The organism is uncultured Marinobacter sp. (assembly GCF_947259545.1).
Taxonomy (GTDB): domain Bacteria; phylum Pseudomonadota; class Gammaproteobacteria; order Pseudomonadales; family Oleiphilaceae; genus Marinobacter.
In genome coordinates this window covers 1-115,102 of sequence record NZ_CAMYMK010000008.1, presented here as the reverse complement: position 1 = coordinate 115,102, position 115,102 = coordinate 1, and the positions used below count along the sequence as shown (strand labels likewise).

Genomic DNA, 115,102 nt, shown 5'->3' with positions numbered 1-115,102 from the left:
CTTGGATTAGAAAATTCTCCGGATCACCTTTTGGGCTGACATCCGCTTGCCCACGACTATTGATGCTTGCCAGAACCAAAAATCTGGACCGCTTAACGAAATCCGATATCTCATCATGCGACCGCCCTACTGACCGAGGCGACCAAAAATTCGAGCGGCGGAACGATTTGGCGCAGTGTAAATAACACTCCTCCACTTCCAAAGTCGCTAGTCCATCATTAATATGAGAGACCCTACCATTGACGCGCAAGGTTTCGTCCATACCACTCACCATAAACAGTGCACCAAAAGACAAACCCTGCTCAACGATACTTCCATCGTCTAGTGCAGCCAGGTGAATGAGCAAATGCCCGGAATCGGAAGTAGACACAAAACCTCTTTCACCACCCGCTGAGGTAAGCTGAATATCTCCGGCTTTGCCAAAAGCGATAAACGCGAAATTAGAATACGACAGCCAACGCACGGCATGCTCGTCAGCATGGTCGATGACTTTAAGGTCTCGAGGTGCCGGCAATTTCCCGACTCTTTTCTGAACCTGTTCAATCTTGGTCAGCTTCATATGTAATGTGTTTCCTGTATGTTATTTATACAACCACAGCCATAAGCGGCCAAGATGTTCATGGCATATTGATTAGAATTTTGAATCCAAAAAAATATCGATGTACTTTTCGTAATCACTCCATGGGTATTCACTGATCGTGATGACATTCAATGCAACCCCATGAACAAAGCACATCAAACTTTCCAGAAATACCATCATTGAAGATGGATCAACAGACTTTGATAAATCTTGCATCATAGGACCAACAGTGAGCAGCATTTCTTGCGTGATGTTGGCATGGTTAATAAAAAATTCATCGGTGGACGAAGCTCTGTCTTCGTTGAGAAAAACGATACGGAACCGATCCGGGTGCCCTACCCAGTAATTCAAGTAAGTCATACACATCGCCTTCAACTTACTTTTCGCATCTGTTTCCTTTTCAACATCCGACCTCACTAAATCGAATAGTTCATCGAAAAAACCAGCCCAGATATGATGCAAAATCGCATTCTTGTTCGGAAAGTACTTGTATAACGTCATCGTACCCATGCTGGCTTTTGCAGCAATCTTTCTCATGGAAACCGACGGAAACCCTTCCGCTATAAACAGAGATTGAGCCGATTGAATGATTGCATCGACCTTTTGCTGCCGCTCATCATCCGATTGTTTGGGCCTCCCCATCTTAGTGTCTTGATTCATGGACATTCCCGTGATGCCTTTAGACTTTGCGATGGTATAGGCATAAACGGCATGGTTACCCAGCCTCGGCGAGGTTTCGGTCGGGGCCCGGCCCATACCGTTACATTTTTGATAACGAGATCGTCCATCAACACCTCACCCTCGGAACCAAAGCGCTCTCATTTGACTAAATCGTACGCGTACGCTTATTCTCAGTCAACGATCGGATCCGACAAAGGGGTAAGGCGATGCCCGACCTGAACGAAGCCGTCCATCGAGGATAACCGTCAACTTGTCCACTATACGAGAATTACAAAATGCGGCCGAATCACCATGAGAGGCGGCTGCATTGGGGTTGAAAATAACGATACGAAAATGAATTTGTGGAAAAACGAAAAGACATGCCGTGATCTGCAAAGGCATTTAAAATGGATACTTCCCACCCTCCAAGATATAAAGATTCTTCGGTATGCAGGGGTAAAATTGATTGAAGGCATCCTGTAAACGGTGGATCGATATGAAGAAGGCAGTTTAAAAGGGCAATACAATGGATGAGAAAAAACGGCTTGAAGTAGGCAAGGTAAGCGAATTATGGCGTTATCCCGTGAAGTCAATGGAGGGGACCCGGGTAGAAGAAGGCGTCATAGGAAAAACGGGGATGCTAGGCGATCGCAACTGGGCACTAAGGGACGAATCAATTGGAGAACTCAGCACCGTCAGAAAAAACCCAAAACTCCTTAAATTCAAAGCTATCTATGACAAAGAACCCAGCCCAGAGAGAGTCTCCCCTGTAACCATAGAGTTACCGGATGGCAGCCTGGTAAAGAGCGCCGATGACAATATCAATGAAAAATTAAGTGCGGCTATTGGTAAACCCGTCAGTCTTTGGCCCCTGCAACCTAAAACAAATCTACAGCACTACCGCTTAAAAGTGCCTGCAGGCGCTACGGCGATGAAAAAGCAGTTCGCAACCAAAGAAATGCCGGACATGTCTTCAGTAACCTGGCGCTTAATGATGGAGCTTGCCATTTTCGCAACCCCCCTGGGCAGGTACCATGACGTCTACCCTCTGCATCTGCTAACAAACAGCTCCCTCGAAAAGTTAAAACTATTGGAACCCGACGGGGATTTCTGTGTCGAGCGCTTCCGGCCAAACCTGTTCATAGACACCGGCTCAGACAGTTTTGATTTTGACGAATTTCAATGGGTGGAAGGTAAGCTTTATATCGGAGAAACCGTGTTAAAAGTCGTTTCTCGAACGGTGCGCTGCTCCATGCCCGCCCAACCACAAGTAACAATGAAGAAAGATGCGAAGGTGCTACGAGCATTGGAAGCGCACACTCAGCGTCACCTCGGGGTTAACCTTTCAGTGATCAAGCCTGGCATCATTCGGGTAGGTGATACAGTACACTTGGAGCCCTCTAATCGTTCAGGTTTGTCACGGCGCGTCGATGCCCTTTCATCTAAGCTAAGAAACGGTGCAATACAGAGTTCATTCAAGTTAATAGATCGGCTCACCAAAAAGCGATAATTATTATAAAGTTGCTTAAATCGGCGCAGGGACGGCTGAAGCAACTGGTTATGCATCACGCCTGACCGCTCTGATTTGTTTTTCTCGAAGAAGCAAATACAAAGCAAACCCCACCGCGACGCCAGGAACAATGCCAAGAAGCAGACAAACCCACCCCTTCCGAACCGAGTATTTCTTTGCTTCGTACACGACCCAGGCCGCAAGAATAGCCCAGCAAACAAGTACGTCCATCGAGTAGCCGCTGGAATATGGGTTTACAAACCCTGCTGCAAATGCGCCCCATACATCAAAATTCTCAATAAGCGGCGGCACGACGACTAGTGCAAAGAAGCCCGTGAAGAAAAGACAGGCCACAATTAATGTTGCTTTAAAAACTGAGTCAGTCATTTATCGATTCTCTTTCTTGCGGGGTATAACAGAGCATGAAGTCATGCAAACACTGATCCCAGTTTGGGTCATCGTATGGATTGCGCAGACTCAGGCAGAGTTCTTAGAGCGGGTCGATGAGGCTGACCAGGTGGGTAATGGGTCAAGAACCGCGGGGCCTCAGTGCCCCGCCCGAGTTGGCCGGATTGCGCACAACGCCGGCCAACTCGTCTTCAGGATCTGATCTGATTCAGTCCCAGATATTCCACCAGGCTTTGGCGTTCTCTTTCTTCTTCTCTTGGCCTTTTTCGCTGCCTTTTGATGCAGGGTCAGCCTTGCGGTTTTCATTATCCCGATTGGAAGCCTCTACCTGCTCCCGGGCATTCTCGCCCCTTTCTTCCGCCTCTTCGGCGCGCTCGCGGGCACGTTCAGCCTCGTCCTCAGCACGCTCACGATTACGCTCCGCTTCCTCTTCGGCACGCTCGCGGTTGCGCTCGACTTCTTCCTCGGCACGCTCACGATTGCGCTCGGCCTCATCTTCAGCACGTTCACGCGCCTTCTCAGCCTCGTCTTCGGCGCGATCCCGTGCGTCCTCGGCATCCTCTTCAGCGCGCTCACGCATTTCTGCTGCTTTTTCCTTGCCCTTGTTGCGGGCTTCTTTCGCTTTCTCTTTCGCTTCGCGAGCCTTGCCTTCGCCTTTTTCGGACATTTCCATTGCTCGCTGGGCATTGTCGGCAGCTTCAGACTGAGCCCAGGCTGGCGCAGTTGACAGGCTTCCGGCCAGAACAATACCTGTTGCAATCACAGTGGAACGAATCATTTTCGTGTTCATGGATACTCTCTCTTCAATGAGTGAACACCGGCATCTTACCGGCACTTCCTACAACGATCTAATCATAGTGATTAATGATAGACCGGCGGTACTCATTTAATGCCAGAAGCCCTGCTCGGGCTTCAGTTGATGTGGCATACTCCTGTATCGCAACGAATAACAAACACGTAACAGCAAGGACCGTTGATATGAGACCGGAAACCCTCGCCCTTCACGCGGGCTTCAAGAGCGACCCCACCACCCGGGCCGCAACCACACCAATTTACCAGACCACTTCCTACACCTTTGATGACACCCAGCATGGCGCCGACCTGTTTGATCTGAAGGTACAGGGTAATATCTATACCCGCATCATGAACCCCACCAACGCCGTTCTGGAAGAACGCATGGCGGAGCTGGAAGGTGGTGTGGGCGCACTGGCTGTGGCTTCCGGTATGGCAGCCATCACCTATGCGCTACAAACGATCTGCAAGGTTGGAAACAACATCGTAAGCACCGGCCAGCTCTACGGCGGTACTTACAATCTGTTTGCCCATTCCCTGCCAAACCAGGGCATAGATTGTCGCATGGTGCAGCACGACGATTTCGCAGCCGTGGAAAACGCCATTGATGACAACACCCGCGCCCTGTTCTGCGAATCCATCGGCAACCCGGCCGGCAATGTGGTGGACATCCAGCGCTGGGCCGATATCGCCCATAAACATGGTATTCCACTGATCGTGGATAACACCGTAGCCACACCCTTCCTGTGCCGCCCCTTCGATCACGGTGCGGATATCGTGATTCATTCCCTTACCAAGTACATCGGTGGCCATGGCACTACCGTGGCGGGCGTTGTGGTGGATTCCGGCAAGTTCGACTGGAAGGCCAGTGCCGACAAGTTCCCGATGCTGAACGAGCCGGACCCGTCCTATCACGGTGTGGTCTACACCGAAGCGCTCGGCGCGGCGGCCTTTATCGGTCGCTGTCGCGTGGTACCTCTGCGCAACACCGGCGCCGCTCTGGCTCCATTCAATGCTTTCCTGATCATGCAGGGCCTGGAAACCCTGGCACTGCGCATGGAACGCCATTGCGAGAACGCAGAGAAAGTCGCCAACTTCCTGCAGAACCATCCCTCCGTGGAATGGGTCAACTACGCCGCCCTGGCCGATAGCCCTTACAAGGCAACGTGCGAGAAAATCTGCGGCGGTAAGGCCTCAGGCATCCTGAGCTTCGGCATTAAGGGTGGACGCGAGGCAGGCGCGAGGTTTATCGACGCGCTGGAACTGATCTATCGCCTGGTGAACATCGGGGACGCCAAGTCCCTGGCCTGTCATCCGGCTACCACCACCCATCGCCAGTTGAACCCGGACGAACTCAAGAGTGCGGGGGTGAGCGAGGATCTGGTGCGCCTGTCTATTGGCATTGAACACGTGGACGACATCATCGCCGACATCACTCAGGCGCTGGACAAAGCCGGTAGCTGACTCTGTAACCGGGTTCGACGAATGTCGGGTCCGGTTATCCCCGTGATTGCCCGTATCTGCCTTGTATCTACCCTGCCCGGGCATTACCCTTTACGAATCCCCTAAGTTTTAATGAGAGTCCGGTTGCAATGAGCGACAGCGCGAAGCCCCGTATCAGCAGTGGTTCCAAATTCCGCAACGAGCATGGTTTTTCAGCCATCAAGGATGGAATCAAGCAATCCGGACACAAGGATACGCCGGCCGTTGAGCGCAAACCCAAATGGCTGAGGGCGCGTATGCCCGGCGGGGAGCGCTATGACGCCGTTCGCAAAAACGTCAGCGAACACCGTCTAAGTACCGTCTGCCAGGAATCCCATTGCCCCAATATTGGCGAATGCTGGACCAACGGCACCGCCACCATCATGGTGATGGGCTCTGTATGTACCCGCGCCTGCCGCTTCTGCGCGGTGGATACAGGCAACCCCAAGGGATGGCTGGATCACGAAGAGCCGGAAAATACCGCCAAGTCAGTGGAACTGATGGGGTTGCGATATATCGTGCTGACCTCTGTGGACCGGGACGATCTGGACGACGGCGGCGCGGCTCATTACGCAGCCTGTGTTTCCGCCATCAAGCAGCGCACGCCGGAGGTGGCGGTTGAAGCACTGACCCCGGATTTCGACGCAGTGATGTCGGATGTGGAAAAGGTGGTGGATTCCGGCCTGGACGTATTCGCCCAGAACGTGGAAACCGTCAAACGCCTGACCAGCCGCGTGCGTGATCCCCGTGCCGGTTATGAAAAAACCCTGAGCGTACTGGCCCATGCCAAGCAATACCGCCCGGATGTTCTCACCAAGACCAGCCTGATGCTAGGACTGGGTGAAACCGAGGAAGATATCCTGGAAACCATGGACGACCTGCGCGCCATCGGTGTGGATATCCTGACCCTGGGCCAATACTTGCGCCCCACCCCGAACCACCTGCCGGTGGAGCGTTATGTCACACCGGAAGAATTCAATCGCTACCGCGACATCGGCCTGAAAAAGGGCTTTATGGAAGTACCTTCCGGGCCCATGGTGCGCTCCAGCTACCGTGCGGATCGGGTCTTCGACAAGAACAACCTGGGCCTGACCGTGCCCGAGGTGCCCGCCAGTGATATTCAGCAGATTCCGGTCAAGACCCTCGACTAAGACCATTGTGAGTCATTGTTAAATCCAACAAAGACCATGACCTGGAACAAGGAAAAGTTCACCAGCTACTGCTAGCTTTAGCGTTTCCAGGCTCATCTTGACCTTCCAATACCGGAAGTCACTGGCTGAAGGGAAAGCGGGTTTCTATGCTGCAATTACTCAAAAACGCACGGCTGAAATACAAATTCTGGCTGCTGAACATTGTCGTACTGACCGTACTTTGCCTTCTGGTGCTCTATGCCATGGGCAGCATCGCCTCCGCCACTGACCGCACGTTTGCCGACGTCTTCAGCGACACCGCACTGGAATTTGCCGGAATTGTGGCAATACTGATGGCCCTGGAAATGGCCGGCTCCCAGTTACTGATTTCCTTTATTGAACGCCATGTTAATCGTCTCAAAAGCACCATGGTGGATGTACAGGCCTCAGGCAACCTCAGCCAGCGGGCCGAGGTGGATTCCACGGATGAAATCGGTGAAATGGGCGACGCCTTCAACGCCATGCAGGACCGCACCATGGGCGTGGTCAGGAGCATGAAGGAAGCCATCGACCGACTACACAGCGAGGTCCGTGAGCTCACTGCCGCCGCCGAGGCCCGCCGGGATGACCTGGCCCGACAGCAGTCCGGTGCCGACCGTTCTGCCGAAGTGATCGAAGCCATGCTTCAGAGCTTCAGCGGCATTGCCGAGCAGGCGAGCATTGCCAAAACCCTGTCTCACGAAGCCCGCAGTACGGCCCAGGAGGGTGGTGAACGGGTATCCCGCAGTGCCGACTCCATTCGCCGTCTCGAAGAGATCATTCGCCACTCGGCATCCAGCGTGGAATCCCTTGCCGAGAACAGCCACGAGATCAGCCATGCGGTCACCGAGATCAAGGGTATTGCCGAGCAAACCAACCTGCTTGCCCTGAACGCCGCCATCGAGGCTGCCCGTGCTGGTGAGCAGGGACGCGGTTTCGCAGTGGTTGCTGACGAAGTACGCAACCTGGCCCAACGGGTACAGGACTCCACCGACCAGATTCAAGATACGATTGATCGCCTGCTCACGGCCATGGACACCGCTGTCACCCAGATGACCGAAAGCTCCGCAGACGCCAGTCGATGCGTGGAAGAATCCGAGGAGGGTCGCAAAGCCCTGAATGCCATCAACTCGGTTGTCGGTCGCATTGACGAGACCAACGAGGAAATCGCCACCATGTCGGCAGATCAGACCGCTTCCACCGACGACGTACTGGCCAACGTACAGGGTATCCGTGACACCACCCAGAATATGGTGACCCAACTGGCCGAGAGCGCCGATATGACCCAACGCCTCAAAGACCTGATCGACTCGCTGGAAGTGGCCTCAAACAGGGTCACAGTTAACTGACAGTTTGTGGCACACTCTGCACTCGTTTTATAACAGTGTGGACTATGTGCCGATGACCCTGATCCGTTCCCTCTATGACCGGCTGATTCTCCCCCACCCGGTTGTTGTCCTGATTGTTTTCGCCAGCATACTCGTACTCGCCAGCCTCAGGCTCGACCAGTTCCGGCTGGATGCCTCGGCAGAATCACTCGTTCTGGAGAACGACCGGTCGCTGGAACAGTATCGCGAGGTCAACTGGCGCTTCACCACGTCCGACGACTTCCTCATCGTTACCTTCACTCCCGACGGCGAGCTGTTCAGCGAGGACACCCTGGGCACCCTTCGCCAACTGAGAGACGAGCTGGCAGCGCTGGACAGAGTCAGCTCCACCAACAGCATTCTCAACGTGCCACTGCTCCACAGCCCGGACCTGACTCTCGACACCGTGGATTCCGAGATCCGGACCATGGACGAAGACAACGTGTCGCCGGACACGGCCCGCAAGGCGCTGCTGGAAAACCCGCTCTACCCCAACCTGCTGATCAGCGAGGATGCCAGGACAACGGCCATCCAGGTTAACCTGCCCACACCGGACCGCTATTTCGACCTGCTCAACCAGCGAGAGGCACTGCGCGATAAGGTTGCCAGTGATACCGCAAGTGAAGAGGACCGGAGAAAGCTCGAGCAGGTCAGCAACGAATTCATCCGCTTCACCGAACAGATGGGCGCGAAACGGGACCAGACCATCAGCCAGGTTCGCACCATTCTGGACAGCTACCGGGACCACGCCGAAATCTATCTGGGCGGCGTCCCCATGATCGTTGCCGACATGATCCGGTTCATCAAGAGCGATCTGTCCACATTCGGCGTGGGTGTGCTGATCTTCCTGCTGCTGACCCTGGCAATCATCTTCCGCCAATGGCGCTGGGTGCTGGTGCCCCTGTTGTGCTGTGGTTTCACGGTATGGCTGGTGATCGGATACCTGTCCTGGACCCAGTGGCCGGTGACGGTGATTTCCTCCAACTTCGTGTCGCTGCTGCTGATCATGACCCTGTCCCTGACGATTCACCTGATCGTCCGCTACCGGGAATTCCAGCACGATGAACCGGAGGCAGCCCCCCGGGACACTTTGAGGCGTACGCTGCTGGCCATGATCAAACCCTGCTTCTACATGGCCATTACCACAATCGTGGCCTTCGGATCACTGACCTTTAGCGGCATCCGCCCGGTGATTGATTTTGGCTGGATGATGACCATTGGCCTGTCCGTTGCGTTCCTGATCACGTTCCTGATCTTTCCGGCGTTGCTGACGCTGCTGCCACCGCCCCTTGACCGTTTGGTCGCATCCGACCGGATCCCGTTCACCGATGCCTTTGCCCGCTTTACCGAACACCACGGCAAGATGGTGATTGGCGGTTCCGTGGTGATTGCCGTGCTGTGCGTGGTTGGAATGAGCAGACTTACCGTTGAAAACAGTTTCATCAACTACTTCAAGTCCACCACGGAAATCCATCAGGGCATGATCACGATAGACAATCGCCTCGGAGGCACCACCCCGCTGGATGTGGTGATCACCGACGACCCTCCCCCTGAGAACGCGGGCTCGGGCGATCCTTTTGCCAGTGATTGTGACCCGTTCGTCGAGGATTGCGGCGAGACTGAGGAGTACCGGGACACCTGGTTCACCTACCAGAAAATGGAGCGTCTCAGGAGCGTCCACAATTATCTGGACAGCTTGACGGACACCGGCAAGGTGCTGTCCATCAGCACGACGCTGGACCTGTTGGCACAGGTCAACGGCGGTGAGCAGCTGGATGCGCTGCAGCTGGCCTTTGTGCCGACGGCGGTACCGGACGACCTTCAGGACATCCTGCTGACCCCGTACATCTCCGAAGAGCACGACCAGGCCCGCTTCAGTGTTCGTATCCTGGAAACCATGCCGGATCTGCGGCGCGATCAGTTGCTGGACACCATTCACGAACACCTGACCGGTGAGCTTGGCTTTGATGACGATCAGGTACTCTTAACCGGTATGACGGTGATGTACAACAACATGCTGCAAAGTCTGTTCGAGTCCCAGATCAAGACCCTGGGCCTGGTGTTCCTGGCCATTATGCTAATGTTCCTGATCCTGTTCCGCTCGATTCTTCTGGCCCTGATCGGCATGGCCCCGAACCTGATCGCCGCCGGCTCGGTGCTGGGTCTGATGGGCTGGCTGGGCATTCCGCTGGATATGATGACGATTACCGTGGCGGCCATTACGGTCGGTATTGCTGTGGATGACACTATCCACTACATCCATCGTTTCAAGACCGAATTCGCCAAAGACGGCGACTACATCGCCACCATGCACCGCTGTCACCGCAGCATCGGCCGGGCGATGTTTTACACGTCCCTGACCATCATCATTGGTTTCTCGATCCTGGTGCTGTCGAACTTCATCCCGACCATCTACTTCGGCCTGTTCACCGGCTTCGCCATGTTCATGGCCCTGGCAGGCGCCCTGACCCTACTGCCGCGCCTGATCGTTCTGATCAAGCCGTTTGGTTCTGGTGCCGTGGAATAGCCTTATTGTAGCCTGCTGGTTTGGGAGGGGGAGTGTCTGTAATGATGCCCTTCCCAAAACCGCTACGAGCACATCCATGTGCGCTTCTCTCAGGCCATCCTTGGCCTTCGAAATTTTGGGAAGGGCACCATCACAGACACTCTTCTTACTTCTCAGATATCGCCTAAAGAGCCACTGAGACTTAACAATTCATACAAAAGAGTTTTCTGAAGGCTTTCTGAGAGGTCGAATCGCCTGTTGGTGTACTGGCCTCGACAGAATTTCGGAGGCCATGGATGGCCGGAGAGAAGCGCACAGGGAAGTGCTTGTAGCGGTTCTGGCGAGGCCAGTACACCAACAGGCAGCCCCCAAAGCCCAAAACAAAAAAGCCGCCAACGGTCAGGAACCGTGGCGGCTTTTTTCGGGTCAGGCGCTTACTGCTGCTGCATTTGCTGCTGCATCTGCATCTGACGGCGCTGTTGCATCTGCTGCTGCATCTGCTTCATGCGCTTGTCCAGCTCTGCGCGCTGCTCTTCAGTGAATACCGCATCCACCTTGGCCTGCATCAGGGTGGACAGGGCAGTCATCTCGCCAGTCAGGTCACCCAGCTTCTCGGCGTTGTCGCGGATGGCGTCTTCGTTATAGTCCGGCTTGATCTCGGCCTGAATAGTCTGCTGCAGCTGCTGAGCTTCCGCCTGAAGACCCTGAATCTCACCTTGCATCTCTTCGATGATGCCGCGAATCTCTTTCTGCTGATCATCGCTCAGACCCACCAGCTCCGCCAGCTGGTCTACCTGGTCGCCCTGGGGCCGTTGTTGCTGGCTCATGTCCTGAGCCATTACCGGGCCGGCCAGCCCGATAGTCAGAAGAGCGATACCAAACAGTTTTACAAGCTTCATAAATGTCTCCGTAAATTAAGCGGCAATTAACGTCAAACCGCTGATCATCATTGGTTTCTCGGTTCAGGTCCACCACCCTAAAACAAAACACCCTCCGCTTTCACCCCGATACCCCTTCTTTTTGTACACATTTCTCAATCTACCCGGCGGAATCCCGCAGCACCGGCGGTTTCAATCAAATGTGAAAATTTGGTCATTCCCGTCCATAATGGCGCGATTCAGCCAATTCTGGAGTGTCAACATGGCCATCAACTGGTTTCCCGGGCATATGCACAAGGCCCGCAAGGAGATCAAAAAGGTAATGCCGCAGATGGACCTTATCATTGAGGTCGTCGATGCCCGCATTCCTTTCAGCAGCGAGAATCCGCTCGTCCCCAACCTGCGGGGCGATACGCCACTGATCAAGGTACTCAACAAACGTGATCTGGCAGATCCGGACGTTACCGCCCGCTGGCAGGCCTGGCTGGAAAAAGAAAGAGGCGTTCGTGCCATCACCCTTACCCACAATCAGCGCGGCGAGGCCATGGAGATCCTCAAACTCGCTGCTGCGATGACGCCTGACCACGACCGCCAGAAAAGCGCACTGCGGGTGATGATCCTTGGCATTCCCAACGTCGGGAAGTCCACTCTGATCAATACCCTGGCTGGACGCCCGGCGGCGAAAACCGGTAACGAGCCGGCGGTGACTCGCGCGCAACAGGCCATCAAGCTGCCGAATAACATTCTGCTGTACGACACCCCGGGGTTCCTCTGGCCCAAACTGTCACCGGAAGCCTGTGGTTATCGTCTCGCGATTACCGGCGCCATCCGCAGTGCGGTGATTGATTTCGAGGATGTGGCTCTGTTCGAAGCTGACTACCTGCTGCAGGCCTACCCTGAGCTGATCATGAAGCGCTACGGTTTCGAGGAGCTGCCGGTGGACGGTCTGGCCCTGATGGATGCTATCGCCGCCAAACGCCGGTTCTTTGCGCGGGGAGGCATTCCCGACCTGCACAAGGTGTCCGAGGTACTGCTGAACGAGTTGCGGGCCGGCACGCTGGGGCGGATCTCCCTGGAGACGCCGGAGATGGTCGAGCAGGAAGCCCGTGAAGCCGAGGCCGCCAGGCTGGCCAGGGAGGCCAACCAGTCAGGGTGACGGGCAGCGGCAGACCCGAAACCAGCCGGCGGTGACGTATTCCGAGGGCAAGGCATCGAACATGTCCCGCGCGGTTCTCACCAGATGGGGCTGGTCGTAGAAACCGGCCTCTGTGGCAAGCCGTGACACGGATATTCCGGGCTCCCAGAATGCCAGCGCCCGGTTCATTTTCAGGTGAAGCAGAAAACGACGCAACGGCACGCCGGTCTGCTGACGGAACAGGTGGCTCAGACGCGAGGAGGACAGTCCGACGTACCCCGCCAGCAGGCTGACGTCCAACTTCTCCGGCAGCTCCCTTCGCAGGATTTCACAGACCTGTGACACCCGTTCATCCAGTGGTTCCGCCGGGCGTCCGGTGTTGGTCAATAATCCTTCCAGACAGCGTTCCACGGCTTCACAGGCTGGTTCCTGAACTGATGGCATCTCAAGGTGGTCCAGATTCAGGTCAGCCGAACCCGAATCACCAACCAGATGACACAGTGAGCGCCAGTGGCGGCTATCGGGATCCATCTGGGCAATCCACATGCTGGTAGAACCGGGATCGAGTGCCTGAATGACGTCGGGGGAAACGATGGCAGCCCGGGTACGACGCCAATGGCCGTCCACTTTCAGCTGGAATGTCTGATCCAGACCCACCAGCAGCGATGCGCTGATGTGTCGATGAGGCCGGTTCGGCATCAGCCGCCCAACCACCTGCCAGTGATCGGGCCAAAGGAACAGCGTGCCCTGGGGGTTGTCAGAGGCGGGGGCACGCCCCGCGGATTTCCATGTCATAGAATGCGCCTGATCAGGACTCTGCTGCCAAGCATACCCCAATCAGTACATGTCAGTGACCCCGGGCGGTGTTACTGGTGGCGTGCGTTCCCTGGGCATGGGGAACCGGGATGCCCAGCTTGGCGGCAAATTCGATGCTGACGAAGATCGGGCCGATCAGCAAAAACACCAGGTCCTCTACAAACGACGGCTTTTTACCTTCTACCTTGTGACCCCATACCTGAACCGCCCACGCCAGGACCCAGGCCACAAGACTGCTCCAGAACAGCGACCAACCGGCGGCGATAACGCTCTGGATAATCCACGCCGACAGCGCAAACCAGGCGGCCATCAGCACAAACACCCACACGGACAATCGCAGGTACACGATACCGGACACCACGGCGAGTATGGTGGCACCGTTGATCCATTCTGCCGCGGCGCCAGACAAGCCCAGCCACTGGCCTACCGGTATCAGCCACAGCAAACCAAGTGTCGAGATCAGGATGGCCGGCACACACACGATATGAACCCACTGGTTGACGGGGTTCTGATGGCTGTCGCCGTAATCATGGAGAAACTGGGACAAGCTACGCACAAAACTATCCTCTTGTTGTATTTGACGGATGTCATGTTATCAACGTCATCCGGCCCTGCCTTGTACGTAACGGCTATGAAGGAGCACCCGGGCGACGATTACCCTTACCAAGGTCAAATATCACCTGAGCGACAAAACACTTAAACTGCTCTGTAACGTCTGCGAACTATCAGCTCCACCCAACACCTGGGTGGGCTCATGAGGAGGAAGCTATGAGACGCGTTGTCGTCACCGGTATGGGCATTGTTTCATGTCTGGGAAACTCGACCGATGCAGTGCTGGACAGCCTGAAAAACGGCAAGTCAGGCATTCGCTTCAGCGATACCTATAAGGAGCTGGGGTTCCGCAGTCAGATTTGCGGTTCGGTGGATGTGGATACCAGTGTGATCGATCGCAAACTGCGTCGTTTCATGGGTCAGTCCGCGATGTACAGCTATCTGGCCATGCAGCAGGCCGTGGCGTCCGCCGGTCTGACCGAAGACCTGGTATCCAATGATCGCACCGGCCTGATTGCAGGCTCCGGCGGGGCGTCCAGCGCCAGCCAGGTCGAGGCGGTGGACTTGATGCGGGAGAAAGGCGTCAAGCGCATCGGCCCCTATATGGTCCCGCGCATCATGACCAGTACTGTCTCTGCCTGTCTGGCCACGGCGTTCAAGATCCGCGGGGTCAACTACTCCATGTCCTCGGCCTGCGCCACCAGCGCTCACTGTATTGGCCACGCCATGGAACAGATCCAGTCCGGCAAACAGGATATCGTGTTCGCCGGCGGTGGCGAGGAAGAGGACTGGAGCCTGACCATGCTGTTTGACGCCATGGGTGCCCTGTCCACCAAGTACAATGATGCCCCTGAAACGGCTTCCCGTCCCTTTGACAGCGGTCGTGATGGCTTTGTCATTGCCGGTGGTGGCGGCATGCTGGTGATGGAAGAGCTGGAGCACGCCCGTAAGCGCGGCGCAACGATTATTGCGGAACTCACTGGTTACGGCGCCACATCCGATGGCCATGACATGGTCGCCCCTTCCGGTGAGGGCGCCATGCGCTGCATGAAGCAGGCCCTGGCCACCGTCAACTCGCCAGTGGACTACATCAACGCCCACGGCACCAGTACGCCGGTCGGCGATGTCGCGGAGTTGGGTGCGGTTCGCAACGTCTTTGGTGATGACGTGCCAAGGATCTCTTCCACCAAGTCGCTGTCCGGCCATTCCCTGGGCGCATCCGGCGTCCACGAAGCTATTTACTCCCTGCTGATGCTCCAGAACGGTTTCATCGCCGGTACAGCCAACCTGAATTCTCCGGACGAAAAGATCAGTCAGATGCCGCTTGTTGGCCCCAGCGCAACGGAGGCTGAGCTGAATACCGTTATGTCCAACAGTTTTGGTTTTGGCGGCACCAATGCCTCTCTGATATTCCAGAAAGTCTAATCCCGCCGGCGGGGAGTCCACTCACCAAACGGACTCTCCGCCTTAACTTTTTATCAGTGACCATACGTATCGTTATTGGCTTGGCAGGCTATCCGTATTAGGCTACAAGCGTGATATAAATCAATCTGGGTAGACATCTGTCATGGACCGAGCAATCAGCGTCAAACTCTCTCCCTCGCTCAAGGCTTCCTGCCATACATGCAGCCTCAGCAATCTATGTCTTCCTCTTGCCGTTGATGAAAACCAGCTCGACCGACTGGAAGACATTGTGGAGCAGGGGCGAATCTATGATCGTGGTGATCATCTTTTTGACCAGGACGCGCCGTTCCGCTCCTGTCTGGCGGTCCGTAGCGGAGCTGTAAAAACCTCGATCATTACCGAGAACGGCAGCGAACAGGTCACCGGTTTCTTCCTGCCCGGTGAACTGGTAGGTCTGGACAGCTTGAGCGGAGAACGCTATGCATGCACCGCAAAGGCACTGGAACGCACCAGCGTGTGTCGATTCCCGATAGAGAAGCTGGAGGAGCTGACCAGCGCGATGCCAGAGCTTCAGCACCACATGTATCAGCTGATGAGCAAGGAAATCCGAAGCGGCCACCAACTGGCCATGCTGCTGAGCAAAAACAGTGCGGAAGAGCGCATCGCCGCTTTGCTTCTGTCGCTGTCCAGCCGTTTTCAGCGCAGGCGCATGTCTGGCACGAAATTCAACTTGCCAATGGCTCGTAGCGATATTGCCAACTTTCTCGGGCTTGCGGTCGAGACCGTCAGCCGGGTTTTCACCCGCTTTCAGAATCAGGGCATCATCAGGACTCAGGGCCGTGAAATTGAGCTTCTGGATACCGAATCCCTGCGTGGCGTTATGCCGGAGTTCAACCGCCAGGCCCCCTAGTAAAGATCACCGCTATGTAGCCGCCCACTGTCACTCAGTGGGCCGGCGAGTCCGTGGCCTGCTTGCCGGCAACCAATGACAGAGCATCCAGCTCATCTGACAATCCCGAGCGCCAAGGCAGCTGCTTGATACCAAACGTATTGCGGATTTTTGTGCAGATCAGGGTAGCGTTGGCCGGCTCCAGTGCGCCCCAGTCGGGCATTTCATCCACCACCCGAATACCGCTGGGAATCCCCGCTAAACCGGCAATTGCCAGCCCGAGTTCGTAGAGGGAGATTTCTTCTGCGCCGGCGTATTGATAGGTGCCCCACACTTCTGCGCCACAATCCAGCTGCAGGATCACCGCCTTCATCACCCTGGCCAGGTCCCGAACCGTGACCGGCTGTCCCCGGCAGCGGCCCGGCAACCGCAAGGTATCTCCCGGCCCCGTTTCCTGCTGTACTTTGCGAATGAAGCGCCCGAGGCTCCAGCCGGTGCGTAGAATAATGTGGCGGGGTAACAGCGTTCTCAGAGCCTGCTCACACTCCCATTGCCAGTTACCCAATTCATTGCAGGGATGGCCGGGATTGGAGGAAATATACGCATTCTGCTTGCGACCATCAAAAACGTAACAGGAGGACAGCTGCAACAGCGCCATGTCGCGGTCACGGGCGAATTCCGCCAACGCTATTGGCAGGGAAAAGGCGGCCTTGCGGACACCTTCGGGATCGCGTTCTGCTGCTTCAGGATCCGTCAGCCACAGGGCATTGACGATCAGATCCGTATCCGCAGGAATCCATTCTTCCAGGGCAGACAGGTCCGCCTTGTCCAGGTCGCTTACCAGCAACGGACTGATATAGAGCGGTGTATCCCGCAACCGCTCCAGCAATAGCCTGCCCAATGGACCGTAATCGTGAACTACAACAACATGCACAAGCGTCCCACGCCTCCCGAAATATCACTTATGTGACGGTCACCCGATAACGATCAAGCCAATGGCACTGCGGGTAACCGCCATACAATACTACGCAACTGAGCCAATCCGAACCTGAAGAGCATACAACAACAGGAACTGTCATGTTGAAACAACAAAGCCACATTGTTGCACCGATTCCCGATGAACTACGCACACGCGCCCTGTTGACCGTTGAAGAACTTCGCGGACGGAGCAAGGCCGACAAGGAAGCCATCGATAAGCTCTACAACCTGATTGTGGAGATGACCGAAGAAGGGCTCGACTTTTTCTTCCTTGAGCCCCTGCGACGCCTCAACGCCGGCAACATGATGATGAGCATGGCCAAAATGGGCATTGGCAGCATGCTCAAAGGCAGCAAGATGGTCATTCACAAGGTGCTGAAAAAGCTCGATGACCGTAGCCTGCACTCTATTCTGGACTTCGTCGAAGAAATCATCCACGAGCCGGAAACTGAGGCTGCCTGAGCCGCCTTCTGACTTACGGGTACAGCCTGGGCACCCGGGCTGTTACTCCCGTCAGGAGTTCATAGGCGATGGTGCCGGCATGCGTGGCGACTTCATCCACACTAACCCGATTGCCCCATAACTCTACCCGATCCCCGGCCTGAGCCTCTGGCGCCTCCGACAGGTCCACCGCCAGCATATCCATGGACACCCGGCCAATCAGGCGGATACGTTTCCCATTTACCGCTGCTGGCGTCCCTGTCCCGGCATGGCGAGGGTAACCATCACCATAACCCACAGCGACTATCCCCATCGGCGTCTCTTTTTCCGCAACCCAGGAACAACCATACCCAACACTGTCACCCGCCTTAAGTACACGCCGGGCAATTAACGGAGCTTCCAGCGTCATCGCCGCTCTCAGGCCCAGTTCGGGCCCGGTCACACCGAGGACCGGAGACGCACCATAAAGCATGATGCCCGGGCGGCTCCAGTCAAACAGCTCCTGGCCAGGGAAAAAGTGCGCAGCGGAATTCCCAACGCTTCTCTCAAGCTGTGGCCAGGCCGAGACGGCCGCTTTGAAACGCTGCGTTTGCGCCAGCGTAAAGCTGCTGTGATGGTCATCGGCGCACGCAAAGTGCGTGACAAAGCCTTGCAGCGCGGACCGGGTGTCTGGTGATGACAGCAAGGGCTCCACTCTCCCCGCCAGATCATCGGCCGAAAACCCGAGCCGATTCATACCGGTGTTCACTTTCAGCCAGAAATTCGGAATGGCCTGGGCCTCTCTCAGCCACGCCAGCTGGTAATCACTGTGCATGACCGGCTGGAAGCCCTGATGCGCGCAGAGAGCCACGTCTTCCGGCGCATGGGTCCCTTGCAGCATCACCACAGGATGGGTAAGTCCCTCCTCACGAACGGCCATCGCTTCTTCAAGACAGGCAACGCCGTAGCGGGGTGCCTCACCGGCCAATGCTCTGGCAACCTGCCGGATACCATGACCGTAACCATCGGCCTTGATCACCGCCATGGCCCGGGCGGAACCCGCACGCTCACAGGCCAACCGGTAATTGTGGCGCAAGGCCTCCGGGTCAATGCGGGCAACGGTACTTCGCGGCATCAGTAATCACCACCATAATCGCCGTAATCCCCATGGGCCAAGTCTTCGAACTTGGTGTACTTGCCGATAAACGCCAGGCGTATAGTCCCGATCGGACCGTTACGCTGCTTGCCGATGATAATCTCGGCGATGCCCTTGTCCGGGGTGTCTTCGTTGTAGACCTCATCCCGGTACACAAACATGATGACGTCAGCATCCTGCTCGATCGCGCCGGATTCCCGCAGGTCCGAGTTGACCGGACGTTTGTTGGGACGCTGTTCCAGACTCCGGTTCAGCTGGGACAGGGCCACTACGGGGCAACTGAGCTCTTTCGCAATCCCCTTCAGAGAGCGGGAGATTTCCGAAATCTCCGCCGTCCGGCCTTCGGTGTTGCCCGGCACCCGCATCAACTGAAGGTAATCCACCATGATCAGACCGATTTTGCCATCGTTCTCACGAGCAATCCGGCGGGCCCGAGAGCGCATTTCAGTGGGACTCAGGCCCGGGGTATCATCGATATAGAGCGGCTTGTCTTTCAGCAGGCTCACCGCCGAGGTCAATCGCGGCCAATCGTCCTCTTCCAGCTTGCCACCCCGCACTTTGGTCTGGTCGATTCGCCCCAGGGAAGAGAGCATACGCATGGCCAGAGCATCTGCCGGCATTTCCATACTGAATACCAGGACCGGCGTGCCGGTACTGATCAGGGCATTCTCCACAATGTTCATGGCAAAGGTGGTCTTACCCATGGACGGACGCCCCGCCACAATAATCAGGTCTGCGGGCTGCATACCGGAGGTCTGATCATCCAGATCCCGGAAACCGGTGGTCAGGCCCGTGGTCTGCTCACCGGACTCAAACAGCTCTTCAATACGCCCCAGGGTCTTGGTCAGTATCGGGTTAATGGCCTGGGGCCCAGATCCCTCTTTTACTCGAGACTCGGCAATCTGGAAAACATTGCGCTCGGCTTCGTCCAGGATCTCATTGCTGTTACGCCCGAGGGGATTGAACGCCGAATCGGAAATCTTGCCGGACACCTCCACCAGCTGGCGTAAGATGGAACGCTCCCGGACAATGTCCGCATAGGCCCGGATATTCGCGGCACCCGGCGTTTTTTCAGCCATTTCCGCCAGATAGGACAGCCCGCCGGCGTCCTCGATATCACCCGCACGCTCCAGGAACTCTGCCAGGGTAACCACATCCAGCGGTTCGCTCTCGCTGGCAAGGCGCTCCACCGCAGCAAAGATCAGTCGATGGTCCTGGCGGTAGAAGTCAGCGGCTGAAATAACCTCACTGATTTCATCAAACCGGCGGTTATCCAGCATCAATCCACCAAGAACAGCCTGTTCGGCTTCGACGGAATGAGGCGGCACCTTGATCCGGCTGGTTTCTATATCTGTTTTTGCGGGCTTGAGATTGGGATTGGCCATGAACACATCTTCAGTTAAGGATCATTTCCGCGACAGTTTAAGCCTATTACATCCGCGATGGGAGGGCTGCAAATAGAAGATCATATCAGAAAGCAACAGGCCCGGAACCGCTTGCGCGGACCGGGCCTGTACAGCGGAGGTTCCGAACAACCCGGAACCCCTGCCTGTGCCACTGGCCGTGTCAACACTCCGGCTGAGACGCCGGACTGCCACACCGCCGTCTCCGATTACTCGGCGACAACAACCAGCTTGATATTAACGGTAACGTCAGAGTGCAGTTGCAGCTCGATGTCGTACTCGCCGGTCACGCGCAGCGGACCTTCAGGCAGACGAACTTCGCTCTTCTCGACTTCAGTACCGCCAGCAGTGATAGCGTCAGCAATGTCGCGCACACCGATTGAACCGAACAGCTTGCCTTCTTCACCTGCCTTGGAGGCGATGGTGAAGGAAGCGCCTTCCAGAGCTTCGGCACGAGTCTGGGCAGTAGCCAGCTTTTCAGCGGCAACCTTTTCCAGTTCTGCGCGGCGCTCTTCAAAGGCCTTCAGGTTTTCAGCAGTGGCTGCAACAGCTTTGCCGTATGGCAGCAGAAAATTACGACCGTAACCGGCCTTTACCTTGACCTTGTCACCCAGTGAACCAAGGTTTGCTACTTTCTCGAGCAGAATAACTTCCATCTCGTTAACCTCTTCGTGCTTTATTCAGCCGGCCCGGCGGGCTTGATTCGCCCCCGGATATCCAGCCAGCTATCCACAAACGCCAGAAACACCAACAGAATCATCAGGCTTGGGCCCAGAAGCACCAGTGCGATGTAAAACAGCACCAGCCACTGACCACTCAGACCTTTACGACCAACCACACCGTGAACAAGCGCCAGCGCCGCAACAAAAAGCGGCATGCCCGCAGCCCATCCGAGCAACATCGTGTTCAGCCCCAGAAGAGGCCCTACCACCATGGTCACTGCGCACAGCACAGCCACCGGGGGTGACAGCCGAAAAGCATGAAACTCTTTCCGGAAACCGCCGGGATTATAAAGCCCGGCCTGCCAGGATCTTGCCAACATGGTCATCGCCACACCTGTTACCAGGTAGGTACCTGCCATGCTGGCATTCATGGTGTCCCGAATGACTGTCTCCAGCTCATCGCCCAGACTGCGGGCCACCTCGGCATTGTATTGTTCGTAAAAACTGACCCCGGTGCGGACCAGATCATCCAGCAACCCCGGGTACATCACAGGCAACATCAGCCCTGTGACAATCGCCAGAAAGCTCCCTCCAAGAAGGGCTCTTTCCCAGGACAGAGATACTCTGAGAATGGAGGCCATCAGCATCACTTCGAGCAATACCGCCAGCGCTGTCGGGTCCTGCCCGAACCAGCTCCAGCCCAGTGCCGGAAGCAATGCCCAGAGACCGATATTCAGTCCCTGGCCGATACCCAACCTGAGAATCACCAGGCCGATAACGGCAGCTCCAACCCAGAACAGCAGGGGTATCGCAGTAGCAACTGCAGCAACCCCGCCTGCCTGCAGGGGACCGCGCATTACAAATTGTGCCAGTGCACGCATGGTCCCAAGTCCTGTTTATCTGTTAATTAGTTATCGTGGCTGTCCGAGTACGGCAGCAGAGCCAGGTAGCGGGCACGCTTGACAGCGGTAGCCAGCTGACGCTGATAACGTGCTTTGGTGCCGGTAATGCGGCTGGGCACGATCTTGCCGGTTTCAGTGATATAACCTTTCAGGGTGTCCAGATCCTTGTAATCGATCTCTTTAACACCTTCTGCCGTGAAGCGGCAGAACTTACGACGTCTGAAAAAACGAGCCATAACTTAACTCCTCAACTCCGGTTAATTACTCTTCTTCGTCCTGGGTCTCAGCCTTCTGACGCTCGTCAGATTCGGCCGGACGACGTGCCGGACGCTCATCTCCACCAGAACGACGGTCCTCACGGGACTCGGCGGCTTTCATCGGAGACAGATCGGTAACAGCTTCATCGCGACGCAGAATCAGGTCACGGATGATGGCATCGTTAAACCGGAAGTTGTGGGTCAGCTCGTCCATAGCGGCCTGTGAACATTCAGCGTTCAGCAGCACGTAATGAGCCTTGTGGATCTTGTTGATCGGGTATGCCAGATGACGACGGCCCCAATCTTCCAGGCGATGTACCTTGCCGCCATCTTCAGTGATGACGTTGGTATAACGCTCGATCATCGCGGGCACCTGCTCGCTCTGATCCGGGTGTACCATAAAAACGATTTCGTAGTGACGCATGAGTTCTCCCTACGGTTTAAACAGCTTCCTTTTTAACGAGGGGTATGAAGCACCCACCGTCGCTAAATATGAAAGCAAGGAGGTGGCAGTCACGCTGCCGGTTTCTTTTTGCTTTATCAATAAGGCGTTACAGAAAGGCCCGATCAAAAGCGTCATGTTGCTGCCCGGAATTCAGACAATACAACACCGCCCCTATAAAAAGGGGTGCCGTATTCTAGGCGTGTCGGGAGTTCTATGCAAGCCTCTGACGCAGCGCTTCGTATAGACAGACCCCAGTCGCCACGGAGACATTCAGGCTGTCCACATGGCCCAGCATCGGAATGTTGATCAGGGCGTCGCAATGTTCCCGGGTCAGCCGCCGCATCCCCTTGCCCTCAGCCCCCATCACCAGGGCCACGGCACCGGTGAAGTTAGCCTGATACAAAGTACTGTCAGCCTCGCCGGCGGTACCAATCAGCCACACCCCCTCATCCTTCAGGGTTCTCAGACAGCGCGCCAGGTTGGTCACTCGCACAAAGGGCACGGTTTCCGCTGCACCACAGGCGACCTTGCGGGCCACAGGCGTCAGGGTTGCCGATTTATCCTTGGGAACAATCACGGCCTGCACACCGACGGCATCCGCCGTTCGCATGCAGGCGCCCAGGTTATGAGGATCGGTGACACCATCCAGCACCAGCAGAAACGGTGGCTTATCGGACCCGGCCAGCATGGCCATCAGATCATCTTCGCCCCACTCGCGGCTTTCCGACACCGCGGCCACTATCCCCTGGTGGACACCGGACACCTTTTCATCCAGCTCCTTCCGGTGCACCACGCTCCAGCGAACACCGAGCTCCTCAAGAGCGGAAGTAATGCCTTTTACCCGCTTGTCCTGACGCCCGGTCTGTATCCAGACCTGCTGCAGCCGCTCCGGCTCGCGCTTGAGGACAGCCTCAACCACATGCCAACCAAATATGAATTCTCCGGACACTGATTATTTTCCTGACTTGCGGGATTTCCGTTTTTTATCCTTGCCAAGGGCCAGCTTGGCCGCCTGAGCCACGAGCTCGTCCCTTGCCGACATCGGCTCATTACTTGACCCCTTCTCGCTCGCCGCCGGCTTGCCTTTGGGCTTGTCACCTGCGGCTTTGGCCGGGCGTTTTTTGGGCGACGCCTTCTCTCGGGAATCCGACCGGGACTTGGGCTTACCATCCCTTCCCGCACCCTTGCCTCGCCCTTTCGCTTTGCCACGAGGCTCCTTCCGAGTCAAATCCAGCGCATCCCTGTCGGCCTGACGATGACGGGGCTCACTGATCAGCTCAAGGTCAATTTTGCGATCTTCCATGCCAACACGGACCACCTTAACGCGGACCTCGTCGCCGAGCCGGAAACTCTGGGCGGTGCGCTCTCCGATCAGACGATGCTTGGCTGCATCATGGTGGAAGAAATCACCGCTGAGGGTTGAAACATGAACCAACCCTTCAATATAGACGCCAGACAACTCCACAAAGAAGCCAAAAGGCACCACGGCGGCTATCACGCCATCAAACTCTTCACCTACGTGATCGCTGAGGTATTCACACTTGAGCCAGGCCATGACATCACGAGTGGCGTCGTCCGCCCGGCGCTCGGCCATGGAAGTATGCTCACCAAGCCGTTCCATGCTCGCATAGTCATAGGGGTATTCAGCCAGCTCCGGGTCCAGCTTGGGCGGCTTGACCACATCCTTCGCTGGTTTCTCGCCATGCACGATGGATTTGATGGCCCTGTGGGCGATCAAATCCGGATATCGGCGAATGGGCGAGGTAAAGTGGGCATAGCTGGCAAAGCCCAGGCCAAAGTGACCGCTTTCCTCCGGGCTGTAGACCGCCTGACTCAGGGATCTCAACATGACCGTCTGGATCACGTTGGCGTCCGAGCGATCCGCAATCTCAGAAAGCAGAGCCTGGTAGTCCGCGGAGGTCGGGCTGTCACCGCCACCCAACTGCAGTCCCAGCTCTGCCAGGAACAACCGAACGGCATTCAGGCGCTCCTCCGAAGGACCATCATGAACGCGATACAGGGCCGGCAATTTGTATTTCTTGAGGAAGCGGGCCGTGGCGACGTTGGCGCACAGCATGCACTCTTCAATGATCTTGTGGGCTTCGTTGCGCTGCACCGGAACAATCTCTTCAATCTTCCGGTTGGCATCAAAAACAATCTTGGTTTCGGTGGTTTCGAAATCAATGGCTCCACGCTCGGTACGTGCCTTGCGCAGCAATTGGTATAGACCGTAAAGGTTGTGCAATTGCGGCAGCACGTGGGCGTATTGCTCACACAAACGGTAGCCGGATTCGGTATCCGGCTGAGTCAGCATGTCGCTCACCTTGTTGTAGGTAAGACGCGCATGGCTGTACATGACCGCCTGATAGAAGCTGTAGCTGCTGATATTGCCCGCGGCACTGATGGTCATATCAGCCACCATGCACAGACGATCCACCCCCGGATTCAGGGAGCACAGACCATTGGACAGCTTTTCTGGCAGCATCGGTACCACGTGATCCGGAAAATACACAGAGGTACTGCGATTGACGGCTTCCTCGTCCAGCGGCGTTTCCGGCCGCACGTAATGGGAGACATCGGCAATCGCGACCAGCAACCGGTAACCACCACGGGCCCGGGGTTCGCAGTAAACCGCGTCATCAAAGTCCCGGGCAGTTTCATCATCGATGGTGACCAAGCGAAGGTTGCGGATATCAACGCGATTTGTCTTGTCCTTCTCCGCCACCTCCTCCGGAATCTTCGCGACCTGCTCGCCTACCGCGGGCGGCCAGCTATGGGGAATATCGTAGGAACGGATAGCGACATCGATCTCCATGCCTGGCGCCATGTGCTCGCCAAGTACCTCAACCACCTTGCCTAACGGCTGGGTACGCACGGTCGGCTGACGAATAATATCCACCACCACATACTGACCATGACGGGCCTCACCACCATGCTCTTGGGGGATCAATACCTCGTGGTTAATGCGGGCGTTCTCCGGAACCACAAAGCTGATGCCACTTTCCTGGAAGAAGCGACCGACGGTCTGACTGGTCTTGTGCTCCAGCACCTCAACAATCACACCTTCCCGGCGCCCCTTGTCATCGACACGGTCAACCCGAGCGGCAACCCGATCACCATGAAATACCTGACGCATCTGGCGGGCGGTGAGGAACAGGTCGCTGCCGCCATCATCCGGAACCAGAAAACCGAAACCGTCCTTGTGCCCTATTACCCGGCCCGTGACCAGATCGGCTTCTTCAATGGGCAAATAAGCACCGCGACGGTTGCAGATCATCTGACCATCACGGCACATGGCTATCAGCCTGCGACGCAACGCCTCGATGCCTTCGGGGGAATTCTGCCCGAGTTCCTGGCAGAGGGTTTCGTGAGTAGCCGGGGCACCACGCTCTTTCAGGTGCTCAAGAATGAACTCCCGGCTCTGGATGGGGTTGTCGTATTTTTCCGCCTCACGACTGGCGTGCGGATCACTGTCCGTCTTTTTTCTGGAAACCATTCGGGTCCTTGTCCTGTCCGCCTCTCAATAACGCGGCTATATTGCATGTGCTCAGGAGTATAACGCCGGTTCGGCCACCCTGCCTAACCGGCAACAAAATAAAGCCATTAAATTCCCGAAAAATTCCAAAAAAAATGTTTGACAGCTTTTTCCGCAATCATTAAAGTACGCGCCATCGGTTGAGGGACACACCTCACCGCTGGCAGAAACGCCAAGTTTTCAATAAACTGTGGACGTCTCTGTGAATCACCTGCCGAGGTGGTGAAATTGGTAGACACGCTAGCTTCAGGTGCTAGTGGGGGCAACCCCGTGGAGGTTCAAGTCCTCTCCTCGGCACCACTTCCTCCCTCAGGAAGTGGCAAGAAAAAATCCCAAAGCAGCTATTAAAGTCACTCAGGCACGCACTGGCCCGAGCTATTCTTATTGCACCTGTTCCGTCAAATAGGCCGACAAGCGCTGGTACTGGTAATTTACCTGCCCGAATACCCCGAATGGCACCTCTTCGAACTCCCGGCCACAGTCCGCAGGCGTTCCGGGCTCGGTGAGATACGCCTCCGCAATCAGGTTGGGCTGGTCGTCCACGTAATCTACAGCACCTTCCTCCGGATAAACCATGACCCAGTCGAACCCGCCTTCCGAGGAAACGTGGTCAAGCCCGGCCATATCCAAATCGGCGAATGAGTAGCGCAACAGCCGGAAATACTCGTTGCGGGCATCGAACTCCAGCGTCAAATCATCAAAGCCAACCGGGGCATCAATAGCGCTGTAACTGTAATCCTGCTGTCGGGAAACCACATGCCCTGCGTCTTTAACGTCCTCAGGCAGAGCACACTCGTCCGACAGCTCCGACAGGCTCAGCACGGCTCGCTCCTCCCCGTTGACCAGCAACCGATGACCGGTGACCAAAGGCGTTCCATTGGCGTAGTCCAACTGAAGCACACGGTCCTCGCTGTCAGAAGTCGCCGTCAGCTCCGCAACACCATCATCACCCCGGATCCAGCTGTAAGTCACTTCCGGCGGCCCTCCGAACTCGGAGGTATCGGCCAGGCTCTCCTGACATTGGGTGGTGGTTTCGAAATAGATCCGCTGGCTCTCCCAATCGAAGGTCAGTCGTTCATCCACGCCACCGCTCTCATAGGCTACCCGACTTTGCAGCGACAGCGAGATGGAGGGCAGCCACTGGGTGCCCAGGCTTGCCATTTGACCACCAACAGTGACCAACCGCGCCAACTCCGTCATCGAAGGCGCCATGCAGCCCTCTGCCGAAATAGCTTTCACCCGGCCATCGGGGCCATAGGCAAATGACAGCTCCGCAGTGGTCATCAGGCTGGACGGACTGGTAGGCAAGTCTCCGTATTCGGACTGGGCCGAGACCACCTGCCGCGTTAACAGCACCGGGTCGGACAAATCCAGCTCCACCTCTGGCAACGCCAGGTTACCGACATCAACACCGGCATACCCTCCCGCAGACGCGGCATCGTCCACAATAGCGACAACGTCTGGCGCATTCCGGGCAAGTGACAGCCCCAGCAGGTAAACCGCTTGCCGGCTCAGGAGCCGCTCGGTTCCATCGGCGCCGCTGGCCGCCAGCTCCTCGCTGTACGGCACAGGAAACTGACTTGCCATGAATCGGGCAAACGCCCGGGCATAAGCGTGGGCCCGCTGGTCCCCGGACTGTATGTAATCTGACAGCAGGTTCACGCTCGCCATGGAGGAGTCGACGCTTCCCGAAACCGCAGAGCCCTCGCCCGCCAGGCCGCGATAACGAGCCAGGGTGGTTAACGGCGTAACCTGCCGGACACCTGGTGGTGCAGACATCAGATAGGCTTTGTCGACAGGCCGATCACCATCGGGTAACTGCTCCACCGTCTTTCCCGGCAATGCCAGAGCGTGCAGGGAATAATCCCTGGGATCAATGTCGGGGGCTTCGCCAGGATCACGCACCAACGACTGAGTATCCAGCGAAAACACACCGTTAGCCCCGGACATCGCCGTGGGCTCCCCTTCCCGCAGGATCACTTCGGTGCCGGATTCCAACACGACGGTCAGGGGCCCCGGTGAGTATTGGCCGTCCCCGTCAATATCAAGCCATACCCTGGCGTTACGCAGGTATCCGTCGATCACTCTTCCAGTGTAAGGGGCGGGCTCACTGTAGTTAACGCCGTCGAAATCACGACCATCGATGGGCAGCTCATCAGACTTTTCGCCACAGCCGGCCATAGCCAGGGCAAACAGCGATACAGACAGAGGAAGAAGGCTTTTCATGGCAGCAACCGGTTATCCTTGTTGGAGGTTGTGCCGCTACTCTAGGGGATGTTGCAGAAGGGAACCTTGATAGGCTTGGCAATTTGTAAAGTTTGGTAACGAAAAGCTCCGGTACCTCACGATACCGGAGCCAGCCAGATCAGAATGAACGGGCAACAATTTCCTTCATGATTTCATTGGTACCGGCATAAATGCGCTGGGCACGGGAATCCGCCCAGGCCCGGGCAATCGGGTATTCCCACATGTAGCCGTAACCACCGTGCAACTGGACACACTCATCGATCACCTTGCACTGGATGTCAGTGGTCCATTGCTTCAGCATGGCCGCGGTCGGAATGTCGAGTTTCTTCTCCAGGTGCAGCTCCAGGCAGCGATCACAGAAAACCCGAGCAGCGGTGATTTCCGATTTCATTTCCGCCAGCTTGAAACGGGTGTTCTGGTATGCGATCACCGGCTTGGAGAACGCTTTACGCTCCTTGACGTAATCCAGAGTCCACTGCCAGGCGGCCTCGGCCGCAGCAACGGCAGTCAGTGCCACCTGCAGGCGCTCGGCAGGCAATTCCTGCATCAGTTGGAAGAATCCCTGACCTTCCATAGACCCCAGCAGGTTCCCCGCAGGCACTTTCACGTCCTGGAAGAACAGCTCCGAGGTATCCTGGGCTTTCATGCCGACCTTGTTCAGGTTCTGGCCTTTTTCGAAGCCTTCCCACGCGGTTTCGACGATCAGCAGGCTGGTGCCTTTGGCGCCTTCCTTGGGATCGGTCTTGGCTACGACAATAACCAGGTCAGCCATCTGGCCGTTGGTGATAAAGGTCTTGGAGCCGTTGAGAATATAGTGGTCGCCATCCTTGATCGCGGTGGTTCTTACGCCCTGAAGATCAGAACCGGCGCCGGGTTCGCTCATGGCAATGGCCCCGATCATCTCACCGGATGCCAGCTTGGGCAGGTACCGCTCCTTTTGTTCCTGGGAACCGTAATTAAGGATGTAAGGCGCGACAATGTCGGAATGCAGCCCCCATCCAATACCGGACAGGCCGGCATAGGAAATCTCTTCCATGATCACGGCGCTGTAACGGAAATCTGCGCCCACACCACCAAACTCTTCCGGCATGGTCGGACACAGGAAGCCCAACTCGCCGGCTTTGGTCCACAGTTCGCGGCTGACGTGCCCGTCTTTTTCCCATTGCTCATGGTAGGGAGCCGCTTCCTGCTCCAGGAATTTACGAACGGAATCGCGGAAGCCTTCGAGATCGGCATCAAAGAGTGTGCGTGGAATCATGGTAAACCTCGGTGAATGACCTGTGTTGTGGTTATCGTTCACCAAGTCTCTGCGCAGAGGCAGTTTCGCTCAATGGTGAAAACCATCAATCGGGCTGACCAAAACCATCGCCTAACCCTGGTCGCCGCGCTTTGCCTTAGCGCGCTCCTCGCCCCAGCGCGGCATCAGGTCCTGGGGAAGGCCGAGGTGATCGAGAATGCGGGCCACAATAAAATCAACCAGATCACTCACCGATTGCGGGCTGTGATAGAACCCGGGGCTGGCCGGCATGATGACCGCGCCCATTCGGGTCAGCCGCAACATGTTCTCCAGGTGTATCTCTGAGTATGGCGCTTCGCGGGGCACCAGGATCAGTTGTCGACGCTCTTTCAGGGCCACATCTCCGGCCCGCTCGATCAGGTTGTTGCTGGCGCCGGTGGCCAGTGCGGACAGGGTGCCGGTGCTGCAGGGACACACCACCAGTGGGGCCTTCTCACCAGAACCGGATGCGGGTGGCGCAAACCAGTCTTCCCGCCCGAATACCAGCACTTGACCAGGGCTCGCGCCAGAAAACTCTGTTAGCGTCTCTTGCATTGCCTGCGGGGAGCCCGGCAACTTCAATTCGGTTTCCGTGGCAATCACCACCTGTGCGGCACGGCTAATCATCACATTCACCGTGCAGCCAGCGGCCACCAGGCACTGCAGCAGCCGCAGGCCGTACTGGGCGCCGGATGCACCGGTAATCGCCAGGTTGATGGTTCGTGGTTGCACCGAAGATTCTGTCATACCGGGTATCTACGCTCGAGTTCGGCAATCAGTTTCTGGTGAATGCCACCAAAACCGCCATTGCTCATGATCACAATGTGGCAGGGACCGCTTACATTCGCCAGTGTCTGCTCGATCAGGGCGTCCACACTCGCTTCCACATAGTGCCGTACGGTTTCCCCCTCACCGCCCTTCCAGGCCTTCACCAGTGCGGGCAGCCACTCCAATTGATTCAGGTTGGCCCAGATCACATGATCAGCGGCGACGGCGCTCGGCAACAATGCCTGCTGGTGCACGCCCTGCTGCATGGTGTTCGAACGCGGTTCGATCAAGGCGATCACAGGTTCGTCACCCACCTTGTTACGCAATCCCTCCAGGGTGGTCGCGATCGCGGTCGGATGGTGGGCAAAGTCGTCATACACACTGACACCGTTGATCTCCGCCAGCAGTTCCATCCTCCGTTTCACCCCGGAAAAACGGCACAGCGCGGCAACAGCGTGGTCCGGTGTCACCCCCACATGGCGTGCGGCGGCAATGGCGGCCAGGGCATTGCGAACGTTGTGCAGTCCGGTCTGGGCCCAGGTCACCGTGGCCACTGGCTGCTCGTGGTGAACCACCATAAAACGGCTGCCGTCCTCCGACAGCAACTCCGCACGCCAATCCGTCGTGTACGCCACTTCACTGCCTATAGCCGTGGTTTGCACCCCGCTCCAGCACCCCATCTCCAGAGCCCGGTCCAGGTGCAAGTCGTTCGCCGGACGAATGATCTGGCCGCTGGAGGGCACGGTGCGAACCAGATGGTGGAATTGGCGTTCAATGGCCTCGACATTGTCGAAGATATCAGCGTGATCGAATTCCAGGTTGTTCATGATCAGGGTGTGAGGGCGATAATGAACAAACTTCGAACGCTTGTCGAAAAACGCGCTGTCGTACTCATCAGCCTCTATCACGAAAAAGTCACTGGAACCAAGACGTGCAGATACAGGAAAATCCTTCGGCACACCACCAACCAGATAGCCCGCATCAAAGCCAGCCTGCTCGAGAATCCACAGCAGCATGGACGTAGTAGTGGTCTTGCCATGGGTTCCGGCCACAGCCAGCACCCAGCGATGGCGCAATACTTCCCGCGCCAGCCATTCGGGGCCGGACATGTAATCAATATTGCGGTTGAGGACTGCTTCCACCTCTGGGTTGCCCCGGGACATGGCATTACCGATAAGCACCAGGTCCGGCTTGGGCTCCAGGTTCTCTGCGCGATACCCTTCCATCAGACCAATACCCTGGGCTTCCAGCTGAGTGCTCATTGGTGGATACACCCCCTGGTCCGACCCCGTCACCGTGTGACCCAGCTCCCGGGCCAACACCGCAAGGCTGCCCATGAATGTGCCACAAATTCCCAGGATATGAATATGCATGACCGGTCTGACCTCTCGATTGGCCCTGAATGAAACGTGCCAAGCCTCCCGTATACGCCGCGGGCCGTCAAGTTGTTATCCGCAATCCTGCTCATGAAAAAAACCGGGATTTGGCGTATCATCTGCGGCATTTACTGAACCAGCAGGAGGCTCCAGCCCGAGATGGCCACCAAGAATGCTTTTTACGCTCAATCCGGCGGTGTGACCGCAGTCATTAACGCCAGCGCCTGCGGGGTTATCCAGACCGCCCGCAAGTACCCCGAACGCATCGGCAAGGTCTACGCCGGCCGCAACGGCATCATTGGCGCACTCAAGGAAGAGCTGATTGATACCAGCCTGGAAAGCGATGACGCCATTCAGGCACTGATCCACACCCCCGGCGGCGCCTTCGGGTCGTGCCGTCACAAGCTCAAGAACATTTCCGAGAACAAGCGTGAATACGAGCGCCTGATCGAAGTGTTCCGCGCCCATGACATTGGTTACTTCTTCTACAATGGCGGCGGTGATTCTCAGGATACGGCCTATAAGGTATCCCAGCTGGCCGAGAAAATGGGCTATCCGATTACCTGCATTGGCGTGCCCAAGACCGTGGATAACGACCTGCCCTTCACCGACTGCTGCCCCGGCTTTGGCTCCGTGGCCAAGTACATTGCCACCTCGACCCTGGAAGCCGGACTCGACATCAAGTCCATGTGTGAAACCTCCACCAAGGTGTTCATTCTTGAGGTCATGGGTCGCCACGCCGGCTGGATTGCCGCCGCGGGTGGCCTGGCCGGTGAGAGCGAAGACCAGCCGCCTCACATCATCCTGTTCCCGGAGATGCCGTTCGACCGCGAAGCCTTCCTGGCGCGGGTGGAATTCTGTGTGAAGGAGTACGGGTACTGTGTGGTCGTGGCCTCTGAGGGCGCCCAGTACGAAGACGGCCGCTTCCTCGCCGATGCCGGCGCCAAGGATGCCTTTGGCCACACCCAGCTCGGCGGCGTTGCACCGGCGCTGGCCAATATGGTCAAGCAGGCACTGGGTTACAAGTATCACTGGGCCGTGGCGGATTACCTGCAGCGCAGTGCACGCCACATTGCCTCCGCGACTGATGTTGAGCAAGCCTATGCTGTCGGCAAGGCGGCGGTTGAAATGGCAATGGAAGGCAAGCAGGCGCTGATGCCGACGATTGTCCGCGAACAATCCAAACCGTATCGCTGGCACATCGGCGAAGCACCACTGAGTGAAGTGGCGAACCAGGAAAAGAAAATGCCCATCCATTACATTTCGGATGATGGTTTTCACATCACCCAGGATTGCCGTGACTACCTGGAGCCACTGATTCACGGTGAGAGCTTCCCGCCGTTCGACAATGGCCTGCCGCGAGTGGCCAAACTGCAAAACAAGCTGGTGGAAAAAAAGCTGAAGACCGACTTCCAGCTCTGATTCCTGGCCCTGAAGCCAAAAAGGCGCTTGCGGCATAACCGCAAGCGCCTTTTTTATTTCACCGTACCGGTGATCAGTTTGCCCTGGCCTCCTGCGCACTCAGGTAACGGACAAACTCGTCGGAACCACCAATGTAGTGCTCGCCAGCCAGGATCTGGGGCACTGTATGCACCGGCCTACCGATCTTGTCGGCAATGTCCGCCTTGGACATGCCTTCCTCAATCATGTCGATATAGGTGAAAGGGATGCCCTTCACCTCACACAGCCGCTTTGCACGAACACAGAAACCGCAGGACGAGCGGCCGTAAATGGTCACATGCTCCATATTTTGCTCCTTAACCTAAAGATCAGGCGGGGGTCACGCCTTCAATAAAAACTTGGCGACATGATGTCATGTCGCCGTAAAAAAGAAAATTGATGGTTTGAATGGCCGTCATAGCACGAACCGATACACCGGTTAGTGACTGAATCCATTATCAAAATCCGATGGCTTCCTCAGGTTTTCAGGCGCCCCAGTTCGGAATCCAGTACCTCGACCTGATCATCCAGAGCCTCACCGCTACTGCGAACCCGCTGGGCAAGAAGCCTGAGGTCACTGGCGGCATCCCCGATTTTCGTCAGGTTCCGGTTGATCTCTTCACTGACAGAGCTCTGCTCTTCGGCCGCCGTTGCCACCTGTGTCACATGCTCCACAATGGTCCCGATACGCTCGACCACCGCCGCCAGGGAGTGATCCGCCTCACGGGTGCCATCCACTGCCGTCGTCGCACGGTCCACTCCGGAACGAATCACCGACACCGCCCCGTTCACATCGCTCTGCAGACCTTCGATCATCTCACTGATCTCGTCCGTGGATTGCCGGGTGCGGGATGCCAGAGTACGTACCTCGTCGGCCACCACAGCAAAGCCACGCCCCTGCTCACCGGCCCTGGCGGCCTCTATGGCAGCATTCAGCGCCAGCAGGTTAGTCTGCTCGGCAACGCCCCGAATTACCTCCAGAATACGATTAATGTCATCGCTACGGGTTGCCACTTGCGTAATGGCGGTACTCGCTTCATCCATATCAGCCGACAAGGCGCTGACACCGTCCACTGCCGCGGTGAGCGTATCCTGGGTGAACCGCACCCCATCCTGGGCCTGCCTCGCATTCTCGGCCGCCTCCCCGGCAAAGCCGGCTACCTCGCCTGCGGCCGCCGACATTTCGTTCATGGCAGTAACGACGCTGTCGATGTCCTGATGCTGGCGCTCGGTCTGTTCATCTGTCTCCCGTGCGATACCGCCAACATCCATCGCCTGCTGACGCACCTTGCCATTCACGCTCTTGAGATCATTGATCATACCCCGCAAACGAGCGAGAAACGCATTGAATCCACCTGCCAGTTCAATCAGTTCCGCGTGGGTATCAATGGACAGCTCGCTGGTAAGGTCCCCTTCCGCACTGGCAAGGTTCTTCATGCGGTCGCGGATCTCGTTCAGCGGCCGGGTCACCGAGCGAACCAGCATCACCAGAATCAGAATGGCAATGACAGACACCACGACGCCTACCATGGTCTGACGCGCTGCCGTGGTACCGACTTCATCAGACAACAGTGCCGTAATCTCAGACACGTCTGCCAAAGCGATATCCCGCGGCAACTCAATCAGCAGCGACCACTGCGTACCCGGCAAATCAATCTCCACCGGGTAAGATACGGCAAGAGTCTCGCCATCATCGTAGCTCTGTTTGCCCTGGTGCAGATTCGCAAACTCACTTGCCAGCTCGGGTAAAGCTTCGTTCAATGGTCGTCCCAGGTGATTATCGTAATGGCTGGATGCGGCGATCAGCCCCTTGTCACTCAACAATGTGACCCGTGATTTGCCATCGTACAGCTCGTTACTGACACTCCGAATGGTTTGCTGAAGCGTCGACAGATTGATATCAACCCCCACCACCCCGGCAAACTTGCCATCATCGAGCATCGGAACCACCAGGCTGGTCATTAACTCGGAATAGCCTTCTTCGATCTCGTATTCATAGGGCTCCATGATGCATGGCTGTTTACTGTCCCGCGAACACAGGTACCATTCCGCTTCACGAATACCGAACTCATTACGGTTATCCAGGTATTTGACAGCCGGGTCCTCGGTGCGACTGAAAATGACCTCTCCATCCGGTGAACGGTAGAAATAGATCTCCAGGGTACCCGCATCACTGCTGTGCTCTTCCACTCCGCCGGTGAAGTACCGGTCCTGCCCGTCGTAGGCATCCGGTTCAAACTGCGCGTACACCGAACTGAGGCTCTTTTGCTCCTCCAGCACCCTGCCAATGGTCTCCTGCAACGCGATTCGACTGATCCGGCCGGAACTGTCAGCCTGGATATTGCGGATAATCACATTGCGAACCACTTCCGGGGTACGATAGGCGGTCGCGAACTGGCCGCTGACCAATTCACCGTACTTGCCTGCGGTTGCACTCAGCCGTTCCATCACAATACCCTGAACGGTGTCCCGGGTTTCAGTGGTTATCCGCTCTTCCATATCTCCCAGTGACAACTGGGCTGTAACCACGATACTGCCACCCATAATCAGTAGCAGCGTAATCACCAGGGCGTAGAGTTTGAAACGTAGCGAAAGCTCTTTCATTGCAATGGAACCTGTTCGATTGCGGTGTTTAAAGCGAGGTAACAACTTGGCATACCTGACCCTGTTCCTGACTGCTTTTGCTGCAGCCACCCTGCTTCCGGCGTACTCTGAGGTCTTGCTGGGTGCAATGGTTACCCAAAGCTATTCCCTGTTCTGGCTCTGGTTCTGGGCAACGGCCGGGAACACACTGGGCTCGGTTGTTAATGGGGTTATCGGCCGGCAGGTGGATCGCTTTAAGGACAAACGCTGGTTTCCGGTAACAGAGCAGCAATTGCAGAAAGCACGGGACAGGTTTAACCGATACGGTCAGTGGTCATTACTATTGGGCTGGATGCCCCTGGGGGGCGACGCGCTCACACTTATTGGTGGGGTGATGCGCGTACCCTGGCTGAACTTCGTGGTGCTGGTCGCCATTGGCAAAGGCGTTCGTTACGGCTTCGTGCTTTGGCTGGTCCTTGAAACCGCAGGGGTACCCTCAGAATCAGTACCATCCCCGTAAAGGTAGGCGCGAAGCAGTTCCTCACCATTGAACTCGGCGTTCAGTACCGCAATAAAAGTGTACACCCCAATCAGTTTCCGGTTGAGGAACACAAATTCCTTTGGCGGCACCCTGAAATAACGGCTGATGGCAGACCTTGCCGCCTGACGGGCCACCCGCGATGGCAGATCACTCTGCTTCCAGCGATACTCGCCATTGGCATTCACGGCATAATCCGGCCATTGGCTCCGGTCCCGGGAAAGCGGTTCCAGCACTGACATACAGACGGCGCCAAACTTGTCGAGCACATCGTCTGGCCAGTCAGGACTCATGAAGCGTAGCTCCACGCCGCCCTCGACGACCGTCGGCAGGTCTCCTTCATAGGATGCCCGAATCATCTGAATAACCGGATCCAGGAAGGACGGCGAATAGGCCTGCACCGCGCCAAAATCGAGCAGCACGATCTGATCATAATCCCGGTCGGAGCCTTGCTCACCGGCGATGCGGATACGGTAGTTACCAAAGTTCGGATCGGTCTGGATTTCGCCCCAGACAAACAGTTCCCGGAAGAACAGCTCAAGAGCCGCCAGCCCCAGTTCCGAACGCCGCTCCAGGGACAGTTCCCGCACAGCCACGGAGCTGACTGAATGGCCATGTTCATAAGTGGAGGCAATCACATGAGCGGTGGAGAACTCCTCCAATACTCTGGGCACCACAAACCTCGGATCGGCCACCAGCATTTTGCGGAATTTTTCAGTGGTACGAGCTTCCAACCGGTAGTCCACTTCCCGGTGCATCATCTCCCGCACTTCTTCCAGCCAGTCGTTGAACTCCGGCCCGAAAGACACCAGGCGCGCAATTTTCAGGAGATGGGCCACCGCATTCAGATCACTGTCTACGGCATCCGCTACCCCCGGGTACTGAACCTTCAGAACCAGTTCAAGTCCATCGCTTTTGCGGCGGGCCCGGTGCACCTGCCCCAGTGACGCAGCCCCGATGGGTTCGGGATCAACATCCAGCTCCGCCAGCCTCTGAGTACCCAACTCTTCCTTCAACACCCGCTCAATGGCGGACCATTCGAGGGAGGTGGTCTGGTCTTCCAGGGTGTGTAACGCCTCGGTCACTTCTTCCGGCAGGAAGTGCTCCCCATAAAGGGCCATAACCTGACCAATCTTGACCACACTCCCCTTGAGCTTGCCCAGCTCATCCACCAGAAATTCAGCCTGGCTGGACAGCATGGCCCGGTGACGCTGATCCCGCTTTTCCCGACTACTGAACCAGTTCGTCGCCATATGTGACGCCATCCGCGTGCCCGCAAACAGCCCGGCCCTGGTCAGCGTCAAACGGCGTTCGAAGCTTCCGGTCTTGATACGTGAAACGGAGGTTCCTCGTTTTTTGGACACCATCAATCTTCCGTCCGGTTCAGTACATTTTAGCCGTTAGGCTACTTTGGCCATTATACGTATACGAGTCGCATCAACCCTCACTGATTCGCCAATCATTTGTTGGCCTTGCGGCCAATGCAAACTCCCCCTCCTGGCGTATGGCTAAAAACTTATTGCAACTCTTTACGTTTCTAAACACTCTGAAGCCCGGAACCCGTCTAGTATTGAACCGCGAACCTGACATAACAGACTCAACAATAACACCATAACAACAAGACCTTAAAATGACTCATGTAACCACAGATAAAGCGGATGCTGATCTGTCCCAGTACCGGGTGAAGGGCGAAATTCCCGTTCCCACGCTGATCGGATGGTTGACGCTTGCTGCCGTTCCTTTACTTGTTTTCTTTGCGTACCGCTCATCCCTGCGCGAGGATCTCACTCCTGCCATCGTACTGGTCCTTTTCGCGGGACTTCTGGCGATCAATGGCATTGCCTATCTGGTTAGCCACAACAGCACCCTGCAACGCAGGGGCTTCATTACCCTCATCACGGCGCTGTTCACCTATATGGCGGTGCAGGCTGTGGAGGATGGTTCCGCCATCATCTGGCTGTTTGCCTACCCCCCGGTCGTGTTCTATATCAGCCAGTCCCGGGTCGGAGTCATTGCCTGTAGCGGCGGGCTCCTTGGTGTGGCTGTGTTATTCAGCCCGATTGGAGACCAGCTGTTTGAGACGCCGTACACGGCCAGCTTTCGGCTCACCATGATGGCCGTATTCGCTTTTGAAATATCCACCTGTTATGTCCTGGACCAGAGCCGACGCCGCAGTAAGCTGGGGCTCCTGAAACTTGCCCAGGAATTCGAGTTTGCCGCGAAGCACGATGCCCTCACCGGTCTCGCCAATCGCCGGGAAGCGCTGGCGCAACTTGAAAGCGAATACCAGCGCTATCTGCGCAACTCGAGGCTGTTCTCAGTACTGCTGATGGACATCGACCTGTTCAAGAATGTTAACGATAACCATGGCCATCACATTGGCGATGAAATGATCAAGCTGGTGGCTTCGACACTGAGTGAGCAATGCCGAAAAGTCGATACCCTGGCACGTTGGGGTGGAGAGGAATACCTGGTATTGCTGCCGGAAACCAACACCGAAGAAGCGGTAAAGACCGCCAACCGGATACGCGAAGCGGTCAGCCGAAAATCCGTGAACGCAGAAGGCCATGCCATCAATGCCACCATCAGTGTCGGGGTGGCAACCATCCGGAATGCCGAGTCCGTGGACCGACTGTTGCAAAGAGCCGACGAAGGTCTCTACCGCGCGAAAACCCTGGGGCGTAACACAGTTTGCGATTTCGATGGGCAGTTCACTGCCTAGACAGGCGTTGCGACCTTACCAACCGGAACGATACTCAACCTGGTCATGGCCAAGCCCCGTGACCAGCTCGTCCGCCAACCTGGTGGAAAAGTCCGCCACCGTGGCACCGCTGACAAAGTCACTGATTTGGCACATGGCCATCCCCGCATAACCACAGGGATTGATGCGGCGAAATGGTTCCATGTCCATGTTCACGTTCAATGCCAGCCCATGGAATGAGCAGCCACGGCGGACACGCAGACCCAGTGAGGCTATTTTGGCATCCCCCACGTAAACTCCGGGAGCATCCGGCCTCGGGGCCGCCTTGATGCCGGAGTCGGCCAGCACCCGAACGATTGCCTGCTCAATCTGATCCACCAGTGTCCGCACACCCAGCTTGGCCCGTGGCAGGTTGATCAACAGATAAACCACCAACTGGCCAGGGCCGTGATAGGTCACCTGCCCGCCCCGGTCCACCTGGATAACGGGAATATCCCCCGGCGCCAGAATGTGTTCCGCCTTCCCTGCCTGGCCCTGGGTATAGACCCGGGGGTGCTCCAGACACCACAGCTCATCCGCCACAGTGTCGTCACGTTCCGCGGTGAAGGCTTTCATCGCTTCCCAGGTTTCCAGGTATGGCTGCTCTCCCAACGAGCGTACGATCAGTTGCGTCATCGGCTCACAGCACCATATGCACCCGGCCACTGGCCTTCAGGTCTTCAAACAGGGCTTTGAGCTGGGCTTCTCCGGTGGCCACGATCTTCAGCTGTACCGATGAAAAACGGCCACCGCTGCTCTCATTGACGGACACATCGTCCTCACTGATGCCCGGCGCATGCTGCTCCACGACATCAACCACGAATTCGGTGAAATCCGGCGCCGAATTGCCAATCACTTTGATGACATAGTCACAGGGAAACTCGATTTTAGGTGCTTTCGGCTCACTCATGCCGGCTTACTCCCGAAGACATCAGGGGTCTTCACTAGAACAACTGAACAAAAAAGAGCTTGATGGCATCCCACAGGCGCTTGAATAGCCCACCTTCAGGCACGTCGCTGAGTGCCAGTACCGGCTGATCCACAATGACGTCATCGCCCAGTTTGACCTTCACACGACCAAGCTCATCCCCCACCTTGATGGGTGCTTTAATAACGGAATCAAGGTCCACGGTCGATTCCAGTGAATCGCGGGAACCGCGGGGAATGGTGACATTAACCTCTTCAGTGACACCAACCGACAGCTCATCATCACGACCGCCCCAGATCCGTGCCTTGATCAGTTCCTGACCGGCGCCAAACAGTTTCTCGCTTTCATAGTAACGGAAACCATAGTTCAGCATCTTCTGGACTTCCTGGGCCCGGGCCCCTGTGCTGTCAGTCCCCATCACCACGGCAATCAGCCGGGTGCCATTGCGCTTGGCAGAGGCCACCAGACAGTATCCGGCCTCTTCAGTATGGCCGGTTTTAAGGCCATCGACGCTGTCATCACGCCAAAGCAGACTGTTGCGATTGGGTTGGCGAATATTGTTGTAGGTAAAATGCTTTTCAGCGTACAACGGGTAGTTCTCGGGGTAATCGTTGATGATCGCCATCGCCAGCAGTGCCAGATCATAGGCGGTGGAGAAGTGGTCCGGCGATGGCAGGCCGGTGGCATTCTCGAAATTGGTATCGTTCATACCCAGCAACTGGGCCTGCTGATTCATGATATCGACAAAGGCCCCTTCACTGCCGGCAACGAACTCCGCCAGGGCTACCGATGCGTCATTTCCGGACTGGATAATCACGCCCTTGAGCAGATCTTCAACAGAAACTTCCGTTCCTTCCTGGACAAAGGTACGGGAGCCTTCCGTACGCCAGGCATTGACACTGATCGGCACCATGTCCGACATGGAAAGACGGCTCTCGTCCAGCTCCCGCTCAACGATATAGGCTGTCATCATTTTGGTCAGACTTGCCGGCGGCAAACGTTCATTGCTGTTCTCATCCATGATTACCCGACCACTGAGGGGGTCCATCAGGATATAGGAACTCGCCGCCACTTGCGGAGGGGAAGGAATCAGTACCGTCTGGGCATTGGCCGATCCTATTGGGATCAACACCAGCAGCAATAGAGCGGTTAGAGCGCGGAAAACAGGATTAGTCACCATGGGTCCATTCATTCGTCGTTAAGTGTATTGATTCTTTTTAGTGGGAATCGGTCAGCAGTATGGTCTGGCCAAATCCCCGGTTTTCAAGCCTCGCCTGGGCTTTTCGGGCTTCATCCGGATTGCTGAAGGGGCCAACCTGCACCCGGTGGAAACGTCCGGATGCCGTGTCCACCGCCCTTACCCGCATCGGGTTCTCAATCACACCTCTGGCCCTGGCCAACAGAACCTCTGCCGGATTACGGCTACTGAATGAGCCCAGTTGCACAAACAGTGCCGTGGGCCCGCTATTTACCTCAGCAATATCCGCCATCTTTTCAACCGGAATCGGCTCCCCGCCGCCGGCATACGGCCGACCGGCCAGGGTCATGGTACCGTCTTGCTTTACCGTTATGGCGGCAACTTCCACCCGGGCGGTACCTCTGCCCTGATAACCCAGCTTCTTAGCCGCCGCGTAGGAAAGGTCGATCAGCCGGTCACCGTGGAAAGGGCCCCGATCATTCACCCGCACAATGACTGAACGGCCATTGTCGAGATTCGTGACCCGAGCATAACCCGGTATTCTCAGGCTCTTGTGCGCCGCTGACATTTCATACATATCAAAAACCTCGCCATTGGAGGTTTTATGACCATGGAATTTCTCGCCGTACCAGCTCGCGGTGCCCCGCTCAACGTAGCCATCATTACTGGCCATCACCGTGTATTGCTTGCCCCACACGGTATAGGGGGACTTGTTTCCAGCAGACCGGGGCGCTTCATAACGCGGCCGGGCATCCCCAAGCCCCGACACGTCAAAATCCCCCTCGGGAGCACGATCCTGTGAAATCGTATACCGGGACGAATGATCCGTCTCCGGCGTCGGCGAGGAGGCACACCCGGATACAACGAATGCTGTGACGATGATTACCAGCAACGAGAGTGGAAAATGGTTCACCACCGGTCAGGATTCCTGTGTTTGTTTAACTCATCGGCCAACTGTAAAACCGCCATGGCGTATAGATGGCTATGATTGTAACGGGTTATCACATAAAAGTTATGGTAAGTCAGCCATAATTCGGGGCCTTCACGGCCTTGCAACAGGATTGCCCGGGCTGGAGCATCGTCACTGGGCATCAACACAGGCTCCAACCCTGCCGTGCGATAGTCGGTGACCGTCAGCTTCGGCTTCAGTCCCGGGGTCAACAAGGGACTATCCACCGGCAGGTGACCGCCCAGGGGCTCGGCAATGGACTCCCCCCCGCGCCAGTGATGCGCACTGAAATAATTGGCGACACTGCCTATGGCGTCGACGGGGTTGGTCAGAATATCAGCGATACCATCACCGTCAAAGTCGATGGCAAAGTGGCGGTAACTGCTGGCAATAAACTGGCCGTAGCCCATGGCGCCGGCATAGGACCCTTTGATATCCAGAGGATCAAATCCCTGCTCCCGGGTCATCAGCAGATACTGGACCAGCTCACTGCGGAAAAAGCGGCTACGAGGGGGGTAATCAAAAGCCAGGGTCGCCAGGGCATCCATCACCCGGTAGTTGCCCGTGTACTTACCGTACCAGGTTTCCACCCCAATGATCGCTGCGATCACCGTCGCGGGAACGCCAAATTCGGACTCCGCCCGGGCAAAGGCCCCATCGTGCTCCTTGAGAAACTTCAGGCCACGCTCAACCCTTTCAGGCTTGATAAAAATCTTCCGATACTCCTGCCAGGTCAGGGTTTTCTCGGCGGGGCGGCTGATGGACTCCAGTATTCTGTCGATCCGGGTCGCGTCTGCCAGCAGAGCTTCCAGCCTTTCCTGATCATACCCATGCTTCGTTACCATCTCCTCGATCAGAGCCCTGCCTTGCGGCGTGGCATCGTAACCCTGGGCAAAAGCAAGCGAGGTGAACATCACAAACAGGAGGGGTGCAAAGCGGAAAAAAACTGGGAGACGGACAGCTGTCATTACTTACCTGTAAATTGATGGCCGGGCCTGGCGGTCATGGGATACGGCAACGCCGGACCGTGGGTCTTTGCCGGCTCACTAAAAACCGAAGCTACATTACCACGGAGCACCAGCGGTGAACCATTACCCGCTGTCCATGGTCAGGCGCTGATCATTCGCCTGTGAGTATGAATGGACATCAGCACACCAAAGGCCGCCATCAGGGTGACGCTCGATGTTCCCCCGTAGCTGACAAGCGGAAGCGGAACCCCCACCACTGGCAATAACCCGCTGACCATTCCCACATTGACGAAAATATAAATAAAGAAGGTCATGGTCAGTGCTCCTGCGAGCAACCGGCTGAATGAATCCTGGGCAGTGGCGGCAATGTACAGGCACCGGAGGATGATGAGCAGGTAGACCGCCATCAAAATCAACATACCGATGAAACCAAACTCCTCGGCCAGCACCGCCACAATAAAGTCTGTGTGGCTTTCCGGCAGGAATTCGAGATGAGACTGTGTGCCCTGGAGCCAGCCCTTGCCATCCAGGCCACCGGAGCCAATAGCGGTTTTCGACTGGATGATGTTCCAGCCCGCCCCCAGGGGATCGCTTTGCGGGTCCAGCAGAGTCAGCACCCGCTGCTTCTGATAGTCCCGCATCACAAAAAACCACATCAGCGGCGCGGAGACCGATACCAGGGCGGCAAACGCGGCGATCAATCGCCAGCTCATACCTGCAAAGAAAACAACGAAAATACCCGCGGCACCGACCAACAGAGAGGTCCCCAGGTCTGGCTGAAGGATAATCATCGACATCGGGGCAAGTACGAGAACCACAGCAACAGCAACCCGCGAGAATGTCGGCGGCAAAAAATGACGGGACAGGTACCAGGCTGTCATCATCGGCACCACCAGCTTCATCAGCTCCGAGGGCTGGAACCGCGGCAGCCCCGGAATGGCGAGCCAGCGCTGGGCGCCCTTGGCACCGACACCAACCAATAAAACTGCGGCCAGACCGGCCACTCCGGCCAGGTAAAGCCAGGGGGCCCAGCGCCGGAAGACAGCGGGGTCCAACTGGGCAAACACCAGCATGACCACCAGTGCGACGCCCATGCGAATTCCCTGCGCCTTGACTACTTCGATGTTACGGTCAGCGCCACTGTAGAGAACCACCAGGCCGCCGCCAACTAACAGCAGTAGCAAGGTCAACAGGATCGGGTCGATATGGAACACAGACCACAGACTACGCGGTCTCGACAGGGGATGATCAGCCGTATTCAGTCCTTTGCCCAGTATCATTCCGTGCCCCCGGATTCGGTCCCGCTCACCAGTGCCTCTTCCTCACCCGGGAAGCCCAGCAACCACGCATCAAACATCTCCCTGGCCACCGGCGCGGCGGTGCTGCTGCCACCGCCGCCATTTTCAACGATGATGGCGACGGCAATCTGCGGATCGTCAACCGGAGCAAACCCCACAAACAGCGCATGGTCGCGCAACCGTTCACGGACATCCTCTTCCTCGTACTCTTCATCTTCCGCGAGACTGAATACCTGCGCTGTTCCGGTCTTCCCCGCCATGCGATAAGGCGCCCCGCGGGCTGATCCACGCGCGGTGCCTTTGGTTCCGTGCATGACTTCCGCCATGGCATCGACCACGAATTCCCAGTCATCCGGGTTCTTCAGCTCCAGGGGCGCATGATCCCCCGGCGGAAGGAACTCTTCAGTGGAACGATCACCCTTGATGCTTTTGAGCAGCCTCGGTTCGAGCCAGCGGCCCCGATTGGCAATCAGCGACGTCGCCGTCGCCAGTTGCAACGGGGTCGCCAGCATAAAGCCCTGCCCGATTCCCATATTGACCGAGTCCCCCGGATACCAGGGTTCGTTCCGCACCGCCCTCTTCCAGTCACGGGAAGGTAACAAGCCACTCATGGCGCCGGAGACGTCAAGTGCCGCATCTTCACCAAAACCGAATTTGGACAGGTATTCGTACATGGTGTCTACACCCATTTCCACCGCAATTTCATAGAAATAGATGTCACAGGATTGGGCTACGGCATCGGTCAGGTCCACCCAGCCGTGACCGCCTCGCTTCCAGTCGCGGTAACGTCGTCCGCCCGTATTCAACTGGAAGTAACCGGGATCCCATATGGTTTTTTCTCTTGTCGTTGCACCGCTGTCCAGTGCAGCCACTGCCAGCATGGGCTTCATGGTGGAGCCCGGCGGGTATTGACCACGCAACGCACGATTGAACAGAGGCTTGTCTATATCGGTGCTCAAGGCACGGTAGTCCTCGACGCTGATCCCCGTCACAAACTGGTTGGTATCAAAGCCCGGCACACTGGCAAGTGCCAGCAGGCCACCGGTTTTCGGCTCAATCGCAACGATCGCGCCACGCCGGCCATCAAGCAGCTGGTGGGCAAGCCGCTGCAACCTCAGATCAAGGTGTAACTGAATGTCTTCCCCGGGAACAGGGTTCTGGCGCTCCAGCACCCTCAGGGTTCGCCCACGCGCATTGGTTTCCACGTGCTGGTACCCCACCTGACCGTGTAGCAGGGCCTCATAAAAGCGTTCAATACCGGACTTGCCAATGTAGTTGGTGCCAGCGTAGTTAACCGGATCAATTCGCTGCAGCTCTTCCCGGTTTATTCGGCCAACAAATCCCAGGGCGTGAGCTGTCAGTTCGCTGTGGGGGTAATAGCGAACAAGCTCCGCCGATACCTCAACGCCGGGCAGTTCATGGCGATGAACCGCAAGGCTGGCAATTTCTTCTTCATTAAGGTCATAACGGAGCGGAATTGGCTGGAACGGCCGCCGGGGTTCCCGCAGACGGCGCTGGAATCGCTCCATGTCTTCTTTGGAAATATCCAGAAGGCCCCCAAGCTTGGCCAGAGTCTCGTCCATGCCGTCAACACGCTCGGGCACAAGGGTAACCCCGAACACCGGTCGGTTTTCTGCCAGCAATTCATCGTTACGATCATAGACAAGCCCCCGGGGCGGGGCGACCGACTGAACCTGGACCCGGTTCTTGTCGGAAAGTGTGGTGTATACGTCGTGCTCAACGATCTGCAATTGATACATTCTGGCGACCAATAGCCCCAGCATAACCAGCACAACGAATACCATGACCATCGTCCGCCTCTGAAAAAGGCGACGCTCGGCGGCCACGTCTTTGAATTCTCCCCAGGGCATGATGCGTCCTAAGCCCGATGGTACGGATGGTTACGGGTAATCGACCAGGCACGATACAACTGCTCAGCCAACAGAATTCTCACCAGAGGATGAGGGAGCGTCAGGGGGGAGAGGGACCAGAGCTGGTCTGCCCGCTGTCGGCAGGCGTCGGCAAGACCATCCGGCCCCCCGACCAGGAAGCTGACATCGCGACCGTCCTGCTGCCAGTTCTCCAGTTGGTTGGCAAGCTTCTCTGTCGACCATGGGCGACCACCCACTTCCAGGGCGACCACACGATCTCTCGGGCCAGCGGCTGACAGAATCGAATCGCTTTCTTTTTGCATCAGCCGGGCAATGTCCGGATTCTTGCCCCGATGAGCCATTGGAATTTCTACCAGTTCCAGTGGCAGCTCCGGCGGCATTCGGCGGGCGTAATCAGTGTATCCCAGGCTGACCCAGTCGGGCATCTTCTGCCCCACACAGATCAGACGTAATCGCATGGTTATTCGCTACCCGCAACACCCAGATCAGGAGCATCGCGCCACAGGCGCTCAAGATCATAGAATTCACGGGTGGCCGGCATCATCACGTGGACCACAACATCTCCCAGATCGACAAGGATCCAGTCACTGACATTGTTTCCTTCCACGTTGCTGGCACGAACCCCCTGTTCTTTGGCTTCCGCGATCACGGAATCCGCCAGCGATTTCAAATGACGGTTGGATGTCCCCGATGCCAGCACCATGTAATCGGTCACGCTGGTGCGGTCCCTGACATCTATCACACTCACATCCTGTGCTTTTACTTCTCCAAGTGCACTTATCACCAGATCTTTCAGTTGCTCTGCCTGCATAATCACCCTGCTGGAAGGATGGCGGCGACGGCGGCCATCCAAAAATGTTGTTCAGTTGCGATTGTAGCACTAAAAGTTCCCGTCGGGGCAGGCGCCGTAAAGCCCGAGACAACGAATTTCCCGCCAGACCGGATCCGGAAGGAGATATCGGGGCGACCGCCCGGACCGGATGCGCTCACGAATACCGGTGGCGGAAATGTCCAGAAGTGGCGGATTCAGCTCCAAAAAGTACCCGCAGGGGGCTCTATGAAGCTGATCGGCAGCTGACACTCCATGGTCTCGCAGTAATTTCGCTGGCACCCCTTCTGGGTCCAGCTCCGGACCAGGACGTTTCACAACCACCACATGAGCCAGTTGCGGAATCCGTTGCCAATCGCGCCACCGGTCAAACCCGGCGAAAGCATCCGTGCCCACCACCATGACCAAGGGTTCCTGCGCCCCCAGCTCCTCACGTAACTGACGAAGGGTATCGGCAGTAAAGGAAGCCCCTTGCCGCGTCAGCTCACGATCATCCACAACCAGCCCGGCCTCATCGGCAATCGCCAGCTGCAACAGCTTCAGGCGCTGCGCACTGCTGGCGCTGGTTGACCCGCGATGAGGCGGAATATGGCACGGCACCAGTGAAATCTCCGACACGCCCAGACATTCCCTCAGCTCGATGGCAAGCCTGAGATGGCCGTGGTGTACCGGATCAAACGTACCGCCGTAGATAACATGCATAAGCAATCAGGTCCGGACGTGGCCGTCACCGAACACCACATATTTCTGCGATGTCAGCCCTTCCAGTCCCACGGGTCCCCGCGCATGGATCTTGTCAGTGGAGATACCGATTTCGGCCCCCAGACCATACTCAAAGCCATCGGCAAAGCGAGTGGAAGCATTGACCATGACGGAACTCGAATCCACTTCGGTGATGAAGCGTCGCGCTCGAGTGTAATTTTCCGTGATAATGCTGTCGGTGTGCTGCGAACTGTACCGATTGATATGGTCAATGGCCCCGTCCAGGCCATCCACGACCCTGATCGCCAGGATCGGAGCCAGATACTCTTCCTCCCAGTCGGCCTCGGTCGCAGCTGTCACAGAGGGCAGCACAGCGCTTGTGCGTTCACAACCCCGCAGCTCAACGCCCTTCTCTGTAAAGGCATCCGCCAACAGGGGCATGATATCCTCGGCGATCTCGGCATCCACCAGCAACGTTTCCATGGTGTTGCAGGTGCCGTACCGATGAGTTTTCGCGTTCACCGCCACCTTCAGGGCCTTCTCCGGGTCCGCGTGGCTGTCAATATAGACATGGCAGACTCCGTCCAGATGCTTGATGACCGGCACCCGGGCATCACGGCTGATCCGTTCGATCAGTCCCTTGCCACCCCGGGGCACGATGACATCCACATAGGCGGGCATGGTAATCAGCTCACCCACCGCCGCACGGTCTGTGGTCTTGATCACCTGCACCGAGGTTTCAGGCAATCCGGCTTCAGCCAGGCCCCTGGCGAGGCAACTGGCGATGGCCTGATTAGAATGTATGGATTCGGATCCGCCACGGAGAATGGTGGCGTTCCCGGATTTCAGGCACAGGCTCGCGGCTTCCACTGTCACATTGGGCCGGGATTCGTAGATAATGCCAATCACGCCCAGTGGGACCCGCATTTTGCCAACCTGGATCCCTGAGGGTCGGTAGGTCATATCGGTAATCGCGCCAATCGGGTCCGGTAACGAAGCAACCTGCCTGAGCCCCTCAATCATGGTGTCGATTCGCTGCGGTGTCAGCTCCAGACGGTCCAACATCGCGGCGTCCAGCCCGTTTTCACGCCCCTGAGACAGATCCCGGGCATTGGCCTCCACCAGTTCGCTACGGGAAGCATCCAGCGCCTCTGCGGTTGCCAACAGGGCCTGGTTCCGCACCGCCGTGGTCGCGCGAGCCACCGCCGTGGCCGCGGAACGTGCCTGCTGACCCACTTCGGCCATGTACGCTGCAATATCCATTCGATTACCTTTGGTTTTAATAGCTGATTTCACAAATAAGACGGTAACTTTACCTTTCCCGATTCAAGTACGCATCCCAAACGATTATTATACCGCTGCCGACCAGCCTGATCGGTATTGAATGACAGACGGTGGACGCAACCTGCGTTATGCTGACACAAACGGATGTCCGGGAGAGGATGGATACTATGGCCCAGATGGCCGAAAAATTCCTGTTAAGTCGCCTGTCGAGAGCTGGCTTCATCGCACTGATTGCCATCGCTGTGCTCTCTGCCATATTCGGCGAACACCTCACGACAATTACCGCTCTGATGGCAGCAGCCCTGATCTTTACCGGGAGCACCTTTCATACTCAGCGGTCCCGCGCACCCTGGCCAATGATCAACCGCCTGATTCTGGGCGCCTTCCTGATCCTCCTGGCCGGTAGCCTGTGGACCGGGCCCAGGAGCCTGGTCCACTGGCTGTACATAGCACCATTACTGGCATTTGCACTGCTGCCCGTCTCCCTGGCCATTCTAACAACTCTGGCCTGCGCCTTCCTGGCCATGGCGTCAACCTACTGGTCGACCGGGCTACCGGAGCGTCACCAGATGATCAGTGCCTTTCTACTCACTATCATGCTGTCCGCGGTCCTGGTCTTTCTGCGCGAATACAAGTCCCGGCAGCTGGCCCCTTTACGTCGCACCGACGAACTCACTCAGGCCGCCAGCCGGGATTACCTGTCCGCCGACCTGCACAAGGAAATCCAGCGCAGTGAACGGGAAGGCACGGACATGTCCATTATCATGCTCGGCCTGGACACCCATTTGAGCGATACCGATCCCGATGCCGACATTCGCTCCATCCTGCCCCGTATTGGCCGCTACCTGCATTCGCAATTGCGGGACTTTGACGCCTATTACCGGGTAGCTGATCTGCAATTCCTGATTATCCTGCCCGGCATATCCACCTCCAACGCCACCAGCCGGGCAGAGACCATCCGCAAGGGCCTTCGGGGATTGCTGGTTTCCCACGGACTGGAATTAACCGTCAGCGCGGGCATCGCCGGCCTTAATATCGGAGACGACGCAGACAGCCTGCAACAGTCCGCGGCCAACGCCTTGCGCCGGGCACAGCAACAGGGAGGCAACCGCACCCAGTCCTACAGCACCTGGTCGCATTCCTCACCACCTACCAGGGAAGCCGATGTCGAGGGCCCCATTGCATGACTGAAACACGCCTGAGAACCTACACTCATCTGGCCGGTTATTGTCTGGCGGCCCTGTTTATTGCCAGCCTCGCCCTCCAGAATCTGCGCTATGGGTTCTATGACCTTTTCTACCTGGCTGCCGGCATGACCCTGCTGACTCTGGCCGGCGCGGGCTACACCTTCGTGTGTCGCCGCCAACAGTTATCGGCGCCGGGGCACCTGATGATCCTGACCGCCCTGAATGTCGGGCTGATTGCAGCCATGTACACGCTGGACACCTCGGGAATCAGTCACTGGAGCATGCCACTTATCCTGCTCAATCTGCTGATCCTGCCACTGCGTCAGGGGCTCATCCTGTCCTTATTCCTGTTCCTGGCCCTGGCATTCTTCCTGATTTTTCGCCATCCGCTGCAGGAAACCACCACCATACTGACGGGCGCCATGGCACTCATCGCAATCGGGGCCTTGTATATATGGCACTACAATCATATGGCGCAATCGGCGGAAGATCTGGCGATAACCGACCCCGTGACCGGCGCCCACAATGCACGCTTCCTGGACGAAACGTTGCAGAAGGAAATTAGCCGCGCCATTGCCACCGGCCACTCACTGTCGATCATCAAACTGGCAATTGATTACGCCGATGAGGCAGAAGATCTGCATGGAAAAAATGGCATCCAGACACTTTTCCGGGAGATCACCCAACACCTCTTCGGAGTCATTCGCGCAGGGGACACGCTTTACACCCTGAAGGAATCCGAGTTTTTCCTGATTCTCCCCTTTACCCCCGAAGAGGGGGTGCGGGTGATTGCCGAGCGCATTCGCAGGACTATCGCCGAGCACAACTGGGCCGTGGTCGGCAAAGCAACCGTGAGCCTGGGCTGTACCACTCGTGGCTCCGGCGATACACGCACGGATGCCCTCAGGAAACGCGCCCACCTTGCCCTGGAGGAGGCCCGCAAGCACGGGGCTGATTCCATCTGGTTTCTGCCAGGAGATGCCACCGGGTCATGAGCGGTGACTGGCTTTCCTCCCTCTCCGCCTGGTTAATCAACCACTCCGAGTGGCTTGCCCTGGCAATTTTCGGAACCGCGTTTGTCGAATCCCTGGCCATTGCCGGCATACTGATACCGGGCGTGGCTATTATGTTCGCCGCAGCCGCCCTGGCCGGACAAATCTCCATGCCACTGTCGGAGGTCTTACTCTGGGCGGCGTTGGGCGCCATTGCAGGTGACGGCATCAGTTTCGCACTGGGACGCCTCTGTCAGGGCAAGCTGGATCGGATCTGGCCCCTGAGCCGGTATCCCAGAGCCATCCACAAGGGCGAATACTTCTTTTACCGGTACGGCGGTGTCAGCATCATAATCGGGCGCTTTGTGGGCCCGATACGACCGGTGATTCCGCTGGTCGCCGGCGCCCTGATGATGCCCTGGCGCCGGTTCCTGCTGTTCAACCTTACGTCCGCGGTGGGTTGGGCCCCCGTGTATATGATTCCGGGTTACCTGGTAGGCAGCGCACTGGCCAGCGACGTTCGGCCACCAGCTCATTTTTATCCGGTTGTCGCAATCAGCATGGCTACGCTGATTGTCATCTACCTGACCGTTTTCCGTTTTCAGCTGGGGTTGGGTTACAGCAGCCGATTCTATCAGTGGCTGGCCAGAAAAATGGCACAGTACGACGCCACACACCGATTCTGGCGCCTCTACTCCAGTGACCGTCCCGCCCAGGGCGGTGAATTCCCGCTGCCCTCACTGTCCCTCGCTGTCGCTGCCACGGCACTGTTCCTGATATGGAGCCAACTGGTGATGAGCACCACCCTGCTCCAGCCCCTCGACAGTGCCGCAGCCACCTGGTTCTCGCAGTTGCGACAACCGCTATTTGATCCCGCCATGCTCTTCTTTAGCCTGACAGGTGAGGCGCTGGTTCTCAGCGTCGCCGGGGCGTGTCTGTCGCTTGTGCTTGCCTTTCGGGGGTATTACGGCGCGGCCGTGCATATTATTGCCGCTCTTGCGCTCACGACCCTTCTGGTGTGGCTATTCAAGACACTCACCGCCATCCCGAGACCGGATCTCTTACTGAACCCACCCGCGTCAGGCTCCTTTCCCAGCACACACACAGCAGGCATCACTGTCTTCTGCATGCTGACTGCCAATTTCGTGGCCAGGGAAACCAGACACCGCCAACGCTGGCGCATCTATCTGGTGCTCAGCCTGCCCATCCTTCTGGTCGCGGTCAGCCGCCTGTATCTCGGAGCACACTGGTTCACGGATGTGATCGGGGGATTCTTTCTGGGGTTGGCCATTACCGGCTATATTCGCGCCAGCTACAGTCGCTACGACCGGGTACCGCTGTCCCAGGACTTTTCATTACTGGCAGCGATGATTGCCGGGGGAGTCTTTACGGCAGCCTATATCTGGTACCAATGGCCGCACACACTGGCACTCTACACACCCAACGGACTCTGACCTGAGACCCAACACCAGGAAAACCGCTCAGCCCTCCTCCAGCGCCTCAAGCAGGGAATGCAACCGGCTCAGCCTTTCGATAGGGTCCTGTAGTTCAACCAGCTTTTGCTTCTCCCGCTTGTCCAGGGGCAACAATTCAGTCAGCCTCCATCCCACATCCCGGGCATCACTGTAGTCGACCTCCATATCCAGATCGCGGATTACAGGATGGCGAAACAGAGCCTTCAACACTGCAGGCAATTCGAGATAGCGTTCCGGCACCTCACAGCTGGCTTCGTTCATCAGGCGTTCGACGTCCCCCAGGTTCAGCCCATCGGACTCCTGCCAACTCCGAACCACGGAAACCTTGCCCTCACCTTCGACGGTAATACCCAGCAAACCGCTATCCAACTGCTGGAAATCGATGATCCGAACGTAGGTACCGATGTCATAGAACGCGGCCTCTTTGGCAGTCTCCAGCCCCTCTCGCAGCATCACCACCACAAACCCCCGATCTTCCTTTAGACACCGGGTCAGCATGTCGATGTAGCGCGGCTCGAAAAGCTGCAAGGGGATTCGCCCCTTGGGCAGCACAATGGAGTTGAGTGGGAAAAGGGGCACGTTCATCGGGACGCGGTCACCTGTCAGTCGAATCTGGAATTACCATCACACAACCTCAGTGAATTGACAAAAGCTGGTGAACCTCATCTACCCGGGCACGAGCCTCTGTCAGCAGTTGCAGGCTCCGGGATGCATTGAGCTCGAGCTCGCCCAACCTGCGGTATGCCGGGACTTCATCAAATGAGGGAAGATCTGAATTCTGGCTGGAACCAATCATCGAGTGCAACTGGGCAACAATCACCACATCCACCAGTTGCGGTTCCGGCTCACGACTTTCATACCCCCAGTCCTCGGCGTGGCGCACCGCCTCGACAAAGGTCCCGGGAAATGACCAATTCTCCAGCACGGCAGTGCCAACATCGCCTCTGAGCTCTGTTATAACATGATTCAGATTGGCCTGATCCGCAAACAGATTGACGTGATGCTCTGCCTGAACCAGCACCGGCACCACACCGATGTCGTGCAACAACCCCGCCAGCATCGCTTCTTCCGGATTCAACCGGGTCGCGCTGTCGGCCAAAACCCAACACAGGGCAGCTACCTCTCTGGAGTGCCGCCACAGCCGATCCATTTCCTTCTGCAGGGAGGCCTGTCGGGTATTGAATACCTCCCGCATGGCGAAGACGGTTACCAGTTGACGGGTTGTCCTCATACCCAGCCGCACCACCGCTTCCCGCATATTGCGGACGTCCCGGAAGCCACGATACAGGGGGCTGTTACTGGCTCGCACGAGCTTGGCGGCCATGGCAGGATCAGCCGACACCGCCTGCGCCACCTGCTCTGCACTGGTGTCCTCACGTTCAACCAGCCGCCTCACCTTCCAGGCGACATCCGGCACGCTCGGCAGACTCATCTGGTTGGAACGCAATTCCAGGTAGAACTCCATCAACAGGCGATGTTCCTCACTTTCGTCACTACCAAAGTCCGTGCCCGACTCAATCTCCACCTGCTGGACCGGGGCGGAGCGCAACATCTGGTTGAGGATATCCTGCTCCACCGCGAGGAATTCACAATCCTGAACCGCGGTTACATCGTAGATCCGCGGTTGCAGACGGGCGATGGGGTTCAGCGCCTTTTCACTGTCTGCCTCGATGGTGGATTTGCGGCCATCCCCCGATTGCAGCTCTACCGCGCCTGCCACCAGGAACAGATCCATGCCATCCCGTGCCCCTCGCTCAACCACTCGTTGACCGGCCCCATGCACCCGACGCTCCGCCCGACTGGCCAACAGTACCAGCTGGTCATCGGTTAACCGGTTAAGGGGCTGAAACTGCTTGAGCTGGCGTAGTGACAGGTTTTCCTGCTCGGCCATAAACACACTCTCTCCATTTACCCAGTCTTTCCTGTCTTCGGAGGCGACTGTTTGATCCTATTGTTACTCATTGTAAACACGGTCCGGTAAAACAACCATGCGATCAGAGTCGAATCTGGTATCCTTTGTCCTCCCAACCCTTGTCAAAAGCAACACAAAGAGAGACCTGAACCCCATGCCTCAGTATCGTTCGCGGACATCCACCGCAGGCCGTAACATGGCCGGTGCCCGTGCGCTCTGGCGAGCCACCGGTATGAAAAACGAAGATTTCGGAAAGCCGATCATCGCCGTTGCCAACTCCTTTACCCAGTTTGTACCGGGCCATGTGCACCTGAAGGATCTGGGCCAGCTGGTCTGTCGCGAAATCGAGGCTGCAGGGGGCGTTGCCAAAGAGTTCAACACCATCGCCGTAGACGATGGTATCGCCATGGGTCACGACGGCATGCTTTACTCCCTGCCGTCGCGGGAAATCATCGCCGATTCCGTGGAATACATGGTCAATGCGCACTGCGCCGATGCCCTGGTGTGCATTTCCAATTGCGACAAAATCACCCCGGGCATGCTGATGGCCGCCATGCGCCTGAACATCCCCACTATTTTTGTCTCCGGCGGCCCCATGGAAGCCGGTAAAACCAAACTGTCCGAGCACAAGCTGGACCTGGTGGATGCCATGGTCATCGCCGCCGATCCCAATGCGGATGATGAAACGGTCGCCGAATACGAGCGCAGCGCCTGCCCCACCTGCGGATCCTGTTCTGGCATGTTCACGGCCAACTCCATGAACTGCCTGACCGAAGCCATCGGCCTGGCACTGCCCGGCAACGGCTCCATGCTGGCCACTCACGCCGACCGCGAACAGCTGTTCCTCAAAGCCGGTCGCCAGATTGTAGAGAACGCACGACGCTTTTACGAAGAAGACGATGCCAGTGTGTTGCCGCTGAGCATTGCCTCCATGGCCGCCTTTGAAAATGCCATGGTAATGGACATAGCCATGGGCGGTTCCACCAATACCATACTGCACCTGCTGGCAGCGGCGCAGGAAGGAAACGTTCCGTTCACGCTGAACGAAATCGACCAGCTCTCCCGCCGGGTACCGCAGCTTTGCAAGGTGGCGCCCAACTCCCCCAAATACCACATGGAAGACGTCCACCGCGCTGGCGGGATTATGGGCATCCTCGGTGAGCTTGAACGTGGCGGGCTGATCAACACCGACCTGCCGACAGTTCACAGCAAAACCATGCACGAAGCCCTGGAAACCTGGGACATCATGCGCAAACCGCCAGCGGAAGTGGTGGAGTTCTACAAGGCGGGTCCGGCGGGCATTCCCACCCAGACCGCGTTTAGCCAGGCCACCCGCTGGCCTTCCCTGGACGGCGACCGGGAAAGCGGCTGCATCCGCTCCGTTGAGCATGCTTACTCGTCCGAGGGCGGCCTTGCGGTTCTGTATGGCAACATTGCCCTGGATGGCTGCGTGGTCAAGACCGCCGGCGTGGATGAAAGCATCTATGTATTTGAAGGCAAGGCCCGTGTGTTTGAAAGCCAGGATTCCGCTGTTGCCGGCATTCTCAGCGACGAAGTCAAGCCCGGTGAAGTTGTCATTATCCGCTACGAAGGGCCGCGCGGCGGACCCGGCATGCAGGAAATGCTCTACCCCACCAGCTACCTGAAATCGAAAGGCCTGGGCAAGGAGTGTGCCCTGCTGACCGATGGCCGTTTCTCTGGCGGCACCTCGGGGCTGTCTATCGGTCACGCTTCACCAGAAGCAGCAGCGGGCGGTGCCATTGGCCTGATTGAAAATGGCGATCTCATCCGCATTGATATCCCGAACCGGAGCATCAACGTGGAAATCGACCAACGGGAGCTGGATCGCCGGCGCGCCGAGCGTGACGATAAGGGCTGGAAACCCGAGCTCCCCCGGGACCGCAAGGTCTCCGCAGCACTGAAAGCCTATGCCCTGCTGGCCACCAGTGCCGACAAGGGCGCCGTCAGGGATCTCGAAAAGCTCGATTAATCACGGCCCAGGCACAAAAAAGCCCGCTCAGGTCAAAAGCCTGGCGGGCTTTTTGGTACAGCCTCAGTATCAGAACAGCGACCAGCCTCCGTCATCATCCTCCTCAACGGCGTCTTCCTGTTCCGGATTCGACTCCGCTTTCACTGAAGCAGCCTCGCTGCCGCCCTTCGCAGAGGGATTATTGCCACCGGACGCCTGATTAACCGCAACCTCCATCGGCACCATACCCAGTGCCGACTTGGTGGCCTCATTCAGCTCACCCGTGACTTTCAGCCCCTGATCCTGCTGGAAGGCACGAAGTGCGGAACGGGTATCGCTATCCATCGCTTTACTGACGTTATCCAAGTCATAACCCGCGCCATAGAGCGCGTTTTTGAGGGCCACAGTATTGTTGGCAAACGCCCCGGGCGCGGCGCTCATGGCCAATGCGGCGGTGATCAGGGCTGCGATCACCGAGCGACGTTTAAGTGTTGTTGCGGGCATGGAATTCTCCTGAGAATCACCTGATATCATCACGACATCGATTCTTATTGTTGGATAGAGCCTATCCCCATGAATGGGGTATGTCGCCGGCAGCCTAACATACCTTCCAACCCGCCTGATTCCATACAGGTCACAGTTTCGCGTTATTGATCAGATTCCTGATCTACCGTTGCAACCGGCACTTCACCAAACTCTCGAATAAAAATGCCCCAGAACGCCATAAACAGGGCAGCGACCAGAGGCCCCATTACAAATCCATTAATACCGAACATGACGATGCCCCCCAGCGTTGACAGCAAAACGATATAGTCCGGAAGCTTGGTATCACGGCCAACCAGGATGGGCCGCAGAACGTTATCGGCAAGGCCGATCACGATAGCCCCGAAGGCCGTCAGCACGACGGCGGAAACGACCTCCCCCGCAGCGGCCAGGTAGATTGCCACCGGCACCCAGACGAGAGAAGCGCCAATTGCCGGAATGAGTGAAACGATAGCCATGACCACGCCCCACAGCAGGGCCCCGGTGATACCCAGTATCCAGAAGATCAGGCCGCCAAGGGCGCCCTGGATAATGGCGATCAGCAGGTTGCCTTTTACGGTTGCCCGGGTGACCTCGGCAAACTTGGCAAACAGCAAACGTTCGCGCTCATCACCCAGCGGCAAGGCACGAATCAACAGATCCACCAGCTTGTTGCCATCCCGAATCAGGAAAAAAGCGAGATACACCATCAACGCCAGTCCCAGAAAGAACTGGAACGTATTCTGGCCAAGCCCAAGGGCCTGCTTCGCCAGGAACTGGCTCCCCCCAAGGAAGGCATTCACAACGCGATCCCTGACCCCCCTGAAATCAATATCGAACTGGGCAAGGAAAGCCTCTATTGCCGGGAACGACTGGTTAACCCTGTCAATGTATTCCCCCGGCTGGATCTCACCACTCTGGATCTTCTGGTACAGCCCCAATCCCTCTGCAATCAGTGACGTCACCAGAATAATGACCGGTATCACCACAATCACCATGCAGATGGTGAGTGTGAGCAAGGCGACAACATTTGGACGGTTCCCGAGTCTGCGCGCTAACGCTTCCCTCACCGGGTAGAAAATAAGCGCGATCGCGACGGACCAGAAAATGGGGCCAAAGAACGGCTTCATCAACAGAATGAAGGCCAGGGAGACCCCCAGCAGCATGGCCAGAAAAGTCCGTGTTTCCAGTTTTTTGTACATCGATCGATTGTCTCCCATGCTGTTCCTGATAACTGGGCCATAGCCTAACACGGCCCGTGGCCAGCACAGGCTTTTTCAGGGTATAGTGATCGGTTATTGATCAGTAATAAAACAGGTCGCCCCTTGGATCACGAAGAGTTCACTATCGAAACCGCGCTGGATGCGGCCACCGCCCTGAACAAGGTGCTGGCAGCCAGGACCCACCGCCGAAAGGTGATGGGGCAGGACGTCTGGGTACCTGGCCAACTGGGCGAGGCTCTTCATCTCCCGCGCATCATCCGCCGCCTGCAGAGCAAACAGCAAAAGCAGCGTGAACAGGGCCTGGACGAGTTTCAGGAGCTTTGGCCGACGTTGTCTCCGGCTACCAGGGACAAGGTTCTGGACCGGATTGGCTGGTACAACCCGAAAGAACTGAGCTGGGATGACAAACGCTCTAACCGGCGCCCAATTCCAGACGCAAATAACTGAATCTACCGCGAAAAGTGAACATCAAGAGGGTTACGTACGTACTTCTCATCCCTGACACACAGAGCGCCGGTCTTTGAATTGTCACATCGGGCCCTTATGTTAGACATATTGAGGAGGTTTATAATGAGTAAACACGACCATTACCGTGCCGTAGCGGCTGAAGGAAGCGCCGTTCCGACACTGCTTTGCGGGCATTGTCATTCCACATTGCCCCGCGCCCGTATTTTCCGTAACGACGGTGAGCGCTTCGAGGATTTTCACTGCCGGACCATCGGCCTTTGCTCCGCCGACGACTGCGGCGCGGTTAACTGCTGTGACGACGCTCTGGCGGCATTCGACAATCCGGACACACTGTTTGGCCTGGCGTCCTGATTCAATCCGGCAACGCACTGTTACCTAAACCAAACACACAAATTTTCCATCTGCTTTATCCTGACTGAAGTAAAGGCTGCGACTACTACAGCCACGCAACCACTCAGTCAGGACAGTCGATGGCATGCGCATTCTGAGAACCGATGAGGCCCACTTCCAAGGCCTCCCGGATTATCCCTTTGCACCTCACTACCTGGACGTGGAACCAGGCCTGAGAATGCATTTTGTTGATGAAGGACCGGCAACCGCCTCGCCCGTCGTCATGCTTCACGGTGAGCCATCGTGGTCGTACCTGTATCGCCACATGATTCCTATCGTCGCAGCCGCCGGTCATCGGGTTCTGGCCCCGGACCTGATCGGGTTCGGCAAGTCTGACAAACCCGCCGACGTAGGCGACTACAGTTACCAGCGCCATATTGATTGGCTGACCCACTGGCTGGAATCCCTGGAACTGACCAACATTACCCTGGTGTGCCAGAACTGGGGCTCCCTGCTCGGACTGCGTCTGGTGGCCGAAAATCCGCAGCTGTTTCAACGAATTATCGTTGGCAACGGCATGCTGCCCACGGGTGAAACCCCTATTCCCACGGTCTTCTCCCTGTGGAAAGCCTTTGCCACCCACAGCCCATGGTTTCCGGTAGGACGCATCGTGCAACTGGGTACGGAGCGTACCCTCAGCACGGCTGAGTTGGCCGCGTACGAGGCACCATTCCCCAGCCCCGAGTACAAGGCCGGAGCCAGAGCGTTTCCAAAATTGGTGCCGGTTTCACCGGATGACCCGGCCAGTGGCCCCAACAAGGCGGCCTGGAAAGTCCTGGAGAAGTGGCGAAAGCCATTCATTACCTGCTTCAGCAGTGGCGATCCCATTACCCGCGGCGGTGACCGGCACATGCAACGACGTATCCCCGGTGCCTATGGTCAGCCACACATTACCCTTCGGGGAGGACATTTCCTGCAGGAAGACTCTCCTGAGGATTTTGCCCGCATCATCAACGACGCCCTGAAATCGGTACAGGCAGCTTGAGGGCCGCCCGTCCCGGCAAGCGCCTTAGCCAAACACAGTAACGGTCTGACGACTCAGCGCCACCAATTCGCCTTTGCTGGTCCAGATGCCCGCCTGGGTATGTCCGTAACCCGCACCGGCCTGATCGATCGTTGCCTTGTAGAGCAACCAGTCTCCCGGCGCCATGGCGGGACGGGGATGCATGATATCCAGGGCCCAGCTCAGGGAGCTGGCAGGCACGCGCTCTTTCAGATGAGGCAGGAGCGCCGGAGGCCAGGCATCCACCAGCGCGACAATATGGGCATCGGAGATTTCCTCCGGCCGCTCCCGGAACTGCATCCAGCCGCCCATGTCACGACCGCCCTTGCCACTGAACGGGAAAGAACCGAAGGCCCAGCGCATCTCGATATGCTGGGTGAACTCCGGTGTCATACCCTTGATGTAGGGCAACCCCTGGCACGCGTCCACCGGCGTCGCTTCGGGTGCCGGCAGCGGACTGACGGCCACTGTCGATTCCCGGTCCCCGCCAAAACTGGCCAGGCACACCAGTTTTACCTCGCCCTCCTGCAGAATCCTGCCCTGAACCTGGCTGACGGCCTTGCCCTCCCGCAGAATGTCCGCATCAATCTCCACCGGCACCCCCGGGGTTACCGGCCCGACGAATGACACCTGCATGGATCGCATGGCGCGCCCGGGTGCCACAATCTTTTCCATCCTGTCGAACACCAGTGCCGCAATAATGCCGCCAAAGGTGGCACGCCCCTGTGCCCAGTCAGGCGTAAACACCAACTCCCCTTCAGCCCTGCCGGCCGCCAGCACGTCATCGAAATTCATTTGGCCCTTCCTGTTAGCTTGCTACCTGAAAAATCAAAGACTGCCCAATAAAGCACCACAACGCAATGGCGCGCTCCGGCAACTACCTACGACAAGTCCACTATTTTGCGTATTAAAGCAATCGCAAACGGGCTATAATGCGATCACATCATGCATTGCCCCGCAATGCTTTACCCTCCGAATTCCGAGTACATTAATGTCAGAATTGTCTTTTGCCGAACTTGGTCTGGATTCAGCCGTTCTCGACGCTGTAACCGCCGTCGGTTATGAAACCCCGTCTCCCATACAGGCCCAGGCCATTCCTGCACTGCTTGCCGGCAACCACCTTCTGGGGGTTGCCCAGACCGGTACCGGCAAGACTGCAGCGTTTGCGCTGCCCCTGCTGAGTCGGATTGATGCTTCCGTGAGCGAGCCCCAGATTCTGGTACTGGCTCCCACACGGGAGTTGGCGATTCAGGTAGCAGAAGCCTTTACCACATACGCCAGCAAGTTCAGTCGTTTTCACGTACTGCCGATCTACGGTGGCCAGGACTTCTATCCGCAATTGAAGGCCCTCAAGCGCGGTGCCCAGGTTATCGTTGGCACCCCGGGTCGCCTGCTGGATCACCTGCGCCGTGGCACCCTGAAACTGGACAGCCTGAAAGCGCTGGTGCTGGACGAGGCCGACGAAATGCTCCGCATGGGCTTCATCGACGATGTGGAGGCGATTCTCGCCAAGACACCGGAGAACTGCCAGCGCGCGCTGTTCTCGGCCACCATGCCGCCGCAGATCAAGAAGGTCGCCCAGACCTACCTGCGCAACGCGACCGAAGTCAAAATCGAGAGCGAAACCCGCACGGTCGAGCGGATTTCCCAGTTTGTTCTGCCGGTCTACGCCGAACGCAAACTGGACGCCCTGACCCGCATCCTTGAAGTGGAGCCGTTTGACGCCTCGATTATTTTCGTGCGCACCAAGGCGGAAACCACACTGCTGGCCGAAAAGCTGTCCGCCCGCGGGCACGCTGTCGCTCCTCTGAATGGTGACCTGAACCAGCGCCAGCGCGAGCAGACGGTCGAAGATCTCAAGCGCGGCAAGAAAGACATCATCGTAGCCACGGATGTGGCGGCCCGGGGCCTGGATGTGCCGCGGATTACCCACGTCATCAACTACGATGTCCCTTACGATACCGAAGCCTATATCCACCGGGTTGGTCGTACCGGCCGCGCCGGCCGTGAAGGCAAGGCAATCCTGCTGGTCACCCCGAGGGAACGCAGCTGGCTGCGCACCCTTGAGCGCGCCACCAACTCGCCCATGGAAGCTTATGAGCTGCCCTCACCCACGGATCTGAAAAAGATGCGTGAGCAGCAGTTCGAAGCGCAATTGCTGGGCTTTGCCGAGGACCGCAAGCTGGCCAAGTCGATGGCGCTGCTGGATGAAATCGCCGAGCGCAATGATATGGACATGGCGATGGTGGCCGGTGCTCTGGCCTGCTGGATGGAAGCAGCCCTGCCGGGCTCCATGCCTCTGGAACAGCCGGAAGCCTTGCCTGTAGTGTCGGCGACGCCACCACGCAGGGATCGCAAGGGCGGTCGTCCGGGCGATGGCCGCAAGGGTGGCAAGCCCGGATTCAAGCCGGGCTTCAAGAAAGGCCCGAAAGGTCGCGGCGGCCCCGGCCCGAAGGGCAAGCCCCCAGGCAAGGGCGGCAAGCCCGCTGGTAAGCGCCCTGCCCGTCAGGCCGACGCCAAGCGCTGATAGACGACGAAACTGTAGTCGTAAGGGTTGTTATCGGACGCGGAGAAATCCTCCCGTCCGATTTCTTCCCACTCATCCCAGTTCACTTCCGGAAAGAATGCGTCTCCCTCAACCTCTGCGTGCACCTGGGTGATGTAGATTCGATCCACCATCGGCAGGGCCTCAGCGTAGATCTGCCCGCCCCCGATAATCATCACTTCGTCCCCACCCTCGATTTCAGCCTGAGCTTCGGCTTTGACCAGCGCCTCTTCCAATGATTTCGCTGCTACCGTTCCAGCGGGTGCTTCCCATTCCGGATTGCGGGAAATAACCACGTTCATCCGCCCCGGCAACGGCCGCCCAATGGAATCCCAGGTTTTCCGCCCCATGATGATCGGTTTCCCCATGGTAGCCTGCTTGAAGTACCGCAGGTCGCCGGGCAGGTACCACGGTAGCTTGTTGTTACGGCCGATGACCCGGTTACGGGACATGGCGACTATCAGGGCTTTTCTCATGTTTTGATCTCTTGGCTGGGAGTTACTTTTTTTGACTTGGGGGCTGCGAGAGGACGGGAAGGGGTGTTCAAAAAGCGCCTCAAGACGTCCGTGTGCGGCTTCGGCTCCGCCATCCATGGCTCCGCAGATTTTTGAACACCCCTTCCCGCCCTCTCGCGACTCGACATCGCAGTCAGTGATTCAAGATTCAAGTATTCAGAACTCATAACCCTGCGTAAATACCAAAACCCGACGTTCTCTTTTCGATAAGCAAACCTTATCGTCAGAACGCAGGGTAGCGGGTTGGGCTTTCCGAAAATCTGCGGAGCCATGGATGGCGGAGCCGAAGCCGCGCATGGATGCCTTGAGGCGTTTTTCGGAAAGCCCAACCCGCTACCCTGCAGCCCCCACAACAATCGGACCGGGCCCAAACATAGGTCAAATAGCGATGGGAGCCTTTATCACCGGATGAGGCTCATACCCCTCAAACTCGAAATCTTCCAACTCGTATCCAAAGATCGACTCCGGCTTCCGCTTGATCACAAGTTTAGGCAGAGCCCGCGGTTCCCGCTTCAACTGCTCGAACACGATGTCGTCGGTCAGGTGATTCTGATACAGGTGACAGTCACCAAAGGTATGCACGAACTCGCCCACCCCCAGATCACATTGCTGGGCAATCATGTGAGTCAGCAGCGCGTATGAGGCGATGTTGAACGGCACGCCCAGGAACAGGTCAGCGCTGCGCTGGTAGAGCTGGCAGGAGAGCTTGCCGTCGGCGACATAGAACTGGAACAGGCAGTGGCACGGCGCCAAAGCCATGCGGCCCTGGCGGACGTTGTCCTGGGGGCCGATGGATTCGTCCGGGAGCTCCGCCGGGTTCCAGGCGGACACGATCAGCCGGCGGGAGTTGGGCTTGTTGCGGATCTGGTCGATCACATCGCTGATCTGGTCAACGGTGCTACCGTCCGGACAGTGCCAGCTGCGCCACTGTTTGCCATAGATCGGACCCAGGTCGCCGTTTTCCAGGGCCCATTCGTTCCAGATGGAGACGTTGCGTTCTTTCAGCCAGTTGTTGTCGGTGGAACCCTGCAGGAACCACAGCAGTTCCTGGATGATGCTACGCAAATGGACTTTCTTGGTGGTGACCAGCGGGAAGCCCTGCTCCAGGTCGAAACGGATCTGGCGGCCAAAGACGGAGCGGGTGCCAACGCCGGTTCGGTCGCCCCGGTCCAGGCCGTTATCTACCACGTCTTTCATCAGGTCGAGATAGGCTTTCATTCAATACCTCTGCGATAAGCAATCAACATAAGGCCGGCACCGGCCACGATCATCGGGAACGACAGCACCTGCCCCATGGTGAGCCAGTCGAAGGCGAGGTAGCCGATCTGGGCGTCAGGCTGGCGCACGAATTCCACCAGGAAGCGGAACACGCCGTAGCAGACCAGGAACAGGCCGGATACCGCCATGCGTGGACGGGGCTTGGAGGAGAACCACCAGAGGATGATAAAGAACACCACCCCCTCCAGGGCAAACTGGTACAGCTGAGACGGGTGGCGCGCCAAGGCATCCGGCGCCTGGGGAAACACCATACCCCAGGGGACGTCCGTGGGTTTGCCCCAGAGTTCGCCGTTGATGAAATTGCCGATGCGTCCGGCTCCGAGGCCGATAGGGACCAGCGGAGCAACGAAGTCCGCCATTCTCCAGAAACCGCTGCCGACTTTGCGGCCGTACCACCACATGGCAAACATGACGCCCAGCAAGCCACCGTGGAAGGACATGCCGCCTTCCCAGACCCGCAGAAGCCAGAGCGGGTCGGCGATGAAAGTATCGAAGTTGTAGAACACCACGTAACCGAAGCGGCCGCCGAGAATGACCCCGAGGGCGATGTAGAACAACAGATCGCCCACCTGCTCTTCGTTCAGGGGCGACCAGGGTTTGCGGGCGCGGATTCTGCCCAGCCACCAGCCGGCAATAAAGCCCACCAGATAGGTCAGTCCGTACCAGTGGATTTTCAGGGGCCCCAGTGAAATGGCCACGGGATCAAACTGCGGATGCTGCAGCATCTAAAACCTCTCAGCTCAGAAGAAAGCGGATGCCGACCAGGATCAGCATGATGGCGAATATTCGTTTCAATAGCCGGGCGTTCATACGGTGCGCGAGATTTGCCCCGACCCGGGCAAAAAACACGCTGGTAAGGATAATACCCAACAGCGCGGGCAAATAGATGAAGCCCAGGCTCAGGGTCGGCAACTCAGGACTTCCCCAGCCGGTCCAGATATTACCCAGGGCACCGGCCACGGCGATCGGCAGACCGCAGGCAGCCGATGTGCCCACAGCCTGTTGCATGTTCACGTTACACCAGCTCAGGTAAGGCACGGTCAGTGTGCCTCCGCCAATGCCGAATATCGCGGAAGCCCACCCGATACCACCGCCGGCGGCTCCGAGCCCGGCGGGGCCGGGCACGACACGGCCCGGCTTCGGATTCACCTCAAATATCATTTTCAACGCCACCAGAATGACAAAAACACCGATGACCAGTTCCAGCGCCGGCCCACTCAGCAGGGACGCTGTCCAGGCGCCCACCAAGGCACCCATGACAATACCAACGGTCATCGGCTTGAATATATCCCAGCGCACGGCCGCATGGAGGTGGTGGGAACGGATGGAGCTCATGGAAGTGAACACAATGGTGGCCAGCGACGTACCTACTGCCATATGCGCGGCTATTTCCGTGCTAATACCCTGTAATCCAAAGCTAAAGATAAGCACAGGCACAATGATCAGCCCGCCACCTATACCAAACAACCCCGCCAGCGTCCCGGCAAAGGCGCCGAGCGCGAGGTAGAGGCCAAATACGTTTAACAGGGTCATAGCACAGCCATACGCAGTCAGGAAACAAGGCTGGTATGATACACACCGACGTCGCCGAGTTCATTATGAGAGCATCGATACCCCCATGTGCCTGATCGCCTTTTCCCTCGGACAGAATCCCGATTACCCGCTGGTGGTTGCCGCCAATCGCGATGAATTTTTCCGCCGGCCCACGGCCGCCATGGACTGGTGGCAGGAGGGGGACCAGCCTCCGGTTCTGGCCGGCCGGGATTTGCTGTCCGGCGGCACCTGGCTGGCTGTCAGCGAGGATGGCCGGGTCTCTGCAGTAACCAATGTGCGGGAAGGCACTGCCGAACCCGGGCGTAAAAGCCGGGGCGAGTTGCCGCTGCAGGCTCTGGCTATGCCGGTGGCAGATCTGGAACAGCAACTGGCGCACCAACAGGACGATTATTCCGGTTTCAACCTGATCCATCTGGACGGGCAGTCCGGCTGGTATTTCAGCAATCGGGACGCCCACCCCGGGCGCAAGATCCACAGGGGCACCTATGGACTCAGCAACCATCTACTGCAGACGCCATGGCCGAAACTTCTGAAACTTCGCAACGCCATGTCACATACGCTGGCAGAGACGCCAGCGGATGCCTCGGAGCCACTCCATGACGCTCTGATCACGCTGCTTCACGACACTACACCCGCGCCGGACCGGGATCTGCCCGATACCGGTGTCGGGCTGGAAACCGAGCGTTTCCTGTCATCGCCCTTTATCGTCGGCAGTGATTACGGCACCCGCGCGACCACTATTGTGTCCGTCTGCCGCTCCGGGGAAATCCGGGTGACCGAGCAGGGCTGGAGGCCCATGGGCGAACCAGGCGAACGTCGTCAGTTCTGTTGGCAGCGGTAGCACGCAACCTTTGATATAATCCGCCAAAACCCGCGAAGCAACCGGAGGGCCTCACATGGCCGGTGAACAAGGCGCAACATCCATCGCCGACTTTGAAAAATCCCTTGATGAGCTGGCAAAGCTGGTTCGTGACCTGGAACAGGGCGAATTGTCCCTGGAGCAGTCACTGACCGCCTTTGAGCGGGGCGTCAAGCTGACCCGCGAGTGCCAGCAAGCCCTGAAAACAGCAGAACAACGGGTTGAACAACTGGTACAGAACAACGATGGCACGCTGGAAACCCGCCCCTTCACCCCGGATGAGTCCGCCTGATGACCGCACAGCCCCTGATTGCGGAAAGTTTTCTTGAAACCTCACGGGCCCGGGTGGATGCCGCGCTGGATAAGCACATCGAAGCCGGTGGCCGGGCCTCCGATCGTCTGCAGGAGGCCATGCGCTACAGCGTACTCGGTGGTGGCAAGCGCATCCGTCCGGCTCTCTGCCTCGCGGCCGCCCGGGCCGTGGGCCAGGATTCGGAGCGAGCCCTGGTCCCGGCATGTACCCTGGAGCTGATCCATGCCTATTCGTTGATCCACGATGACCTCCCCGCCATGGATAACGATGAATTACGCAGGGGACGCCCCACAGCCCACATCGCTTTCGACGAAGCAACCGCCATTCTCGCCGGCGACGCCCTGCAGGCCCTGGCCTTCGGCTGGCTGGCGGAAGCCCCCAAGCTGACCGATGCCACACGTCTGGCCATGGTCCGCGAACTGGCCGTTGCCAGCGGCCATCGGGGCATGGTGGGCGGTCAGGCCATTGATCTGGCCTCCGTGGGCAAAACGCTGAGCATTGGCGAACTGGAAAACATGCACCGCCACAAGACCGGTGCGTTGATTGAAGCCAGTGTTCGCATAGGCGCCTTGACGGCGGACTCCCTGCCAGAGCAGCACCTCACTGCGCTAACCGGCTACGCCCGGGCTCTCGGGCTGGCATTCCAGGTTCAGGATGACCTGCTGGACATTGAGGGTGACACTGCCGTTATCGGAAAACCCCAGGGCTCTGACCTCGCCAGGGGCAAACCTACGTTCCCGTCACTGCTTGGCAATAACGGCGCCAGAGAGCTCTTGTCACAGCTGTTGAAGACCGCACTCGACCACCTGGCCGACTTCGGTCCGGAAGCGGACCCGCTGAGAGCCATGGCGGATTACGTGGTCGCCCGGAGCCATTGATTGATCCGGGGCTGGAAGCGCACACTGTCAATACCCTGTAAGTCGGATTAGCCGCAGGTGTCATCCGACAACAATTGATTCGTCACACAGATCGAGAAAGACCCTAACAGATGCAGGACACATACATTTTCAAGGAAATCCCGCCACAGCGGCCCAACACGCCGCTACTGGACAGGATTGACACTCCGGATCAGTTACGGGAACTGCCGGCAGAGCAGCTGACGCAACTGGCCCGCGAGTTACGGTCGTTCCTGCTGTGGTCCGTGGGCCAGACCGGTGGCCATTTCGGCGCAGGGCTGGGCGTACTCGAACTGACCGTCGCCCTGCACTACGTCTTCAACACCCCGGAGGACCGCCTGGTCTGGGATGTAGGCCACCAGGCCTACCCGCACAAGATCCTGACCGGCCGCCGCGAGCAGATGGGCACCATTCGCCGCAAGGGCGGACTGGCGGGCTTCCCCAAACGCGCTGAAAGCGAATGCGACACCTTTGGGGTGGGGCACTCCAGCACCTCCATCAGTGCGGCTCTTGGCATGGCCATGGCTGCCCGTATGCAGAAAACCGGGCGCAAGAGCATCGCCGTCATCGGCGACGGTGCAATGACCGCGGGCATGGCCTTTGAGGCATTGAACCACGCCGGCCATTTGCACGCCGACATGCTGGTGATCCTGAATGACAATGACATGTCCATTTCCCGCAATGTCGGGGGGCTGTCCAATTACTTTGCCAAACTGCTGGCCAGCCGCACCTACAATCAGGTGCGGGACAGCAGCAAGAAGGTCCTTCAGGGGACCCCCAACCTGATGGCGCTGGCGAAGAAGACCGAAGAGCACTTCAAGGGCATGATTGCCCCGGGCACCCTGTTTGAAGAGCTTGGCTTCAACTATATCGGACCAATTGACGGCCATGACCTGCCGCTGCTGCTCGAAACCCTGGAGAACATCCGCGAACTTGAGGGGCCGCAGTTCCTGCACGTGGTCACCACCAAGGGCAAGGGCTTTGCGCCGGCCGAGGCAGACCCGATCGGTTACCACGCCATCAACAAGATTGAGCCGGTACCCGCCAGCAAGCCGGAACCGGTGAAACCCAAGCCCTCCGGGCCCAAATACGCCAATGTTTTTGGTCAATGGCTGTGCGATGCGGCGGAGCAGGATGAGCGGGTCGTCGGTATTACCCCGGCGATGTGCGAAGGGTCAGACCTGCTGGCATTTTCTGAGCGCTTCCCGGACCGTTACCACGATGTGGCCATTGCCGAGCAGCACTCCGTGACCCTGGCTGCGGGCCTGGCCTGCGATGGTGCAAAACCGGTAGTAGCCATCTATTCCACCTTCCTGCAACGGGCTTACGATCAGCTGATCCACGATGTCGCCATCCAGAACCTGGACGTGCTGTTTGCCATTGATCGTGCCGGCCTGGTCGGCGAAGACGGTCCGACTCATGCCGGGGCTTTCGACATCAGTTACCTGCGCTGCATCCCCAATATGTTGGTCATGGCGCCGTCTGATGAGAATGAAACCCGTCAGCTGCTCCATACCGGACTGATGTTCGAAGGACCCGCGGCCGTGCGCTATCCCAGAGGAACGGGACCCGGAGCGGAAATCGTCAAGGCGCTCACTCCCTTGCCCATCGGCAAAGGACGCGTGGTGAAGGAAGGGAGCGGCGTTGCCGTGCTTAACTTCGGCACCTTGCTGACCCCGGCACTCGAAGCCGCGGAGGCCCTGGGCGCCACGGTAGCGGATATGCGGTTCGTGAAACCGCTAGATGAAGAGTTGATCCTGTCGCTGGCTGAACGCCACGACCTGCTGGTCACTCTGGAAGAAAACGCCATCGCTGGTGGCGCCGGCAGCGCCGTTACTGAGTTTCTCAACGCACGGGATGTCAGTCAGCCCGTTCTGCAACTGGGGTTGCCCGACACCTTTATCGATCACGGTAAACACGGGGAGTTGCTCAGTGGCTGCGGGCTGGATGCCGACGGCATTCGCCACTCGATTGAAATGCGCCTGGAACGGCTGCGTCACCAGACCCTGAAAGCGGTCAAGTAATCAGCTGGCCAATCGGCGCCCTGTCAAAAGGCGCTCCGGTTGGCCACGTTATTCTTCATTCCTGCGGATCGTCGTCCTGGTGGGTCTCAAACCAGTGTCCCAGCTTGCTTTGCTTGGTATTGAGGTACTGCTCGTTATGGGGATTACGGCCAACATGAAGCGGGACCCGCTCAGTAATATTGATACCGTAGGACGTTAATGCATCCACCTTACGCGGGTTATTGGTCATCAGCCTGAGGCTTTCGATGCCCAGGTGCTCCAACATATCCTTACACATACTGTAGTCGCGCAGGTCCGCCGCAAAGCCCAGCTTTTCATTGGCCTCTACGGTGTCAGCTCCCTGATCCTGCAGATGGTAGGCACGAATCTTGTTCAACAGGCCAATACCCCGCCCCTCCTGGCGCAGGTACATGAGGATGCCCCGTCCTTCGCGGGCAATACTGCGCAAGGCCTCTTCCAGCTGATACCCGCAGTCACAACGCATACTGTAGAGCGCATCGCCGGTCAGGCACTCGGAATGGGTACGGGCCAGCATCGGCTCGCTGCTGTTCAGGTCACCCAATGTCAGAGCCACATGCTCCTTGCCCGTGTCCGGCTCTTCGAAGCCGTGCATGTCGAAGACCCCGAACGGTGTAGGCAATCGGCAGGTCTGGATGTAACGAACAGCCACAGTCTTTCCTCGTGGTTCAATCAATCGAGCCGCGCATTCTATCACGTGGCTACCCTCTTGGCGTAGTCTCTGCACGGTTGCGCTTCCAGCCTGAGGGGCAAACAGCTCTACGATCCGGAGGGTGATGCGGACCAGTGACCGCTACGACCGCCTTTCTTCTCCAGCAGGCGGACCTGATCGATAACCATACCGCGATCAACGGCCTTGCACATATCGTAGAGCGTCAGGGCTGCCACACTGGCGGCTGTCAGCGCTTCCATCTCTACCCCCGTCTGCCCCGAAAGCTTGCAGAAGGTAGCTATATGCACGGATTCCCCATCCTCACCGGGTGTCAGTTCCACTTTCACCGACGTGAGATTCAGCGAATGACACAGCGGAATCAGGTCATGGGTCTTTTTGGCCGCCATGATGCCGGCAATGCGGGCAACAGCAAGGACGTCCCCCTTGGGGTGTTGACCATCCACAATCATCTCAAGGGTCTTGGATGACATACGTATCCTGGCCTCAGCTCGCGCCTCACGTTCGGTCACGTCCTTGGTGGTCACATCCACCATCCGGGCTTCGCCTTTCTCATCCAGGTGGGTCAGCTTACTCACACTTTCTCCTGTGTCCGGTTATCCGGCACTGCAACAATTGGAAGGACATAAGCCTCATGGTAACAGAACCCCTGCTCCCAGCGATCTGACAATCATCAGATCCCGGACCACCAGAGACTGATACCAGCAACACCTTGCGCGCCCAGCCTCCTGGCGATGTCACCGTCGTCCGGCGTAAGTCCGCCAAGGGCGTACACCGGCACCGCGGCAGCGGCCACCTGCCGGCCAAAGGATTCCCACCCCATCACCGGGGCTCCCGGGTGAGAAGGGGTCGGCGAGACCGGACCGAGCGTGGCATAGTCCACCCCGATGACCTCGGCGTGGGCAACTTCCGCCGCGCTATGACAGGATACTCCCAGCCATTTGCCTGCCGGGACAGGGCGCTGCCCGCACCTGTCGGCTTCACGCCACGGCAGATGCACGCCCGCCGCTTCAGGTACCCTGTCCAGTCTGTCGGCGGCACCATGAAGAATGATCTGCACGCCCTGTTCACGACCAGCCATCACCAGATCGCGCGCAATCGTCTGGTATTCGGTGGCGCTCAGCATCGGAGCACGAAAAACCACAAGCTCCGGCCGGGCCACCCGGATACGTTCCTGAAACTGATTCAATATGTCCGCGGGTGCTCGGTATTGCCCGGTAATGGCCAGCCATGATGGCAGCTTGAGGGCACGGATGATCGGCCGGTTGGCGGCCGGGAACTCCTCATCCCTGAGCTCACCAACCCTTTGCCATTGCACCGGCTGGCCTTCCCGCCCTTCTGCTTCACCAATGGCCGCGTCGGTACGCCAGACATCAAGAAAGACCCGCTTATCACCATAATCATGGCGAATCCCGATAACCGGACTCAGGGAGGCCACGGGGACCTGGAGACCGGTTTCTTCCTGAATTTCCCGCACCAGCGCCTGCTGTACGGTTTCGCCGGGCTCAACCTTGCCACCTGGGAACTCCAGCAGCCCCCCTTGATGCACATGGTCCGGTCGGCGGGCGATCAGCACCCTGCCCTCACGGATAATCACCGCGACGGCGACATGGATTTCGGTAACGGCCATGGTTCAGGTACGGTACTCGGCGTTAATAGTCACGTAATCGTGGGAGAAGTCGCAGGTCCAGACCCGCTCCATGACCGCGCCCCGCTTGAGATCGATGGCAATGGTGATTTCCTCACGATCCATTACTGCCTGTCCGCGCTCTTCGGAATAATCGTCTGCGCGCCCGCCGTTGCGAACGAGACAGACATCTCCGAGGTAGATTTCCAGAGCGTTGAGATCCAGTCCCGCGACCCCGGCGCGACCAACCGCCGCAAGAATCCGGCCCCAGTTGGGGTCGGAGGCAAACAGCGCGGTCTTGACCAGCGGCGAGTGGGCGACAGTGTAGGCGACATCCAGAGCCTCCTGCTGGCTTGCCGCCTGACTGACTTCGATGGTAACGAACTTGGTGGCGCCCTCACCGTCACGGACAATGGCATGGGCCAGATCCAGGTATACCTGCTGCAACGCCTCGCGCAGCTTGGGCAGCAGCGGACTGTCCGATGTGATTTCCGGACCGCTGTATTGGCCACTGGCGATCAGCATACAGGCATCATTAGTGGAGGTATCGCCATCAATGGTGATGCGGTTAAAGGATTTTTCCCCAAGCTCAGAGGCCAGTATTTCCATCACATCCGGCGCAATCCTTGCATCGGTGGCAATAAAGCCGAGCATGGTGGCCATATTGGGACGGATCATACCAGCACCTTTACTGATGCCGGAGATCGATACGGTATGCCCGTCCAGATCCAGCTGGCAGGACGCACCCTTGGGACGCGTGTCGGTGGTCATAATACCGGATGCCGCCTCCGCCCAGCGGTTCTCATCAGTGTCTGCTACGACAGCAGGCAACGCAGAGACAATCTTGTCCAGCGGCAGTGGCTCTCCGATGACACCGGTCGAGAACGGCAGCACCTCAGTGGCATCAATCCCCGCAGCGCTCGCCAATGCCTGACAACAGCTCAGTGCGTCTTTCATGCCTTGCTCACCGGTGCCGGCGTTGGCATTTCCGGTATTGATCAGCAGGTATCGTGGCGAACACTGGGCGAGATGTTGACGACTGACGGTCACCGGTGCGGCGCAGAACTGGTTCTGGGTAAATATGCCGGCCACACGACTGTCCGGGGCCAGCTCAAAGACCACCAGGTCCTTGCGTCCCGGCTTCTTGATGCCGGCGCTGCCAATGCCAAGCCTGACACCGGGGATCGGGAAAAATTCGGGCAAGGTACCGGGACCTACCGCCATGCTGCCTCTCCTTAAACTGTTCAGAAATCCATCACTGTTTAATAAAAAACCCGCAGCCTGACAGCTTCAGGTGCGGGTCATCTGGTTCACTGCAATGTTGCCAGGTGTTAGCTGACCTTACCGCAACACTGCTTGTACTTCTTACCGGACCCACAGGGACAGGGCTCGTTTCGACCGACCTTTCGTTCCTGTCGGACGAAGGTTTCCGGTGTTCCCTGCTGGCTGCCGCCCTGTCCTTCCTCGCTCTGTTTCTGAGCCGTGGCACTGGTTTCATCATGCTGCAGCTTGGCCCTGGCCAGTTCCCGCTCCAACTCCTGCTTGCGACGACGCTCGACTTCTTCCATCTCTTCACGACTCTGGACGCGCACGTGGCAAAGTACCCGGGTGACATCCCGCTTCATGGTCTCAAGCATGGTTTCAAACAGGTTGAAAGCCTCACGCTTGTATTCCTGCTTCGGGTTCTTCTGGGCATAGCCACGCAGGTGGATACCGCGGCGCAGATGATCCATGTTTGACAGGTGCTCTTTCCAGAGCGTGTCCAGCACCTGCAGGAAAACCTGCTTCTCGAACTTGCGCATGGACTCGGACCCGGCAACCTCTTCCTTGGCCTGGTACTCACCCACGATGGCATCCAGAATCTTCTGGCGCAGGCTCTCTTCGTAAAGCTTGCTGTCTTCGTCCAGCCATTTCTGGATTGGCAGGTCGATGGCCATTTCCGACTGCAACTGGGATTCGAGACCCGGCACATCCCACTGCTCAGGCATGCTCTGCGGTGGAATATATTCGCTGACCAACGAATCCACGACGTCTTCACGGATGGTGTTAATCATCTCGGAGATGTCATCCGAGGACATGACTTCGTTACGCTGTTCATAAATGACCGTACGCTGGTCATTGGCAACGTCATCATACTCCAGCAGGGTTTTCCGCATATCAAAGTTGCGGCCTTCGACCTTGCGCTGGGACTTCTCGATGGCGTTGGTCACCATCCGGTGCTCGATCGCCTCGCCCTTCTTCATCCCCATGGCCTGCATCAGGCTCTTGACCCGATCCGGCGCAAAAATACGCATCAGGTTATCTTCCAGGGACAGGAAGAAACGGGAGGAGCCCGGATCGCCCTGACGACCGGCACGGCCGCGCAACTGGTTATCGATCCGGCGGGATTCGTGGCGCTCGGTGCCGATAATGTGCAGACCGCCAGCGTCCAGCACCTGATTGTGACGCTCTGTCCACTCCGCCTTGATACGGGCCACTTCTTCCTCGGTCGGGTTCTCCAGCCCCGCGACCTCGAATTCCCAGTTACCACCCAGCACAATATCGGTACCCCGACCCGCCATGTTGGTAGCGATGGTCACCGCACCCGGACGACCAGCCTGGGCAATAATCTGGGCTTCACTCTCATGCTGCTTGGCGTTGAGGATCTTGTGATCGATGCGTGCCTTCTTGAGCAGCATGGACAACAGTTCGGACGCTTCGATCGACGCGGTGCCGACCAGAATGGGGCGCCCTTCCGACGTCACGTCTTTGATCTCGTCGATAATCGCGTGGAACTTTTCTTCCTGTGTCAGGTAGATCAGGTCGTTGTAGTCAATCCGCTGAATCGGCTTGTTCGGCGGGATAACCACCACATCCAGACCATAGATCTGGCGGAATTCGAATGCTTCGGTATCGGCAGTACCGGTCATGCCGGCCAGTTTGTCATAGAGCCGGAAATAGTTCTGGAACGTAGTGGAAGCGAGGGTCTGGCTCTCAGCCTGGATGCGCACCCCTTCCTTGGCTTCAATCGCCTGATGCAGGCCTTCGCTCCAGCGACGGCCCGGCATGGTACGGCCGGTGTGCTCGTCAACAATAACGACCTGATCACCCTGCACAATGTAGTCGACATCTTTCTGGAACAGGTGATGGGCACGCAGAGCAGAGTGCACGTGATGCAGAAGGCTCAGATTGGCCGCGGAATAGAGGCTCTCGCCTTCCTTCAGCAGGCCGCGTTCGAGCAACAACTCTTCCACTCTTTCATGGCCGCCTTCGGTGAGCTCAACCTGACGGGATTTTTCATCAATCGTGAAGTCGCCGCTGGGCTCGCCTTCCTCGTTCTCCTCGCCTTTTTCCAGGCTCGGGATCAGCGTATTGATCGCCTGATAGAGCCTGGAGCTGTCCTCTGCGGCGCCAGAGATGATCAACGGAGTACGAGCCTCGTCGATCAGGATCGAATCCACCTCATCGACAATCGCATAGTTCAGACCACGCTGGACCTTATCCTCGGTGCTGAACGCCATATTGTCGCGCAGGTAGTCAAAGCCGAATTCGTTGTTGGTGCCGTAGGTGATATCCGCCTGGTAGGCCGCACGCTTTTCGTCCGGCGCCTGGCCAGCAACGACCACTCCCACCTGAAGACCAAGGAAGCGATACAGCTTACCCATCCACTCCGCATCACGACGAGCCAGGTAATCGTTCACCGTGACCACATGAACCCCCTTGCCCGGGAGCGCGTTCAGATACACGGACGCGGTGGCCACCAGGGTTTTACCCTCGCCGGTTTTCATTTCCGCTATGTGACCTTCGTGCAGGGTAATACCACCAATCAGCTGGACGTCGTAATGACGCATGCCCATGACCCGGCGACTCGCTTCCCGAACGGTAGCGAAGGCTTCCGGAAGAAGGGCGTCAAGCTTCTCGCCCTCGCCCAAACGGCGACGGAACTCAGCGGTCTTGCCTTGCAACTCGGTATCGGACAAACGGCCAAACTGCTCTTCAAGTTCGTTAACACGCATGACATCTTTGCGCATTCTCTTGATTTCTCGGGCGTTTTTACTGCCGAACATCTTCGTTGCAAGCTTTGTGAACATAGACCAATGCTTCTTTGATTAATCGGAGGAAGCCGGCATTCTAACCTTATTTGCCGACAGTACAAAAGGCAGGGCTCACACCGGCACGAATTGCAGCCGAAATACCCCCTGCCGGGAGATAGCGCCCTGATATTACGGAAGTGAATCTGAAAGCGAAAGACACGGGGCCAAAGACAGACCCCGTCGTAAAGAATCAGCGGCTGGCGCGCTGAATGTAGGTTTCCGGGTTTTCGGATTTACCGTTACGGATAACTTCAAAGTGTACGTGAGGACCGGTAGAGCGGCCTGTGCTACCCATCAACGCAACAACCTGCCCCTTCTGTACCACATCACCCACATCAACCTTGATGGACTTGGCGTGGGCATAACGGGTAACCAGTCCGTCGCCGTGGTCCACCTCTACCAGGTTGCCGTAGCCATAACGCTTGTCGGCGTATGTCACCACGCCACCTGCGACCGCGATAATATCGCTGCCGTCTTTGCCGGCCAGATCAACGCCGGAATGCCAGGTGCGCTTACCGGTAAAGGGATCCGAACGGTACCCATAGCGGGACGACAACCAGCCCCAGGTGATCGGACGTCCCTCAACAAACAGCTCATCCTCGAGCTTTTTGCGGGAAGTCACCTCATCCAGCAAACGAAGCTGCTGCTCCCGGTCATCAATAAGGCGCGAGAGCTGATCTATCATGCTCGTGAGCTCCGGAGCGGTAAAGGAATCGCCGGAAAGCCCCTCGTTTTCCGGACCACCCACCGCGGCCGGCTGACCGAAATCAAACTCATCGCTGGCCACCAGGCCGGACTCCACGAATCGCTGCCCCAGGGCATCCAGCCGTAGCAAACGACCCTGCATTTCACCCAGCCGCAAGGTCAGCGCATCAATCTGCTGCTGAACATTGTGCTCTATCTGGGCAAGTTCGGATTTCTGGTGCTGGAGCTTGGTTTTCCACTCAACCACCAACTCCGAAGGTGAAGGCTTTGCCGCTTCTGCCTGAGTGACAGCGACCCGGTAACCGGACCAGCCTGCCAATGCCAACAATGCAAAAATGACCAACACCAGACCGGCAGCAACCGGGGCATTCACTGCGACCACCCTTGATCTTCCGTGGTGCTTGCCAACGAAAATTATATTCATATCGTCTTCTGGTTTCATAGAAGAGCCGCAACCTGGTCCTGTAGTGTTGCGCCTCAGGCTTTCTAGCCGGGACTGCTATCCTTAGCAACAACTACGCGCTCAAATACTCGCAGCCGCCCGTAGACATATACACTTGAGACAATGTAAAAGGAGTGTAATACAGGCACTGCTTCCAATCTGTGCCGAAGTGTAACCAATCGCAACCGGAGTCGTCGAGAAAAACTGCGACAATGAAAAAGCAATCCGAGACCAGAATCACCCCGAACACCTTCCGTCGGGCCCCCGTACTTCGCGAACTGATGAACAAAGCCGAACTGCATCAGCAAGCAGAAGCTGTGGTATTGGCGACGCTACCCAGGCATCTGGCGACCGGCACACGCTTCGTCAGCTGCCAGGAAGGTGAGCTTGTGCTGTCGGCAGAAACTGCCGGAACAGCAAGTCAGATCCGTTTTCGCCAACACGAAATTATGGAGAACCTGAGAAAGGAAGAGCTTTTCCGTTTTGTCTGGAAACTGAAGGTGAAGGTTGCGCCACCACGCTTCCACGAAAAACCAAAAGTGGAGAAAACGCCTCTCAGCAAAGAAAATGCCCGACTCCTTAAAGAAGAAGCCGGGCACACGAAGGACAAACAATTACGCGAGGTTCTCGAAAAACTCGCAAGCCACGTCCGGGATTAAAGCGTCCCGCTTTAAGCCTGGGCCGCCAGCACAGGTTTCATGTAAGAAATCGGGGCAGTGGCCTCGTCGTCAAAGGTCACCACTTCCCACGCATCTTCTTCCGCCCTGAGCTTGCGCAGCAGCTTGTTATTCAGATCGTGACCGGACTTGATGCCACGGAACTCACCGATCAGGCTGTTGCCCAGCAGGTACAGGTCACCAATAGCGTCCAGGACCTTGTGCTTGACGAACTCATCATCGTAACGAAGACCGTCCTCGTTAAGAATCTTGTAGTCATCAACCACGATGGCGTTATCCACACTGCCACCCAGTGCCAGATTCATCGCACGCAGTTTTTCGATATCACGCATGAAACCGAAAGTGCGGGCGCGACTGACCTCCTTCACGAAAGACGTGCTGGAGAAGTCGACAGTAGCGGTCTGGGCACGCCCCTTGAAGACAGGGTGATCGAAGTCGATCCCGAAGCTGACCTTGAAGCCTTCGAACGGCAGGAAGGTCGCCTTCTTGTCATCCTCTTCAATGGTCACTTCGCGCTTGATGCGGATAAAACGCTTGGCGGCTTCCTGCTCGGCAATACCGGCAGACTGCAGAAGGAACACAAAAGGACCGGCAGAGCCGTCCATGATGGGCACCTCGGCAGCGCTGAGCTCCACAAAGCAGTTATCAATTCCGAGACCAGCCATGGCTGACAGCAGATGCTCTACTGTTGCCACACGGACACCGTCTTTTACCAGCGTCGTGGACAGCATGGTCTCACCCACATTCTCCGCACACGCTCGGATCTCGACCATCGGGTCAAGGTCGGTACGGCGGAAAATGATCCCTGAATCCACAGGTGCAGGCTTCAGGGTCAGATAAACCTTCTCACCCGAATGCAAGCCAACACCGGTGGCACGGATGGTGTTTTTAAGTGTCCGTTGTCTGATCATCGGTACATAGTTCCGTCACAAGTTTGCGGTATTCTGGGCAAAATTCTGCCCGGAAGATACCAGAAAACAAGACTGAATACCATTTAACCAACCCGGGATTACCGAATTGTCATCCAGCACCCTGGCCGGACCGGCAAACAGTACGCGTCAGGCGGCGCAACGGGTTGCATCTCCACCTGTTAATTGCAACAGATTATCAGTCAGCCTGACGGCGAAGGAATGCGGGAATATCGAGATAGTCGACACCCTGCTCTTCGCTTTCTTTGCTCTGGTCAATCGCTACATTACCATGAGCAACCGCGCGGCGGCGCAGCACTGCAGGCCTATCCAACTGATTGTAATCCGTTGTGCCGTCCAGAGTGCGGGTGTTGTCCACCACCTTGGTCGGCTTCTCACGGTCACCGCCGAGGCCAGTCGCAACCACAGTAACCTTCAGTTCGTCGGTCATTTCCGGATCAATCACCGTGCCTACAACAACAGTGGCGGAATCCGATGCGAATTCACGCACAATGTCGCCAACCTCGGAGAACTCGCCCAGGTTGAGATCCATACCGGCGGTGATATTGACCAGGATACCCTTGGCGCCCTGCAGATTGATATCTTCCAGCAACGGGCTGCGGATTGCGGCTTCGGCCGCTTCGCGGGCACGGTTTTCACCGGTGGCACGGGCGGTACCCATCATCGCCATACCCATTTCGGACATCACGGTTTTGACGTCGGCAAAGTCGACGTTGATCATGCCGTTGCGGGTGATCAGGTCGGCAATGCCCTGAACAGCACCGAGCAGCACGTCGTTGGCGGCCGCAAACGCGTCCAGCAGGCTGGTTTTCTTGCCCATGACCGCCAGCAGTTTCTCGTTGGGGATGGTGATCAGGGAGTCAACGCTCTCCTCCAGCTCTTTCAGGCCGGATTCAGCGACACTCATTCGCTTGCCACCCTCAAACTGGAATGGCTTGGTGACCACGGCCACGGTCAGGATACCCAACTCACGGGCGACCTCTGCAACGACCGGCGCGGCACCCGTGCCGGTACCACCGCCCATGCCGGCAGTGATAAAGACCATATCGGCACCCTTGATGGCTTCCGCCACACGGTCACGGTCTTCCAGGGCCGACTGACGACCCACTTCCGGATTGGCTCCGGCGCCCAGACCTTTGGTGATGTTGCCACCAAGCTGGATGATCTGGCGGGCATCCATGTCGGTCAGGGCCTGTGCATCAGTGTTGGCGCAGATAAATTCCACACCTTCAATGTCACTGTTAAGCATGTGGCGCACAGCGTTGCCGCCGCCTCCACCTACACCTACTACTTTAATGACAGCGTTTTGCTGGACATTATCGACGAGTTCAAACATTCCCCTACTCCTTCGTGCTGTTTTCAGCCTTTTCCAGGCTGTTTGTTCGAGATTGTGTTTTCGAGATACCTTCGTTTTACTGCTAACCCGGGACCGTCAGAAATGACCGGTAAACCAGGCCTTCATGCGCTCAAACAGCGAGGGTGCGTCTTCACCCTTGAGCACGGGCGTCCGCCCCAGATCCATCTGGCGGAAACCATGAATCAACAACCCCACGCCGGTGGCGTAGATCGGATTGTTGACTACCTCCGTCATACCGGAGACTGCCTGCGGACAGGCCAGCCTTACCGGCATGTGGAAGATTTCTTCAGCCAGCTCCACCACCCCTTCCATGGTGGAGGAACCGCCTGTAATCACGATGCCTGCGGGAATCAGGTCCTCAAATCCTGACCGGCGAAGCTCCGACTGCACGAGTGTGAACAGCTCCTCGTAACGAGGCTCCACCACCTCGGCCAGCGCCTGGCGCGATAGATCCCGCGGTGCACGGTCTCCCACGCTGGGCACTTTGATGGTTTCATCCGCGCCGGCCAGCTGGGTCAGCGCGCAGGCATATTTGATCTTGATCTCTTCGGCATTCTGCGTGGGGGTGCGCAGGGCCATGGCAATGTCATTGGTGACCTGATCGCCGGCGATGGGAATCACCGCGGTGTGACGAATCGCGCCGCCAGTGAACACGGCGATGTCCGTGGTGCCGCCACCAATATCGACCACACACACGCCCAGTTCTTTTTCGTCTTCGGTCAGAATCGCGTGGCTCGACGCCAGCTGCTCCAGAATGATGTCATCCACTTCCAGACCGCAGCGTTTCACACATTTCTCGATGTTCTGGGCAGCGTTCACCGCACAGGTCACCAGGTGCACCTTGGCTTCCAGGCGCACCCCGGACATCCCCATGGGCTCCTTGATGCCTTCCTGACTGTCGATGACAAATTCCTGTGGCAGGATGTGGAGAATCTTCTGGTCCGCCGGAATGGCCACCGCCTGCGCAGCGTCAATCACCCGGTCAATGTCCGCCTGGGTCACTTCCCGGTCCCGGATGGCGACAATGCCGTGAGAGTTCAGACTCTTGATGTGGCTACCGGCGATGCCGGCGTACACCGAATGAATCCGGCACCCCGCCATGAGCTCGGCCTCTTCCACAGCGCGCTGGATGGCCTGCACGGTGGTTTCGATATTCACCACCACACCACGCTTCAGCCCCCGTGACGGGTGCGAGCCAATGCCTACCACCTCAATGGTCCCGTCCATCTTGCGCTTGCCGACAATCGCAACCACCTTCGAGGTTCCGATATCGAGGCCGACAATCATGTTTTCCGTTTCAACCGATGACATGTATTCCACCAAACCGTAGGTCTGTATTTGACGTTGCTATGATTTCGTTCCGGAGCCGGCGATCTTTTCCGACTTCCACTTAACCGCCACACCATTGGTGTAGCGGGCATCCACCCGACTGACCTCGTCTGCACGGGATATCAGCCGGTTTTCATACACCGTTAGGAAACGCGCAAAGCGTTCCTCCACCTGATCACGCCCCAGCACGACCTCGATGCCGTTTGCCAGACTGAGGGTCCAGGCTCCCCGTTGCTCCAGGGTCAGACCGGCAAAGCCAAGCCCGCGCCCTGCCAGTGTGTCGCTCATGGTGCGGGCCATACGAATGACATCCCTGACCCGCTCATCAGGCCCCGCAAGCCTTGGCAGACGACCTGCCACTTCCGGGTTATCCGGAGAAAAAAGCTCTCCGGTCCGACTCACCAGGCGATCACTGTTCCAGTAAGCCAGCGGTTTCTTCTCGCGAATCTCAATCTCCAGTCGATCCGGCCAGACTCGCCGAACCGCCGCCGATTCTACCCAGGGCCGCAGCTCCAGTTCGCTCTTGATCTCAGACAGATCGGTGGCAAAAAAACTCTTCCCGATCCAGTCACCTGCCTTGCGCTCAAGGTCCGTGCGACTCTCACCCACCAGGTTGCCGGTGACATCAATCGCCAGGATCTGACGATCCATGGCGCTCAACACCTGACTGGTCCCCCAGGGCACCATCGCCGCCGCCAGCACAATGGCGGCCCCCATGCCAACCTGCAGCCAGGGCACGGCCGCCAGCACAGCCTTCAACAATCCGAACCGCTGCCGCTCTGGCCCAAGGGTCGTTGCCCCGCGCCGACGAGGAGGCTCAGGCGGTACCGCCCGGGTCCGGATCAGAAGGTTGTCAAGCATGGCCATCCTCCAGAGTGTCCTTGAGAATCCGCACAACCAGTTCTTCAAAGCTGATGCCCGCTGCCCTTGCAGCCATTGGCACCAGGCTGTGGTCCGTCATCCCCGGAACGGTATTCACTTCCAGCAACCAGAAACCGCCATCACGATCCTGCATGATGTCCACCCGTCCCCAGGTGCGGCAGCCAATAACCCGGAAGGCGTCCAGAGCCAGGTGCTGCAATTCCAGTTCCGTATCCGGATCCAGCCCGCACGGAATGCGGTAGTTGGTGTCATCTGCGAGGTACTTCGCCTCGTAGTCGTAAAACACGTGGTCAGTGCTCAGCCCGATAGCCGGCAACGCCTGATCCTGAAGCAGGCTGACGGTGAATTCCGGGCCCTCGATCCACTCCTCCACCAACACCAGCGAATCCAGAGCGCAAGCTTCCTGGTAGGCCTCAACGAGCTCTTCGCGGCTGGTCACCTTGCGAATACCGATACTCGATCCCTCACGGGAAGGCTTCACACTCAGCGGCAGTGACAGGTCGCGGAGGATATCATCCGCCTCACTCACGGCGCCCATAGCCCGGAAACGGGGCGTGGGCAGACCACAGCCTTCAAAAACGTACTTGGTTCGCAGCTTGTCCATGGCGAGTGCGGACGCGAGCATTTCACTGCCGGTGTACGGAATCCCGGCCTGGGACAGGATGGCCTGCAGCGTTCCGTCCTCGCCTCCACGGCCATGAAGTGCGATAAACACCCGGTCAAATTCCGGGTTATCCACTGTCCGCAGCAGGCAGCCCTGGACATCCACGCCATAGGCGTCCACACCTGCGGACTGCAACGCTGCCAACACCGCGTGACCGCTCTTCAGGGAGACCTCACGCTCTGCCGAATCACCACCCATGAACACAGCCACGCGACCGAGCGCCCGGACGGTCTCCGGTGTCGCCTGATAACCCTGTGTATCCATGCGCTTTGCATCACTCACTGGCAATCACTCCTGCCGCCGCCAGGCGTGCAGCAACGCCGCCAATATCCCCTGCGCCCTGGGTGATCAGCAGATCACCATCCCGCAGGGTATTGGCCAGCAACTGTTCAATTTCGCTGTTGTCTTCCACAAACACCGGCTCCACATTCCCGCGCTGGCGAATGCTGCGGCACAGGGCCCGACCATCGGCACCCGGTATCGCCGGCTCACCGGCGGCATACACATCCATCAGTAACAGGCCATCCACTTCCGAGAGCACCCGTACAAAGTCCTCATACAGGTCGCGGGTACGGGTAAAACGATGGGGCTGATACAGCATGACCAGCCTTCGATCCGGCCAGGCATCGTGAGCCGCGCGGATGACCGCTTCCACTTCAGTCGGGTGATGACCATAGTCGTCCACCAGGGTGATGGTGCCGTTGGGCGTTTCGTAGTCGCCATAGACCTGAAAACGACGGCCCACACCGGCAAAGCCCGCCAAGCCTCGGCAAATGGCAGCGTCATCGACGCCTTCATCGGTGGCCACGGCAATCGCTGCCAACGCATTGAGTACGTTGTGACGCCCCGGCATCTTGAGCTCTACCTGCAAGTCCTTGCGTCCACCCGGCCGACGAACCAGGAAATGCGTCCGTAGACCGTCGGAGCTGATCTGTTCCGCCCGATAATCGGCATCGGGATTATCAATGCCGTAGGTGATAATCGCGCGGGAGATACGGGGAATCACTTCACGCACGTAGCCGTCGTCCACGCACATCACCGCCACGCCGTAGAAAGGCAGGTTGTGAAGAAAGTCCACAAACGTCTGCTTCAGTCGCTCAACATCACCGCCATAGGTATCCATATGATCGGCTTCGATATTGGTCACCACCGAAATCACCGGGGTCAGGTGAAGGAACGAAGCGTCGCTCTCATCCGCCTCGGCCACCAGGTACCGGGATCCACCCAATTTGGCGTTGGTTCCGGCACTGTTCAGCTTGCCGCCGATCACAAACGTAGGGTCGAGCCCGGCTTCACCCAGCACTGACGCGATCAGGCTGGTCGTGGTGGTCTTGCCATGGGTGCCCGCCACGGCAATGCCGTGGCGATACCGCATGATTTCCGCCAGCATCTCCGCCCGGGGAACAATGGGCACCCGACGATTGCGAGCCGACGCCACTTCCGGGTTATCCCCGGAAACCGCCGTGGAGACCACCACGACATCGGCCTTGGCACTGTTCTCTTCCCGGTGGCCGATGTGCACTTCCACTCCCATGGCCTTGAGGCGATCAGTCACCGCACCTTCGCGAATATCAGAGCCGGAGACGTCATACCCCTGGTTCTTGAGAACCTCGGCAATACCGCTCATGCCGGCACCGCCAATTCCCACAAAGTGAATGTGGCGAATACGGCGCATTTCAGGCACCTGATAGACCAGCGGCGGATTGGTTGCATCAGCCATTGGCGGCCTCCAGACAATAATTCACGACTCTCTCCGTTGCATCTGGGCGAGCCAGCGATCTCGCCGCCTTCGCCATGTTCAATACCCGGGACCGATCTCTGGCCAGGTCCCTCAGTGTTTCCGCCAGCGATCCGGGATTCAGCTTCGACTGCGGCACCAAAACCGCAGCCTGGGCGTTTACCATCCGCTGGCCATTCCTGGTCTGGTGGTCATCCACGGCATGGGGGAACGGCACCAGGATCGCCCCCAGTCCCGCCACACAAAGCTCGGATACCGTCAGGGCGCCGGAACGACACAACACCAGATCGGCCCAGCTATAGGCTTCCGCCATGTCTTTGATAAAGGGTTCAACGGACGCCTCTACACCGTGTTGTTCGTAGGCATCACGGGCAGCATCCACATGCTTTTCGCCACACTGATGCCGCACCACAGGCCGGTCGGCTTCTTCGAGTTTCGCCAGGGCTTCAGGCACCTGCTGATTGAATACCTGGGCCCCCAGGCTGCCGCCAACGACCAGCAAATGCAGTGGTCCTTCCCGCTTTGCCATGCGCTCTTCCGGGACGGCCAGTTTGGCCAGGTCCTGGCGTACCGGGTTGCCGGTACAACGGGTTACAACCTTGGCGCCAAAGCTGTCCGGAAATGCTTCCAGGACCGTTTCCGCAAAACGCACAAGCAGCCGATTGGTCATTCCCGCTACCGCATTCTGTTCATGTATCACCAAAGGGATCCGGTTCAGCCAGGCGGCAACACCACCCGGGCCGGTCACGAAGCCACCCATGCCCACCACACAGTCAGGCCGGATTCTGCGAACCACGGTGAAAGCCTCACCGAGGCCCCGCATCAGGCGGAAAGGGGCCAGCAACAGGGCCAACCCGCCTTTACCCCGCAACCCGGAGATATGGATAAGAGACAGCGGTATATCCGTTTCCCCGATCAGGCGCTCTTCCATGCCGCCAGCAGAGCCGAGCCAGAACACCTCGTGGCCCTTCTCCTGCAGGCTACGTGCGGTCGCCAGGGCCGGGAACACGTGCCCACCGGTACCGCCAGCCATCATCAGGAAACGACGCTTGTCACTCATACACAGCGCCTCCTCTGACCCGTTTCCCGGTTTTCTCCTGCGCCAACCGCTCCCGGTCCAGGCGTTCCATTTCCACCCGAGCCAGGACGCCCAGAGAAATGCAGGTAATCATCAGGCTCGACCCGCCGTAACTGACCAGGGGCAAGGTCAGCCCCTTGGTCGGGAGCAACCCGGTGCTGACGGCCATGTTGATCCCAGCCTGCAGGCCAATCAGCAATGTGATGCCATACGAAAAGCAGGCAGCAAACGGCATGTTGGCCAGTTCAGCGCGACGAGCGATCACAAAGCCGCTGATCACCAGTACCGCAAACAGCGACAGTACAATCAGCGAACCCAGCAGACCGAACTCCTCGGCAATAATGGCGAAAATAAAGTCAGTGTGAGCCTCGGGCAGATAGAACAGTTTTTGTATCGAGTTCCCCAACCCGACACCGGCCCACTCACCGCGCCCAAACGCAATCAAGGACTGGGTGAGCTGATAGCCACTGTCGAACTGGTCTTTCCAGGGATCGAGATAACTGACAACCCGCTTGAGTCGGTATGGCTGCGTTGCAACCAGTAAGATGCCCAGCCCTACCAGAATCCCGATCAGTGGCATGAACCGGGTCAGCCTGACACCACTCAGGAAAATCATCCCTGCGGCTGCGGTCACCAGCACCACGGTCGCCCCGAAATCCGGCTGGATCACCAGTAGCATGGAGGCAAACCCGAGCACGACCAGCGGCTTGAGAAATCCTGGCCAGGTGTTGAGAAGCTCCTCACGACGACGAACCACGTACCCAGCCAGGTACGCAATCAGACATAACTTGGCGACTTCCGATACCTGAACATTGAACAGCCCGAATGGAATCCATCGAGTGGAGCCATTGACGGTTCGCCCCAGCGGAGTCAATACCAGTATCAGCACCAGCAAACCCACACCCAGCAGCAACCATCCGCTTCGCTCCCACCAGGAAACCGGCACATTCACCGCCACCAGCGCCAGAAAACATCCGATTCCGGCAAAAATCAGTTGCCGGATAACATAGTGGTAGCTGTTACCAACCGTTTCCGCGGCCATATCCATGGAGGCCGAGGAAATCATAACCACACCCATCACCAGCAAGGACACCGAGCTGATGATCAACAAAGGCAGTGGCTGCAGATCGCTGAGCACTTGCTGCCGGTTCGGGAGTGTGAGATTGGCCTGCATCACAACCCCTCCACCTGTTGCCGGAACTGGTCACCGCGATCGCTGTAATCTCGGAACATGTCAAAACTCGCGCAGGCCGGTGACAACAACACCCGGTCACCGGGCCGGGCCAGGTCTGCAGCCTGGGAGACTGCCTCCGCCATGGTGTCTGCATACGTGACCGTGGCGGCCTTTCCAATGTTGTCAGCAATGCGGCTGGCATCGCGACCGATTAGCACAACCGCGCGGCAATGCAGGGTCACTGGCGCTTCCAGTGGCGAGAAATCAGCCCCCTTGCTATCGCCGCCCGCAATCAGAACAATCCTGCCGCTGACCGGGACCAGGCTCTCAATAGCCGCGACGGTTGCGCCAACGTTGGTGCCCTTGGAGTCATTGATATAATCCACATCGTTGACCCGACGTATGAATTCGCAGCGATGGGGCAGCCCGCGGAACTCCCGGGCGACTGCCAGCATGGTATCCATGGGCAACCCTGCCGCCTGCCCCAGTGCCAGCGCCGCCATGACGTTACTGAGGTTGTGGCGGCCAAGAAGCTTGAGATCTTCCGCCAGCAACAGATTGTCAAAACCGAAGGTAATCCAGGTGCCCTGGTCGTCTTCGCGGGTGCTGAACGTGTCCGGATTAACCCGGTGAAAGCCAAAACACAGGAACCTCAGGTTATCCCGCGCCATGGGTGTACTCAGGGCATCATCCAGATTCACAATCGCGTTCTTGCAGCCCCGGAAGATTCGCTGTTTGGCCTGAAAATATTCCATTTTGGACGGATACCGGTCCATATGGTCATCGCTAACATTAAGCACCGTCGCCGCCAGGGCATTCAGCTCTTCAGTGGTTTCCAGCTGGAAACTGGACAGCTCCAGGACATACAAATCGGCGCCCCGCCCCAGCAGATCCAGAGCCGGCGTACCAATATTGCCCCCCACTTCGACTCTACGGCCTGCCGCCCGGGCCATTTCACCCAGCAGCGTGGTCACGGTGGTTTTACCGTTGGATCCGGTAATCGCAACGATGGGGGCGTCCGCCGCCTGCGCAAACAGGTCGATATCCCCTCGCACCTGCGCACCTCTGGCCACCGCATCTCGAATGGCGGGTGTCTCAACACTGACGCCCGGACTGACAATCAGCTCGTTAAAGGTGGCAAAAAGCTCGGCGTCGAACGGTCCCGTATGCACCGGCACATCCGGCCAGCCGGATTTGAGTTCATCCAGTCCCGGCGGATTTTCCCGGCTGTCAGCGACGGCAATTTCCCGCCCCTGAGCGCACAGATAGCGCACGCAGGAAAGCCCGGTTTTACCGAGCCCTACGACCAGTGTGCGACGATCTGACACGATGACACTCATAGAGACGCCATTCCCCTATCGCAGTTTCAGACTGGCAAGGCCAATCAGAACCAGAACCACGGTAACCACCCAGAAACGCACGATGACGCGCGGTTCAGGCCAGCCCTTCAATTCGAAATGATGGTGCAACGGTGCCATGCGGAAGATTCTCCGCCCGGTCAACCGGTATGACGCCACCTGCAGGATGACCGACACGGTCTCCATGACAAACACACCGCCCATAATGAACAGGACAATCTCCTGTCGGACGATCACAGCAACAACCCCAAGGGCGGCCCCCAGCGCCAGTGCCCCCACGTCCCCCATGAAGACCTGCGCCGGGTAGGTGTTAAACCAGAGGAACCCGAGGCCAGCGCCAACCAGGGCGCCGCAGAACACAATCAGCTCGCCGGTACCCGGCAAATGGGGGATCAGCAGGTAATCGGCAAACTGGGCATGCCCGGACAGATAGGCAAACAGGCCCAATGCCCCGGCCACCATCACGGTTGGCATAATCGCCAGCCCATCCAGTCCATCGGTCAGGTTCACCGCATTACTGCTACCCACGATCACGAAATAGGTCAGCAGGATGAAGATCACTGGCCCGAGGGTCAGCGATACACTCTTGAAGAACGGCACATACAGCGACGTTTCCTGCGGCAACGAAGAACTGAAATACAGCGCCACTGCTGCCGCGGCACCAATCACGGATTGCCAGAAGTATTTCCAGCGGCCCGGAAGACCGCGTGGATTGCGCTCCACAACCTTGCGGTAATCATCAACCCAGCCGATAGCGCCAAACAGGAGCGTTACCAGAATCGTCACCCACACATAGCGGTTGCTAAGATCCGCCCACAGCAGGGTACTGATACCAATGGCAACCAGGATCAGCGCGCCCCCCATGGTTGGCGTGCCGGCCTTGCTCAAGTGGGTCTGCGGACCATCATCACGTACCGATTGACCGATCTGGTACTGGCTTAACTTACGAATCATCACCGGACCAATAAGCAGTGAGATGGCCAGCGCGGTGAGGGTGCCCAGAATCCCACGCAGTGTCAGATACTGAAACACCGTCAGGGCCGTAAAATATTGTGATAGAACCTCTGTCAGCCAGAGCAGCATGAGTTATTCACCTTTTCTTTCATTCCCTCCACCACGCGATCCATGGCGGAACTGCGAGAACCCTTGACCAGAATGGTCATCGGCAATTGCGGCCCGGCTAACAGACGGTCCACGGCATCTTCGTGGGAAGCACACACCTCGGCAGACTCCCCAAAACCTTCGATATAACCTTCACATCCCGGCCCAACGACCAACAGGCGCTCTATTCCCTGCTCACGGGCACAAACGCCCACCTCGCGATGCAACGCCCGGCTATCGGACCCCAGTTCTGCCATAGCACCAAGCACTGCCGCCCGGGCCCCGGGTCTTGCCGCGAGCACGCCAATGGCTGCCTTCATGGAAGACGGGTTGGCGTTGTAGCTGTCATCGATCAGCACCAGCTCTGAAGACAACTCGATCATCTGCAAGCGACCTTTGACGGCGGTCAGGGCTTGCAAACCTTGCCGAATGGCATCATCTGTCGCCCCGAGCTCACGGGTAGCGGCGATAGCCAGAAGCGCGTTTGTGATGTTGTGCTCACCGCTCAGAGCCAGCTGGACGCTACACTGCCAGTCATCAGGTCCGTGTGCGATGAAACTTTGTCCATGGATATCAACGCTGACTGCCGAGGGATAATAATCTGCCGGGCCGCCGGCCTTACCACTGATGGCAGTCACCTTCCGCTCGCCAGCCCGTTGCCGCCAGACGCCAAACGCAGGATCGTCACCATTAAGGACAACAAGCCCGTTGGCGCCAACGCCATCAATAATCTCCCCTTTGGCCTGGACAATGTTCTCGTAACTACCAAAACCCTCCAGGTGCGCCTGTCCCGCATTGGTCAGAATGACCACGTCTGGCCGGGTAATCGCGACGGTATGGGCGATTTCCCCCAGACCGCTGGCCCCCAGTTCAATGGCTGCGAACTGGTGCCGCTTTTCCAGCCGGAACAGGGTCAGCGGAACACCTATGTGATTGTTCAGGTTGCCTTCCGTGGAAAGCGTGGAGCCCATCTGCGTCAGAATGGACGCGACCATCTCCCGGACCGTGGTTTTACCACTGCTGCCGGTAATGGCCACGAAACGGGCCTGGCTCTCATTCCTGTTGCCAGCAGCGAGCTGTGCCAGCGCATCAACAGTGTCGCTGACAACCACCTGGGGAAGGTCCACCGACGTGTCTTCGGTATCCACAATGGCACCAACCGCTCCTGAATCCCTGGCCTTCGCCAGGAACTGGTGTCCGTCAAAGTTGTCACCGCGCAATGCCACAAACAGATCCCCACGACCGATCTTGCGGGTATCGGTAGACACGCCCGAGAAAGTTCGCTGGGCGGCATCTCCGAGGTGGCACTGCCCCCCGGTCAATGCAATAGCATCAGCCAGCGAGAAGGTGCGCATCATGCCACACCTCCGTTGAGCTGCAGGATGTGCTGCACCTGCTCTGCATCGCTGAAATGCACACGCTGGCCGGCCGTCTCCTGATAGGTTTCATGCCCCTTGCCAGCGATCAGTACAATGTCGCCTTCGCCGGCCTGTCGTATGGTGCGGGCAATCGCCTCGGCACGATCATGAATCACTGCGACCTGATCCGGGTTTGCAAATCCCCTGAGAATGTCCCTGGCGATCGTGTCCGGATGCTCTCCCCGGGGGTTGTCGTCAGTCACTACAACAACATCAGCCGCCTTCTCTGCCTCAGCGGCCATTTCCGGGCGTTTGCCACTGTCACGGTCACCACCGCAACCGAACACGCAAAACAGGCGTCCCGTTACATGGGGCTTTAGCGCAGCCAACGCATTCGCCAGTGCATCCGGCGTGTGAGCATAATCCACCACGACCCTCACGCCATTGGCACCAGTGAACGGTTCCAGGCGGCCAGGGGGCGGCTGCAAAGTCTCGACAGCCCTCTGCACACGCTCCACCGGCACGCCCAGACTCAAGACTGCAGCCATGGACGCCAGCACGTTGCTGGCATTGAAACTCCCCATCAACGGAACATTGACGTCGAACGCCCCCCACTCGCCATCCACTGATGCGGTAAAGCCGTGAAGCGTCGGCTCGAACCCTGTCAGCCAGAGCTCAGTCTGGGCCTCATGGAGGCTATAGCGTACCCGGTCGCATTTGCCCTCAAGCTGCTCATACAGCTGACGCCCGAACGGATCATCGAAATTCACAACCGCGTAATGCAGCTCCTCGCGCTCAAAAAGCCTCGCCTTGGCGGCGCCATACTCTTCCATGGAGCCGTGGTAATCGAGGTGATCCCGGGTCAGGTTGGTAAACACCGCACCGGTCATGGTGATGCGATCAATCCGCCCCTGATCCAGCGCATGAGAGGACACTTCCATCGCCGCCGCGCGACCACCCTGTTTCAATATTCGTGACAGAACGCGATTGACCTGAACCACATCCGGCGTGGTGTGGGAAGCCACCTGCAACGCCCCTGGCATGCCGTAGCCCAGGGTACCCAACAACCCGCAAGGGGTTCCGGTCTGCTGCAGCAGCTGTGCGATGTAGTGGCTGACCGACGTTTTACCATTGGTTCCAGTCACCCCGATCAGTCGCAAGCGCTGTGAAGGATGCTCGAAAAAGCGATCGGCGATCTTTCCCAGCTTACTTCGCAGCCCGACCACCGGCACAATCAGTGCGCCAAGGTGTTCCCGGCACTCTCCGGGCTCATCGGTCTCAAGGATGATGACGGTCGCACCTGCGGCCACTGCCTGATCCACATAATGGTCCGCGGTCGTTCGACTGCCCGCCAGGGCGATGAAAGCATCCCCCGACGTCACCTGCCGGCTGTCCGTTTGCAAACCGTGAATCGTCACGTCAAAGACGGACGGCACCGGCGCGATCCCCTGTAACAATGTGCTGAGTGACGTGATACACATAACCCTACCCCCGCTCCCCGGGTGTTTTCGGCCCTGCTGGCACTTCACCGACTTCCAGTTCCGGTTTCACATTCAGCAGCCGCAATGCATCACTCATAACCCTGGCAAATACCGGCGCCGCCACTTCGCCGCCGTAGTATTCGCCGGATTGAGGTGCATCTACCGCTACCACTGTTACGATTCTCGGATGATCAATGGGCGCCATTCCGGCAAAAATGGCTTTGTATTGACTGTCTTCGTAGCCGCCCTTACCCACCAGATGTACGGTGCCGGTCTTGCCGCCGGCGGAGTAGAATCCTGGCTGCGCACGTTTACCGGTACCGTTCTCGACCACCTCGCGCAGCATTTCCCGTACTTGAAATGAGACCTTCTCGGAAAGCACACGTTCCCCGACCGGTCGCTCATCCCTTTTCATCAAACTCAAGGGGTAGCGAATACCGCCATTGGCCAGCACCATGTATGCTTGGGCCAGTTGCAGGGCATTCACACTCATGCCGTAGCCATAAGAAAGCGTCGCCTCTTCAACGGGGCGCCACTTGGGCGGTGCCGGCAGTACACCCACCGCCTCACCGGGGAAGCCAATTCCCGTGGGGTGCCCGATACCGAGGCGGGAGTAAAGATTCCGGATGACGTCCCCGCCCAGCTCTGTCGCAATCTTGCTCATGCCCACATTACTGGACTTGGCAATGATACCGGTGACACCAAGCACCCCGTAGTTGTGACTGTCACGAATGGTAAAACGACCAAAGCGCCGGTAACCCGGCGCAGTATCAATGGTGCTGTTGAGATTGTATTTTCCCGATTCCAGGGCCGCTGCCATGGCGACCGGTTTCATGGTCGACCCCGGCTCAAACAAGTCCGTAATCGCCCTGTTTCGCAGCCGGTCCGCACTTAGCTGACTGCGATCATTGGGGTTGTATGACCCTTGATTCACCATCGCCAATACTTCGCCGGTATCGACATCCAGCATGACCAGGGTTCCACCCCGGGCGCTGTGGGCCTCCACGACCGCCTTGAGCTCACGGTATGCCAGATATTGCAGCCGCAGGTCGATACTCAGCGCCAAATCGCGACCGGGCCGGGCATCACGGATCAACGTCAGGTCCTTGATCACCCGACCGCGATTGTCCTTGAGCACCCGCTTACGGCCTTTTTCACCACTGAGCCACTGGTTATAAGCCAGCTCAATGCCTTCCTGGCCATTTTCATCAATGTTCGCAAACCCGACCACATGGGAGGTGACCTCACCTGCCGGATAGTAGCGACGGTACTCCTGGCGGCTGTAGATTCCCGGAATTTCCAGAGCCAACGCACGCTCCGCCAGTCCCGGCTGGATCTTGCGACGCAGGTACATGAACTCACGACCCTCGTAGGTCACCAGCCGCTGCCTAAGGCGTGCCTCACTGATATCGAGCAAACGCGCCAGGTGCGATAATCTGGGCTCTTCCGGATCAAGTTCAGAAGGATTGGCCCACACCGTCTGAACGGGCGTGCTGACGGCCAGGGATTCCCCGTGACGGTCAGTAATGACTCCCCGGTGGGCGTCGATGGACTCCACACGAATGGTGCGCACATCCCCCTGTTTCCGCAGGAATTCATTATCCACAACATGCAGATCGACCAGGCGCCAGCCAAGAGCCCCGACCACCAGCAGAAAAACACCCAGCACAGAACCGTAGCGCCAGGCTTTCAGCCCGGCAGCCAGTCGTTGGCTCCATGTTGGGTTCTTTCCCTGATCGGACAAAACAGCCACCCTGAGTTAGTTGTTATGAATATTCAAAGACCTGCTACCGGCGCCATCAAGGGCACCAGCACAATATCCTCTTTACCTGGCACAACCATGCCAAAGCGTTGCGCAGCGAGCGTTTCAACCCGACTGTGGGCACTCAATGCACTTTGCTCCAGCAACAGCTGACTCCATTCGCGCTGGTACTGGTCCCGCTCTGCCTGAAGCTGCGACAAGGTATTGAACAGCTCGCGGTTCTTGTAAGCGCTCACGACGACACCGATGGACGACACAATCAATAGCCCGACCAAGGCGACGGATATCAACACCTGTTTCTGCTGCAGCGACTCAAATACCTGCTGCGATACGCGAACGGCACTTGCCAACCCGTCCTTGACCTTCTGCTTGTTCAAACCGGCGGTTTTAACGGCCGGCTCAATTGCCACGGCGCCCATAGTCACGCGCTCCCTTGCAAACCCTGTTTGTTATGAACACGCTCAAGCACCCGCATGACTGCACTTCGCGCCCGAACGTTATCGCTTACTTCTTCTGTGTTGGCCTTACTGGCCTTGCCAATCAAACGGAACTCCGACGCCTCCTGGGCAGCCGTCACCGGCACACCTTTGGGCAATCTGGGCCCGCGAGCCAGATCCCGCATGAACCGCTTGACCAACCGATCCTCCAGCGAGTGGAAGCTGATCACCACCAGGCGTCCACCCGGTGCAAGCCGCTCCGCCGCCGAAGCAAGTCCCGCCTCCAGATCCTCCAGTTCCCGGTTGATGAAAATCCGGATAGCCTGGAATGTCCGCGTGGCGGGATGCTTGTTTTTTTCCTTTTTCGGGACAGCCTGACTGACCAGCTCTGCCAACTCCCGAGTGGTTTGCAGTGGTGCCTCCTGACGACGTTCCACCACCCGGCGCGCGATGCGCCGGGAAAAACGTTCCTCGCCGTACCGATAGATCACATCTGCGATCTCACGCTCGTCAGCCTCCGCCAACCACTGCGCAGCACTGGGCTCCTGTTCGGTATTCATGCGCATATCCAATGGACCGTCGCGCATGAAACTGAACCCCCGAGCGGCATCATCCAGTTGCGGTGACGACACACCCAGGTCCAGCAAAACACCGTTGACGGTTTCCCAGCCCTGTTCCCGGATCGCAGCATCAAGCTCTGCGAAAGAACCGTGATAGCAGGAGAATCGAGCGTCCTCGGAAGCCAGCTCCCGGGCTACGCGAATTGCCTCCGGGTCCTTGTCGATTCCCAGCAAGCGGCCGCTTTCGCCCAGCTTCCCAAGTACAAGCCGGCTGTGGCCACCTCGACCAAAGGTGCCATCGACATACAAACCATCGGGGTCATTAATCAGATAATCGACCGCCGAATCCAGGAGCACGGAGCGATGCGAGTACTTCTGGCCCGCAGCCCCCGGCTTACGTTCGGAGGTCATAGGGAAAGGGCCTCCATCTCTGGCGGCATCTCATCGTCATCCGATGATTCATCCAGCCAGGCGAACCAGCGCTCCTCACTCCAGAGCTCAAGTTTTTTACCCTGCCCGATCAGCATCAGCTTTTTCTCCAGATGCGCATAACTGCGCAACGTGGGCGGCACCAGGATTCGCCCGGCGCCATCCAGCTCCATCGGCGCAGCATTACCCAGAATCAGACGCTGCAACCGGCGGGCGGCTTTATTCATGTTGGGGAGCGCTTCAACTTTGGGTCGAAGAATTTCCCACTCTGGCTCCGGATACACCAACAGACAGCGCTCCTCATCAGCATTGGCAGTCAATACAATGCGGCCGCCACAGGCTTGCGCGAGTTCTTCGCGCACCTTGGCGGGGATCGCAAGACGACCCTTCGCATCCATATTGATGGCATGACTGCCAAGAAAGTTGCTCATTTGCACCGACTCTGGGGTTCAGAAACCAAAAAAAACCACTAAAAACCACTTTTTCCCACTTGTGCACACTATAGAAACACGCAATACACAATGCAAGCGCCGCTAACGGCGTCGCACCTGCAAAAGTTCCTTTTATGACAAGAGGTTACAGGCGAGGGTTCGCCGAGATGCGCAAATTACGAAAAAGAAAGACTGGAAAATCAGATACCTGCAAAACGATCTGCAGATGAAAAGTGAGGTTTAAGATTTTTTGGCTATAAAGGACACTGTCTGAGAAGGATAAGGATCGGGAATGGAAAATTGAGCTCGCCGATAAGCCGGGTTCTGTCGTGGACAGTCATTCATCTAGGGCCTGCGTCACCACAGGCCTCAAGCAACCTACCCGAATCCAGCGCGGGCCACGCCATTGGATTCCTATTTGGTCTTGCTCCAGGTGGGGTTTACCATCGCCGTGAACTGTTGCCAGTCACGCGGTGCGCTCTTACCGCACCATTTCACCCTTACCGGCACCCGAAGGTGCTTAGGCGGTATACTTTCTGTTGCACTTTCCGTCGGCTCACGCCGCCCAGGCGTTACCTGGCACCTTGCCCTGCGGAGCCCGGACTTTCCTCCCCCAGGCGTACTGGCGGCGACTGTCTGGCGAGCTCGGGCACGACAATACTCCTGCGATCGAGGGCGTGCAAGCGAAACCCTCCCATTAACCCGATAATACTACTCAGGCTTCAATTCCAGAGCACGCTGGTACAACTCGTTTTTGGAACGCCCCGTCAGTTCAGCTACAATTTTGGCGACTTTTTTGACCGGCAACTCAGCCACTAGCAACTGCAGCAGCCTGTCGGTATCCACTGCCTCGGCATCGCCCTGCTCCGGATTGCGTTTCGCTCCGTGAATCATCACCACGAACTCACCGCGAGCGCCATTGGGGTCCGCCTCAATGCTGTTGCTGACGTCCCCCGCCGGCCCGGCATAGAAGGTTTCGAATGTTTTCGTGAGCTCCCGCCCCAAAACCACTTCCCGACCACTTCCCATCACCTCGCTGATTTGCGCGACGGTTTCCAGAATTCGATGAGGCGATTCATAGAACACCAGGGTGGCGGTTTCCGTCACCAATTCTTCCAGTGCGGACCGACGGGCACCGCGCTTGGCAGGCAGAAACCCGGCAAAAAGGAAACGATCCGTGGGCAGCCCCGCAGCACTCAAGGCAGCCACCATCGCGCAGGGCCCGGGAATCGGACTCACCCTGAGCCCCCGTTCCCGCGCTTCGCGAACCAGCACGTAACCGGGATCGGAAATTAATGGTGTTCCCGCATCGGATACCAGTGCTACATCCTCTCCGGCCTCAAGACGATCCAGCACCTGGGCAGCCCGATTCCGTTCGTTGTGGTCATGTAGCGCCAGCATAGGCTTCTGAATCCCGAGAAACTGTAGTAGCCGCCCGCTATGACGGGTATCTTCCGCCGCAATCAGGCTAACACCAGCCAGTGTCGAGGATGCCCGCGGGGACAGGTCCTCCAGATTACCTATGGGGGTTGCCACAATATAAAGCGTGCCCGACCTTTCCGGAGAACTGGGATCTGATTTCACATATGCCTCTCTTTACCTTGGGACCATGACACCAACGTCATGTGAAATGGCCCGGGAGCTGTTAAACTTGCCAGCCTGAGAATGATACAGGGGAACCCGATGAATTCCGGGTTCCCGGCATGATGCCGTCGTTTACCTGGCGTCACAAGCGCAATTACCCGGAGTACCGTGAGCCTGCCATGACCAAACACTGTCTGACCCTGAGAACTTTCGCCACCGTTCTACTGCTGACAATGCTGGCCACCGGATGTGCCAGCGTCAACCTGGAAGCCCAGCCTGAAACCGCCAGTCAGGCTATTGATGCGGCAAGCAAGCACAGCGATCGCAACGAAGCCCAACGGTATCTGTTGCGCTCCGCCAACGGGTTCCAGAGCCAGGGGGACCATGAGTCCGTCCGGAGCATTCTGCAAAGTCAGCCAATGGCGGATCCGTCGGGCGAACTGAAAGACCAGTATCTACTGCTCGCCATGGGCAGCGCGACGGCGCTGGAAGACAGCGCTTGGGCCGAAGAACTCTCCCGCCAGCTGCAACCGGACCAGTTTCTCAATTACGAGCGTGGCCTGATGGCCCGCGCCGCTGCCCTTCAGGCAGAGACTCTGCAATTGGCCGATGACAATTTGTCTGCAGCAGCCACCCTCATCCTGCTTGGACAGTCCGATACCCGCCAGAATGCGCAGCAGATACACGACCGCATCTGGGAAGCGCTGAAAGCCACGTCCGACACACAGCTGTCGAAGGAAGGCGGCCAGGTGATTGGATACGAAGCCCAGGGCTGGATAGAACTGGCCGGTATCCTGCGGGAACCCGGCCTGAATCTGGATGAGCAGGGCCGCGCAGTCAGACAATGGCAGAATAACTGGCCGGGGCACCCCGCCGCCATCACGCCGCCTTCGGAACTGCAATTGATTGCCAGCCTGGCGGAGACCCGGCCTGAGCAGATCACCCTGGCCCTACCACTTGAAGGGCCGCTGGCAAGTGCCGGGAAAGCGATCAGGGACGGTTTCTTTGCGGCCTACTATGATGACCAGTCAGCGGATCGGAGCAAGACCAGTATCCGCGTGGTGAATACGGCCGGACAGAATTTCCGGGATCTGTATCAGGAGCTCGCCAAGGAAGATCAGGATCTCATTGTCGGCCCCCTTGAGAAGGAGGCGCTGCTGAGCCTGGCCGATCTGAACACCATGGCCGTCCCTGTACTCGGACTGAACTACCTGCCTCAGGACACCAAGGCGCCCTCAGGTCTCTATCAGTTTGGCCTGTCTGCCGAGGACGAAGCCCGCCAGATTGCCGACCGACTGGCCCGGGAAAACAACGATCAGGCGCTGGCACTCATTCCACAGGGTGAGTGGGGGGATCGCCTGGAGACTGCCCTACTTGAGCGCATGGCGGAGAATGGCAGCATCGCTCTGGACATTGAGCGTTACTTCCGGGAAGACAATTTTCGCACGGTCGTCGCTGACTTGCTGGGCATAACCGCCTCTCGAGAGCGAGCCATTGACGTGGAACGCACCGCCGGGGTGAACGTCGAGTTTGAGCCCCGACGCCGGCAGGATGCCGATGCCGTCGTAATGGTCGCGGAACCTACCATCGCCCGGCAATTCAAACCGTTGTTTGCTTTCTATTTTGGCGGTGACCTCCCGGTATATTCACCATCCATGGTGTATGAAGGCAATAACAACCCCTCCAGGGACCGGGACCTCAACAATGTCATCTTTACCGATATTCCCTGGGTCCTTGATGACCAGAACGAGTTCCGAAATACCGCCACCCAGGCGCTACCCGACATGCAGGGCCAGCTGGGCCGGCTGTTTGCCATGGGCGCGGATGCCTGGGAGCTGAGCAAACGCCTGCCACTGCTGCGTCAGGTGGAAGGCGCCTCCATCGAGGGGCAGACCGGGGTGCTGACCATGGCATCAGGCGGCAGCATTCATCGCCAGCAACTGTGGGCCCGCTTCACAAACGGCACACCGCAGCTGTTAACGCCAGAGCCGGCAGACCCACAGACAGAAGTAGAATAGCCAGGAAACACATAACCGGAGAATCGCCATGGACGGCAAACCCGACAGCAAAGCCATTGGCAACCACACCGAAGCCGTGGCTGCACGCTACCTGCAGAGTCGCGGCGTTAACATTGTCGAGCGGAACGTCTTCAGCCGCGGCGGTGAAATTGACCTAATCGGGCGCGATGGCGAGGCTCTGGTCTTTTTTGAAGTGCGCTATCGCGGGTCCGGCAGCCTGACCAGTGGCGCCGAATCGGTCACTCCGGCCAAGCAGCGCAGGCTGATCAGAGCGGCCTCCTTCTATCTGCACAGGAACGGGCTCTGGAACATCCCCAGCCGCATCGATGTGATTGCCATCGCACCGGGCGATGTCAAAAAATACCGGATACAATGGATCAAGAATGCAATTCAGGCGTGAATATGACCGACACTGAACAACAGATCAATCAATGGTTCGCCGCGCACATGGAGCACACAGCTCAGGCCGCCAGCACAACGGCCCCCGCCATCGAAAGCGCGGTAGATGCGTTTGTGCACACGCTGCTCAGCGATGGCAAGATCATTACGTGCGCCAACGGCAATGCCAATATCCTTGCCCAGTACTTTTGCACCGCTCTCCTTAATCGCTTCGAGCATGATCGACCGGCACTGCCCGCCATCAACCTCGGCGCTGACGCGACCACCTATTCCGCAATCTGTCGGGATAACCGCTTTAACGACACGTTTTCCAGGCAGGTCCGCGCCATAGGAAAGGCCGATGACCTGCTCTTTGTCATCGTCGATGACGGGCACAAAGCCAACCTGATCCAGGCCATTCAGGCCGCTCATGACCGGGAAATGCGTATCGTCGTGCTGAGCGCCAAAGAGAAGTCCGACATCACCTCGCTGCTCCACCCGGAAGACCACGAGATAGCCCTGGACAATCTGTCCGCTACCGCAGCAACCCCCTTGCTGCTGGTTATAATCAATGCCCTGTGCGGCCTGATCGACAGCAAACTTTTCGGCGGCTAATAAAAAAGCCAGCTGGACGCTGGCTTTTCAGATTCTGACTACTTTATTTGACCACTTTGAGTGTCGGACGCCCTGCCGGACGCTCTCCGGAGTTCTGATTACTCCCCCCGGAATCATGGGTGCCATCGTCATCAGGATCGGGAGAACCTGGCTCACTTCCAAACACCATGCCCTCACCGTTTTCCTTGGCATAGATGGCCATGACCGCCTGCAACGGTATAAACACCTGCATCGGGACACCACCAAATCGGGCGCTGAATTCCAGCGCTCCGTTGCCGACCACCAGCCCGCGCACTGCGCCCGGGCTGATATTCAAAACAATCTGACCATTGGCAACATGCTCGGTCGGCACCTGAACCCCTTGCACACCAGCATCAACAACGATGTAAGGGGTACAGTCATTGTCCAGAATCCACTCATTGAACGCCCTGACCAGATAGGGACGACTGGATGTCATGGTAACTTTGCTATCAGGCACTGCCTTTCTCCCGACCCGCTCTTCAGGCCCTGCATTGCTGTATTAGCTACGAATATCTTCTTCCAGATCCGAAAGACTCGCCTTGAATCCCTCACGACTGAAAATGCTGTCCATGTACTTCAGTAGCGGTTTGGCCTGCTTGTCGTCAAGCTCAATGCCCAATGCAGGAAGACGCCACAGGATCGGGGCGATGCAGCAATCCACGATCGTGAATTCTTCTGACAGGAAGAAGGGCATTTCACCAAACAATGGCGCTGTCGCCAGCAGGCTTTCCCGCAGTTCCTTTCGAGCCGCCTCGGACGCCTTGGCTCCGGGCTGCGCCAGAATCTGGTCAACCAACCCACACCAGTCTTTCTGGATCCGGTGGATCATCAGACGACTGTTGGCCCGCGCCACGGGATAAACCGGCAACAAAGGCGGATGCGGGAACCGTTCGTCCAGGTATTCCATCATGATATTAGGCTCGTAGAGCACAAGGTCACGATCCACCAGCGTAGGCAGGGCATTGTAGGGATTAAGGTCGGCCAACTCCGCCGGGGGGTTATCCGGGTCAACATTGACGACATCAACCGTCACACCCTTCTCTGCCAGAACAATACGCACACGGTGACTGTAATGGCTGGCCGGGTCCGAGAAAAACGTCATTGATGACCGCTTGGTCACAACGCCCATAGAACTACCTCACGAGTAAACAAACCGAAATGATCCTGAAAAACGCAAAAATCCAGCGGGCCGGCAATTGCCCGCTGGAACTCAGGGTCCGATATTATACCTGAAATCTCAGTGTACGTCCTTCCAGTACTCCCGATTGAGCAGGTAGGCAAATACAAAGAAAATCGCCACGAAGATCAGTACGAAAATCCCCAGGCGCTCACGCTCCAGTTTCACCGGATCGCCCATATAGGACAGGAAGTTGGTCAGGTCATACATCGCCCGATCAAATTCTGCCGAGGACATGCTGCCCTCAATGGCATATTCGGGACAGGCATCCGCGTTATTGACGTTGCCACTGAGGGGATCAACGCTGGCGCTATGGCCGATTTTGGGCTCAACGGCACACAGCCCCTGCAAGCTCACCAAAACGTGAGGCATACCAACATTTTCAAAAACAACGTTGTTTACGCCCAACGGACGACTGTCATCCTTGTAAAAACCACGGAGGTAGGAGTACACCCAGCTCTCACCACGCAGACGGGATTCCAACGTCAGATCGGGAGGAGGATTGCCGAACCAGTCAGCAGACTGATCCTTGTTCATGGAAACCTTCATCAACTCACCAATCTTGGCACCGGTGAAAATAAGGTTCTCTTCATAAAGTTTTGCCGGGATATCCAAATCATCGGAGACGCGCTTATAGCGAGCGAACTCAGCAGAGTGGCACCCCATGCAATAGTTGGTAAACAAGGCAGCGCCACGCTGCAGGGATGCCTTGTTTGCATGGTCCGGCTCCATGGTATCCAAAGGCACAGAGCTTCCCGCTGCCAGGCCAAGGGCCGGCAGGATTGTGATGAAAAGACCAAAAATCAGCTTTCTCATTATCCTGTCACCCTCTCTGGAACTGGCTTGGTTTTCTCCATGCGCGTATAGAACGGCATGAGAATAAAGTAGAGGAAGTAAAGTGTGGTCAGGATCTGCGCAACCATCGTCCGGCCCTCAGTTGCCGGCACGATGCCCAGATATCCCAGAATCACAAAGCTCACCGCGAAGATTGCCAGAGCGATCTTGCTCAACCAGCCTTTGTAACGCATAGAGCGGACCGGACTGCGATCAAGCCACGGCAGGACAAACAGGATAGCGATGGCCGCCCCCATGACTACAACACCCCAGAACTTGGCGTCCAGTCCAAACAGATCAACGGTGACCGCACGCAGCATCGCGTAGAACGGCGTGAAGTACCAGACCGGTGCAATGTGATCCGGCGTCTTCAGTGCGTTAGCGGGCTCGAAGTTCGGCTTTTCCAGAAACAGGCCACCCATTTCCGGGAAGAAGAACACCACGATGAAGAAAATAAAGAAGAACACGCCGACACCGAGCAGATCGTGAACGGTGTAATACGGATGGAAAGGAATACCATCTTTGGGAATGCCATTCTCGTCCTTGTTCTTCTTGATATCGATACCATCAGGGTTGTTGGAGCCAACCTCGTGGAGAGCAAGGATATGCAGAACAACCAGGCCCAGAAGAACAATCGGCAGAGCAACCACATGGAGCGCGAAGAAACGGTTCAGGGTAATGCCGGAGATCAGATAGTCACCGCGAATCCACAGGGACAGGTCATCACCAATCACCGGAATAGCGCCAAACAGGTTAACGATAACCTGAGCACCCCAGTAGGACATCTGACCCCAAGGCAGCAGGTAGCCCATGAAGGCTTCAGCCATCAGCACCAGGTAGATCAGCATGCCGAAGATCCAGATCAGCTCACGGGGCTTCTGATAGGAGCCATACATCAGGCCGCGGAACATGTGGAGATAGACCACCACAAAAAATGCGGATGCGCCGGTGGAATGGAGATAGCGCAGTAACCAGCCCCACTCGACATCACGCATGATGTATTCCACCGAAGCGAAAGCGCCCTCGGCAGACGGGTTGTAGCTCATGGTCAGCCAGATACCGGTAATCAGCTGATTGACCAGCACCAGCATGGCCAACGAGCCAAAGAAGTACCACATGTTGAAGTTTTTTGGCGCGTAATACTTGCCAACGTGCTTATTCCAGGCGTCAACAATCGGAAGACGCTCGTCAATCCAGGATACTAGCTTTTGCATTACGCTGCCCCCTCCGGATCAAGACCTATTGTCAGAGTGTTCTCATCGTCGAAACGATACGGAGGCACTTCCAGGTTCTGCGGTGCCGGCTGGTTAGCAAACACACGGCCGGCCAGGTCATAACGGGAACCGTGACAGGCACAGTAAAACCCGCCCAGCCAGTTCTCACCAAGATCCGCCGGAGCTACTTCAGGGCGAAATTGCGGCGAGCACCCGAGGTGCGTACAGATTCCGACCAGAACCACATACTCTTCCCTGACAGCACGGTATATGCCTTCGATGTAGTCAGGCTGGTCCGCATCCTGAGACTTGGGATCTTTTACCCGCTCGTTCAATTTCTCGATATTTTCGAGCATTTCCGGTGTACGACGGATAACCCAGACAGGCTTACCCCGCCATTCCACCGTCATTTGCTGACCCGGCTCCAGTTTACTTACATTAGCGGTGACCGGCGCACCAGCTGCTTCCGCTTTGGCACTGGGATTCCAGGACGCCACGAAAGGAACGGCCGCACCGACGACGCCGACTCCACCTACCACCGACGTAGCACCGATCAGAAACCGGCGCCGGCCTTGGCTCACGTCGCCATTACTCATTATGGTTTTCTCCCATCAGGCGAGGTGCAGAGCGCCGCAAATCGGCGTCACCACACTTCAAAAGGACTTCACAACCCAAAATTATAAGCGCACAAATGGTAATGAAATTACCCCAGCCTTACAAGTCGGAAAGCCGTCAACAAGGGACCAACTCTGTCCAAAATCAATTTGGCGGCATACCTTCAGACAATAAAAAAGCCCGGCCAAAGGACCGGGCTTTCTGGGTAGCGCTCCAGCGAGATTAACGCTTGGAGAACTGAGGACGCTTACGCGCCTTACGCAGACCCACTTTCTTACGCTCAACTTCACGCGCATCACGGGTAACGTAACCCGCTTGACGCAGCGCCGGACGCAGAGTCTCGTCGTAGTCCATCAGGGCACGAGTCAGACCGTGGCGAATTGCGCCCGCCTGACCACTAATGCCACCACCTTTGACAGTGATGTTGATGTCGAAACGATCAGTAGACTCAGCAACCACCAGCGGCTGACGAACGATCATGCGCAGGGTCTCACGACCGAAGAAATCTTCGATGGAGCGACCGTTAATAGAGATGTTACCGCTTCCCGGCTTGATGAAAACCCGAGCCGTGGATGTCTTGCGGCGACCAGTACCGTAATTTTGTGCTACAGACATATCCGCCTTCCGTTAAATGTCGAGTTCTTTGGGCTGCTGGGCTGCGTGAGGATGCTCAGCGCCGGCATAGATTTTCAGCTTCTTGAACATGGCACGGCCGAGCGGGCCACTCGGAAGCATGCCTTTGACAGACTTCTGAATGATTTGCTCAGGAGCCTTGTCGACCAGCTTCTCGAAGTTGATGGACTTGATTCCACCCGGAAAGCCAGTGTGGCTGTAGTACATCTTCGCAGATGCTTTTTTCCCGGTAACCCGGACCTGGCTCGCGTTGATAACAACGATGTAATCGCCAGTGTCTACATGAGGGGTATACTCAGGCTTATGCTTGCCCCGCAGACGACGGGCGATTTCGGTTGACAGACGACCCAGCGTCTTGCCGGCTGCGTCTACAACGTACCAGTCACGTGTTACTGTTTCTGGTTTCGCACTCAGAGTCTTCATTGATTCCGCCTTGAACGCTATATAAGAAACGTTAAAAACCGCCGCCGGTAAATGCTTGGCATCCGGAGGAGGTTCTGTACCTGTAATTAATTGGCAGTGACATCATTCGGGGCTGAGATGACGACATCGCCTTGAAAAGCCAGGGCGCGAAGTATATCCAAACTGCACCATAAAGCCAACCCCGAAGCGCCGTATTTCGTTATTCCCTTACGCCTGACGCCTGCGCCCAACCGTAAAGCTCGGAAACATTGCCCAGCAACTGCTCATAGAGCTGCTCGCGCGGCTCCCGGCGCAGACTGGCGAGCGCGCCGAATATCGCCGGCAGATGCTCCGGGGAGTTCATTCCTTTTGCCACGCCCTCGGGGGGCATGTCCGGAGCATCGGTTTCGAGCACCAACGCTTCCAGCGGCAGGCGCGACACGGTATCCCGGGTCTTTCGCGCGCGCGCATGGGTAATGACGCCACCAATCCCGATGAAACACCCCAGATCCACGAGCTTCCGGGCCTGCTGATAACTCCCGGAAAAACCATGCACCAGCGCTTTACCATGAAAGCCCCGGGCCTTCAGCGCACTGTGGACCTCATCGTGCGTCCGCACCGAGTGAATCACCAGCGGACAGCCCAAACGGGCCGCCAGATCCACCTGAGCCTCGAACCAGGGAAACTGCTGTGAAAGTTCGCCCCTTAGACGATCCAGCCCACACTCCCCAAGTCCCACGCAACGACTGTCCTTGCGGGCAAGCCGGCTTTCCAGAACCCCGAGATCGTCCTGCTCGTGCTCCTGAACAAACCACGGGTGAATGCCAAGACAATAGAACAGCCCCGGCTGACTGGTCGCGGTGTTAACAACCCGCTCCCAATGCTTCCGTGTGACACCGGGTATCACCAGGCGGGACACGCCATGACTGCGAGCCCGGGCAAGCACCTCCTCCCTCCGGCCGTCAAATTCCGGAAAATCGAAGTGACAGTGGGCATCGACCAGCTCCATAGCGCTCGCCTTTGATTAGTGTTCCCGTGTTTTGTGGAACTGGACGTCGGGGTAACGCTCCTGGGCCAGCTGCAGATTCACCATGGTGGGTGCGATGTAGGCCAGCTGGTCGCTTCCATCCAGTGCCAGATAATCGTTGTTCTTGCGCTGGAACTCGTCCAGTTTGCGCTCGTCGCTGCAAGTCACCCAACGTGCGGTCGCCACATTGATCGGCTCGTACAAAGCTTCCACCTTGTACTCGCTCTTAAGACGGCTGACCACCACGTCAAACTGCAGAACACCGACCGCACCGACAATCAGGTCGTTGTTCCTCAGAGGGCGGAATACCTGCACTGCCCCTTCCTCGGACAGCTGGATCAACCCTTTCTGCAGTTGCTTGGATTTCAGGGGATCTTTCAGGCGAATACGGCGAAACAGTTCCGGAGCAAAGTTAGGAATCCCGGTGAATTTCATAGCCTCACCGGCCGTAAACGTATCCCCCAGCTGTATCGTGCCATGGTTGTGTAAGCCGATAATATCCCCGGCGAAGGCCTCCTCCGCGTGCTCGCGATCACCTGCCATGAACGTCAGCGCATCGGAAAAACGCACTTCTTTGCCGATACGGACATGGCGGGCCTTCATGCCCTGACTGTAGCGGCCTGATACGATCCGCAGAAAGGCCACCCGGTCGCGGTGCTGGGGATCCATATTCGCCTGGATCTTGAAGACAAAGCCGGAGAACATATCTTCAGCGGGTTCAACCGGTCGCAGGTCGGTTTCCCGGGGCTGTGGTGCCGGCGCCCACTCCACCAACCCGTCGAGCATATGATCGACGCCGAAGTTGCCCAGCGCGGTCCCGAAAAACACCGGGGTCATCTCACCTCTGAGAAACGCATCGTGATCAAACTCATGGGAAGCCCCTTTGACCAGCTCGATTTCATCACGAAGGTCGGAGGCGTAGGCACCCAGCACATCGTCCAGCTCGGGATTGTCGAGACCGGGAATCACGCGACGCTCCTGGATGGTATGGCCCTGGCCCGACTGATACAGAATCACCTCGTCCCGCAACAGGTGGTACACCCCCTTGAAATTCTTGCCCATGCCAATGGGCCAGGTCACCGGGGAGCAGGCGATCTTTAGAACATCTTCAACCTCGTCCATCAGTTCCACCGGGTCCCTGGTGTCCCGATCCAGCTTGTTCATGAACGTCAGAATCGGAGTATCCCGCAAGCGGGTAACTTCCATCAGCTTGATGGTCCGTTCCTCAACACCCTTGGCGCTATCGATTACCATCAGACAGGAATCGACCGCGGTCAGGGTCCGGTAGGTATCCTCTGAGAAATCCTCATGGCCCGGGGTATCCAGCAGGTTTACCAGGCGGTCATGGTAGGGAAACTGCATAACGGAGGTGGTCACAGAAATCCCCCGCTCTTTTTCCATCTCCATCCAATCCGACTTGGCATGCTGCCCGGATTTCTTGCCTTTAACCGTGCCGGCTTTCTGGAGGGCCTGCCCGAACAACAGAACCTTTTCCGTAATGGTGGTTTTACCAGCGTCCGGGTGCGAGATGATCGCAAATGTACGACGCTTGGAAACTTCTTGTGAAAGGGTGGACATAATGGAGAGCAACCTGAATCAAATACGCTGAAAAGGCCGCCATTATAAGGGGAATCAGATCAAGACGCGAACAATGCAGCGGTGACCAGATGGTGGATAGCCCCTAGGCGCTGGACAGGTTGACCGTCATCACGATGGCGTCTTCCCGCCCCTCTGGAGAAGGGTAATAGCCAGGCCGCTCACCAATAATCCGGAACCCCTCGGACTGGTAGAGATCGATGGCCGCCTGATTGGACGCCCGAACCTCAAGAATACCCTGCTCCATACCCTCATGAGCAGCATGGGCCAGCAGGTGTCTCAGCAGGTGGCGCCCCGCCCCTTCCCTGCGAACGGCCGGGGCAACGCACAGGTTAAGAACATGGGCTTCGTCATACATATGGGCAACGATTGCATAACCACCAAGAACGCCTCCGCAATCGTAGGCCCAGAGCCTGTAATTCTCCCGAAAACAGTCACGAAAAACCGTCTCGCTCCAGGGATGCGAATAACTCTGCAGCTCGATCTCCAGCACGGCTGACAAATCCCCGGAAACCATCGGCCGGATCAACCGATCATTCTGACGAACCTGATCGTACTGCAGACGGTTCACGCCTTGCCTCTGGCCAACGGTTTGAGCTGCTCCCAGAGTGCCCGTTTGTATGAGGGAACGGCAGCCAACTCTGCCAGAGTGTGCGGGAAGTCAACGGCAGGTTGTCCCAACGTGTTATCGAGCCATGCGCCACGATCTTCCGGTAGCGTGTCCACCAATAAACCGAGCAGGATAAGGCGCCGGCCATCGATGTCACCCACCAGGGATTTCAACACACCGGTGAAGTCAGCGAAGCTGTTGCCTGGCACCAGTGGATTGGCAAAAACGGGCCACCTCAGACATTCCGCTTTCACCGGCTCATCATAACCCAGCGCTTTGAGTATATTGTTGGCCAGAGAATCCTGCAGACGGGTGCTGGCATCTTCTGACAATTCGCCAAGCAACAGCACATTCCCGGCTTGCCATACCCCAAGGGTTGCCTTCAAACCGGTCATCACCACCGACTCCGGGACCAGAACCTCTGGAGTATCACTCTCACGATCGATCGACGCCGTGGCCGCAGCGCCTTCCGGTTTTGACTCTGCCACAGCTTCTGTTGCATCAACGCTGCCGGAAGCATTTTCACCAGCCATCATCGCCTGCAGATTGGCAATGCGTTCAATCGCCTGCCCCGCCTCCGGCCCGGTGGGTTTGCTGTTGCCAGGTGCTTTGGCGGCGGCCCGGTCACTGCGAGCCAACGGCTCGGCAAATACCGGCAGCTCAGACTCCTCGGGAAACTCAAACTCCGGACTTGGGGCCGCACCCGGCAGCGGCTCCCGGGCATACCAGGCGCGAATGCCTGCCATCCCGAGATAGAACTGTCTCTCTGCTTCCGAATATCTCATTCAATCGCCCCGGTTATGACTACAGCCTCACACATCCGCAACCTGGGGGTGCTGGCGTACGCCACCTCGGCTGATCAGGTTCAGGGCCTCAATGTAGGCTTTGGCTGACGCAATGATAATATCGGTATCCGCGCCCACGCCATTCACAATCCGTCCGCCCCGCTCCAGTCGAACGGTCACCTCGCCCTGGGCATCGGTACCACTGGTAATATTGTTGACGGAATACAGCTGCAGATTACAACCGGAATCCACCAGAGATTCGATGGCCTTGAAAGTAGCATCCACCGGCCCACTGCCTTCGGCCTCCACGTTGTGCTCCCTGCCATCCATCATCAGCGTCAGGCTGGCCTTGGGGACCACACCGGTTTCCGAACAGACCTGAAGACACACCAGTCCGAACCGACCTTCTTCCTCTTTCTGCCGGGTGTCGCTGGCAATGGCCTGCAGATCCTCATCAAAGATCTCATGTTTCAGGTCCGCCAGAGCCTTGAACCGGGTAAAGGCCTCATTCAGCTCGGTTTCTGTCTCAAACTGGATGCCCAACTCCAACAGGCGGGTACGGAAGGCATTGCGCCCGGAATGCTTACCCAAAACCAGGCTGTTGGTGTGCCAGCCAACGTCCTGGGCCCGCATGATTTCATAGGTTTCCCGGTGCTTGAGCACACCATCCTGGTGAATACCGGACTCATGGGCAAAGGCATTGGCGCCAACAATCGCCTTGTTGGGCTGCACCGGGAAGCCGGTAATAGTCGAAACCAGGCGCGATGCAGGAACAATGTGCTGGGTGTCGATGCGGGTATCGATGGAGAACAGATCCTGGCGTGTGCGCACCGCCATGACAATCTCTTCCAGCGAGGCATTGCCGGCCCTTTCACCGAGACCGTTGATCGTACATTCCACCTGCCGGGCACCTTGGCAGACCGCTGCCAGCGAGTTTGCCACCGCCAGGCCAAGATCATTATGGCAATGCACGGAAAAAACAGCCTTATCGGCGTTGGGAATGCGGTTTAACAACTGGCGGATGGTTTCCCCGAACTGCTCGGGAATGGCGTAGCCAACGGTGTCAGGGATATTGATGGTGCGGGCACCGGCATCAATGGCCGCCTCAATAATCCGGCACAGGAAATCCAGTTCGGAACGACCGGCATCCTCACAGGAAAATTCGACATCGTCCACGTGGCCGCGAGCCCGCTTGACCGCACGAACCGCCTGCTCTATGACTTCATCCGGCTGCATCTGCAGTTTGTGCTGCATGTGAATCGGAGAGGTTGCTATGAAGGTGTGGATACGACCACTTTCCGCCGGCTGAATGGCTTCGGCCGCACGATCGATATCGCCATCCATTGCGCGTGCCAGGCCGCAAATGGTAGAGCCCTTGATGGTTTCGGCAATCGACTTTACGGCTTCAAAGTCACCCTGGCTGGCGATCGGAAAACCCGCCTCAATCACGTCCACACGCAGTTTTTCCAGGGCCTTGGCGATACGGAGCTTCTCAGCCTTGGTCATGGTGGCACCAGGGCTTTGCTCGCCATCTCTCAGGGTAGTATCAAAAATGACCAGGTGATCTTGCGCGGACATAGGCTCTCCATCAGCAGGCAACGGCTCAATGTTTTGTGTGAAGAGTATATCACTGATTGCCGAAAACTCGCTGAAGGGGACTACCCCCTGACCAGCAGCGATGACAGCAGGATCAGGTTCAGCAGTAGCGAGAGGGTCGCAATGAAACGCCAGTCCCGTGTTGAAACCCGCTCCGCCAGGGGCGCCCTGGAGGATGGAACCAGGGCCGGGTTCGGGAATTCCAGATCCCTCAGAAACTCCGACAACGCGGGATAGCGGGCCTCCGGTTTTAGTGACACAGCCTTTTGCAGACAGGCATCCAGCCACACCGGTAAATCGGGGTTGACCTCCCGCGCACTGCGATACACCAGCTTACGTCGATTGGAGGGTTTCGGTGGTTTGTCGTAGGGCAGGCGCCCGGTCAACAACTCATAGGCGATGACGCCCAGAGAGTAGCGATCAGAAGCGGCTGTGGCGAGCTCTCCCTCCAGGCACTCAGGCGCGGCGTAACTCTCGGTTCCCAGTTGCACATCGTGGCCCCAGGGCACGTCGATCTGCTCAATGCCACGAATACGAACCGCGCCCAGATCGATGATCTTGAGGGTGCCCTGGCGGTCGATCACCAGGTTCTCCGGCTTCAGATCCTGATGCACCATTTCCAGGCGATGTAGCGCACGCAAACCGGCGACGATCTGCCTGACCATGCCCCGCACCACGGACGGGTCCGCCACGGGATTATCATTGATCCACTCTCGCAGCGTTTGCCCATCAATAAACTCGGTCAGGCAGTAAAGGCACTGACGACCTTGAGGTGGGTCCAGAAAACGCACCACGTGGGGGCTCTGAATCCGCTTGGCCACCCAGGATTCCGTGAGGAAGCGGTCGATATAGGCAGCGTCATCCACAAAGTTCGGAGAGGGGGTTTTCATGGCCACCAGCGCCCCATCTCCCAGCGACTCCGCAAGGTAGACCTGGGTGCGGCGGCTGGCATGGATTTCACGAACAATTCGATAACCATCCAGGTGCTGCCCAGGCTCCAGTGGCGGCGGGAATGGTAAGGCAACCAGGCGCTCGTAATGAGCCTCAATGTCTTCCTCTGGCAGTTTGTCCACGACCAGCACCTGGGCACTCAGGTTATCCGGACTGCCCTGCTCCATGGCCGCGTCCACCAGCGCCCTGGCGGCCTCTTCGGGACGGACACCGCGAACCTTTTCAGCCATGGCCCCGTCACTTAAATAGCCATGGACACCATCGGTGGTCAGCACCAGACAGTCTTCTGGCTGCAAACTGACCCGGCTCATATCTATTTCAACGTTAAGCTCAACGCCCATGGCACGGGACAAAGCGGTCTTGTCGGCCCCCAGCAGGACATGATGGTCGCGGGTCAGGCAGTCCAGCCGTCCGTCACGGAACAGGTAGACTCGGCTGTCTCCCACGTGGAAAACGTAAGCACGATTATTCTTGATCACCACCAGACTGCAGGTACAGACCATACCTGTAGCATCACCATGGCTGCGATGCCCCTTGCCATGCAGCCAGCGGTTCAGGGCGCCCAGGACCCGTCCGACCGATGTTTCCACCGACCAGGAGTCAGGCGTGCTGTAGTAGTCATGCAACACGCCCTTCACGCACGCTTCCGCTGCCTCCCGCCCCGATTCGGACGCACTGACCCCATCGGCAATTACAGCTACGGCCCCCTTGAGGGCGAGCGCCTCACCCTCCGGGTAACAGATACCCAGGCTGTCCTCATTGGTCTCCTTGCGACCCGCTGAGCTGTATTGACCGATTGTCAGGTGCAGTTGGGGGCTCATGTCACATCAATCATCCGCACGGAACCATCAGGCATGACTTCACTGGTCTGCGGGCTGGGCTCGTCCATAAAGATCATCACCAACGCCATGATCGCCACGGCAATGCCGCCCAGCACCAGGAAGAATACCTTGGGAGTCACCATCGCCAACACCACCAGGAAAACCACCCCACCGACGTTGCCATAAGCACCAGCCATACCGGCCACTTGCCCGGTTAACCGACGTTTGACCAGTGGCACAGAGGCATAGACGGCACCACAACCACCTTGCACAAACACCGAGCAGAACACGACCAGAGCCACGGCCAGTGGTAACGGCCAATGGCTGTCAATCTGCGCCATGAACATATATCCCAGGGCAATACCTGCCAACATCACCAGGGTGATGAATTTGCGACCAAACCGATCGGCGAGATACCCGCCACCAGGACGGCCAAACAGATTCATTAATGCAAAGCTGCCGCCGAGCATGCCAGCCAGCAATGGTGAGATATCAAAGGTGTCCAGGAAATACAGTGGCAACATCGAAACTACGGCAAGTTCAGAACCAAAGCTGGCCATATAAACGAGATTCAGCAACGCCACCTGTTTGAAAGGATAGCGATCAAACGCGGGCACCGCACGCTGGAAAACATGGCCATTGATCTGCCAGATACGGACAACCTGAACAGTCAGCATCAGGAGAATAACGCCGTACAGCACATAGGTTGTTGCCACGCCCAACAACCCGAGTTTTTGCGGGCCCAATTGCCAGACGATCAACGCCAAAGCTAGGAACAGCGGCAGATTCATTACCAGATAGAGGATGAAATCTCCCCGGCTGGTCACTTCCATGGCACCACCGCGCTTGGGCTTGAAATAGGTAGAGCCCTTGGGCGTGTCCCTGACCTGGTGATAGAACACCGCCGCATACAGAATGGCAATAACACCAGTCGTACCAATGGCCCAGCGCCACCCGTCATCGCCGCCGTACCAGAGCGCAAGAGCGGGCAGTGAAAGCCCGGCAAAGGCAGCACCAAAGTTGCCCCAACCGCCATAGATACCCTCAGCCAGCCCCAACTCACGGGCCGGGAACCACTCGCTGATCAAGCGAATACCGACAACGAACCCGGCACCGACAAAGCCAAGCAGGAACCGACTTAAAGCCAATTGCTCAAAGGTGGTCGACAGAGCAAAGGCTATACACAGTACTCCGGAAATAATCAGCACCAGACTGTATACACGGCGAGGACCAAGCCCATCCACCAACATGCCAATCAGGATTCGGGCTGGTATCGTCAGCGCTACGTTAAGCAACAACAGTGTATTGACCTCCGCGGCAGAGAGACTGAACTGCTCGCGGATAGCAGACATCAGCGGTGCGTGGTTAAACCACACCAGGAAGCTGATAAAAAAGGCCACCCAACTCAGGTGGAGCACTTTGGTTTTTCCGGTATAGGAAAGGAAGCGAAAAGCGGTGTCCGTCATGGCTGATCCTGTCAAAACCTGGCAAATGAACCCACCGGGTTGAGCGAATCCCACAGATATCAACGGAGCAAACTCACCTGAAACAGGAACAGACCTGGCCGACACCTGGGGACTTCTAGCGACGGCGCCGTTGCCGATTGCCTGATGGGGAATTGATCACAGGGTTAGCAGCAAAATACGTTCCACCCACACCTTTTCCTTTTATTTCAGCACCCTAGGGTATACCTATAAATGCCAGACAGGTTAAAGTGCACTATAGCGAGGCGATGCATGTGCACGGCGCACTGGTTTGTGGCAACTGGCGCTGAACTTTCCTTCAGGCAATAAAAAACCCCAACATCAAGGATGCTGGGGTTTTTCGGTATTAAGAGCCTGACGATGACCTACTCTCACATGGACGGACCACACTACCATCGGCGCAGGTCTGTTTCA

108 protein-coding genes, 1 tRNA gene and 1 other RNA gene (1 of these 110 cut by a window edge) are annotated in these 115,102 nt (G+C 57.5%); 29 read left to right on the top strand and 81 right to left on the bottom strand.

Annotated features, from left to right (window positions below; translation table 11 throughout):
• Together Q0Y21_RS12190 and Q0Y21_RS12185 are read right to left on the bottom strand one after the other, a co-directional pair.
• A protein-coding gene (locus Q0Y21_RS12190; protein ID WP_297795750.1) for a pyridoxamine 5'-phosphate oxidase family protein crosses the window boundary here: on the bottom strand, positions 1-559 show its 5' portion. Its footprint begins 443 nt before the window's first position; 559 of the gene's 1,002 nt are visible here — the first part of the coding sequence; the start codon lies at positions 557-559; its stop codon lies beyond the left edge, outside the window.
• Between the two features lie 72 nt (positions 560-631).
• Entirely contained in the window at positions 632-1,240 is a 609-nt protein-coding gene (locus Q0Y21_RS12185) for a TetR/AcrR family transcriptional regulator (protein WP_297795747.1), read from the bottom strand.
• 526 nt (positions 1,241-1,766) lie between these two features.
• Here Q0Y21_RS12185 and Q0Y21_RS12180 point away from each other — a divergent pair.
• Positions 1,767-2,750: an MOSC N-terminal beta barrel domain-containing protein gene (locus Q0Y21_RS12180; protein WP_297795745.1), complete on the top strand. Its 984-nt coding sequence runs from the start codon at positions 1,767-1,769 to the stop codon at positions 2,748-2,750.
• 48 nt (positions 2,751-2,798) lie between these two features.
• Here the strand turns inward: Q0Y21_RS12180 and Q0Y21_RS12175 are convergent, their stop codons facing one another.
• Together Q0Y21_RS12175 and Q0Y21_RS12170 are read right to left on the bottom strand one after the other, a co-directional pair.
• Positions 2,799-3,137: a DUF2834 domain-containing protein gene (locus Q0Y21_RS12175; RefSeq protein WP_297795741.1), complete on the bottom strand. Its 339-nt coding sequence runs from the start codon at positions 3,135-3,137 to the stop codon at positions 2,799-2,801.
• Between the two features lie 229 nt (positions 3,138-3,366).
• Positions 3,367-3,948: a hypothetical protein gene (locus Q0Y21_RS12170; protein ID WP_297795738.1), complete on the bottom strand. Its 582-nt coding sequence runs from the start codon at positions 3,946-3,948 to the stop codon at positions 3,367-3,369.
• A 188-nt stretch (positions 3,949-4,136) separates the two neighbouring features.
• On the opposite strand from Q0Y21_RS12170, the gene Q0Y21_RS12165 reads away from it, so the two are divergent.
• From Q0Y21_RS12165 to Q0Y21_RS12150, 4 genes are all read left to right on the top strand, one after another.
• Positions 4,137-5,414 carry an aminotransferase class I/II-fold pyridoxal phosphate-dependent enzyme gene (locus Q0Y21_RS12165; protein WP_297795735.1) on the top strand — a complete coding sequence of 426 codons (1,278 nt, stop codon included), beginning with the start codon at positions 4,137-4,139 and terminating at the stop codon, positions 5,412-5,414.
• 128 nt (positions 5,415-5,542) lie between these two features.
• Complete coding sequence (lipA, locus tag Q0Y21_RS12160; protein WP_297795732.1) at positions 5,543-6,583, top strand: lipoyl synthase; 1,041 nt, start codon at positions 5,543-5,545, stop codon at positions 6,581-6,583.
• Positions 6,584-6,729: 146 nt separating this feature from the next.
• Positions 6,730-7,950, top strand: coding sequence for a methyl-accepting chemotaxis protein (locus Q0Y21_RS12155; protein ID WP_297795729.1), 1,221 nt, complete (start codon positions 6,730-6,732; stop codon positions 7,948-7,950).
• A gap of 52 nt (positions 7,951-8,002) precedes the next feature.
• Positions 8,003-10,495 carry an MMPL family transporter gene (locus Q0Y21_RS12150; RefSeq protein WP_297795726.1) on the top strand — a complete coding sequence of 831 codons (2,493 nt, stop codon included), beginning with the start codon at positions 8,003-8,005 and terminating at the stop codon, positions 10,493-10,495.
• 413 nt (positions 10,496-10,908) lie between these two features.
• Here Q0Y21_RS12150 and Q0Y21_RS12145 read toward each other — a convergent pair whose 3' ends face one another.
• Positions 10,909-11,373 (bottom strand): Spy/CpxP family protein refolding chaperone, encoded by a 465-nt coding sequence (locus Q0Y21_RS12145; RefSeq protein WP_297795723.1) that lies wholly within the window; start codon positions 11,371-11,373, stop codon positions 10,909-10,911.
• Between the two features lie 241 nt (positions 11,374-11,614).
• On the opposite strand from Q0Y21_RS12145, the gene ylqF reads away from it, so the two are divergent.
• The gene (gene ylqF, locus Q0Y21_RS12140; RefSeq protein ID WP_297795720.1) at positions 11,615-12,508 is read left to right on the top strand and encodes a ribosome biogenesis GTPase YlqF; all 894 of its coding nucleotides are present in this window, start codon (positions 11,615-11,617) and stop codon (positions 12,506-12,508) included.
• On the opposite strand, the gene Q0Y21_RS12135 is transcribed toward ylqF, so the two are convergent.
• Together Q0Y21_RS12135 and Q0Y21_RS12130 are read right to left on the bottom strand one after the other, a co-directional pair.
• Positions 12,500-13,282: an AraC family transcriptional regulator gene (locus Q0Y21_RS12135; RefSeq protein ID WP_297795718.1), complete on the bottom strand. Its 783-nt coding sequence runs from the start codon at positions 13,280-13,282 to the stop codon at positions 12,500-12,502. The genes ylqF and Q0Y21_RS12135 overlap by 9 nt on opposite strands.
• 52 nt (positions 13,283-13,334) lie before the next feature.
• Positions 13,335-13,859: an Mpo1-like protein gene (locus Q0Y21_RS12130; RefSeq protein WP_297795715.1), complete on the bottom strand. Its 525-nt coding sequence runs from the start codon at positions 13,857-13,859 to the stop codon at positions 13,335-13,337.
• 212 nt (positions 13,860-14,071) lie between these two features.
• On the opposite strand from Q0Y21_RS12130, the gene fabB reads away from it, so the two are divergent.
• Both fabB and fnr read left to right on the top strand, forming a co-directional pair.
• A complete protein-coding gene (fabB, locus tag Q0Y21_RS12125) occupies positions 14,072-15,280 on the top strand; it encodes a beta-ketoacyl-ACP synthase I (protein ID WP_297795712.1) in 1,209 nt (402 codons plus the stop codon).
• Positions 15,281-15,422: 142 nt separating this feature from the next.
• Positions 15,423-16,169 carry a fumarate/nitrate reduction transcriptional regulator Fnr gene (gene fnr, locus Q0Y21_RS12120; RefSeq protein ID WP_297795708.1) on the top strand — a complete coding sequence of 249 codons (747 nt, stop codon included), beginning with the start codon at positions 15,423-15,425 and terminating at the stop codon, positions 16,167-16,169.
• Positions 16,170-16,203: 34 nt separating this feature from the next.
• On the opposite strand, the gene Q0Y21_RS12115 is transcribed toward fnr, so the two are convergent.
• Entirely contained in the window at positions 16,204-17,082 is an 879-nt protein-coding gene (locus Q0Y21_RS12115; protein ID WP_297795705.1) for a sugar nucleotide-binding protein, read from the bottom strand.
• A 143-nt stretch (positions 17,083-17,225) separates the two neighbouring features.
• Here Q0Y21_RS12115 and Q0Y21_RS12110 point away from each other — a divergent pair, with 143 nt between their 5' ends.
• Entirely contained in the window at positions 17,226-17,588 is a 363-nt protein-coding gene (locus tag Q0Y21_RS12110; RefSeq protein WP_297795703.1) for a hypothetical protein, read from the top strand.
• 13 nt (positions 17,589-17,601) lie between these two features.
• Here the strand turns inward: Q0Y21_RS12110 and alr are convergent, their stop codons facing one another.
• The 8 genes from alr to rnr form a co-directional block, all read right to left on the bottom strand.
• Positions 17,602-18,681 (bottom strand): alanine racemase, encoded by a 1,080-nt coding sequence (gene alr, locus Q0Y21_RS12105; RefSeq protein WP_297795700.1) that lies wholly within the window; start codon positions 18,679-18,681, stop codon positions 17,602-17,604.
• Positions 18,681-20,087: a replicative DNA helicase gene (gene dnaB, locus Q0Y21_RS12100; RefSeq protein WP_297795696.1), complete on the bottom strand. Its 1,407-nt coding sequence runs from the start codon at positions 20,085-20,087 to the stop codon at positions 18,681-18,683. Before dnaB ends, alr begins: the two co-directional genes overlap by 1 nt.
• A gap of 227 nt (positions 20,088-20,314) precedes the next feature.
• Positions 20,315-20,761 carry a 50S ribosomal protein L9 gene (rplI, locus tag Q0Y21_RS12095; protein WP_297795693.1) on the bottom strand — a complete coding sequence of 149 codons (447 nt, stop codon included), beginning with the start codon at positions 20,759-20,761 and terminating at the stop codon, positions 20,315-20,317.
• A gap of 20 nt (positions 20,762-20,781) precedes the next feature.
• The gene (locus tag Q0Y21_RS12090) at positions 20,782-21,648 is read right to left on the bottom strand and encodes a hypothetical protein (protein ID WP_297795691.1); all 867 of its coding nucleotides are present in this window, start codon (positions 21,646-21,648) and stop codon (positions 20,782-20,784) included.
• 26 nt (positions 21,649-21,674) lie between these two features.
• Positions 21,675-21,905, bottom strand: coding sequence for a 30S ribosomal protein S18 (gene rpsR, locus Q0Y21_RS12085; protein WP_012138917.1), 231 nt, complete (start codon positions 21,903-21,905; stop codon positions 21,675-21,677).
• Between the two features lie 25 nt (positions 21,906-21,930).
• On the bottom strand, positions 21,931-22,350 hold the full coding sequence (rpsF, locus tag Q0Y21_RS12080) for a 30S ribosomal protein S6 (protein WP_297795687.1): 420 nt from the start codon (positions 22,348-22,350) through the stop codon (positions 21,931-21,933).
• A 232-nt stretch (positions 22,351-22,582) separates the two neighbouring features.
• Positions 22,583-23,320, bottom strand: coding sequence for a 23S rRNA (guanosine(2251)-2'-O)-methyltransferase RlmB (gene rlmB / locus Q0Y21_RS12075; RefSeq protein WP_297795684.1), 738 nt, complete (start codon positions 23,318-23,320; stop codon positions 22,583-22,585).
• A gap of 3 nt (positions 23,321-23,323) precedes the next feature.
• Complete coding sequence (gene rnr / locus Q0Y21_RS12070; RefSeq protein ID WP_297795681.1) at positions 23,324-25,867, bottom strand: ribonuclease R; 2,544 nt, start codon at positions 25,865-25,867, stop codon at positions 23,324-23,326.
• 252 nt (positions 25,868-26,119) lie between these two features.
• Here rnr and Q0Y21_RS12065 point away from each other — a divergent pair.
• Positions 26,120-26,206, top strand: a tRNA-Leu gene (locus Q0Y21_RS12065).
• An 81-nt stretch (positions 26,207-26,287) separates the two neighbouring features.
• Here Q0Y21_RS12065 and Q0Y21_RS12060 read toward each other — a convergent pair.
• The 4 genes from Q0Y21_RS12060 to mpl all read right to left on the bottom strand — a co-directional run bounded on the left by Q0Y21_RS12060 (position 26,288) and on the right by mpl (position 31,570).
• On the bottom strand, positions 26,288-28,132 hold the full coding sequence (locus Q0Y21_RS12060; RefSeq protein WP_297795678.1) for a hypothetical protein: 1,845 nt from the start codon (positions 28,130-28,132) through the stop codon (positions 26,288-26,290).
• 139 nt (positions 28,133-28,271) lie between these two features.
• Positions 28,272-29,411: an acyl-CoA dehydrogenase family protein gene (locus Q0Y21_RS12055; RefSeq protein ID WP_297795676.1), complete on the bottom strand. Its 1,140-nt coding sequence runs from the start codon at positions 29,409-29,411 to the stop codon at positions 28,272-28,274.
• A gap of 111 nt (positions 29,412-29,522) precedes the next feature.
• On the bottom strand, positions 29,523-30,176 hold the full coding sequence (locus Q0Y21_RS12050; protein ID WP_297795673.1) for a flavin prenyltransferase UbiX: 654 nt from the start codon (positions 30,174-30,176) through the stop codon (positions 29,523-29,525).
• A complete protein-coding gene (gene mpl / locus Q0Y21_RS12045) occupies positions 30,173-31,570 on the bottom strand; it encodes a UDP-N-acetylmuramate:L-alanyl-gamma-D-glutamyl-meso-diaminopimelate ligase (protein ID WP_297795670.1) in 1,398 nt (465 codons plus the stop codon). The genes Q0Y21_RS12050 and mpl overlap by 4 nt, the downstream gene beginning before the upstream one ends.
• A gap of 162 nt (positions 31,571-31,732) precedes the next feature.
• On the opposite strand from mpl, the gene Q0Y21_RS12040 reads away from it, so the two are divergent.
• Entirely contained in the window at positions 31,733-32,995 is a 1,263-nt protein-coding gene (locus Q0Y21_RS12040; RefSeq protein WP_297795667.1) for a 6-phosphofructokinase, read from the top strand.
• Positions 32,996-33,068: 73 nt separating this feature from the next.
• Here the strand turns inward: Q0Y21_RS12040 and Q0Y21_RS12035 are convergent, their stop codons facing one another.
• Positions 33,069-33,320: a GrxA family glutaredoxin gene (locus Q0Y21_RS12035; RefSeq protein ID WP_297795664.1), complete on the bottom strand. Its 252-nt coding sequence runs from the start codon at positions 33,318-33,320 to the stop codon at positions 33,069-33,071.
• Between the two features lie 170 nt (positions 33,321-33,490).
• Complete coding sequence (locus tag Q0Y21_RS12030; protein ID WP_297795661.1) at positions 33,491-35,617, bottom strand: methyl-accepting chemotaxis protein; 2,127 nt, start codon at positions 35,615-35,617, stop codon at positions 33,491-33,493.
• A gap of 46 nt (positions 35,618-35,663) precedes the next feature.
• Here Q0Y21_RS12030 and Q0Y21_RS12025 point away from each other — a divergent pair, with 46 nt between their 5' ends.
• On the top strand, positions 35,664-36,116 hold the full coding sequence (locus Q0Y21_RS12025) for a YqaA family protein (protein WP_297795658.1): 453 nt from the start codon (positions 35,664-35,666) through the stop codon (positions 36,114-36,116).
• Here the strand turns inward: Q0Y21_RS12025 and Q0Y21_RS12020 are convergent.
• The gene (locus tag Q0Y21_RS12020; protein WP_297795655.1) at positions 36,047-37,501 is read right to left on the bottom strand and encodes an AarF/ABC1/UbiB kinase family protein; all 1,455 of its coding nucleotides are present in this window, start codon (positions 37,499-37,501) and stop codon (positions 36,047-36,049) included. The genes Q0Y21_RS12025 and Q0Y21_RS12020 overlap by 70 nt on opposite strands.
• Positions 37,502-37,764: 263 nt before the next feature.
• Here Q0Y21_RS12020 and Q0Y21_RS12015 point away from each other — a divergent pair, with 263 nt between their 5' ends.
• On the top strand, positions 37,765-38,856 hold the full coding sequence (locus tag Q0Y21_RS12015; protein ID WP_297795653.1) for a diguanylate cyclase: 1,092 nt from the start codon (positions 37,765-37,767) through the stop codon (positions 38,854-38,856).
• A gap of 15 nt (positions 38,857-38,871) precedes the next feature.
• Here the strand turns inward: Q0Y21_RS12015 and lipB are convergent, their stop codons facing one another.
• The 11 genes from lipB to Q0Y21_RS11960 all read right to left on the bottom strand — a co-directional run bounded on the left by lipB (position 38,872) and on the right by Q0Y21_RS11960 (position 48,901).
• Positions 38,872-39,510, bottom strand: coding sequence for a lipoyl(octanoyl) transferase LipB (lipB, locus tag Q0Y21_RS12010; protein ID WP_297795651.1), 639 nt, complete (start codon positions 39,508-39,510; stop codon positions 38,872-38,874).
• A 4-nt stretch (positions 39,511-39,514) separates the two neighbouring features.
• A complete protein-coding gene (locus Q0Y21_RS12005) occupies positions 39,515-39,784 on the bottom strand; it encodes a DUF493 domain-containing protein (RefSeq protein WP_297795648.1) in 270 nt (89 codons plus the stop codon).
• Positions 39,785-39,818: 34 nt separating this feature from the next.
• A complete protein-coding gene (locus tag Q0Y21_RS12000; RefSeq protein WP_297795646.1) occupies positions 39,819-40,982 on the bottom strand; it encodes a D-alanyl-D-alanine carboxypeptidase family protein in 1,164 nt (387 codons plus the stop codon).
• A 37-nt stretch (positions 40,983-41,019) separates the two neighbouring features.
• Positions 41,020-41,913 carry a septal ring lytic transglycosylase RlpA family protein gene (locus Q0Y21_RS11995; RefSeq protein WP_297795643.1) on the bottom strand — a complete coding sequence of 298 codons (894 nt, stop codon included), beginning with the start codon at positions 41,911-41,913 and terminating at the stop codon, positions 41,020-41,022.
• The gene (mltB, locus tag Q0Y21_RS11990; RefSeq protein ID WP_297795640.1) at positions 41,910-42,917 is read right to left on the bottom strand and encodes a lytic murein transglycosylase B; all 1,008 of its coding nucleotides are present in this window, start codon (positions 42,915-42,917) and stop codon (positions 41,910-41,912) included. Before mltB ends, Q0Y21_RS11995 begins: the two co-directional genes overlap by 4 nt.
• Before the next feature lie 140 nt (positions 42,918-43,057).
• On the bottom strand, positions 43,058-44,197 hold the full coding sequence (gene rodA / locus Q0Y21_RS11985; protein ID WP_297795637.1) for a rod shape-determining protein RodA: 1,140 nt from the start codon (positions 44,195-44,197) through the stop codon (positions 43,058-43,060).
• Positions 44,194-46,086 carry a penicillin-binding protein 2 gene (mrdA, locus tag Q0Y21_RS11980; protein WP_297795634.1) on the bottom strand — a complete coding sequence of 631 codons (1,893 nt, stop codon included), beginning with the start codon at positions 46,084-46,086 and terminating at the stop codon, positions 44,194-44,196. Before mrdA ends, rodA begins: the two co-directional genes overlap by 4 nt.
• Positions 46,087-46,094: 8 nt before the next feature.
• The gene (gene rlmH, locus Q0Y21_RS11975; RefSeq protein WP_297795631.1) at positions 46,095-46,565 is read right to left on the bottom strand and encodes a 23S rRNA (pseudouridine(1915)-N(3))-methyltransferase RlmH; all 471 of its coding nucleotides are present in this window, start codon (positions 46,563-46,565) and stop codon (positions 46,095-46,097) included.
• Positions 46,566-46,567: 2 nt separating this feature from the next.
• Entirely contained in the window at positions 46,568-46,918 is a 351-nt protein-coding gene (gene rsfS, locus Q0Y21_RS11970; RefSeq protein WP_297795628.1) for a ribosome silencing factor, read from the bottom strand.
• A 69-nt stretch (positions 46,919-46,987) separates the two neighbouring features.
• Complete coding sequence (gene nadD / locus Q0Y21_RS11965; RefSeq protein ID WP_297795625.1) at positions 46,988-47,638, bottom strand: nicotinate-nucleotide adenylyltransferase; 651 nt, start codon at positions 47,636-47,638, stop codon at positions 46,988-46,990.
• Positions 47,639-47,644: 6 nt separating this feature from the next.
• Positions 47,645-48,901, bottom strand: a complete 1,257-nt coding sequence (locus Q0Y21_RS11960) for a glutamate-5-semialdehyde dehydrogenase (protein ID WP_297795622.1) — start codon at positions 48,899-48,901, stop codon at positions 47,645-47,647.
• 188 nt (positions 48,902-49,089) lie between these two features.
• On the opposite strand from Q0Y21_RS11960, the gene Q0Y21_RS11955 reads away from it, so the two are divergent.
• The 3 genes from Q0Y21_RS11955 to Q0Y21_RS11945 are packed head-to-tail and all read left to right on the top strand — an operon-like array spanning position 49,090 to position 52,555.
• Positions 49,090-50,109 (top strand): GGDEF domain-containing protein, encoded by a 1,020-nt coding sequence (locus Q0Y21_RS11955; RefSeq protein WP_297795618.1) that lies wholly within the window; start codon positions 49,090-49,092, stop codon positions 50,107-50,109.
• The gene (locus tag Q0Y21_RS11950) at positions 50,106-51,104 is read left to right on the top strand and encodes a diguanylate cyclase (RefSeq protein ID WP_297795616.1); all 999 of its coding nucleotides are present in this window, start codon (positions 50,106-50,108) and stop codon (positions 51,102-51,104) included. The genes Q0Y21_RS11955 and Q0Y21_RS11950 overlap by 4 nt, the downstream gene beginning before the upstream one ends.
• Complete coding sequence (locus Q0Y21_RS11945; RefSeq protein WP_297795613.1) at positions 51,101-52,555, top strand: bifunctional DedA family/phosphatase PAP2 family protein; 1,455 nt, start codon at positions 51,101-51,103, stop codon at positions 52,553-52,555. Before Q0Y21_RS11950 ends, Q0Y21_RS11945 begins: the two co-directional genes overlap by 4 nt.
• A 27-nt stretch (positions 52,556-52,582) precedes the next feature.
• On the opposite strand, the gene Q0Y21_RS11940 is transcribed toward Q0Y21_RS11945, so the two are convergent.
• The gene (locus tag Q0Y21_RS11940) at positions 52,583-53,161 is read right to left on the bottom strand and encodes an LON peptidase substrate-binding domain-containing protein (protein WP_297795610.1); all 579 of its coding nucleotides are present in this window, start codon (positions 53,159-53,161) and stop codon (positions 52,583-52,585) included.
• A gap of 49 nt (positions 53,162-53,210) precedes the next feature.
• Positions 53,211-54,467: an HDOD domain-containing protein gene (locus Q0Y21_RS11935; protein ID WP_297795607.1), complete on the bottom strand. Its 1,257-nt coding sequence runs from the start codon at positions 54,465-54,467 to the stop codon at positions 53,211-53,213.
• Positions 54,468-54,642: 175 nt separating this feature from the next.
• Here Q0Y21_RS11935 and ilvD point away from each other — a divergent pair, with 175 nt between their 5' ends.
• A complete protein-coding gene (ilvD, locus tag Q0Y21_RS11930; protein ID WP_297795604.1) occupies positions 54,643-56,478 on the top strand; it encodes a dihydroxy-acid dehydratase in 1,836 nt (611 codons plus the stop codon).
• 69 nt (positions 56,479-56,547) lie between these two features.
• On the opposite strand, the gene Q0Y21_RS11925 is transcribed toward ilvD, so the two are convergent.
• Both Q0Y21_RS11925 and Q0Y21_RS11920 read right to left on the bottom strand, forming a co-directional pair.
• Positions 56,548-56,961, bottom strand: coding sequence for a peptidoglycan-binding domain-containing protein (locus Q0Y21_RS11925; protein WP_297795602.1), 414 nt, complete (start codon positions 56,959-56,961; stop codon positions 56,548-56,550).
• Between the two features lie 143 nt (positions 56,962-57,104).
• Complete coding sequence (locus Q0Y21_RS11920; protein ID WP_297795599.1) at positions 57,105-58,181, bottom strand: AI-2E family transporter; 1,077 nt, start codon at positions 58,179-58,181, stop codon at positions 57,105-57,107.
• Positions 58,182-58,304: 123 nt separating this feature from the next.
• On the opposite strand from Q0Y21_RS11920, the gene Q0Y21_RS11915 reads away from it, so the two are divergent.
• The 3 genes from Q0Y21_RS11915 (at position 58,305) to Q0Y21_RS11905 (ending at position 60,045) form a co-directional block, all read left to right on the top strand.
• The gene (locus Q0Y21_RS11915; RefSeq protein WP_297795596.1) at positions 58,305-58,649 is read left to right on the top strand and encodes a hypothetical protein; all 345 of its coding nucleotides are present in this window, start codon (positions 58,305-58,307) and stop codon (positions 58,647-58,649) included.
• A gap of 123 nt (positions 58,650-58,772) precedes the next feature.
• The gene (locus Q0Y21_RS11910; RefSeq protein ID WP_297795593.1) at positions 58,773-59,021 is read left to right on the top strand and encodes a hypothetical protein; all 249 of its coding nucleotides are present in this window, start codon (positions 58,773-58,775) and stop codon (positions 59,019-59,021) included.
• A gap of 124 nt (positions 59,022-59,145) precedes the next feature.
• On the top strand, positions 59,146-60,045 hold the full coding sequence (locus Q0Y21_RS11905) for a haloalkane dehalogenase (RefSeq protein WP_297795590.1): 900 nt from the start codon (positions 59,146-59,148) through the stop codon (positions 60,043-60,045).
• Positions 60,046-60,069: 24 nt separating this feature from the next.
• Here Q0Y21_RS11905 and Q0Y21_RS11900 read toward each other — a convergent pair whose 3' ends face one another.
• Entirely contained in the window at positions 60,070-60,858 is a 789-nt protein-coding gene (locus Q0Y21_RS11900; protein ID WP_297795587.1) for a thioesterase family protein, read from the bottom strand.
• A gap of 196 nt (positions 60,859-61,054) precedes the next feature.
• Between Q0Y21_RS11900 and Q0Y21_RS11895 the strand changes: the two genes are divergently transcribed.
• Entirely contained in the window at positions 61,055-62,590 is a 1,536-nt protein-coding gene (locus Q0Y21_RS11895; protein WP_297795584.1) for a DEAD/DEAH box helicase, read from the top strand.
• Here the strand turns inward: Q0Y21_RS11895 and Q0Y21_RS11890 are convergent.
• The 4 genes from Q0Y21_RS11890 to Q0Y21_RS11875 form a co-directional block, all read right to left on the bottom strand.
• On the bottom strand, positions 62,569-63,084 hold the full coding sequence (locus Q0Y21_RS11890) for a dihydrofolate reductase (protein WP_297795581.1): 516 nt from the start codon (positions 63,082-63,084) through the stop codon (positions 62,569-62,571). The two genes, Q0Y21_RS11895 and Q0Y21_RS11890, sit on opposite strands and share 22 nt — an antisense overlap.
• Before the next feature lie 417 nt (positions 63,085-63,501).
• Entirely contained in the window at positions 63,502-64,341 is an 840-nt protein-coding gene (locus Q0Y21_RS11885; RefSeq protein ID WP_297795578.1) for a thymidylate synthase, read from the bottom strand.
• The gene (gene lgt, locus Q0Y21_RS11880) at positions 64,338-65,126 is read right to left on the bottom strand and encodes a prolipoprotein diacylglyceryl transferase (RefSeq protein WP_297795575.1); all 789 of its coding nucleotides are present in this window, start codon (positions 65,124-65,126) and stop codon (positions 64,338-64,340) included. The genes Q0Y21_RS11885 and lgt overlap by 4 nt, the downstream gene beginning before the upstream one ends.
• 10 nt (positions 65,127-65,136) lie before the next feature.
• Positions 65,137-65,934 (bottom strand): sulfite exporter TauE/SafE family protein, encoded by a 798-nt coding sequence (locus tag Q0Y21_RS11875; RefSeq protein WP_297795573.1) that lies wholly within the window; start codon positions 65,932-65,934, stop codon positions 65,137-65,139.
• A gap of 85 nt (positions 65,935-66,019) precedes the next feature.
• Here Q0Y21_RS11875 and Q0Y21_RS11870 point away from each other — a divergent pair, with 85 nt between their 5' ends.
• The 4 genes from Q0Y21_RS11870 (at position 66,020) to dxs (ending at position 70,047) form a co-directional block, all read left to right on the top strand.
• On the top strand, positions 66,020-66,796 hold the full coding sequence (locus Q0Y21_RS11870) for an NRDE family protein (RefSeq protein ID WP_297795571.1): 777 nt from the start codon (positions 66,020-66,022) through the stop codon (positions 66,794-66,796).
• Positions 66,797-66,851: 55 nt separating this feature from the next.
• Positions 66,852-67,106, top strand: coding sequence for an exodeoxyribonuclease VII small subunit (locus Q0Y21_RS11865; protein WP_297795568.1), 255 nt, complete (start codon positions 66,852-66,854; stop codon positions 67,104-67,106).
• Positions 67,106-68,005, top strand: a complete 900-nt coding sequence (locus Q0Y21_RS11860; protein WP_297795565.1) for a farnesyl diphosphate synthase — start codon at positions 67,106-67,108, stop codon at positions 68,003-68,005. Before Q0Y21_RS11865 ends, Q0Y21_RS11860 begins: the two co-directional genes overlap by 1 nt.
• Before the next feature lie 110 nt (positions 68,006-68,115).
• Complete coding sequence (gene dxs / locus Q0Y21_RS11855) at positions 68,116-70,047, top strand: 1-deoxy-D-xylulose-5-phosphate synthase (protein ID WP_297795562.1); 1,932 nt, start codon at positions 68,116-68,118, stop codon at positions 70,045-70,047.
• A gap of 55 nt (positions 70,048-70,102) precedes the next feature.
• On the opposite strand, the gene ribA is transcribed toward dxs, so the two are convergent.
• The 6 genes from ribA to Q0Y21_RS11825 form a co-directional block, all read right to left on the bottom strand.
• Positions 70,103-70,717: a GTP cyclohydrolase II gene (ribA, locus tag Q0Y21_RS11850; RefSeq protein ID WP_297795559.1), complete on the bottom strand. Its 615-nt coding sequence runs from the start codon at positions 70,715-70,717 to the stop codon at positions 70,103-70,105.
• A 107-nt stretch (positions 70,718-70,824) separates the two neighbouring features.
• Positions 70,825-71,313, bottom strand: a complete 489-nt coding sequence (moaC, locus tag Q0Y21_RS11845) for a cyclic pyranopterin monophosphate synthase MoaC (protein ID WP_297795556.1) — start codon at positions 71,311-71,313, stop codon at positions 70,825-70,827.
• 95 nt (positions 71,314-71,408) lie between these two features.
• Positions 71,409-72,365, bottom strand: a complete 957-nt coding sequence (locus Q0Y21_RS11840) for a Nudix family hydrolase (RefSeq protein ID WP_297795554.1) — start codon at positions 72,363-72,365, stop codon at positions 71,409-71,411.
• A gap of 3 nt (positions 72,366-72,368) precedes the next feature.
• Positions 72,369-73,586, bottom strand: a complete 1,218-nt coding sequence (gene argJ, locus Q0Y21_RS11835; RefSeq protein WP_297795551.1) for a bifunctional glutamate N-acetyltransferase/amino-acid acetyltransferase ArgJ — start codon at positions 73,584-73,586, stop codon at positions 72,369-72,371.
• Between the two features lie 107 nt (positions 73,587-73,693).
• Entirely contained in the window at positions 73,694-76,432 is a 2,739-nt protein-coding gene (gene secA, locus Q0Y21_RS11830; RefSeq protein ID WP_297795548.1) for a preprotein translocase subunit SecA, read from the bottom strand.
• 193 nt (positions 76,433-76,625) lie between these two features.
• A complete protein-coding gene (locus Q0Y21_RS11825) occupies positions 76,626-77,582 on the bottom strand; it encodes a M23 family metallopeptidase (RefSeq protein WP_297795545.1) in 957 nt (318 codons plus the stop codon).
• Positions 77,583-77,794: 212 nt separating this feature from the next.
• Between Q0Y21_RS11825 and Q0Y21_RS11820 the strand changes: the two genes are divergently transcribed.
• Positions 77,795-78,241, top strand: coding sequence for a DciA family protein (locus Q0Y21_RS11820; RefSeq protein ID WP_297795543.1), 447 nt, complete (start codon positions 77,795-77,797; stop codon positions 78,239-78,241).
• An 11-nt stretch (positions 78,242-78,252) separates the two neighbouring features.
• Here Q0Y21_RS11820 and lpxC read toward each other — a convergent pair whose 3' ends face one another.
• From lpxC to rsmI, 18 genes are all read right to left on the bottom strand, one after another.
• Positions 78,253-79,170, bottom strand: a complete 918-nt coding sequence (gene lpxC, locus Q0Y21_RS11815) for a UDP-3-O-acyl-N-acetylglucosamine deacetylase (RefSeq protein WP_213479049.1) — start codon at positions 79,168-79,170, stop codon at positions 78,253-78,255.
• 196 nt (positions 79,171-79,366) lie between these two features.
• Positions 79,367-80,524, bottom strand: coding sequence for a cell division protein FtsZ (gene ftsZ, locus Q0Y21_RS11810; RefSeq protein ID WP_297795537.1), 1,158 nt, complete (start codon positions 80,522-80,524; stop codon positions 79,367-79,369).
• Between the two features lie 96 nt (positions 80,525-80,620).
• Positions 80,621-81,856 carry a cell division protein FtsA gene (gene ftsA, locus Q0Y21_RS11805; RefSeq protein WP_099619447.1) on the bottom strand — a complete coding sequence of 412 codons (1,236 nt, stop codon included), beginning with the start codon at positions 81,854-81,856 and terminating at the stop codon, positions 80,621-80,623.
• Between the two features lie 36 nt (positions 81,857-81,892).
• Positions 81,893-82,735: a cell division protein FtsQ/DivIB gene (locus tag Q0Y21_RS11800; RefSeq protein ID WP_297795532.1), complete on the bottom strand. Its 843-nt coding sequence runs from the start codon at positions 82,733-82,735 to the stop codon at positions 81,893-81,895.
• Positions 82,728-83,684, bottom strand: coding sequence for a D-alanine--D-alanine ligase (locus Q0Y21_RS11795; protein WP_297797134.1), 957 nt, complete (start codon positions 83,682-83,684; stop codon positions 82,728-82,730). Before Q0Y21_RS11795 ends, Q0Y21_RS11800 begins: the two co-directional genes overlap by 8 nt.
• Positions 83,685-83,694: 10 nt before the next feature.
• A complete protein-coding gene (gene murC / locus Q0Y21_RS11790; protein ID WP_297795530.1) occupies positions 83,695-85,140 on the bottom strand; it encodes a UDP-N-acetylmuramate--L-alanine ligase in 1,446 nt (481 codons plus the stop codon).
• On the bottom strand, positions 85,133-86,218 hold the full coding sequence (gene murG, locus Q0Y21_RS11785) for an undecaprenyldiphospho-muramoylpentapeptide beta-N-acetylglucosaminyltransferase (protein WP_297795528.1): 1,086 nt from the start codon (positions 86,216-86,218) through the stop codon (positions 85,133-85,135). The genes murC and murG overlap by 8 nt, the downstream gene beginning before the upstream one ends.
• Positions 86,211-87,410: a putative lipid II flippase FtsW gene (gene ftsW, locus Q0Y21_RS11780; RefSeq protein ID WP_297795525.1), complete on the bottom strand. Its 1,200-nt coding sequence runs from the start codon at positions 87,408-87,410 to the stop codon at positions 86,211-86,213. The genes murG and ftsW overlap by 8 nt, the downstream gene beginning before the upstream one ends.
• The gene (gene murD, locus Q0Y21_RS11775) at positions 87,410-88,750 is read right to left on the bottom strand and encodes a UDP-N-acetylmuramoyl-L-alanine--D-glutamate ligase (protein WP_297795522.1); all 1,341 of its coding nucleotides are present in this window, start codon (positions 88,748-88,750) and stop codon (positions 87,410-87,412) included. Before murD ends, ftsW begins: the two co-directional genes overlap by 1 nt.
• Positions 88,751-88,765: 15 nt before the next feature.
• Positions 88,766-89,851, bottom strand: coding sequence for a phospho-N-acetylmuramoyl-pentapeptide-transferase (gene mraY / locus Q0Y21_RS11770; RefSeq protein WP_297795519.1), 1,086 nt, complete (start codon positions 89,849-89,851; stop codon positions 88,766-88,768).
• Complete coding sequence (gene murF / locus Q0Y21_RS11765; protein WP_297795515.1) at positions 89,836-91,227, bottom strand: UDP-N-acetylmuramoyl-tripeptide--D-alanyl-D-alanine ligase; 1,392 nt, start codon at positions 91,225-91,227, stop codon at positions 89,836-89,838. The genes mraY and murF overlap by 16 nt, the downstream gene beginning before the upstream one ends.
• Positions 91,224-92,708 carry a UDP-N-acetylmuramoyl-L-alanyl-D-glutamate--2,6-diaminopimelate ligase gene (locus Q0Y21_RS11760; RefSeq protein WP_297795512.1) on the bottom strand — a complete coding sequence of 495 codons (1,485 nt, stop codon included), beginning with the start codon at positions 92,706-92,708 and terminating at the stop codon, positions 91,224-91,226. Before Q0Y21_RS11760 ends, murF begins: the two co-directional genes overlap by 4 nt.
• 4 nt (positions 92,709-92,712) lie before the next feature.
• Positions 92,713-94,452: a penicillin-binding protein 2 gene (locus Q0Y21_RS11755; protein WP_297795509.1), complete on the bottom strand. Its 1,740-nt coding sequence runs from the start codon at positions 94,450-94,452 to the stop codon at positions 92,713-92,715.
• A 32-nt stretch (positions 94,453-94,484) separates the two neighbouring features.
• Positions 94,485-94,889 (bottom strand): cell division protein FtsL, encoded by a 405-nt coding sequence (gene ftsL, locus Q0Y21_RS11750; RefSeq protein ID WP_297795506.1) that lies wholly within the window; start codon positions 94,887-94,889, stop codon positions 94,485-94,487.
• A gap of 2 nt (positions 94,890-94,891) precedes the next feature.
• Complete coding sequence (gene rsmH / locus Q0Y21_RS11745) at positions 94,892-95,878, bottom strand: 16S rRNA (cytosine(1402)-N(4))-methyltransferase RsmH (RefSeq protein ID WP_297795503.1); 987 nt, start codon at positions 95,876-95,878, stop codon at positions 94,892-94,894.
• On the bottom strand, positions 95,875-96,327 hold the full coding sequence (mraZ, locus tag Q0Y21_RS11740) for a division/cell wall cluster transcriptional repressor MraZ (RefSeq protein WP_127330666.1): 453 nt from the start codon (positions 96,325-96,327) through the stop codon (positions 95,875-95,877). The genes rsmH and mraZ overlap by 4 nt, the downstream gene beginning before the upstream one ends.
• Positions 96,328-96,624: 297 nt before the next feature.
• Positions 96,625-96,975: RNase P RNA component class A (gene rnpB, locus Q0Y21_RS11735), an RNA gene on the bottom strand.
• Between the two features lie 63 nt (positions 96,976-97,038).
• Entirely contained in the window at positions 97,039-97,911 is an 873-nt protein-coding gene (gene rsmI / locus Q0Y21_RS11730) for a 16S rRNA (cytidine(1402)-2'-O)-methyltransferase (RefSeq protein WP_297795498.1), read from the bottom strand.
• Between the two features lie 119 nt (positions 97,912-98,030).
• Here rsmI and Q0Y21_RS11725 point away from each other — a divergent pair, with 119 nt between their 5' ends.
• From Q0Y21_RS11725 to Q0Y21_RS11715, 3 genes are read left to right on the top strand one after another with little or no spacing between them, the layout of a single operon-like run.
• Positions 98,031-99,929: a penicillin-binding protein activator gene (locus tag Q0Y21_RS11725; protein ID WP_297795495.1), complete on the top strand. Its 1,899-nt coding sequence runs from the start codon at positions 98,031-98,033 to the stop codon at positions 99,927-99,929.
• A gap of 28 nt (positions 99,930-99,957) precedes the next feature.
• Positions 99,958-100,329 (top strand): YraN family protein, encoded by a 372-nt coding sequence (locus Q0Y21_RS11720; protein ID WP_297795493.1) that lies wholly within the window; start codon positions 99,958-99,960, stop codon positions 100,327-100,329.
• Positions 100,330-100,331: 2 nt separating this feature from the next.
• Complete coding sequence (locus Q0Y21_RS11715; RefSeq protein WP_297795491.1) at positions 100,332-100,922, top strand: SIS domain-containing protein; 591 nt, start codon at positions 100,332-100,334, stop codon at positions 100,920-100,922.
• Between the two features lie 43 nt (positions 100,923-100,965).
• Here the strand turns inward: Q0Y21_RS11715 and Q0Y21_RS11710 are convergent, their stop codons facing one another.
• From Q0Y21_RS11710 to Q0Y21_RS11645, 14 genes are all read right to left on the bottom strand, one after another.
• Positions 100,966-101,379: a ClpXP protease specificity-enhancing factor gene (locus Q0Y21_RS11710; protein ID WP_297797131.1), complete on the bottom strand. Its 414-nt coding sequence runs from the start codon at positions 101,377-101,379 to the stop codon at positions 100,966-100,968.
• A gap of 63 nt (positions 101,380-101,442) precedes the next feature.
• Complete coding sequence (locus Q0Y21_RS11705; RefSeq protein ID WP_297795488.1) at positions 101,443-102,072, bottom strand: glutathione S-transferase N-terminal domain-containing protein; 630 nt, start codon at positions 102,070-102,072, stop codon at positions 101,443-101,445.
• Positions 102,073-102,180: 108 nt separating this feature from the next.
• Positions 102,181-102,936, bottom strand: coding sequence for a cytochrome c1 (locus tag Q0Y21_RS11700; protein WP_297795485.1), 756 nt, complete (start codon positions 102,934-102,936; stop codon positions 102,181-102,183).
• Positions 102,936-104,168, bottom strand: a complete 1,233-nt coding sequence (locus tag Q0Y21_RS11695) for a cytochrome bc complex cytochrome b subunit (RefSeq protein WP_297795482.1) — start codon at positions 104,166-104,168, stop codon at positions 102,936-102,938. Before Q0Y21_RS11695 ends, Q0Y21_RS11700 begins: the two co-directional genes overlap by 1 nt.
• A complete protein-coding gene (gene petA, locus Q0Y21_RS11690) occupies positions 104,168-104,764 on the bottom strand; it encodes a ubiquinol-cytochrome c reductase iron-sulfur subunit (protein ID WP_297795479.1) in 597 nt (198 codons plus the stop codon). Before petA ends, Q0Y21_RS11695 begins: the two co-directional genes overlap by 1 nt.
• Positions 104,765-105,005: 241 nt before the next feature.
• Positions 105,006-105,398: a 30S ribosomal protein S9 gene (rpsI, locus tag Q0Y21_RS11685; protein WP_012139002.1), complete on the bottom strand. Its 393-nt coding sequence runs from the start codon at positions 105,396-105,398 to the stop codon at positions 105,006-105,008.
• Between the two features lie 12 nt (positions 105,399-105,410).
• Entirely contained in the window at positions 105,411-105,839 is a 429-nt protein-coding gene (gene rplM, locus Q0Y21_RS11680) for a 50S ribosomal protein L13 (protein WP_012139003.1), read from the bottom strand.
• A 199-nt stretch (positions 105,840-106,038) separates the two neighbouring features.
• Positions 106,039-106,827, bottom strand: coding sequence for a TatD family hydrolase (locus Q0Y21_RS11675; protein WP_297795472.1), 789 nt, complete (start codon positions 106,825-106,827; stop codon positions 106,039-106,041).
• A 15-nt stretch (positions 106,828-106,842) separates the two neighbouring features.
• A complete protein-coding gene (prfC, locus tag Q0Y21_RS11670) occupies positions 106,843-108,423 on the bottom strand; it encodes a peptide chain release factor 3 (RefSeq protein ID WP_297795469.1) in 1,581 nt (526 codons plus the stop codon).
• Between the two features lie 103 nt (positions 108,424-108,526).
• Complete coding sequence (gene rimI, locus Q0Y21_RS11665) at positions 108,527-109,012, bottom strand: ribosomal protein S18-alanine N-acetyltransferase (RefSeq protein ID WP_297795466.1); 486 nt, start codon at positions 109,010-109,012, stop codon at positions 108,527-108,529.
• Complete coding sequence (locus tag Q0Y21_RS11660) at positions 109,009-109,836, bottom strand: 2-isopropylmalate synthase (protein ID WP_297795463.1); 828 nt, start codon at positions 109,834-109,836, stop codon at positions 109,009-109,011. The genes rimI and Q0Y21_RS11660 overlap by 4 nt, the downstream gene beginning before the upstream one ends.
• Positions 109,837-109,863: 27 nt before the next feature.
• The gene (locus tag Q0Y21_RS11655) at positions 109,864-111,414 is read right to left on the bottom strand and encodes a 2-isopropylmalate synthase (protein ID WP_297795460.1); all 1,551 of its coding nucleotides are present in this window, start codon (positions 111,412-111,414) and stop codon (positions 109,864-109,866) included.
• Positions 111,415-111,494: 80 nt separating this feature from the next.
• On the bottom strand, positions 111,495-113,204 hold the full coding sequence (locus tag Q0Y21_RS11650; protein WP_297795457.1) for a bifunctional protein-serine/threonine kinase/phosphatase: 1,710 nt from the start codon (positions 113,202-113,204) through the stop codon (positions 111,495-111,497).
• The gene (locus Q0Y21_RS11645) at positions 113,201-114,670 is read right to left on the bottom strand and encodes an MFS transporter (protein WP_297795454.1); all 1,470 of its coding nucleotides are present in this window, start codon (positions 114,668-114,670) and stop codon (positions 113,201-113,203) included. Before Q0Y21_RS11645 ends, Q0Y21_RS11650 begins: the two co-directional genes overlap by 4 nt.
• Positions 114,671-115,102 lie beyond the last annotated feature (432 nt).

Excerpts from the sequence above, each read along its gene's own strand:
- Q0Y21_RS12185 (WP_297795747.1), bottom strand. The coding sequence starts at position 1,240 with ATGAATCAAGACACTAAGATGGGGAGGCCCAAACAATCGGATGATGAG.
- Q0Y21_RS12180 (WP_297795745.1), top strand. The coding sequence starts at position 1,767 with ATGGATGAGAAAAAACGGCTTGAAGTAGGCAAGGTAAGCGAATTATGG.
- Q0Y21_RS12175 (WP_297795741.1), bottom strand. The coding sequence starts at position 3,137 with ATGACTGACTCAGTTTTTAAAGCAACATTAATTGTGGCCTGTCTTTTC.
- Q0Y21_RS12170 (WP_297795738.1), bottom strand. The coding sequence starts at position 3,948 with ATGAACACGAAAATGATTCGTTCCACTGTGATTGCAACAGGTATTGTT.
- Q0Y21_RS12165 (WP_297795735.1), top strand. The coding sequence starts at position 4,137 with ATGAGACCGGAAACCCTCGCCCTTCACGCGGGCTTCAAGAGCGACCCC.
- lipA (WP_297795732.1), top strand. The coding sequence starts at position 5,543 with ATGAGCGACAGCGCGAAGCCCCGTATCAGCAGTGGTTCCAAATTCCGC.
- Q0Y21_RS12155 (WP_297795729.1), top strand. The coding sequence starts at position 6,730 with ATGCTGCAATTACTCAAAAACGCACGGCTGAAATACAAATTCTGGCTG.
- Q0Y21_RS12150 (WP_297795726.1), top strand. The coding sequence starts at position 8,003 with ATGACCCTGATCCGTTCCCTCTATGACCGGCTGATTCTCCCCCACCCG.
- Q0Y21_RS12145 (WP_297795723.1), bottom strand. The coding sequence starts at position 11,373 with ATGAAGCTTGTAAAACTGTTTGGTATCGCTCTTCTGACTATCGGGCTG.
- ylqF (WP_297795720.1), top strand. The coding sequence starts at position 11,615 with ATGGCCATCAACTGGTTTCCCGGGCATATGCACAAGGCCCGCAAGGAG.
- Q0Y21_RS12135 (WP_297795718.1), bottom strand. The coding sequence starts at position 13,282 with ATGACATGGAAATCCGCGGGGCGTGCCCCCGCCTCTGACAACCCCCAG.
- fabB (WP_297795712.1), top strand. The coding sequence starts at position 14,072 with ATGAGACGCGTTGTCGTCACCGGTATGGGCATTGTTTCATGTCTGGGA.
- fnr (WP_297795708.1), top strand. The coding sequence starts at position 15,423 with ATGGACCGAGCAATCAGCGTCAAACTCTCTCCCTCGCTCAAGGCTTCC.
- Q0Y21_RS12110 (WP_297795703.1), top strand. The coding sequence starts at position 17,226 with ATGTTGAAACAACAAAGCCACATTGTTGCACCGATTCCCGATGAACTA.
- alr (WP_297795700.1), bottom strand. The coding sequence starts at position 18,681 with ATGCCGCGAAGTACCGTTGCCCGCATTGACCCGGAGGCCTTGCGCCAC.
- dnaB (WP_297795696.1), bottom strand. The coding sequence starts at position 20,087 with ATGGCCAATCCCAATCTCAAGCCCGCAAAAACAGATATAGAAACCAGC.
- rplI (WP_297795693.1), bottom strand. The coding sequence starts at position 20,761 with ATGGAAGTTATTCTGCTCGAGAAAGTAGCAAACCTTGGTTCACTGGGT.
- Q0Y21_RS12090 (WP_297795691.1), bottom strand. The coding sequence starts at position 21,648 with ATGCGTGCACTGGCACAATTTGTAATGCGCGGTCCCCTGCAGGCAGGC.
- rpsR (WP_012138917.1), bottom strand. The coding sequence starts at position 21,905 with ATGGCTCGTTTTTTCAGACGTCGTAAGTTCTGCCGCTTCACGGCAGAA.
- rpsF (WP_297795687.1), bottom strand. The coding sequence starts at position 22,350 with ATGCGTCACTACGAAATCGTTTTTATGGTACACCCGGATCAGAGCGAG.
- rnr (WP_297795681.1), bottom strand. The coding sequence starts at position 25,867 with ATGGTTTCCAGAAAAAAGACGGACAGTGATCCGCACGCCAGTCGTGAG.
- Q0Y21_RS12060 (WP_297795678.1), bottom strand. The coding sequence starts at position 28,132 with ATGAAAAGCCTTCTTCCTCTGTCTGTATCGCTGTTTGCCCTGGCTATG.
- Q0Y21_RS12055 (WP_297795676.1), bottom strand. The coding sequence starts at position 29,411 with ATGATTCCACGCACACTCTTTGATGCCGATCTCGAAGGCTTCCGCGAT.
- Q0Y21_RS12050 (WP_297795673.1), bottom strand. The coding sequence starts at position 30,176 with ATGACAGAATCTTCGGTGCAACCACGAACCATCAACCTGGCGATTACC.
- mpl (WP_297795670.1), bottom strand. The coding sequence starts at position 31,570 with ATGCATATTCATATCCTGGGAATTTGTGGCACATTCATGGGCAGCCTT.
- Q0Y21_RS12040 (WP_297795667.1), top strand. The coding sequence starts at position 31,733 with ATGGCCACCAAGAATGCTTTTTACGCTCAATCCGGCGGTGTGACCGCA.
- Q0Y21_RS12035 (WP_297795664.1), bottom strand. The coding sequence starts at position 33,320 with ATGGAGCATGTGACCATTTACGGCCGCTCGTCCTGCGGTTTCTGTGTT.
- Q0Y21_RS12030 (WP_297795661.1), bottom strand. The coding sequence starts at position 35,617 with ATGAAAGAGCTTTCGCTACGTTTCAAACTCTACGCCCTGGTGATTACG.
- Q0Y21_RS12020 (WP_297795655.1), bottom strand. The coding sequence starts at position 37,501 with ATGGTGTCCAAAAAACGAGGAACCTCCGTTTCACGTATCAAGACCGGA.
- Q0Y21_RS12015 (WP_297795653.1), top strand. The coding sequence starts at position 37,765 with ATGACTCATGTAACCACAGATAAAGCGGATGCTGATCTGTCCCAGTAC.
- lipB (WP_297795651.1), bottom strand. The coding sequence starts at position 39,510 with ATGACGCAACTGATCGTACGCTCGTTGGGAGAGCAGCCATACCTGGAA.
- Q0Y21_RS12005 (WP_297795648.1), bottom strand. The coding sequence starts at position 39,784 with ATGAGTGAGCCGAAAGCACCTAAAATCGAGTTTCCCTGTGACTATGTC.
- Q0Y21_RS12000 (WP_297795646.1), bottom strand. The coding sequence starts at position 40,982 with ATGGTGACTAATCCTGTTTTCCGCGCTCTAACCGCTCTATTGCTGCTG.
- mltB (WP_297795640.1), bottom strand. The coding sequence starts at position 42,917 with ATGACAGCTGTCCGTCTCCCAGTTTTTTTCCGCTTTGCACCCCTCCTG.
- rodA (WP_297795637.1), bottom strand. The coding sequence starts at position 44,197 with ATGATACTGGGCAAAGGACTGAATACGGCTGATCATCCCCTGTCGAGA.
- mrdA (WP_297795634.1), bottom strand. The coding sequence starts at position 46,086 with ATGCCCTGGGGAGAATTCAAAGACGTGGCCGCCGAGCGTCGCCTTTTT.
- rlmH (WP_297795631.1), bottom strand. The coding sequence starts at position 46,565 with ATGCGATTACGTCTGATCTGTGTGGGGCAGAAGATGCCCGACTGGGTC.
- rsfS (WP_297795628.1), bottom strand. The coding sequence starts at position 46,918 with ATGCAGGCAGAGCAACTGAAAGATCTGGTGATAAGTGCACTTGGAGAA.
- nadD (WP_297795625.1), bottom strand. The coding sequence starts at position 47,638 with ATGCATGTTATCTACGGCGGTACGTTTGATCCGGTACACCACGGCCAT.
- Q0Y21_RS11960 (WP_297795622.1), bottom strand. The coding sequence starts at position 48,901 with ATGGATATTGCAGCGTACATGGCCGAAGTGGGTCAGCAGGCACGTTCC.
- Q0Y21_RS11955 (WP_297795618.1), top strand. The coding sequence starts at position 49,090 with ATGGCCCAGATGGCCGAAAAATTCCTGTTAAGTCGCCTGTCGAGAGCT.
- Q0Y21_RS11950 (WP_297795616.1), top strand. The coding sequence starts at position 50,106 with ATGACTGAAACACGCCTGAGAACCTACACTCATCTGGCCGGTTATTGT.
- Q0Y21_RS11945 (WP_297795613.1), top strand. The coding sequence starts at position 51,101 with ATGAGCGGTGACTGGCTTTCCTCCCTCTCCGCCTGGTTAATCAACCAC.
- Q0Y21_RS11940 (WP_297795610.1), bottom strand. The coding sequence starts at position 53,161 with ATGAACGTGCCCCTTTTCCCACTCAACTCCATTGTGCTGCCCAAGGGG.
- Q0Y21_RS11935 (WP_297795607.1), bottom strand. The coding sequence starts at position 54,467 with ATGGCCGAGCAGGAAAACCTGTCACTACGCCAGCTCAAGCAGTTTCAG.
- ilvD (WP_297795604.1), top strand. The coding sequence starts at position 54,643 with ATGCCTCAGTATCGTTCGCGGACATCCACCGCAGGCCGTAACATGGCC.
- Q0Y21_RS11925 (WP_297795602.1), bottom strand. The coding sequence starts at position 56,961 with ATGCCCGCAACAACACTTAAACGTCGCTCGGTGATCGCAGCCCTGATC.
- Q0Y21_RS11920 (WP_297795599.1), bottom strand. The coding sequence starts at position 58,181 with ATGTACAAAAAACTGGAAACACGGACTTTTCTGGCCATGCTGCTGGGG.
- Q0Y21_RS11910 (WP_297795593.1), top strand. The coding sequence starts at position 58,773 with ATGAGTAAACACGACCATTACCGTGCCGTAGCGGCTGAAGGAAGCGCC.
- Q0Y21_RS11905 (WP_297795590.1), top strand. The coding sequence starts at position 59,146 with ATGCGCATTCTGAGAACCGATGAGGCCCACTTCCAAGGCCTCCCGGAT.
- Q0Y21_RS11900 (WP_297795587.1), bottom strand. The coding sequence starts at position 60,858 with ATGAATTTCGATGACGTGCTGGCGGCCGGCAGGGCTGAAGGGGAGTTG.
- Q0Y21_RS11895 (WP_297795584.1), top strand. The coding sequence starts at position 61,055 with ATGTCAGAATTGTCTTTTGCCGAACTTGGTCTGGATTCAGCCGTTCTC.
- Q0Y21_RS11890 (WP_297795581.1), bottom strand. The coding sequence starts at position 63,084 with ATGAGAAAAGCCCTGATAGTCGCCATGTCCCGTAACCGGGTCATCGGC.
- Q0Y21_RS11885 (WP_297795578.1), bottom strand. The coding sequence starts at position 64,341 with ATGAAAGCCTATCTCGACCTGATGAAAGACGTGGTAGATAACGGCCTG.
- lgt (WP_297795575.1), bottom strand. The coding sequence starts at position 65,126 with ATGCTGCAGCATCCGCAGTTTGATCCCGTGGCCATTTCACTGGGGCCC.
- Q0Y21_RS11875 (WP_297795573.1), bottom strand. The coding sequence starts at position 65,934 with ATGACCCTGTTAAACGTATTTGGCCTCTACCTCGCGCTCGGCGCCTTT.
- Q0Y21_RS11870 (WP_297795571.1), top strand. The coding sequence starts at position 66,020 with ATGTGCCTGATCGCCTTTTCCCTCGGACAGAATCCCGATTACCCGCTG.
- Q0Y21_RS11865 (WP_297795568.1), top strand. The coding sequence starts at position 66,852 with ATGGCCGGTGAACAAGGCGCAACATCCATCGCCGACTTTGAAAAATCC.
- Q0Y21_RS11860 (WP_297795565.1), top strand. The coding sequence starts at position 67,106 with ATGACCGCACAGCCCCTGATTGCGGAAAGTTTTCTTGAAACCTCACGG.
- dxs (WP_297795562.1), top strand. The coding sequence starts at position 68,116 with ATGCAGGACACATACATTTTCAAGGAAATCCCGCCACAGCGGCCCAAC.
- Q0Y21_RS11840 (WP_297795554.1), bottom strand. The coding sequence starts at position 72,365 with ATGGCCGTTACCGAAATCCATGTCGCCGTCGCGGTGATTATCCGTGAG.
- argJ (WP_297795551.1), bottom strand. The coding sequence starts at position 73,586 with ATGGCGGTAGGTCCCGGTACCTTGCCCGAATTTTTCCCGATCCCCGGT.
- secA (WP_297795548.1), bottom strand. The coding sequence starts at position 76,432 with ATGTTCACAAAGCTTGCAACGAAGATGTTCGGCAGTAAAAACGCCCGA.
- Q0Y21_RS11825 (WP_297795545.1), bottom strand. The coding sequence starts at position 77,582 with ATGAAACCAGAAGACGATATGAATATAATTTTCGTTGGCAAGCACCAC.
- Q0Y21_RS11820 (WP_297795543.1), top strand. The coding sequence starts at position 77,795 with ATGAAAAAGCAATCCGAGACCAGAATCACCCCGAACACCTTCCGTCGG.
- lpxC (WP_213479049.1), bottom strand. The coding sequence starts at position 79,170 with ATGATCAGACAACGGACACTTAAAAACACCATCCGTGCCACCGGTGTT.
- ftsZ (WP_297795537.1), bottom strand. The coding sequence starts at position 80,524 with ATGTTTGAACTCGTCGATAATGTCCAGCAAAACGCTGTCATTAAAGTA.
- ftsA (WP_099619447.1), bottom strand. The coding sequence starts at position 81,856 with ATGTCATCGGTTGAAACGGAAAACATGATTGTCGGCCTCGATATCGGA.
- Q0Y21_RS11800 (WP_297795532.1), bottom strand. The coding sequence starts at position 82,735 with ATGCTTGACAACCTTCTGATCCGGACCCGGGCGGTACCGCCTGAGCCT.
- Q0Y21_RS11795 (WP_297797134.1), bottom strand. The coding sequence starts at position 83,684 with ATGGATACACAGGGTTATCAGGCGACACCGGAGACCGTCCGGGCGCTC.
- murC (WP_297795530.1), bottom strand. The coding sequence starts at position 85,140 with ATGGCTGATGCAACCAATCCGCCGCTGGTCTATCAGGTGCCTGAAATG.
- murG (WP_297795528.1), bottom strand. The coding sequence starts at position 86,218 with ATGAGTGACAAGCGTCGTTTCCTGATGATGGCTGGCGGTACCGGTGGG.
- ftsW (WP_297795525.1), bottom strand. The coding sequence starts at position 87,410 with ATGCAGGCCAATCTCACACTCCCGAACCGGCAGCAAGTGCTCAGCGAT.
- murD (WP_297795522.1), bottom strand. The coding sequence starts at position 88,750 with ATGAGTGTCATCGTGTCAGATCGTCGCACACTGGTCGTAGGGCTCGGT.
- mraY (WP_297795519.1), bottom strand. The coding sequence starts at position 89,851 with ATGCTGCTCTGGCTGACAGAGGTTCTATCACAATATTTTACGGCCCTG.
- murF (WP_297795515.1), bottom strand. The coding sequence starts at position 91,227 with ATGATGCGCACCTTCTCGCTGGCTGATGCTATTGCATTGACCGGGGGG.
- Q0Y21_RS11760 (WP_297795512.1), bottom strand. The coding sequence starts at position 92,708 with ATGTGTATCACGTCACTCAGCACATTGTTACAGGGGATCGCGCCGGTG.
- ftsL (WP_297795506.1), bottom strand. The coding sequence starts at position 94,889 with ATGGGCGCCGTGGCAATTGAGCCGGCCGTTAAAACCGCCGGTTTGAAC.
- rsmH (WP_297795503.1), bottom strand. The coding sequence starts at position 95,878 with ATGACCTCCGAACGTAAGCCGGGGGCTGCGGGCCAGAAGTACTCGCAT.
- mraZ (WP_127330666.1), bottom strand. The coding sequence starts at position 96,327 with ATGAGCAACTTTCTTGGCAGTCATGCCATCAATATGGATGCGAAGGGT.
- Q0Y21_RS11725 (WP_297795495.1), top strand. The coding sequence starts at position 98,031 with ATGATGCCGTCGTTTACCTGGCGTCACAAGCGCAATTACCCGGAGTAC.
- Q0Y21_RS11720 (WP_297795493.1), top strand. The coding sequence starts at position 99,958 with ATGGACGGCAAACCCGACAGCAAAGCCATTGGCAACCACACCGAAGCC.
- Q0Y21_RS11715 (WP_297795491.1), top strand. The coding sequence starts at position 100,332 with ATGACCGACACTGAACAACAGATCAATCAATGGTTCGCCGCGCACATG.
- Q0Y21_RS11710 (WP_297797131.1), bottom strand. The coding sequence starts at position 101,379 with ATGACATCCAGTCGTCCCTATCTGGTCAGGGCGTTCAATGAGTGGATT.
- Q0Y21_RS11705 (WP_297795488.1), bottom strand. The coding sequence starts at position 102,072 with ATGGGCGTTGTGACCAAGCGGTCATCAATGACGTTTTTCTCGGACCCG.
- Q0Y21_RS11700 (WP_297795485.1), bottom strand. The coding sequence starts at position 102,936 with ATGAGAAAGCTGATTTTTGGTCTTTTCATCACAATCCTGCCGGCCCTT.
- Q0Y21_RS11695 (WP_297795482.1), bottom strand. The coding sequence starts at position 104,168 with ATGCAAAAGCTAGTATCCTGGATTGACGAGCGTCTTCCGATTGTTGAC.
- petA (WP_297795479.1), bottom strand. The coding sequence starts at position 104,764 with ATGAGTAATGGCGACGTGAGCCAAGGCCGGCGCCGGTTTCTGATCGGT.
- rpsI (WP_012139002.1), bottom strand. The coding sequence starts at position 105,398 with ATGTCTGTAGCACAAAATTACGGTACTGGTCGCCGCAAGACATCCACG.
- rplM (WP_012139003.1), bottom strand. The coding sequence starts at position 105,839 with ATGAAGACTCTGAGTGCGAAACCAGAAACAGTAACACGTGACTGGTAC.
- Q0Y21_RS11675 (WP_297795472.1), bottom strand. The coding sequence starts at position 106,827 with ATGGAGCTGGTCGATGCCCACTGTCACTTCGATTTTCCGGAATTTGAC.
- prfC (WP_297795469.1), bottom strand. The coding sequence starts at position 108,423 with ATGTCCACCCTTTCACAAGAAGTTTCCAAGCGTCGTACATTTGCGATC.
- Q0Y21_RS11660 (WP_297795463.1), bottom strand. The coding sequence starts at position 109,836 with ATGAGATATTCGGAAGCAGAGAGACAGTTCTATCTCGGGATGGCAGGC.
- Q0Y21_RS11655 (WP_297795460.1), bottom strand. The coding sequence starts at position 111,414 with ATGTCCGCGCAAGATCACCTGGTCATTTTTGATACTACCCTGAGAGAT.
- Q0Y21_RS11650 (WP_297795457.1), bottom strand. The coding sequence starts at position 113,204 with ATGAGCCCCCAACTGCACCTGACAATCGGTCAATACAGCTCAGCGGGT.
- Q0Y21_RS11645 (WP_297795454.1), bottom strand. The coding sequence starts at position 114,670 with ATGACGGACACCGCTTTTCGCTTCCTTTCCTATACCGGAAAAACCAAA.